This window comes from Paenibacillus sp. Negev47 (assembly GCF_058313655.1).
In genome coordinates, this window is sequence record NZ_CM177754.1 from 5880415 (window position 1) to 5995303 (window position 114889).

Sequence of the window (114889 nt, forward strand, 5' to 3'; positions counted from 1 at the left end):
CTTGGTGCCTTCCACGCCCGCCTGCTCGAAAAGAAGACGGCTCCGCTCAGCCAATTCGATCAGGGGAATATCTTCCTCTTCCGCCAGCTCACGCACGGCGATGATATAGTCGCCATGAGTATCAGTCAATGTGCCGCCGTCCGCGAAATAGCGACGATGCACCGGGGTCACGAGTACCGGACGAGCCTTGGCTTCCCGGGCAGCATCAATATACTTTTTCAAATACTCCTTATATGTTGTGAATGGATCCGTCCCTCGTTCAGGGTCCGGCTTCTCATCGTTATGTCCAAATTGAATTAACAAAAAATCCTCTGGCTTCATTCGCTCCATTATAACGCTCAATCTGCCTTCATTAATAAAACTGCGGGAACTTCGGCCTGACTGGGCATGATTATCCACTGCCACATCATGTTTGAACTGTGCAGGCAGCAGTTGACCCCAACCGCAATACGGGTATCCACTTTCCGGCTGATCCGTTACGGTAGAATCCCCAGCAAGAAATACGGTCATGGTCTGATTCGCGAGAGTAATCTCCAATGCATTAATTCTTGGTGCAGGACCAGAGAATGACAGACGGAGCCTGCCCCCGCGAACAACCACCGAGAATCGGACCTCTGCGCATTGCCCAGGAAGTGTACGGATGGTTGGCAGTACGACCCTGCCTTCACCGGCTTTCACACGGGTTACCGTCTCGGCCAATTCATCACCTGTAACAAGTAAAACTTGATAGGTTCCATCGGGAAGATCCACGATGAACGATGCTTTGAGCGGAATACAAAAGCTTGAACGCAATCGGGCAGACACGGTCGTCTGCCCCTGATTGCTATGATATTGTTTGGTGGGATCCGACACATCGTCATCACCGCTCCGTTGTTTCTCATATACCAGAGAACCTGCTTCGAATCCATATCCTCCGCGATCCCCATACGAGGTTGCTGCAGTCACTTGCAGATAATCCTCTGTCTCATCTGCTCTTCCCGAGTCCGGTCCAAAGTTAAACTTCCAGCTGGTCACGGACACTGCCTGGCCCTCTGCCGCTGCCTCCATGGCAACGGCCTGACTACCCTGAGCTTTATTCAAAAGGAACATCCTCCTTGTTTAACTTTCGTAAACGTTCATTCGGGCAAGAGGCAGAAAATTCTGCTTAGCCTTTCAGTCCGCTGGTGCTCATTCCTTGAACAATTTGTTTCTGGAAGATGAAGAACACAGCTACAACTGGAACCAGACTGACGATGGACATCGCGAACATTGCACCCCAGTTGGAAGCAGATTCGCTATCCAGGAACATTTTCAGTGCCATGGATACGGTATACTTCTCAGGCGAGTTCAGGTACAATACCGGACCGAGCAGATCCTCCCATCTCCAGTAGAAGGAGAAGATCGCTGCTGTCGCCAGAGAAGACTTGATCAGCGGCATAATAATCTGAATATAAAGCCTGAATTTGTTACATCCGTCGATGGTTGCAGCCTCATCCAGCTCCTTCGGAATGGTTCGTATGAACTGCACCATCAGGAAGATGAAGAATGGCATTCCGAAGAATGTTGGTACAACGATTGGCAAGATGGTATTCAGCCAGCCCAGCTTCGTGAAGATGATGTACTGAGGAACCAATACCACGTCATGCGGCAGCATCAGCGTCAACATCATCAAGGAGAACCAGAACGTGCGTCCCTTGAAATTCAGTCTGGCAAAACCGAAAGCGATCAGCGATGACGATATTACGGCACCGATGGTGGAAATAACCACGATTACAAGTGAGTTCGTGATGTAATCCATAAACGGTCTTCCCGCTGTGCCTTTCCAGCCATCCACATAGTTACTCCAGATCCACTCGGTAGGAAACAGGGTATCCGCGGTAACGAAGATCGTACGGCTTTCCTTGAATGAACTGAAAAGCATCCAAAGTACGGGATAGAGCATCAGGAGGGCAAGAGCTGCAACGAACAGGTGATAAACGGGCCATTTTACATTTCTCCAAACCATCGTCACTTCCCTCCTTCAGATTCGTAGAACACCCAGAACTTGGATGTCAGAAACACGGCTACCGTGAGTATACCGATCATGATGAGCATGATCCAGGCCATTGCCGAAGCATACCCCATGTTGTTAAACATAAATGCCTGACGGAACAGATACAGGGAGTACAGCATCGTACCGTCCATTGGACCGCCTTCGCCTTTGGAGATAATGTAAGCAGGTACGAAGGTCATGAATGCTCCAATCGTCTGCATAATCATATTGAACAGGACGATCGGGCTAAGCAGTGGCAAGGTGATGCTGAAAAATTTCCGTATAGGATTCGCGCCATCCACACCTGCTGCCTCGTACATCTCAGTGGGGATATTTTTGAGACCAGCCAGGAAGATCAGCATGGACGAACCGAACTGCCACACAGACAGTGAGATGAGCATAACCAGAGACGCATTCGGGTCACCAAACCAGCTTATAGGCCCGATCCCGATTGCCGTTAGTGCGCTGTTGATAACGCCCTCATTACTGAAGAGGTTACGCCACATAATGGATACGGCCACACTACCACCGATAATGGATGGCAGGTAATACAGCGTCCGGTACGTTCCAATCATACGAGAGCCAGTGTTCAGGACCATCGCTACGAAGAGGGCAAAGATCAATCTTAACGGTACCCCAATGAATACATACAGAAACGTCACTCTGACCGAGTTCCAGTATTTCGGGTCATCAAAAAACATTTTGGTGTAGTTGTCGAGCCCAATCCACCGTGGAGAAGTGAACAAGTTATAACTTGTGAATGACATATATAAGGAAACAAACATGGGGATTAGCGTAAAGCCCAGGAATCCAATAATAAACGGGCTAATAAACGCATATCCGGTTAAGTTTCTACGTAACGACGAATACTGCCTCAATGGAACGAACCTCCTTCATGGATCAGCTTGCCCCCAATCCTTGCTTCGGTTATCTGGACGGGGAAAGGCCCTCGCATTAGCGAGTAGCCCCATTCCCGACCATCCCTGCAGTGGGACGAGCAAGCCATCATTCAACTATTATTTATTGTTCGCAAGTACAGATTCGGCGTTCTTGCGGAATGTTTCTGCTGCTTGTTCGGCTGTGATCTTGCCAAAGTTCAACTCTTCAACCACATCTGCCAGCGATGAGATTACTTCTGGTGAACCCACAGGTGGCGGAGGGCTCATCGGGGAAGCCTTAGGCTCCATGGCTGCTACGAATTCAAAGACTTGTTTCGTTGCATCACTCAGCTCAGGTGCGATAGCTTCTTTGATAGCTCCTGAGATCGGTACGCCACGTTCACCTTTGATCAATTTGTTCGCTTCCACGTCATTCACCCAGAAATCAATGAATTTCGCTGCTTCTTCCTTCACTTTGGAGTTAGATGTTACACCCCAATACATACTTGGCTGCATGTAAAGACCCTTCTCCATGTCCGGTCCAGGCATAGGAGCGAACTCCAGTGGACGATCAGCTACTTGCTGTACGGCTACAAACTGGTTAGACCATTGCCAGATGCCAACGCCCTTACCCTTCACCAGATCTGACTCCTCAATAATGCCTTTGGTTTGGTTGGCTACATCCGGCGTAGGTGCTGCGCCCTGTTCAATCATGCGGCGCATAAGTCCGAAGAATTCCACAAACAATTGGTCATCATCATAACCAAGACCCGTTCCTTCTGCATTGTAAAGGGAATGTCCTTTGGTACGCAGGAAGTAATGGAAGAAGATATCCGGAGCTACGCCTCCATCCAAATACAGACCTTTCTCAGCGGCTTGTTTACCCAGTGCTTCGTACGATTCCCAGGTCATATTCTCAGGCATTGCATCGGCTCCCGCTTTTTGAAGCAGCGCAGGATCATATTGGAAGCCCAGAACGTTAACACCGGCAGGTACGCCGTATTGTTTACCGTTAATTACACCTGTGCTAATAACGTTTTCGGATACATCGTCCACTTTGATCTGGTTACCCAGATAAGGGGCCAAATCCTCCAGCTGACCATTCTGTGCATATTGGCTGATGTAGGAAATATCCATCTGAACGATGTCAGGCAGTTGATTTGCTGCTGCTTGTGGTGCAAGTTTTTTCCAGTAGTCATCAAATGAAGCATATTCCACGTCGATTTTGACATTCGGGTTTTTCGTTTTGTACAGGTCGATGACCTTCTGTGTATATTCATGCCTTGCATCCGAGCCCCACCAAGCGATCCGCAGAGTAACCGAGTCATCCCCAGACGCTCCTTCAGTTCCTCCACCTGAGCTACATGCCGCTGTAAACACGAGCAATGCAGCCATCATCAGGAATATTGCCTTTTTCACCATGCCAATCTCCCCTTTTTATGTTGATATGGTTGTGTGAAGCGTTACCTCTTTGTTACTGATAACGCTTTCACAAACTTGTTAATGTCATTTTCGCAAATGTACGACCAGAGTTGAATACACAAAACCGTCTTGTTGGTTCAAAAAACAGAGGAGGACAACAGTCCCCCTCACGGCGCTGTTCATCCTCCCCAGACATGAATCACATGATTGGTAGTCCATTGTTATATGCCGATCCTGCGGAATTCCGTAGGCGTCATACCCGTCCACTTTTTGAACACCTGACTGAAATATTGTGAATTACCGCCGAACCCGAACAATTCCGCAAGCTCGAATACTTTCACATCCCCACCTCTGCGAATATGATCACACGCCCGTTCGATGCGCAGACGATTCACGTAGTTGGAGAAATTCTCGCCCGTGACTTTTTTGAAAATTTTGCCGAGGTAATCCGGATTCATATATAACATCTGATGGGCGACTCCATTGAGTGAAAGATCTGCCTCTCCATAATGACGATCCACGATATCCATCATCTTCTCCACGGCTGAAGACTGGCGACTTATATGATTTTTATAATAACCAGAGGCTAACCGGGCTGCACTGCTCGCTACAAAAGACTTCAAAGCAGATAACGTATCCATATGGGGCAACTCTGCCATACGCTGAGTAAATTCTGTTGCCTCTTCAGGCGGACAGACATGAATCATCGCCGAGTACAGCTGCACTACATACGAACGCGTCACTTCAATTTCCAACTGCTGACCCGATAATAGATCGAACAGACGATCCACCTCTGCTGCTGTTTCCTCGCTATTGCCCGATTTGATCAACTGACACAACTGCTCGGCATCCTGTTCTACATGCAACCCGTCGCATTCTCCGGCCAGAACCAGATCATTCTTCGTAATCAATTTGCCTTCACCGATAAAGAAGCGATGATTCAAATATTGCAATGCCTCACGGAACAAGCGCCGAGACTGGATCATTCGATCTGCTTCGCTCAGTGCAGCGGTCACTTCCAATTTATATAGTCTGGTAAATGCAGCCCGAACCTCTTCAATGCTCTCCTTCAGCCCAGCTGGATCAGCTGAATCCGCAAGCAGAATCAAGAGTCTACCTTCAATCGTTGTGCTTAACAGTACATGAGGGAGCAGATCGCTGGCGATATTTTTGATGGCAAATAAATGACTGTAATCATGTTCATCTGCAATCCGGAACAGCAGTAACCGAACTGCAGTATCTTCAAGTTCCAGATCAAACAGCTCCTGGTAATATTCCAAATCGACCGGCCCATAGGTCCGGTTCGTCATGAACTCCAGCAAAAATTGCTCCTTTACATGCGGAAGGACCCGTTGCAAACGCTGTTTCATCTCACCAGCGACATGTTCCTTAACCTGCGCATCCTGATGTTCCTGCAACAGTTCAGCCAGCGCGTCATGGATCTGATTCTCGTTACAGGGCTTGAGCAAATAATGTTTCACACCATACTGCATCGCTCTGCGGGCATATTCGAACTCTTTATAGCCAGATAACATAATGAACCGTACTCCCGGGTATGCTTCGGATGCTTTCTCTATGAGTCCTAGACCATCCAGACCCGGCATGGAAATATCCGTAATGATAATATCGGGCCTCGACTGCCCGATTTTGTCCAGTGCTTCAATCCCATTCCTCGCCGTGCCCACTAATTCCGTACCTGCTGCGGCCCAATCGACCACTTGGGATATTCCCTCCAGAATGACACGTTCATCATCTACGAGCATCACTTTGTACATCGTCATCGTCCTCTCTAATCCAAGGTATGCTGATCGATACTACAGTTCCTGACCCGGGCTTGCTGCTCATCACCATTCTGCCTTCTTCGCCAAAGGTCAGCCTGATTCGTTCCTGGATGTTAGATAACCCAATGCCCTGTCCTCTTGTCTGTATGCGTCCTTCATGTAATTGTTCCAGGAATTCCGGTGTCATCCCTGGACCATCGTCCTCGACTTCAATAATGACTTGGTCTCCCTCTGCTCTCGCCCTTATTCGAATTCGGCAAGGATCAATGCTTGGTTCGAGTGCATAATGTATGGCGTTCTCCACCAGAGGCTGCAATGTTAACTTGGGAATTCGTGCTGAACCCACCTCAGGGGCAATGTCCATGTCAAAATCCAATCTTTCTTCAAAACGGGTGCGCTGAATTGTAACGTAGCTGCGGACAATGTCCAGCTCTCTTTCCAGTGTGATCCACTTCTCCGTCATATTCACAGAGCTGCGCAGCAGGAATCCAAGCGCCTCAACCATTTCCGAGATCTGACGTTGTTTCTGTACTTTGGCCATCCAATTAATTGATTCAAGCGTGTTGTATAGAAAATGAGGATTAATCTGTGCTTGAAGCGCTTTCAACTCAGTCTCACGAATCACCAGTTGCTTCGCATAATTCTCATCAATCAATTCACGAATCCGCTGAAGCATCATCTTGAATGTGCGATGCAGCAGCCCAACCTCATTCTGCGGAGACATCGGAACGTTACCGAGGGCAGCCTCCTCCAGTTTATCCAGATCACCTTTTTCGATATTACGCATCTTCTTGATCAACTGCGCAATCGGATGGGTAATACTGCGGGAGAACTTTGCTCCAATGATGAGTGCCGCCAGAAAAATCATGATAAAAATAACCGTGACCAACTGTTTAACAAACTGAATTTTTTTAAACATCTGATCAAAAGGTGTGGTGTACAGGTACGTCCAGTCTGTGTAGGAAGAATTGGCACGGGCAACAAAGTGTCTGCCCTGCTCAAACATGGCAATTCCATAGGGCTGGCTACGCTTCAGTTCCGATTCAATCTCAGCTTCACTTACCGAAGATTCGGTTGGATAGATTACTTCTGTTCCATCCGAAATCAATAATTGTGAGTCCTCTGCGGGTTCCTGCATCTGATCCTGTACGATTCGGTCCAGGCGTACTCGGATAATTAGAGTTCCGAGCTTATCCAGTGTAAATGCGCCCCCAGTAAAAGATTTCACCTGTCGTACAGATAAAAGCCGGGCTTGTTTATCCCCGCTGGTGTGCCAGACATTGGAGCCTGTATATTGATCTCCCAGTGATACCAGTTCCTTTTGCTTCGACTCCGAAATCCCTTCGCGGTTCCCTGCAGCCATAACGTTATTATCATTATCGATAAATAGCATAGAATAGACGTATTTCTCAGAACCCGCATAAGCAACCAATCGGTTGGTAATTTTCTTGCGCAGACCATTTCTCTCATATCCCGTCTCGGCCTTTTCCAGTTGAAGCAGATATTGTTGAAGCTGCTCGTCCGACATCACCTTGAAGGAGAGATTGGAAACTTCACGTAGCTGATTCTCAATGCCTACTGAAGACATATTGAGGACCTGCGAGGATTTCTCATAGATCTGACGGTCATAGATACTGAACACATATCGGAGTACGGATGCATAAAACGTAAAGCTGATCAACATCAACAATCCGATGAGGAGAATCGTTTTTTGATGAATCGGCAGTGTTGTGAAAGCGTTCTTAATTTTGCTCATCCTAAGCGCTCCTTTGGCCTGCGAAGGGTGCTGTCTTGCTATGGGTTAGTGGTTATATTGTAAGTTATTTTCATATTTACACATCCATGGTCATCTGACAAGTCATATTTATACAACATTTCAGGTTATTACAGGAGGTACACACCTTTTAATTTCAAAAAGCATGCCTCATTGCTTAACAAACAATGGATGTGACAAAATTGTAAGTTGGACCGTGGAAATGAGAGGCCAATCGATGGAAGGAATTCTCCTATGTTTTATGCTTAGATTATCCATCATAACGTTTAAGAAAAGAGGAGCAAATCGATGTGTATTTTGAAGAAAGTCCCTGTGTTACTTATAATTATTCTATGTAGCTGGTCACCAGGCTTATCCTCCGTCGGAAATATGGATGACTTTAAGCTTCATCTGGACAGTAAAATTCCTCAACTTCAACAAAAGTATGGGGTTGCGGGTGTAGCTGTTGGTATTGTTCAAGACGGTAAACCCGCCTACATACTTCACTACGGATATGCAGACCGATCTCGTAAAATAGCTTTAAATGAAGATACCCTGTTTCAGGCGGGTTCCATTTCCAAAAGTCTTACCGCATGGGGAATACTGCATCTGGTCGAAGAAGGTAAACTCTCGCTCGACGATCCCGTTGGTACATATCTTACACGCTGGCATCTGCCCAGTGAGAATTATGACCAGAGTCAGGTCACCATTCGAAGATTATTAAGCCATACAGCCGGTCTTTCTGCACATCGTGGATACTTGGGAACAGCACCAGGAAAGCCACTTTCCACTATTGAAGAGTCCTTATCGGGCAGAGGGCTGCTGAACACTCCGTTAACGATTAATCACAAACCTGGAACTGAACCCCTGTATTCGGGGGCAGGGTACACTTTACTGCAGCTCGTCATCGAAGAGATTACGGGCATGCCTTTTGATCGATACATGGATGTACAGGTCCTGAAACCGCTGGACATGCAGTATAGTACATTTCAACAGAAGCCGGCAAACCCCGTTCTCTCCAAAACCTATGGTTATTTCGGCCAACAGATTCCTGCTTATCAGTTCACCGAGCAAGCTGCGGCCGGATTGCAGACAACAGCCAGTGATATGGTAAACCTCATTCTGGCCAGCATGGAAAGCAAAAATAATGATAATCAGGGGCGGGGAGTTATTTCAAGCAAACTGGTCAAAGAGATGCAGACCCCCGTCATTTCGGAGAACGGTTTAGGCATATTTTCAAGAACATTATCCAACCAAACCACTCTTCTCTATCATCCTGGGGACAACCGGGGATGGCATTCCTTTTATGGCTGGATTCCCTCTACAGGAGACGGGTTAGTTATACTTACCAACAGTGAGACCGGCGTAGATTTGCGTCAAGAAGTATATCACGACTGGATCGAATCCCAAACCGGAAATCTGCCTGAAAGACAAGATGAACTTCTGCAGGCTGAAAGAGTCAACGCCTTGATCGCTATCGTTCTTGGTGCATGGGTTGGTGCATACCTCCTGCTTTTTTGTGTTTCCCTATTTCAAGGAAAAAGGTTATTCATAACAAAGCACCCCCATAAACACATTGTTCGATTAGCCTTTCGATCCATTATGTTAGTGCTCATAATTTCAGCACTGTTTTATCTGTCCTATGCTGCAACCCTTGTGGACCTGCATTCAGGCAAAAAGAGCATCTTGGTTTGTATTCTGATCTGGCTTGGGGCATGGTTTGTCACTGGCTTCTTCCCCAAAAAAAAGAATCCATATTGATCGTATAACCAACATGAATTCCCACGAACTTTAACTTATGGATTTAATTTTGTTATGGGAATTATAGTGGTTTTGATGAAAAATAATTCCATAGGAGGGAACATGAACCTTACCCACATAGTTACTCTGTTTATATTGCTACTGGTTCTTTTTCTCTCACTAAATGAAATCATTAAGTTTATAAGTCGCAGAGATAAAGAAGAACCACCGTCATTAAAGGTTAGGCTTTGGCTTGTTCCTGTATTATCCTTGTTAATTCTTGTGCCTGTTTCTTTTTTTACGATACTGTATAGTTTATTTTTTTATACTTTTGGTGAAATGAGTAAATTATTTTACTTTGAACAAATTGGTGATACTATTACATTTTCCGTACTTATTTTAATTGGATTTATAATCTTTGAAACTCTCGTTCATCCAGTTATGATTGCTGTCTTAAACTATGGTATACAAAGACGAGTTTCAGTTTATACCAGGAATTCAGTCACAATAATAATTGACAGTATCATCATTTATTCCTTAGCCTCTATTTTTGAAGGAGTATATATTCAAGATTTTTGGTCAGCTCTATCCATTTCAGTTTTTTATCATATTATTGAACGGATTCTCATCTGGTTTTACCATCTTTACAAAAAAAGAAAGAAAAGCAGTGTCCAATAATTAGTTAGACATGAACAGGGTTTAGCCAAAAAGATAAAATACTAAAGCCAATCTCCTTTGACAGAAGATTGGCTCTTTTTACATTATAAATACCTATCCATATCCATTGAGCTATAGAGAAATCAATTCCCAAAACGTCTTCACTGTACAGTCAACATAGCTTTTTGAGCTTACGGATTCACAAAAACAGTTTTCAGCTTCGCTACATATTGCACGTCAAAGCCAAGACCTTCGGCTACCATGGCAAGGGGTACATACGTTTTTGACTCTTTGCCTACCTTGTTCAGGAAGGCAGGTGTATCCACGGTAACGGATGCTCCATTAACCTTCACCGCATTGGCACCTATCTTCACGGCTACCTTACGATCTCCGTAGGTAATGGTTGCTGTTGAAGTTGTGTTATCCCATACTGTAGTGGCACCGACAGCGTTCACGATGTCCTGGATTGCCACAAAGTTTTTACCACTACGGATAATTGGTTTGTACGGTGTATTCAATGTTTTACCACTCACGATAATGTTCATCGGTTCACCTGTGGCAGGTGCAGTCAGCTTCGTGTAGTCGCCCCAGATCGTTTTGGCAAATACTTCGGCAATGGCTGCATATCCGAATTGATTCGGGTGGAAATCACGATTTTTGATCATATGTGTCATGGTGCCTTCACCGCCAATAAACTCCTTAGCTACGTGAGCCACCTCTACATCTGTACCCTGAGCATTGAATTGTGCTGCAATCCCATCAATGGTCTGCGTGAAACCTTGGGATGCCTCCATAAGTTTGGCATAAAGCGCCTTGCCCGCTACTTCTGGCATCGGTTGATACTGATCAGCGATAACCATTTTAACTGTTGGGTTAATCTCATGAATGTCATTAATGGTTGCACTAATATTGGCTGTATAAGTTGCCAGTAATTCTTTTACTTTCTCTTGCAGTTCCTGATCACTCAGTTTGTCTGCTGTACCGAGAAGCTCAGATACGTCATTTCCCCCAATGGTGATTGCAACCAGATTAGCCTGTGCTATGCTCTCCCGAATTGCAGCAGTATTCGCTCCAATCTGTCCCGCTCTTGGATCGGGAAGACTCGGCTGAATAGCTTCGGAAGTAAGTGTCTTGCCTTCCTTAATCGCGGTGGTGAAGTTCTTGAGGCCACTGGTTTTCAAACCAGCAATCCCGTAGTTATCCACCTGTGTACGTCCATGCAGCAAACCCTGCTCATGCAGTCGTTCTACATAACCATAAGGCAATTCTTTCGTGTTGGGCTCATAACCTACCGTTATGGAATCTCCCAATGTGACGATGCGGAACTCCTGGGTTACAGCTACTGCATCTTTCTTCGCAATCAACGAAGCCTCGTTTGTACCCGCTGGCGATACACCAGTTTTGACATCAGCAGCGTGTGCAGGCAATGCGGATGATGTGAAGAACAGCATTCCTGCCAACATGCTCGCCGTTAAACCAGCAGCTGTATTTTCCCATATACGTTTACGCTTCATTCAGGGTAACACTCCTTTAATCGAATCTATAATTTTACACTAATGTATACAATGACATAAGTTTGTGTAACTCTATTCTATCATTTAAGAGCAGGCCTTGTCCTCTCTGTCAGAAACACACATGAAAATAACAGACTCCCTGAGAGGAGCCTGTTATTGGTTATCTTACAACTATAGAGTTCGTGGTTCGTTAAGATTCGGGCTTCTCCGAGTCTACCGAATTCGTATGACTCGTGTTGCTCTCCGCTTTTTTCCCGGCAGCTCGCTCCAGGTACCGATCATAACGATCGTCCACTTCGCGTGCCATCTTCCGGTACTTTAATGTTTCCTCGACAATTGGATCACGTTCCGTCTGTATCCGAACTTCATATTTGGGAGGAATCAGCTGGCGTTCACGCTGATCGGTGTCGCCGGACTCTTCCATGTCCCCTTCCGTCAGCATTTCACTGAGCCGTCGTTCCAGTTCTTTGGATTCATCCATTGTTCTCGCTCCTTTAATTAAAATCATACATGCGTTAACCATACTATTGGACGTTCACTTCATGTACAGAACCATCTTCCGATCGCTGTTATCCCCAGATTTCTTTGATTCCCTTATCCAAGGGAGAAATCCGGTGATAAAGGCGAGCACTTCGTTTCTTCAGATGCTTTCTGTCCCCTCCGTTAATGTACAATTTACAGGTTATTAAAGCATGGATGAGTTGAGTAAACTCACTCCAACCCAGTAGCCTTCGCTTCCTTCAACACATCTGTCAGTGCATCATGGATGTGGCCGTTGCTGGCAACTAGATGACTTACAGACAATTGATAAGGCGTTCCGATGGTGTCGGTAACCTTGCCGCCGGATTCTTCCACCAGCAGCGCGCCTGCCGCAATATCCCATGGTTTCAATCCAATTTCAGTGTAGGCACTGAGACGCCCTGCAGCAACATATGCCAGATGCATGGCAGCAGATCCGCCTGCACGCAAGTTACGAACTTGCGGAGCAAGAGCCTGCACAGCGGCCATATTAAGCGGTAGCGCATAGGTCGTATCTGCCGGGAAACCAACCGCAATCAGACTCTGATTCAGTTCCTGCTCACCAGATACAACCATACGGTTTCCGTGAACATATGCTCCTTTACCTTTTTCCGCAACAAACATCTCATCACGGGAAGGGTCGTATATCACGCCGACAATGACTTCACCTTTATGGGCCAAAGCAATGGATACCGAGTAAAACGGAAATCCATGTACAAAGTTCGTCGTTCCATCGACAGGATCAACAATCCAGAGGAACTCTTCCTCCTCTGCCTCTTTCAGTGCTTTTGCTGAAGCTTCCGGTCCCGGTTCTACGCCTTCTTCACCCAGAATAGCATGGCTGGGAAAATGGGTCAGAATCAGGCGGCGGATCATCTGCTCCGCTCCTTTATCCACTTCGGTGACCAGATCCTGAGGTGAATATTTGGTTCCCAGTTCGCTTACCGTTCCAAGACGACTCTTGATCCATTCACCGGCCTTGGAAGCTGCATTAATGGCAACGGCAGTATAGCTTTTGCTTGTCACGACATAAGGTTGCTTTTCCTTCTCATTCAAAGCGTTCACTCTACTTTCTATATCAATCTATGAAAAGTTGAAATTCTTGTTAAAAGTATACGCCTCACAGGTCGTAAAGTTTCTCGTTGCCCAGGCCCCTTTTGACACTACGGATGAATGATGACGGTAGACTCGTCCACCCACTCCACACCCTCTTCGTGATAGAATGCCAGCTTCTGCATCAGTTGTACAAGAGCCTCATCCTTGCGTTTGGCCTCAATCATCACGTCAAGCCTTGGAGTGTCTGCTGCAATATGACGCAAGAAGTCGAGCACAGGCTCCACCTCTACACCATCGGCATGCCCTCGCAGATCCTTCTCGCTCTTCGGACTGGACACATGAATTTTGGGTGGCAATGGCTGATCAGCCGGTGAATCTGCCTGAGCGAGCGGTGAATCCCATGTTTTCAGGATATCAGGCCACAGATCCCATGGCTGTTCACCCTCATTATTGACCCACTGGTGATGAATATCCAGCACCATGGGCAATCCCAAGTGCTGACATACAGCGAGTGTCTCGGCCGCATTGAACGTTTTGTCATCATTTTCGAGTGTCAGTCGCTCCTGAATGTCCCGATCCAGCTTCAAAAAGTTTTCTTCAAAACGAAGCGCCGCCGAAGGCTTGTCCCCGTATGCACCACCAATATGTATATTGTTCTTGGCAGTGGCATTCAGACCCATGGCATCCAGCATACGAACATGATGGCGAAGGTCGCGAATCGAGTTGTGCAGAACTTGCTCGCGAGGTGTACTAAGTACGGTAAAATGATCCGGGTGAAAGGACACACGCATATGATTCGCCTTCACAAAATCACCAATGGCCGCAAAGTCCTGCTTCAGTGCCGGGAATGGATCCCAGTCATTCAAGTCCTCGTGTGTCGCCAGTGGAATCAATTTGGAAGAGAAGCGATATACATGAATATGGCTACCCTTGTTGTGCCGGAGCAATCGTAGTGTATTGTGCAGGTTCTCGGCTGCAATCCGTTCGAGCTTGCGGATGGCTGCTTCCCTGTCATCAATTTTGTTAAAACTGGACATGGTCATGGTCCGGGAAGGTGAGGCATTCTCAACAAGCACGGACATTGCCACATAACCAAAACGTACGAGCATGAATTTCTTCCTCTCTGTTAGGGCGGAAAACCTCACGGCATATTCAACCGTTAGGATGTACCGTTACTGTATATAACCAAGTTTTACCCTAAAAGAGTGACCATAATCGTATTCTGGCAAATCAGTCCATCCGCCCTACAATCACACTGAGCAACTATTCCTGTGCTTGCTCTCCGAAGAACATCTCATCCGCGAGTGCGGTCTGAACGCGTGATTCTTCCTCGGTCAGTTTGCGGATCAACTGCATCTCTACCTCGGTTACTTCTTGACCCTGGAAGTTGATCTCTGCAATGGAAACCACGATCTTCACGATGGCTACAGCCACGTTATCGGGTGTATAAGCAATGACTTTCTGGCCGGTAGGAAATACCCGGAAGCCTTGTTTAACCATTTTGCCGCGACCGTATTCAAGCAGTTCGTACAGTTCCTGCTCACTCTTGAACTTGCATACGGAATTGAATTCAGTCTGAAATCCCATGCATACCCCTCCTGATCTTGTCGTCTCAGGCTACGCCTGTACGCCGTTCTCGTAGTTCAGTGCCTGCTTGCGGTTATAACGCTCCAGTGCCAGCTCAATCATGCGATCCAGCAGCTCGGCATACGACACACCTGTCTCGCGCCACAGGAGTGGATACATGCTGTATGGTGTGAAACCAGGCATGGTGTTGACTTCATTAATAAGCAATGCACCGTCATTTTTCCGAATGAAGAAGTCCGCACGTGAAATCCCGTTACCTTCGATCGCACGGAACGCCTGCAATGCTGCTTCGCGAATGCGATCTGCAGCTTCGGGGTCAAGTGGTGCCGGAATCAGCATCTGTGACTGACCATCGATATACTTGGCTGCATAGTCATAATATTCACCGGAGGATACGATCTCCCCTGGAACGGAAGCCATAGGCTCGTCATTGCCAAGGACGCTGACCTCAACCTCGCGTGCTTCAACGAATTCTTCGATGACTACCTTCGTATCGTACCGAAGTGCGAACTCGACAGCGGTTTTCAGCTCATCACGGTTACGCGCTTTGGAGATGCCCACGCTGGAGCCCAGATTAGCCGGTTTGATAAAACAAGGATATCCCAGTTCATCTTCCACCTGTACGATCATTTCGTGCTCTGTCTGCTTCCATTGTGTCGCGTTAAAATACGTAAAGGCACATTGGTCAATACCAGCCTGTGCGAACAGCTTCTTCATGACCACTTTGTCCATGCCGCCAGCTGAAGCGAGTACACCTGCACCTACATATGGCATATCCGCCATCTCGAACATGCCCTGAATGGTGCCATCTTCACCAAACGTACCATGCAGCAGAGGGAACATCACGTCCAGGGCTTCTGCTCCGCCATACAATCGGCCAAACAGTGCATTCAGTGCATCTTGAGTTCCACCCGCCGATTGCTCCAGCTTCAAATCTTCAATCTGCGCGAACGGCGCATGCATGACAGGTCCTTTTTTCCATGTACCCTGCTTGGAGATATAAAAAGGAACCAGTTCATACTTCTCATAATCAAATGCGCTCGTTACAGCAAACGCCGTTTGCAGCGACACCTCATGCTCGCCTGACTTGCCGCCGTACACGACGCCTACTTTTAATTTATCCATACTCATGCGTAACCTCCGATTATCTGTGCCTGATGCTGTCACCCTTGCATGCTCAGCACCCTTGTTATTCTGCTTGCGTTACCTGGTCTTATTTTACACGGAACTGGATGTCTGCGTCACCGCATCCCGAAAATCTTTCGTCATTAAAACTCATCTGCAATATGAAAAAGCCGGTATACCGTCCGCTCTGTCCAAGCGTAAGAATCCCGGTAATCCCAATATCGGTGACGACTGCTCACCGTATGTGCGTTAACAAGAGGCATACCGCCCGCATCAAATGCGGTCACAACGGTGCTGTGCTGAAATCTGCCGTCTCCATCCCAATCGTAAAGAATAACATCTCCGAGCATCAGCTGCTCGGGACGATCTACTGCTGTGGCAGTCAGACCCCAGCTGCTGCCTGACAAGTAACGCTCCAGACTATTGGAAACCGCCCAGCTGTAACTCCACATTTCGGAGCCGTTCACATACCCCTTATACCACCAGCCAGCTTCTCTTCTACCAGTATAGTGGATGGGTGCGCCCCCTGCAAAGAGACATTGAGACACGTAATTGGTGCAATCCACATCAAATTCCTCATATGCCGGATTCCCTGCATTCCACCATCGATCTGCATAGGCAACTGCCAGATCTCTACGATACGCCTGCTGCCTTGAGCTTCTGCCTTGACCCAGAACTTCCCGATTCAGCAGCGGCCGGTTCATCGCCTGTACAAAATCGGCTTGTTGAAAGGGACGCCCTTCCCCAGCTGGGCGACGCTCCGGCACTTCCCGTTCGACCCGTCCAATGATCCATCCACCACTCTGCCGCAGAAAGGTTAACCGCTCCCGCTCAATCCGGTCCTCCCGATGGGTGATCCCGCTCTTCTCGTAGAACAGTCTGCTGTACAATTGTACATCCACCACCGCTTCTTCCTGTCCATCCATGAGCGTGCGCACAAGCTTGGCGCTGGTCTCGCTGCGAAGAGGCACGGCGCGCCGCTTACGGTACCATTCGTCCAGCCTTGCCATACGCTCTCCCCGTTCCACTACGAAGTCAGGATCGGTAACAATCCGTTCGCTGGTCTGTGGACGGTAGTCGATCTCACAGCGATTGTACTGGTTCACGTAAGTGTATAAGGCACTCTTCCATTCCCGTTCCAAGCCTATGTCCCCCTTTGGCATGAGTTCTGTCTGAAGTATTTCATTGCGTATATAAACTCCTACTATTCATATGAGAGGGTCTTCGGTTGTATGTACGTGTCTCGGGATGAAGTCTCTGAATTCGGCAAATACAGGTACATGCGATATCTTATTCCTTCTCGCTTTACGAAAACGCCTTCATTGGTTCAAAGGCTTGCTTGAACAGGCAAAAAGCCCTTTACGTACAGAGGTGAAAACGGTATACTTAAAACTAAAGTTATGATTATGAAATTACGTTTCACCTGATGAAACCAGCAAACGAGAACACGGAACGATGAAGGCCTGTTCTTCACCTAAATGAACGTTTTCTTCATCTCACCGACACATCCCAAGGAGGTACATGTATGTCAGCAAAGAATCATTTCTCCGCCGCTCGCAGTCTTGAGGTTGGAGGCAAGTCTTACCGCTACTACAGTCTCGATGCTCTTCAGGAAGGCGGCCACGGCGATCTTTCCAGGCTCCCTTTCTCCATTAAAGTATTGCTTGAAGCAGCAATTCGTCAATTCGACGGACGTGCCATTACCGAAGAACACGTAAAACAACTGACCGGCTGGGCAGATGGCCGTGACAATAACAAGGAAATTCCATTCATCCCTGCACGTATCGTTCTGCAGGATTTCACCGGTGTACCGGTTGTCGTTGATCTCGCTGCAATGCGTGATACTGTGAAAAAAGCAGGCGGCGATCCGAAACAAATCAACCCGCTCGTGCCCGTCGATCTCGTTATCGACCACTCCGTCATGGTTGATGCTTTCGGTACCAACGATGCACTTGATTACAATATCAAGGTCGAGTTCGAGCGTAATGAAGAGCGTTACCGCTTCTTGCGTTGGGCACAAACGGCATTCAACAACTTCCGTGCCGTTCCACCATCCACAGGGATCGTTCACCAGGTTAACCTGGAGTATCTCGCTTCCGTGGCAGCAACAAAAACCGTGGACGGCGAAACCGTTGTATTCCCGGATTCCCTCGTAGGTACAGACTCCCACACCACCATGATCAACGGACTTGGCGTTGTTGGTTGGGGTGTTGGTGGAATCGAGGCCGAAGCAGGCATGCTGGGCCAACCGCTTTATTTTGTAACACCGGACGTTATCGGTTTCAAACTGACAGGCAGCCTGAGCGAAGGCGCAACAGCAACGGATCTGGCACTTACCGTTACCCAATTGCTTCGTAAAAAAGGCGTTGTTGGTAAATTCGTTGAGTTCTACGGACCAGGTCTTGCCAACATGGGTCTGGCTGACCGTGCAACGGTAGCCAACATGGCACCTGAGTACGGCGCTACCATCGGTTTCTTCCCTGTTGATAGTGAGACGTTGAACTATCTGCGCAGCACTGGCCGTCCTGACGAACAGGTTGAATTGGTTGAAGCTTACTACAAAGCTCAAGGCATGTTCCGTACTTCCAGCACTGTTGATCCTGAATTCACAGATGTGATTGAACTGGATCTCGGCTCTGTTGTACCAAGTCTTGCAGGACCAAAACGTCCACAGGATCGCATCGAGCTGACACAAATGAAAGAAAGCTTCAACAGCATCATTCGCACACCTGTAGATAAAGGCGGCTACGGTCTGAGCGATGAGAAAATCGAACAAACCGTACCTGTGAAGCACCCGAACGGTTCCACCAGTGAACTGAAAGCAGGAGCTGTTGTGATCGCGGCGATCACAAGTTGTACGAACACTTCGAATCCAAGCGTTATGGTCGGAGCGGGACTGCTCGCGAAAAAAGCAGTTGAACGCGGCTTGACCAAACCAGGATATGTGAAAAGCAGTCTGACACCAGGTTCCCTTGTGGTTACCGAGTATCTGGAAAAAGCAGGTCTGATCACGTACCTCGACAAACTCGGATTCAACGTTGCAGGCTACGGTTGTGCAACATGTATCGGTAACTCCGGCCCACTGCCGGACGAAGTGAGCGAAGCCATTGCTGAGAATGATATGACCGTAGCGGCTGTATTGTCTGGTAACCGTAACTTCGAAGGCCGTGTGCATGCACAGGTTAAAGCCAACTATCTGGCATCTCCACCACTCGTTGTTGCATATGCACTTGCGGGTACTGTGAATATTGACTTTGAAACCGATCCAATCGGTTATGATACGAACAATGAGCCTGTATTCCTGAAGGACCTCTGGCCTAGCTCCGAGGAAATCAAGGATACCATCGCAAGTTCCCTGAACGCTCAGATGTTCCGCAACAAGTACGAGAACGTATTTACAGCCAACGAGCGTTGGAATGCGATTTCTGTACCGGAAGGCGAATTGTACGAGTGGGATCCGAACTCCACGTACATTCAAAATCCACCGTTCTTCCAAGAGCTTGGCGACACGTTGAACGATATCGCAGATATCCGTTCTGCACGCGTTATGGCATTGCTTGCGGATTCCGTGACAACGGACCATATCTCGCCAGCAGGTAATATTGCAGCATCCAGCCCAGCTGGATTGTACTTGAAAGAGCATGGCGTAGAGCGCAAAGACTTCAACTCCTACGGTTCACGCCGTGGTAACCATGAAGTCATGATGCGTGGTACGTTCGCCAACATTCGTATTCGTAACCAGGTAGCTCCTGGTACAGAAGGCGGTATTACGAAGTACCTGCCGACGGACGAAGAAATGTCCATCTACGATGCTTCCATGAAGTATCAGGATGAAGGACAGAACCTGATCGTTATCGCTGGTAAAGAGTATGGTACAGGAAGCTCCCGTGACTGGGCGGCAAAAGGAACATTCCTGCTCGGCGTCAAAGCCGTTATCGCAGAAAGCTTTGAGCGGATTCACCGGAGTAACCTGGTCGGCATGGGCGTAATGCCATTGCAATTCCAAGAAGGTCACGGCTGGTCCAGCCTTGGTCTGAACGGACGTGAAACGTATGACATTACGGGTCTCAGCAATGATGTGAAGCCAGGACAAGAGTTGAAAGTAACCGTAACTCGTGAGGATGGTACACAGTTCGACTTCCCTGTCATCGCTCGTCTGGACAGCATGGTTGACGTGGATTACTACCATAACGGCGGTATCCTGCAAACCGTATTGCGTCAAATGATGAAAAAAGCTTAATTACATCAATATTTAATGTGATGAAGTTATACCAAAAAGCTCCCCGCTACGTGCGATCTGCACGTGATGGGGAGCTTTTTGGATTTTCTTTTCATGATAGAGATACGTTTAAAAGTCAATTTTCAATCCAACTTCTGAATCATCAGCTGGTGCAGGAATACGGTATAGCCCTCTGCAGTTTAATTTTTCCACGTTAATCCAGTCTACAAACTCATCTCCGCCGTAGCACCTTACAAAAACGGCATATTCCAGCTCACCCTCATAATTGATGGACTCCATATATTCTGTGAATGGATGTTTCCCCTCAATGCTCTGTAAAAAATCAGAAAATTCAATTCTCCACTCTTCCATCTTCTCTGCATATTGATCGGGGACGTAATAGTAAAATCCATCTGGCGTATAATACGAAATTTTCATTATCATCTTGCAAGACCTCCTATCAGCATGTCGGGTAACGGCCTAGAGTTTCAATATTTCTATACCTTCTTTTAGGAATGATGAGACAAGCGTATGATATTCAATTCCATTTGCTAATTCCTCTTTGGTTTTATGTATCAGATAGTAGGAATATTTCTGCATCAACTCATGCTCGTTTAACTCAATGGGAAGGTTAATAATCTCAACGTCTTCCGAATTAAAATGATAACGATACCCTCTTTCTGACCTTCCTACGTTCATCACTGTTTGGATGACCATTAATTCATCACGTGTGACACTATTTATTAAAGCAGATCTTCTCTGTTCCATACCAAGTATGATCTCTTCATCCTGTTGATCAATCGTAGCTTCAGCAATTTCGCTTTCAATTTTAATAATGGCTTTCATTGTTCCTGCTAGTTCTTTAGCCAATGAATACAATGTGTGCCCTCCCTTTTTGTAAGAAATAGGTCCTAACGCGTCTTCTCTACTCTAACTCATTGGCAATGTCACTCGCAAAATTTACTGATTCTATCCTAAATTTGATACCTTATGAAAATACAAAAAAACTCCCCGTTACATGCAATCTGCACAATGATGGGGGAGCCGTGGGTCCAGTATGTGTGTGTTCTCTATTTCGATTGCTTCAAGGCCGACTTTCTTCTAATGCCCAATGTGATGTGATGCTTGATCCAACAGTTGAATTGTACCCATGATGAGAAACAAACACGACAGGGCAATTAGCGAGCCTCCGACCCATCTCGACATGATCACTCGCTCCGTGATCTGTTTTTCCGAAGCATCCTTTACGCTGTGTGGATACACGAGAAACATCAGCCCTGCGCTAATAAACAGTACAGCCATTATAATCAAGTTGATCCCCTCCTTACACGTGACTTTCCTTAGAATTTAACTTCTTCGCCGTCACACGGGATTCTCCTACCACCAACAACCTTTTCAGGCCGATGGCCGTGGTCAGAATAATATATCCAATCAAGCCGCCGAGCGTATTGAGCATTAGATCATCCACATCAAATATACCCATACCCGTCAACAACTGTGTCACTTCATAGCCCAGACTGAGCAGCAGGGACAGCAGGAACACCTTTACTCCAGAGAATAATTTGTTACCCGTCAGCACAGGAATGAAGATGCCCAGCGGGATAAAAGCCAGTACATTCCCTAGCAGATGGATTGCGGTGCCTGGACGATGTAACGACAGGCTGTTCCAGTCTCGTGAGATTTCCTGAAATGGCGTCAGGTTGACGGTTCGCGTATGGATCAGATCCGGTTGTTGCAAGAATGCCATAAGCCGAACCTTCACGATGCCAAAGTCGACGGGACTTCCTTTGAACAGAATCAGCTTGGTAAGTAAGTATACGTAGACAATGAACACGGCAATCCAAAGGATGTAATGTTTGGTTTTCTTCTGGTTGTTGTGCTTCATGTTGCTCTTCCTCCCTGGTGTTGCCCTGTTATTTCTTAACGGTAACGATGACGCCATCCATGTTATCACCCGATATTTCATATTGGCCTTGTTCAGGTATGTAAACGGTTGTATCTTGGGTGGCCCGATAATAGCGGATATGATACGCCTCATCCTCTACTTCCACAGTAATGTTCTCTTTCTCTTTTAGCAAATCAAGGTACTCCTCCAGCACCAGATTGTTCTTATGCATAACAGCACTATGTGGCAACCCCACATATCGGAAGTGCCATGGTTCATACTGAATACCCGTAATGCTCACCTTATCCTTCGGGTAACGTAGAATGAATCCGTACCTCCATGCATTTTTCTCCAGCCAGGCCCCCTCGGGTGCTTCATTCATGGCAGCCAATGTGGAGCCGACATCCAGGGATAAGCCCAGATTGTGCTCACTGTGACCCGCAGGAAGTGCGTAGTCTGAACCCTTTTCCCGATAAAGCTCGTCCTGCTTCGCAAAGTCCCTGTAGCCACTACTGATGAGGAAATATCGTACTCCCTCTTCTCCTGCTGCCTCAACCATCTTCCGAAACTCCTGTGCCACCTGCAGTGATAACATGATTTTCTGATCCTGTATTCCATATCCACGAAGAAGATCATCCTCATGTGCCACATATACAATATCGGATTTGACTCCTTCCGCGTGAACAGGGTATTGCTTATTAACCAGTAACAAGTTGCCCTTATGTACCTGATCCTGAATGTTTCCAGTGACGGATACGGTATAACCTGCCGGGTTTTCACGCGTATTCTGAATCTCAATGGGTAATTCATCCTTCTGCTGAAGCCATCCCGGTGACTGCGTAACGATATATCCGATCAAAATGATGCATATCAAAAAGCCCCACTTTTTCATGCTTGTTCCTCCTTTTACCTCATACATCAAGGATAGAGAAAACTAGTTAAAGAAAAAGCAGGGCAATTCTAAAGTTTTTCTTAAATTTGCTGTCAGACCTCAATGGAATACAGGTAAACGAACTTCGAATTGCGTCCGTACCACATCACTCTGGGCCGAAATCGTACCGTCATGCTGTTCCACTATATTGCGTGCGATAAATAACCCAAGGCCTGTCCCACCTTCCTGTGGGGTCCTGGCACGATCTCCGGTGTAATACATATCGAAGATATGCGGCAATTCCTCCGGACGAATATGTCCACCATAGTTAATCACCTGAATGATAACCTGATCTGCATCGTGATATCCGTTAATATCCACATACATGCCGTCCTTGCCGTGCCGTGCAGCGTTAATCAGCAGATTCTCGAACACACGAGCCAGCAACTCACCATCACCGGAGATGGTAAGTTCAGTGTCTATTTTTAATCGGGTGGCCAGATGGTTCTTTTCAAATACAGGATAGAGTTCTTCGTTCATCTGTTTTAGCAGTTCACTAAGATCCAGTGGTGTCTTGTTTATAGGCAGCATCCCATAATTCATGCGGGTAATTTCGAACAAATCATCAATCAGCTTCTCCAGACGTTGTGACTTGGTGAATGCAATCGACGTAAAGTGCCTGACCTGTTCCTCCGTCAGCTGATCATCCTTCATGAGCAGATCCAAATATCCAAGCACAGAGGTCAGCGGTGTTCGCAGGTCATGCGCCAGATTGACAACAAGCTGATCCTTACTATTTTCAGCAAAATCCCCTCGTTCCACCGCTTCCCTTAGCTTCTCACTTGCCAAGTTTACATCCTCTGCAATCGTACCTAATTCGTCCTTGGATGAGATCTGTACACGATGCTGAAAGTCACCGTTGGCCAAATGCCTGATCCCTGTGGAAATATCCTTGAAATACGTCGCGTAAGGCTTGGTAAACCAGAAGAAGAATAGAATGGCGAGCGGGATAAATAAGATCAGGAAGAAATAGATATCTCCGATACTTTTCATAAAATGACGATATTCAGCGAGCTGATCTTCAGCACGGACACCCGAATAATAGGCTTGTAAAAGCTTGTAAATCCCATAGGTGATTGCGCCAGAGGCAAGCATGCTTAACCCTAATAACATAATCATGGTCGTGCGAAAACTTCTTCTTTTAGTCATTAAACGTATACCCCACACCCCAAATGGTTTTGATAAACTTATTCTTGTTCACATCTTCCCCAAGCTTTTTGCGCAATGTGCGAATATGGACCATCACCGTGTTCCCGCTCTCATAATAGGCTTCTCCCCACACTTGCTCAAAAATGCTTTCCGCACTAAACACCTGTTTGGGGTTGCTCGCGAGCAGATACAGAATGTCGAACTCCTTCGGTGTTAGTTCCACTGGTTTGCCGTAGAGTGTAACGCGATGTTGATCTGGCATGATGATGAGCCCGCCCTTCTCCAGATTGGTGCGCTGCATAGGCGCCGACTGGCTGAACTGCAGGGAACGACGCAACTGAGAGTTGACCCGGGCAACAAGCTCCATCGGATTGAAAGGTTTGGTCATATAATCATCGGCGCCCATCACAAGTCCCGTAATTTTGTCCATATCCGACGTTTTGGCACTCAGGAAAATGATCGGCAGATGATGATGCTCCCGAATTTTGCGGGTTACTTCGTATCCGTCCATGCCAGGCATCATGATGTCCAGGATCGCTAAATCTATCGCTTGGGTCTGAACGGCTTGAACCGCCGCCTTTCCATCGAAGGCTTTAATGGTGTGATATCCTTCTTTTTGTAAATGTAATGCAACCAGGTCAGCAATCTCAACTTCATCGTCTGCGATCAGAATCGTAATTCGCTTCATTGCTTATTCCACTCCTATGTGTGATGCTCAACAATATAACATATTTGAATCCAACAGATAAACCAATGAAAGGAATCCATAGATATGAAACTGGAGCGTTTGTTAGCTGTTGTGGTGTTACTCATCAATCGTGGACGAGTACAAGCCAAAGACTTGGCAGATACGTTCGAAGTATCCATCCGTACCATCTATCGGGACATCGATACATTGGGTCAAGCAGGCATTCCAGTGGTGACGTATCAGGGCGCAAGCGGCGGGATTGGTCTGGCAGAGGGCTACCGTCTGGATCGAAACGTATTAACAGACAAGGACCTCGCGTCCATCGTCACTGCACTGCGCAGCGTATCCACCTCCCATGCCAATGCGGCGCGTGAGCTTCTGGTGGAAAAACTAAGCAGCATCGTGCCTGAAGCCAAGAATGATGATTTTCAGGCCAATACCAATCGTTTCATCGTCGATTATTCAACCTGGACACATCCCGAAGCACTGCAACTTAAGCTTCAACTAATCGAACAGGGCATGGATCAATTACGACCTGTCACCTTTACCTACTGCAGTGCGGAAGGTACACATACCCACCGAACTGCGGACCCTCATACCATCGTACTCAAGAAGCATTCCTGGTACCTGTATGCCTTTTGCCACGAGCGAAATCAGTTTCGCATGTTCAAGCTTGTACGTATGCAAGATGTCACGCTTGCGAATGAGCACTTCGAGCGTAAAGTTATTAACCCACAGGACAGACCCTGGCAGCAGGAATGGACCCGTCCGGGCAGTCAGGCTGGGTTAACCTTGAGATTCCATGCTCGCGTCCGTCATCTAGCGGAAGAATGGTTCGGGATTGAGAACGTCATCCCTGATGGAAATGGCTATTACATCAGCCAGGTTGCTTTTCCCGAGGATGCCTGGTTATACGGGTTCATTCTGGGCTTCGGCGCGGATGTTGAAGTATTGGAACCTCAGCATATTCGGGACGAAGTCTGCCGTATCGCCGAGCAAATTGTACAAAAATATATAACCCCGACTCAAACCTGACAGACAGCTGTCCAGTTCCTCCCCGTATACTTCAGATATATTCAATCTGTACATATCCAAGGAGGAATTAATAATGAACGTCACTGTATGTCAAAGCTGCGGAATGCCGCTGACAACCCCTGCTCAATTGGGCACCGAAGCAGATGGAAGCACGACCCGTGAATACTGTATCTATTGTTACAAGGAAGGCACGTTCGAACAGCCTGGTATTTCACTGGAAGGCATGACCGAGATGTGTACTGCCATTCTGAAGGACGAGGGCATGGACGAGGAATCTGCTCGGTCGATGCTTCGTAACCAGCTGCCCTTTTTGAAACGATGGCGTACTACTGCGGTTGATCAACATGCGGAATTCCTAGCGGGGAACTCAGCTGCTGCTACTCATCCAGGTCAGGTAACAACAGACAATTCATTCTCTACCCAGCCGGTTCGTTATGTCACGCTCCCAGGCAAACGTCTTGCTGGCGTATCCGCCCGTACAACCAATGCCATTGAGATCAGTGGCAAAGGCTGTATTCAGGGACTCTGGAACAATTACTTTTCCTCAGAGCACCTCCCTGCACCGGAAGCTGCCCGCTATGGCTGTTACGCGGACTACACCGATGGCATAACCGGAGAATACACCATACTGGTGGGGCATGAGGTCAGCTCCGATGAATCCTTACCTGAAGGATTGGATGACATTCTGCTCCCTCCTGCGACTTACGCCGTATTCACTTCCAGAAAAGGACCCATGGCAGAGGTTGTCGGCGAAGCATGGGGAGCCGTGTGGGCATGGGACAAACAAAGCGACCGGACCTTCACAGGAGATTTCGAATTGTATGATGAGCGCAGCCTGAATCCCGAAAGTGTACAAGTCGATGTATACATCGCTGTTCGTCAAAATAGATAAAGAATACGATATACATCTCAGACTGAATCAAAGTTAGTTCGCATCCTTCTTCATATCACATCAGCTGCCGAGTTTGCTCGGCAGTTTTTTGTCATAACCGGAACTACATAACCACCTAAGCAACCCGACTATGGTACCAAGTTAGTTAGCATGCTTTGCATCATTCAACCAGATAATATGCCTCATATGCCGGTACCATTGACTTCCTTAGAATTAGGACTATTCACATAACAACCAATTCCATCCTCCCACATGAAACCTGTCATATCAGGTTCTTTACTCCTGAATTTCCCTAAAAACGTTTACATCTGCTCAATACGGGGTAAAATCACTACAATCCAATTGGATTTACATTCTAAAGTCATCTATTTCGTCTAACAAGTCATATGTACCTATATGCGCACATGGCAACATAACCAGTCGAAATACATAATTTAAAAAAATGCATCAAAGGAGGAACCAAGATGATCCGCATGCCTATTCAGCAAATGATCCCGTACCACCACCAATATCCGCGCAACACGGCGACCACTGCTCCTAAAAAGGAGAATGAGAACACTCAAGGTCTATCCTTTCATGAAATTCTGCAGCAAAAAATGGCGAAGAAGAATGCGTCTCCTTCCCTTCGATAAAATGGACACCGGACCTTATTCGAGTACGGTTATCAACCGTCTTTCCGCAGCTTGGCGGAAGGGCGGTTATTGGCGTTGAGCAACAAACAACTGTACAGTCCTCAGTCATGTTTTTATAATGGTTTAAATATCTTCAAGATCCATGACATATACGAACTGTAAAAGGGGACTTAGCCTATGATCACCATTGGTTGTTTTCACGCACACTATTCCAACATCGCTTTAATTGAAGAAACGCTTGCTCCTTATGGTGTTGAATTGGTCCATTACGTCGATCCAGGTTTGGATCGTCTTAAACATGATGCTGACTTTTCTGATGTGGTCATTCACGAAAAAGTAGCACAGACGCTCCACTGGATCGCTGAGTGTCATGCAGATGCCATTCTGGTCACGTGTACCCTCTTTGCGACAGTACTGGGGCAAGAAGCCAAACAGGTCCCTGTGCCTGTGATTGGCATAGATGATCCGCTATTGCAGGAAATGCGGCGAATATCAGAGGATTACATCATCGTTTTCACCAACCCCGCAACCATTGAAGGAACGATGGCACGGGTGAATCAGGCGTTACAGCAAGAGGAGGAAAATGGGCAACTATACGTTTCCCAGACACCTCAGACGGAAGCAGTGTGCATTCCGGGTACATTCGAGTTGATTATGCGCGGAGATAAGCGAGGGTATCACGAAGCGGTACGTGAAGGATTACAGCAGATTGCTGTGCAGTATCCCGGTAAAAGGGTAGTCGCAGCCCAGCTCTCCATGGCTCCTGCAGCTTCACAGGTTACAGCAGACATGGGCATTGATATCCATAGCCCGTTGGCATTGCTTGCGACGTATTTGGAAAAGAATTTGGGGTTAGTTCGTCAATAGTAGCGGATTTGGGGTGAAGTATTACAATCACTAAAGACATGTGAAAACCAATATGTGGTGGGAATAGGCTTGCCTCCAGTGGGAGGTGATCCTACGAACTTCTCTTTTAACGACGTAAAGTGTTCGCGATGTTAATTATTGCACTCCTGACATACATCGATCGTAAAAAGAAGTGACCCGCCACAGGTTGACGGCCTGACGGGTCACTTCATCTGAACTTGCTGCACTCGGAGGAATACCCACCGCAAATGCTGTGCAGGAGTAGCCATTGGCCTGGCTACTCTTATTGTTGTTTACTTACATTCATTTTATTAACATCTGCTAGACAATCAACCATAATACTGATAAAAAGTATCAGGAAGCTGATCAGGAACACGAAGAAGGCGACATGATAGCAGCATTCTCACTTTTAAACGATGTCAGACTGCCCAGCTTACGTTGTAACGGCGCCTAGGAACGTGTCCGATATTCCTCTGCCTTTTCCTGCATGCCCGCAGCTACAGCCTCATTCTCGGACAATCCTTTGTCCGCGGCAAAGGCACGAATGTCCTGCGTAATGCGCATGCTACAGAACTTCGGTCCGCACATGGAGCAGAAATGAGCTTCCTTGGCCCCTTCTGCTGGCAGCGTCTCATCATGATAGGACAGCGCACGTTCAGGGTCCAGTGACAGGTTAAACTGGTCACGCCAGCGGAACTCGAAGCGCGCTTTGGACAGGGCGTCATCCCGGCGCTGGGCACGTGGATGGCCTTTCGCCAGATCCGCGGCATGGGCTGCGATCTTGTAGGCGATAACCCCTTCCCGCACATCATCCTTGTTGGGCAGGCCCAGATGTTCTTTTGGCGTAACATAACAAAGCATGGACGTGCCGAACCAGCCAATCATGGCCGCCCCAATGGCGGACGTGATGTGATCGTATCCCGGCGCGATGTCGGTCGTCAGCGGCCCCAGCGTATAGAACGGTGCTTCCTGACAGATCTCCATCTGCAAGTCCACATTTTCCTTGATCTTGTGCATCGGCACGTGACCCGGGCCTTCAATCATCACCTGCACATCGTGCTTCCACGCGATCTGTGTCAGTTCTCCAAGCGTCGCCAGTTCCGCCATCTGAGCTTCATCGTTGGCATCGTAGATGCTGCCTGGGCGGAGACCATCTCCCAGTGAGAACGCTACATCATACCTTTTCATAATCTCGCAGATTTCTTCAAAATGGGTGTACAAAAAATTCTCCTGATGATGCGCAAGGCACCATGCTGCCATAATGGACCCACCGCGAGACACAATGCCTGTCATCCGCTTGGCCGTCATCGGGATATAACGCAGCAGTACACCTGCATGAATCGTAAAGTAGTCCACACCCTGCTCTGCCTGCTCAATAAGCGTGTCCCGGTATAACTCCCAGGTCAGCGCTTCCGCTTCGCCATTCACCTTCTCCAGCGCCTGATACAGCGGCACCGTACCGATTGGCACAGGTGAATTGCGAATGATCCATTCCCGGGTGGTATGAATGTCTTTGCCTGTGGACAGATCCATTACGGTATCCGATCCCCAGCGTACCGCCCAGGTCATCTTCTCCACCTCTTCTTCGATGGAAGAAGATACAGCAGAGTTGCCAATGTTGGCATTGATCTTCACATGAAAATGACGACCAATCAACATCGGCTCACTCTCCGGGTGATTGATGTTAGACGGCAGGATGGCTCTTCCACTCGCCAGTTCCTGGCGCACGAATTCCGGCTCCACGCCTTCACGAATGGCAGCAAACTCCATCTCTGCCGTAATGACTCCCTGCCTCGCATAATGCATCTGAGTCACACAGCGTCCCGTCTGTGCTCGCAGCGGTTTGCCACGCAATCCAGGGTACTCTTCGGCTCCAGCTCTCTTCCCTCCGGGCTTTAATCCGTTATCCTCGGGTTTAACTGTACGGCCTTGGTAAGCCTCCACATCGCCACGCTCTGTGATCCAGCGGGTACGCAGGGCTGGTAGACCTGCCCGGATATCGGCATGAAATGCGGGATCAGTCATGGGACCGCTCGTATCGTAGACACGCAGCGGTTCGTTATGCTCCACCCCTTGGGGAGTATTCGTGTCATGAAGGGCTATTTCACGCTCCGGAACAGCAATGTCCGGCCGTGAGCCCTGAATGTAGACTTTGCGGCTGCCCGGAAAGGGCTGAACCCGTCCGGCCGCCTCTGTTTTCTTTTCCACCTGCTGACCCGTAAGTTCCTGTTCCATCGCTTGTTGTCCCGTTTGATCTCCTGTACTCATGTTCACTTGTCTCCTCCTTAGTGTTCCTTCGCTTGGTTTGGTTGGTATCATCATTAGCTCGCTTACGTACCTGTCCCAAATCAACGCAATGCAGAGAAGAAAGAGCGATCCTACACCAACCAGAGGAGACATCATTCATGTACAGTTCACAACATAACGGAGGTTACCACAGATCATGGATCTACACTGATTTCTCTCCTTATCCAAGCCCACTTTGCAGGTTATTGAAAAAGAAGCCCATGGAGTCCGCACTATATCGCCTGTTCCCTGTATATAAAAAAGCCGGTCCCCGAAGGAACCGACTTTTATGTCCATCACCAATAATGCACCTTCAATCAGCTCCTTAACGGAGCACTGCAAGGGTCACATTATGTGGTGGTTGTGGTCATATCGCCGATTACTTCCCTACGCTGGTATGATCCAGATCAGGTGCAAAGGGTCCGGAATCTCATGCGATTCCGTCTCAGTCCGGACAGTTCGGACTCCCCCAGTAACGTTAACAAGTTGCGGCTTACACAAGCCGCTGTTCATATGCAATGAAGCTGGCCCCGCTGGGCCGTCCATTACAGAGTAGCGCAACCGGAACATAAAAACAACCTTTATATTCCAGATTGCTAACTTAATTGGTGACAGACCTTACATCAACATCAGGATAACATGAGCCCCATCTGCGTAGCAGCTTCCTTTAGCACAGGTGCGTATTCGTGCAAAGTCTCCTGCGAGAGTCGGCTGACAGGTCCTGAGACCGAGAGCGCAGCTGCAATATTGCCTCTACGATCCATAATCGGCACCGATACCGCCGCAGCTCCCGGCTCACGTTCCTCGTAACTCGTGGCATATCCGTTATCCCGGATGTCTCCCATCTGCGCCAAATACACCGCTGGATCGATAAATACCGGCCATTCAGGCCCATTCATCAGTTCTTCACGGTCCTCGTCCGTCGCAAACGCCATCAAGACTTTGCTGGAAGCCCCGACAGATAGCGGGAGTCTAACCCCGACGGGAGCAACACGGCGAATTGCCTGATCACTTTGTACAGCCTGAATCCGAATCCGTTCACTGCCATCACGCAGGTACAGACTTACGGTCTCTCCCAACCGGTCTCTCAGTCGCTCCATTGCAGGCAGCAGCAAAATCGCCGGATCATCACTGCGTGACATATGGGCTGATAGCTCCCAGATTCGTATGCCAAGTCGGTACTTCTCCGTTGCCGCATCCCGGATGACAAAGCCTCGATCCTCCAGCGTAGCCATCAGGCGATGCACTGTACTTTTGTGCAAACCAATCTGACTGGCAATTTCGGTGAGTCCCAGATCACTGCGCGTGGTAAAACATAATAATATATCCAGCGCCCGTTCTACAGCCCGGACGGTTAACTTACGATCTTCCATGGCATAATGCCCTCCTCATGTTTCATCACATGAAACTTGGTTACATAAATTATATGAGAAACGGTCTCATCTGTAAACCAAAAAAGAGTCAAGATCTGAATAGGCCAAGTTATAAATATTTCCTTTTTATAAGACTAAATCCCCTGTAATTTACTCGCTAAGGGAATGTTACCCATATATCTTAAGAACTATATAACAATTGCGTAACAAATGCCCTCAATCAATTGACTTTGACTATATTGGAACATACGATAAAGATATATTACTTTAAGATATCGCTCTGAAGCAGGTTCTGAAATAGACGTAATTCTCTTTTCATGTCGTTGTTATCTTCAACTGAACTTCAAAGGAGGGGCATTCATGTATCCAACATCCCAGAGCGAAGCCCCGCTGCAAACAAAAGTGTCCGATCTGCCCTCTTCGTTATCACCGAGGCTGATTCGGTTCAAACATATTATCGTAGCGTTGCTGCTCTCCGTTGTATTTTTCCTGCTGTTTTGTTTTATTGCACTGCATGGTTATATCGCATGGGTATTATCCAACCCAACTGTAGCGCCTGTCTTCTCCAATCCGATGCAGGCCAAGAACATGAAGTACGAAGACATCACGTTTCCGGCAGCAGATGGCAGCCGGACGATGCAGGGATGGTATATTCCTGCTGACAACACTGCGAGCAAAACGATCATCTTCAGTCACGGATATGGTGCCAACCGTGAAGAAACATGGGTACCTATGTACGATCTGGCCCACTATGCCCATCAACTCGGGTTCAACGTGGTGATGTTCGATTACGGTTTTGCCTCCCAAGTGAACAAAGCTGTAGCCACAGGTGGGAAAGCCGAGTCACAGCAGTTGCTCGGTGCCATCCAGTTTGCCAAGCAGCGTGGTGCACAGGAATTGGTTGTCTGGGGCTTCTCGATGGGTGCCGGTACTGCGTTACAAACCGGACTCATTACGAAGGAAGTGGATGCGATGATTCTGGACAGTTCGTTCTTGCTTGAGCCGGACACACTGTACCACAACATTCACAACCAGATTGACCTCCCGCGTCAACCGACACTGGAGATTATGAAACTGTTGTTCCCCGTTCTGAATGGAACCGGATTACAGCAGATTCCGTATCAGGAAGTAAAAAAAGAGGACTATCCGTTCCCGATCTTCTTTATCCACGGTACAGAGGACGAGAAGGCACCTTACCCGATTGCAGAGGAGCTCGCTGCCAACCAGACCAATCCGTACTCGGATGTATGGATTGTCCAGGACGCGCATCATGAACTTATTTTCCGAGAACACTCGAAGGAATATATTCGCCGTGTCTCTACGTTCCTGAGTCATGTAACGAAGACAAGCAGTGACGATGTGCAGAACACCAATAGTGGAGAATAACCGTATTTAATAATCGAGTTTCTCGTTGATTCTTGAGCCCTCCGGGGCTCTTTTTTTTGCATTCATAGGACAACAGGCCAGTGGAATATACTCTTGGGACGCATTAAGCGACGGTATGAGCATGCATTAAAATTCATCTGAAGGAGGTCCACCAGATATGAACTGGTATGGATATGGTCACCTGCTGCCTCTGCGGACATTGGAGGAAATCCGTTTCTGGAAAGAGCAGGAGAAAGAACATACGCTAGTCATTCGTGCACTGGTCCCTGAACTGGAGCCCCCATACGTTAAGCTCCTGGAGGAATGGGAGGCTACTTTTGAGCACAGTGAGAGAGTAGCGAATCAGCTATTAAAGCAACTATTACCGGGAACCCATCCACCCGCCCCCTACATGATTGGTTGTGTTGATCAACTCATATCGGCTGCCCGCCAGCAATCCAGAGAGTTCATCAAACAGCTGTATGTTCTTCTGGAGCAAAGCGCTGCTGTTCAAGCTGTTCCGCTTACCAAAGTACTCATTTTGCATTTTATCCGCGAATCGGAGTATTTCCTCGGCGTACTGGATACACTCGGTCAACCTGGCGTCATGCAAGATTCGACCACAGAGCAATCTTTTTCATTGGAAAATGCGTTGCAAACAACGATTTCAGGGAACATCAATCGAGAGGCTATAGAAGCTCCATCTTCCATCGAGGGAAACGTGAATGCTCCATCTCCTTCCGCACATATCCAATCAGCAGCCGTCCAACCACCTTCTACCGGAACAACTCAAACCATGCCCAGCACTACAGCACCTCCAGTAAAAGAAAAGCCAGTTCCCATTGGTGGGCACACACTGCCACCACTTCCCTATGCTTACAATGCGCTGGAGCCGCATATTGATGAGCTGACGATGCGTATCCATCATGACAAACACCATCAATCCTACGTGGATGGACTGAATGTAGCGGAGAAGAAGCTGGCTGAGTCGCGGAAAAAGAATAACTTTGAACTCATCAAGCACTGGGAACGTGAACTTGCCTTCAATGGGGCAGGCCACTACCTGCATACGATCTTCTGGACGATTATGAATCCTGCTGGCGGCGGCAAACCTTCCGGTATGCTCGCAGAGCAGATCAAACGGGATTTCGGTAGCTACGAAGCATTCAAGAACCAATTCACGGAAGCCGCGAACAAAGTAGAAGGCAGTGGCTGGGCGATGCTTGTCTGGAGCCCGAGAGCACACCGCTTGGAGATTTTGCAGGCAGAAAAACACCAGAACCTGTCCCAGTCCGACATCGTTCCACTCCTGCCTCTGGATGTCTGGGAACACGCCTACTATCTGAAGCATCAGAATGAACGTAAAAAGTATATCGAGGACTGGTGGAATGTCGTCTACTGGCCGGCTGTGGCCGAACGTTACGAAACGGCACGCAAGTTATTGTGGCCACCTTACTAACATCGGGATAAGAGTGTATGTAAAAAAGAGATATCTCCAGCCGAATGACTGAAAGATATCTCTTCTAGAACTTCATACAAAAAAGCAAGTCTCCTGTTAAAGAGACTTGCTTGTATTTTGAGAGACTTCCTATTTCAAGATGCTCACTTAAGAAGCACAGCCCTCGCACGCCACATAGTTGTCGCCAACCTGTTTGCTAATTGCGATCAGGTCGCCCAACTTGATATCAGCTTCATCTGTAAACTCCAGATCGGCAATACGTGCAACGATCAGTGTAGCAGCCTCTTCCTTGCTTGTTGCCATTTGGCTGAACTCAGACTTTTCGCCTGTAGATACAACCTCATATAAGTACGTATATCTCAACGTTTCCATCCTAACACTCTCCTTCCGAAATCACATCATATCATCTCTATTACCCAATTCCAAGTCCAAGTAAAAAGAACTTAATCATAGCGCAGTTTCATCTGCTCAGCTGTCTGTCGTACCTCTTCAGAACCGACGCTTAACACGCGGCTTGTCTCCGCCTTGGGATAACGATTGCGCAGGGTTCGAACCAATGAGGCAGTATATGCCGCCGCAGAAGGCACACCTGCCAATTCTTTCAGACTGGCCATCGTGCCCGGCTGAACATCAGGATATCCTTCAATCGCCCCACCTGCTGCATGCTGATAGAATTTACGTACGTCTGCTGCCAATTGATCTCCCTGGCCTTCCACGATGATAAAAGCAGTAATGATATACGCCTTGGCTTGCCTGCGCTGGGCAATACCACAGAATTTAAGTCCACCTACACTGACATCATAATCCCCCGGGCAAAAAGCACCCTGCACTTCGCCTGTCTGCGCCTGATTCGACCACGGCGCTAGCGACTCGGCAATAATCGAAGCCATCTCCCGGAAATCATCATGAATATTAATGGCGTGTCCGGGATTAGGCAGAATCAGTGACACATTGACGATCCCTGGATTTAGAGGAACCGCGGCTCCTCCGGAAGGCCGGACACAGACCGCTGTACCCTGGCTTCTTATCCGTTCCATCGATTCTACAGCCTGTGGCAGCCTGCGGTCACGCAAACCCGCTACAAAGGCATCTGGATGTCGCCATATATGCGCAACAGGCAGATGTCCTACCCCGACCCGTCTGCACATGACTTCTTCCCATGCAAAAGCTTCGAGCACGCTGCTGCCGTGTCGCTTGAGTGGTGTCTCCCAGATTTGCAAACGCATTGTATGTTTATCCGCTTGTAGTCCCTTTTCCGGCTGAACCGGTTGATCTGAATGGGAAGGTACACTCATCGTTCCATTACCTCCGGCTAACGAATTCGGTTGTATGCATTCTATGAATGAGGAAAAACGCCATATATAAATAAGCCGGTTCCCCAGGGAACACGGCTTATTTATATCACATCCAATGGCTTCAGAAACTCGAAACTTCTGCTTCCAAAACCAAGAGGATCTAACCATCCGGCTTGTCCAGCAAGTGGACATACCCGATCTTAATCTTTTACCAAAGACAAGAACTCGGCACGTTGAGCGGGATTCTCACGGAAGGAACCACGTACAGCAGAGGTTACCGTCTTGCTTCCCGGCTTCTTCACACCGCGGGAACACATACACAAGTGCTCGCCCTCCACAACGACCATAACACCGTGTGGCTCTACGGCCTCTGTCAAAATGTCAGCGATCTGTGAAGTAATACGTTCCTGAACCTGCAGGCGACGTGTTACAGCTTCAACCAGACGAGCCATTTTGCTCAAACCGACGATTTTGCCGCTTGGTACATACCCAATGTGCACCTTGCCAAAGAACGGCGCCATATGGTGCTCACATTGACTGTAGTAGACAATATCTTTAACGATAACCAGCTCTTCATGATTCTCGTCAAAAGTAACACCGAGCACATCGCGCGGGTCTACTTCATATCCGCCAAAAATTTCTTCATACATTCGGGTCACACGTGCAGGCGTTTCAAGCAGCCCTTCACGTGTACTATCTTCTCCGATCAATTTCAGGATCTGCTCTACATGATACTCGATCTTCTCCCGATTGTCGGACACTTTTGAATTCAAATAATCTTTAACGCCAGCCACTGCCGAACGCCTCCTTTCGAACCACATACGGTAAGCAGTTATTCACTGCTATTATTTTCGGCGGCCCGAATTTTTACGCGCAGGATGTTGTTGCGGCTGGGGCATTTTTGCTCCTGGCTGCTGGTTCTTCATCATCTGCTGGGCACGCTGCATTTGCTTGCCGTTCAGGTTGTAGCCCATTTGCTTCGCCATTTTCTGAAGCATGTCCGGATTGCTTTGCATTTTCTCAAGTTGTTTACGCAAGTAGAACACCCCGATGAAAAATCCCCCGACCAGACCAACAATCAATGTAATAATCGGAATTGCTATCTCCATCTCTTAGACACCTCTGTATGCATTCTAAAAAGCCTTATAGTCCGTGTCACTTCATGATGTTAAACACACATGTTGCAAACCTGACACAGACCGGATTTCCTGAAAGTATCATAGCATTTCCGCACGCCTTGAGCAAACGGATTTTCCAGTTGAACTGACCGCAAGCTAACTCATGACAGCTTCGATGAAAACGGTTGTATGCTGGGCCAGATCGATTTCGACCACATCCAGAGAATAACGTGTACTGCCGCGTGCCACTCGGATTACAGGTCTGCCTGGCAATCCCCGATGCTGACGCACAATGACTCCCGTCTCTTTGGTAGACAGCCTCACGGCTGTACCATTGGGGTATACCGATACACTTTTGTTGAACTCAATCAGAATGTCTCGATCCAGCCTGGTGTTAGACATTGCCATCATCTCTTCACAGGCTTCATGTGGCAACAGGCTGTCCTGCGATAATCCATTAATCAGATTATCATAGATGTTAGCCGCACTAACGATTCTTGCAAACAGATGGATATCAGTTCCCTTTATGCCTCTCGGCATGCCTGTACCATCTACATGCTCATGATGTTGTAAGGCTGTATGGGCGACCAACAGACTGAACTCCCGCTTGTTCTTAATCACTTCGAATCCGCGCCACGTATGATGCAGCGAAGAATTGGCAGCAGAACCACTGCCAGGAGGTTCCCCCACTTTGCCAATATCATGCAATAATGCCCCCACAGCAAGATCCTTCAGTTGGTTATAGCTGAGTCCCATATTCATTCCGATGACCGAAGACAACAAACATACATTCATCGCGTGAACATACTGCGCATTGTCTTTGGTGCGAATATCGGTGAGCTGCACCAGCAACTCACGCCCGTTCAGAACATCATTCAGCAATTTGTCTATACTGAGAGCTACCCTTCTTGGACTCCAATCCTTCCCGGAACGCACCGCTTCAAGTGTGACACTCATTTCGTTAATTATTGCCCGTTTCGTGGTTTCATCCAGAATGTCTTCTGAATCCACATCTTTGTAAGCTTCATCCTGGATGTACAGCATGGTCACGCCAATACGTTTCAGCGTATTGACCATATATACGGTGAGCTGGACTCCGGCAGACAGCAGTACCGTACCATTACTGGAATATACCGTCTTGCCCAGAAGCTCCCCCGCTTCCACGCTCTCCACGTTTACATACTTCATGAACGTCCCCCGCTCTTACGATCGCTGCTCCAAAGCGAGCAATTGCTCCTTGGTTTGCAGACCGCCTACATAACCCACCAGTGTGCCGTCTTTACCGCTGATGCGGTGACAGGGAATAATAATCGGAATCGGATTCTTGCTAATGGCGTCCAGAACTGCACGAACAGCCTTGGGCCTGCCGATGATTTCCGCAACCTGTTGGTGTGATGAGGCCTCTCCATAAGATATATCGGACAGAACTTGCCATACTTGTAGCTGGAATGGTGTTCCAAGCCGATCAAGCTGCAATTCGAACGTCTTTCTTTCTCCTGTAAAATACTGTTGTAACTGCTTTGCAGCTTCGCTGAGCTTCTCTTCATTTTTCTCATATCGATACTCGCCAATCCAGGTACGGGCCCATTGCTGCAGGTGAGCTTCGCGTACGTGAAAGGCGCCAAAGTCGATGTGACACAGTCCTTCATCCGTAGCACATAACGTTAGTGTACCAATCGGTGTCAGTACCTCATCGTAGTATACAGGCTTGCCATGAAGCCCCGTAACTGCTGAAGGCTTCCACGCTGCGGCTTCCGGTTTGGCTGGCTGTGCAGATTGCCCACTACCCGGTTCAGTCGCAGCTTCCATTTTCAACTCCTGTTGTAATGCCTGTAATGTGTTGGGCTCGTTATTCTTCTGTTCCTCTGGCTGCTTCTCACTCACTTGTCCAGCCTGTGGCTGTTTGGGTAAGGTCTCGGACGAACTCAGTCGTTCCTTGGCCTTCTGCAGCATGCTTAGTACGTTCCCATCTTGTTCGTTAGCGGCAGCTTCCCCAATTGCTCTCATGGCGTCTTCTCCTCCAATTCTGCTTAGCGCCCAGGCTGCAGTTCCCCGTAGCTCAGGGCGCGGATCACGTTTTAGTACTTCCGTAAGTTTGGGTACAGCACTTTTATCTTTGAAATTGCCCAGGGCAATAACGGCGTTACGTTGAATCGGCTTCTTGCCACGCCATGCGGCCGAACTCTGACCGAAACGTTCCTTGAACTCCCGGTTGCCAATATCCAGTAGCGGTAGGAGCAGCGGCTTCACAATCTCCGGATCGGGATGAAACTCGGGATGGTGGTCCCAGTTCTTGCCACGGTTCTTCGGACAGACAATCTGACAAGTATCACAACCGTACAGACGGTTGCCAATTTTCAGCATAAATTCTTCATCCACGAACCCTTTGGTTTGGGTTACAAAAGAAATACACCGTGATGAATTTAACTGTCCGGGTCCTACTAATGCTCCTGTCGGACAGGCATCGATACATTTCGTACACTCACCACAGTCCTCAGTTACAGGTGTATCCGGCTGGAATGGAATATTCGTCACCAGTTCCCCGAGGAAAATCCATGAACCGAATTTGGGTGATATAATGGCACAGTTCTTGGCACTAAAACCAATCCCCGCACGCTGGGATACCGCACGATCTACCAGTGCTCCGGTGTCAACCATACTTTCGATCATGGCTTCAGGTACGCGCTCCCGTATGAAATTAACCAGCTTGTCCATGGCTGTACGCAGAACCTGGTGATAATCCTGCCCCCATGCGGAACGGGCAAAGATCCCCCGATAAGCTCCCGGCTCCGACTTCGGTGGATTCACCATCTTCGATGGGTATGCCACGGCTATCGCAATAAGTGAAGCCGGCGCGCCATCCTTCAACTCCGGACGTACCCTTTTCTCAAGATCAGGCTCTTCAAATCCCGACTCATACCCTTTAGCCCGATGCTGTTCGAGTATGGATTTTAGTGTTACGAAGGGTTCTGCCGAAGCAAATCCGATATCATCAATGCCCAGTCCGGGGCCAGCTTCCTTGATCTCCTGTTTTAACTTCTCCCATACGGAGGCTGCCTGTGCCGCCCCGGTCTGTACGCTCGTCATTTCTCTTTCCTCTTTTCTTCCGACACTTATTCCGTAAATAGTGAACGCCCGCCTCACGGTAAGAGAGGACAGGCGTTCATTTCTGTATATGCCTTGCATACTTGAATTCAAACGGAACGAGTCTATATAATTTAACGCAAAATGCGCTCTGAAGTTGTTGTCTCGCCAGCATTTTACAATTTTTTCAATTCAGAAAACGGCCAAAAAATAAATTCAGCCTTGCCTACAATCTCATCGGATGTAATACTGCCAAACACTCGGCTATCCTTACTCTTACCTTCATGACGATTATCCCCCATCACGAAGAAATGATCCGGCTCCAGTGTAATTGGGCCAAAATCCGGGTCTTGTACCTCAATATCAGTATACGTTTCCGCTTGCTGCTCGCCGTTCACATATAGATGGTGATCCCTGACCTCAATCGTATCTCCCGGAAGTCCAACGATCCGTTTAACCAGAAAATCCTTCTTCTCCACGCCTTCGCTTGGATCACGAAGAACAATCACATCTGATCGGGAAGGTGTGCCCAGATGATATACGATTTTGTTGACGAACAGACGATCTCGCTCAACCAGTGTCGGCTGCATGGACTGTCCCTTGACCATCGACAGGTTGAATACAAACAGGTTCAGCAGCATCATGATTACAAAAGCTACAACAATCGTTTTGACCCAATCCCACAGCTCAGCAACCCAGGATTTCCCCGGTTGTTCAGGCTTAGGCGGTTCATTACGTTGGTCGGAAGTCACATGTTCCATTGAAAGGTTATTGGAATTCAAAGGGACACCTCGTTTATCAATTAGTTGAATTCAACGTGTATAATGAATGATCCTACTCCCTTTCAGTCTACTTCATTTGGAAGAGTGAAACAATTGGTTATGAGCACCAATCCCTTGGGTATGACGAGCGTACCCGGAACAACCGTATGGATTTAACAGTACTCGAAGACACCGGAGGAGTATAAGAAGATGTGAAAACAGGAGGAATAATGCGTGAAGAACACTCGTATAAATAGAAAGGCACATCCCTCACGTTATTACACGCTAAAGATATGCCTAATATGAAATGAAAATCTTTTTTTATTTCTTTTTTTAAACATGCAAACTAAGCTTTTGACAAAATACTAAGATTCTGGAAAGCGCTCATAATCTGATTGGCACCGTAACCCATCGCTTCATATAGAGGCATAGCTACTTTGTTGTGCTCATCACCCGCCACCCATACTTGGCTGACTTTACGCTGCTGGAACCTTTGTTCCATAGCCTCGACAAGTGTTTTGCCGACTCCACGGCGACGATAGTCTGGATGTACCGCAATACGGTAGATACAACCCTGGTTGTGATCAATCGTACCGATCAAAGCGCCGACGAGGTCTCCCTCTTCTTCCGCAACCATGATCAGGTCAGAATCCCATGACAATTGACGGGCAAACGGGCCCATCGTGTTCTCATAACACTCTTCCGATAGTGCAACCTGGAGAAGCTCCGTCATCTGGCTTGCATCACTCAACTGAAAGGAACGAACGTGCATGTCTTAAATCTCCCTTTTCGTTAGCTTAGATGAGGTTTTTTACAAAAAGGAATCCCTTTTTACCAAAAACCCAATGTTCATATAATGACAAAAAACGAGAAAATACCGCTTCTTCGTCAATTAAACCATACTTTACTCCATAAAACACGCATTTTCTTTTGAAAGCGCTTAATTGTAACCGTTTACAATGTAATTCTTCATATTTTTGCTTTTAATTCTACTAAAATCACATAAATATATTCATAAAGGGTAAAATATGTTTGTAATCTCTGGCCCATCATTAGATCAACACCTCGGGGTACTTAATAAACAAAAATGTTGCTTAATTAGTCCGAATGCGGTTTAATATTAGTGGCAAGGGTATTAATACATATGTACCTGTTCAAAAAACCTAAAATCTCAGGAGGTATTTCATTATGGCTTTTCAATTACCGGCACTTCCTTACGCTAACGACGCACTGGAACCACATATCGATGCAAAAACGATGGAAATCCACCACGATCGCCATCACAATACTTATGTAACCAACTTGAACGCAGCTCTGGAAAGCGCTCCTGAACTGCAAGAAAAAAGCTTGGAAGATCTGATTGCTAACCTTGACAGCGTACCTGAAGGCATCCGCACAGCGGTTCGCAACAATGGTGGCGGACATGCTAACCACAGCTTGTTCTGGGAAATCATCGGACCTAACGGCGGCGGCGCTCCTACAGGCGATATCGCAGCAGCAATCGATAGCGAACTGGGCGGCTATGACAAATTCAAAGAAGATTTCGCTAAAGCAGCTACAACTCGCTTCGGTTCCGGCTGGGCTTGGCTCGTAGTTGGTAAAGATGGCAAACTGTCCATCACTAGCACACCTAACCAAGACAGCCCTCTCTTCGAAGGTCTGACTCCGGTTCTGGGTCTGGATGTATGGGAGCACGCTTACTACCTGAACTACCAAAACAAACGTCCTGACTACATCGCCGCTTTCTGGAATGTAATCAACTGGGATGAAGTGAACAAACGTTACGCTTCTGCAAAATAAGACGGTTGACCTTAAACGGTTAACATATTAAAAAAGAGCCTGGATTGGTCATTATGACCGATCCAGGCTCTTTTGCTTTCATATCTTCATTATTCCCTAACATCTTCATAAGCGCCAGCAAAATAACTGCTGATTAGCTTCAAGAATATGTTGGGGAATGCCATCTTCTCCATATCTTCTGGACCGATCCAACGGTAGGTCAGGCCATCACCTTTACCTGTCCGTATATTCTGTCCTTCAGAAGCGCTCAGCTCCGATGAATGCGTTGCGGCTAACTCAGGTATCACAGCTGATGATAAGGCTGTGCCTTCCCCTGCTGCCGCCTGTGCATCGTAGGCGGCTCTCGCTTCCGCTGCGATCAGCGGAAGCTCACTGCTCTGGTCCTGCTCAGTACACTTGTACACCTGCAGGCTCCAGACAATGTGGCTGAACACATGCTCCGCATGGGTAGCCAGCCCTTCCGGGCGGGCAGCGAAGCCTTCCGCCCACAGACTGCCGGCCAGCAATGCCATGGCCGGCTCATCCGCCAGCGGCGCTGCCTTCTTGCCTGCTGCGGCGGGCACCGCCAACACATGCGGCAGCTCCCACATGCGGGCGAGCAGGCCCGTATCGGGGCGCTGGCGCACAAGCACTTGGCCGCGATGATCACCGCGGCCCTCCACAATCGCGACCAGCCGCTGCTCAGGGCGCGGCGGCTTCGCCTTGGTCTTGACCGGCAGTGTAAGCTCTCTTCCGGCAATGCGACCGGAACATTGCTCCATGACCGGGCAAGTCAGGCAGTGCGGCGCTTTGGGCGTACACACCAGCGCACCAAGCTCCATCAGCGCCTGATTGAAATCACGCGCCCGCCCTTCCGGAATGAGCTCTCCTGCAAGCTCTTCCATCAACACCCGGGTGCTGCCCTTCATAATGTCCTCATCGATGAGGAAGTATCGGGACAGGACCCGCATGACATTGCCATCTACCGCAGGCTGCGGCTGGTTGAAGGCAATGCTGAGAATGGCCCCGGCAGTGTAGGGGCCAACCCCTTTTAATGCGAAGACGGCCTGCTTGTCCTGCGGCATCTCGCCTCCGTGCAGCTCCATGACTTGTCTCGCGGCTGCCTGAAGATTACGTGCACGGGAGTAATAACCGAGTCCCTCCCAATTTTTCAGAACATCTTCCTCCGGTGCTTCCGCCAGCGCCTGCACCGTCGGGAAGTTCCCGATAAAACGATTGAAATACGGAATCACCGTATCGACCCGCGTCTGCTGAAGCATAATCTCCGATACCCATGTAAAATACGGATTGTTGTGGCGACGCCACGGCAAATCCCGTCGGTTGATCATATACCAATCCAGCAAATTCACGCTGAAATGTCGTTTCTGTTCCATTAAACCCATTTTTCCGTCCTCTCCTATTGCCAAGCTAACTACTTCTCCATCTGTTCCACGATGGCAAAAGCCGCCGCCAGTTCCGTCTGGTGCGTAATACTCAAATGAATGTCATATTGCTTGTCGTATGGCAGCTGCAGGCGTTCCCAGGCTTGACTGGACAGCGAGGCCACTGGACGTCCTGTCCCATCAGGTAGCACTTCTATGTCAGTGAACCCCATAATGCCACCGATCCCGCAGCCAAATGCCTTGGACACCGCTTCTTTTGCTGCAAATCGGCCGGATACAAACTCCGTCATCCGCTTCCCGCGATGGACCGCAATATCCCGCTCTGCTGGCGTTAAGATTCGTTTCATAAAAGCTTCCGCATGGCGACCGGACAGCAGCTTGCGCATACGTCCAATCTCCAGCACATCATTGCCAATGCCATATATCATCAACGTTCACCCGCTTAATCTTTTATACTGTAAGAGGTTATTCAAAAAGTCCGCTTTTGATTACGAAGGATGCCTAATGGCATCATCAGCTTCGAACATGGAATTCAGCCGAATAAGTATATGCTTACGAAGTATGTTTCCTTCGGAAACATTGTAGTTGCTCACGTAGCTTATACTACGCTCCGCTACTCCATTTCTAGCTTCATTCCATCTTCTCGGTACTGAAAACCGCTCTTTTTGAACCTTCATTGTAAAAGATCTCCATTCAATCACATGATCCGTAACTATCCGAACACGTATTCTATTGTAGCAGGAGGGGCGCTCAGAAGCGAGTACCTATCCGCATTACCATATATGCTAAAATATGAATCAGGAATCGTCTGAAACTCTTAGGAGGTCTGAATCATGCCCATAACTTTTGAATTGCCCACTGACGTAGATGCGATCATTCGCGGGGACTTTTTCCCTGCACAACAACCCGCTCAAGGGGTCATCATTCTGGCTCACGGATACAAAGGCTTCAAAGACTGGGGCATGTTCCCCTACGCAGCTTCACAGCTAAGCCAGACGCATCATGTGCTGACCTTCAATTTCTCTCACAACGGTATCGGCGAATATCTGGAGCAATTCTCTGAACTTGAAAAGTTCGCAGTGAATACCTACAGCCGGGAGCTTGCTGATCTCGCTCTGGTACTTGATTATGTGGCTACACAACCTGAACTCGCTGGACTTCCTGTGTACTTGGTTGGACATAGCCGAGGTGCAGGTGTAAGTCTCGTCTATGCACTGGATCATCCCGAGCAGGTGGAAGGTGTAATCTCCTGGAATGGGGTAACCAACTTGGATCTCTTTACACCAGAGCAAAAAGAAGAAATGCGCACACATGGCCGCAGCCATGTCGTTAACGGACGTACAGGCCAGCAGATGCCACTGGACGTATCTATCCTGGAAGACCTGGACAAGCATAGCGAACGTTACGCTGTCATTGATCGCTTGGCTTCTTCCCCTGTGCGCGTAGCACTGATTCAGGGAACAGCGGATGGTCAACGTCTGCGTGACGGTTCTGCCGCACTTGTTCAAGCCCGTCCTGATATCCCATGGCACCAGATTCCAGAAGGGAACCACACGTTTAATACCGTACATCCATTCAAAGAAACAACTCCGCAACTGGAGCAAGCCATCACCCAGACCCTGCACCAGATCAAAGACTGGAGTAGTTGAACGTGTTCTCATTCCACTAAACTACACAACAAAAAGAGTCGCTGCTCAGGCAGTGACTCTTTTTTGTATTTCCTAATCTAACAATCATGCAGATCCATCCGTTTTAGATACCTGGAATGGCATTACGTTTGTGATGGGTACGCGTATAGAACGCTTCAAGGCGCTCTTGTGCGGCTGGATCGATCTGTTTGCCTTCAAGGTAGTCGCTGTTTGCTTCATACGAAATCCCCAGCTCCTCCTCATCCGTCTGACCTTCCCACAATCCTGCCGATGGTGCTTTGTCCAAAATGGCTTGTGGCACATTCAGATATGCTGCCAGCTGGCGTACCTGACGTTTGTTCAGGGTGCTCAGTGGCGTGATATCTACAGCGCCATCACCCCATTTGGTATAGAAACCCGTGATGGCTTCGGATGCATGATCCGTACCCACTACAAGCAGGTTTTCTTCAAACGAAAGTGCATATTGCATCACCATACGGGTTCTCGCTTTAACGTTACCTTTACCTTGGTGAGTCATATGGCGTGGGCTACCCAGTGACTTGAAGCCTTGCTCTACTTCCAGTGCAATCTCGTTAACCGCATCTTCGATATTCGTTTCCACCACATACTTCAAATCATATGCTTTCGCTACAGCATAGCTGTGGTCGATATCGGATTGCTCACCATAAGGTTGGAACACACCCAGTGTTTTATACTCTTGGTTGCTCTCTTCCGTAAGCTCGTCCGTCGCTTTTTTGCAAAGCGCCGTAGCCACAGCACTGTCAATACCGCCACTGATCGCGATCAGCAGGCCTTTGGCACCCGCATTTTTCACATATGTCTTCAGAAAATCAACACGCTTGCGTACTTCCTCTGCTTCATTAATGCTTGGTTTAACCTTCAATTCAGCGATGATCTGTTGTTGCAAACTCATCGTTAATACACCCCGTTTCTAAATGAATGAAATTTGATGCTTGAAAGGTCCGAATGGTTCAATAACCTTATCTATCCAAAATGAAACGCCCCGGCATCGGTTATCCGAAGAGCGGGGCGTTCTATGGAGCGAATTAACGGCAATAACGTTCAAATGCACTTTTGAGATCAGCCGCAATTTCCTCTGCAGAACGGTCTTCCACTTGATGACGCTCGATAAAGTGAACGAGTTCTCCGTCTTTCATCAGGGCGATGGACGGTGAAGATGGCGGATACGGTGCAAAGAATTCACGTGCTTTTGCAGTTGCTTCTTTGTCCTGACCAGCAAATACAGTGTACAGGTGATCCGGTGTAATATCGTTCTGGAGTGCTTGAGACACACCTGGGCGACATTGACCTGCGGCACATCCGCAGACAGAGTTGATTACGACCAGCGCTGTTCCTTTTGCATCCGGCAGACTTGCTTCCACTTCTTCAGGAGTACGCAACTCCTGAATGCCCAGACGAGTTAGCTCATCCCGCATTGGTTGAACCATATCTTTCATGTATTGATCAAATGACATCGACATTCGGTTTCACTCCTTATAAATGGTTGTTCTATGATCTCGATAGAATTAAAGGCGATTAGCTATCCAAACAACGTTACATTCATATCGAATATTATGGATGTAACGATGTGCTATTTCTATTATACATCCATAAGCAATGAAAGCAAGATTCAGACAACGCCTGCGGAAAGGCTTCTTCTATAATATTATGTCTCATTGTCTGGGAAAAGATGCTGATTACCTAACGTTCAAATGCCACTTTGAAGGTAGTCCCCCGACCTTCCTCTGATTCCACGGTAATGGTTCCATTATGTCGTTCCACAATACTTAAACACATGGATAATCCAAGTCCCGTCCCCTTGGCTTTTGTCGTGAAGAAGGGTTCGAACAGCTTTTCCTTCTTCACTCTAGGTATACCAGGCCCTGTGTCACGTACACACAGTTCCACCTTGTCATCAACTATGCGCGTCTCCAGTGTAAGCACGCCTTTCTCATTCATGGCTTCCATCCCGTTACGGGCCAGATTGAGCACCACCTGTTTGATTTCTTTTGGATTGAGGTGCAGCTTCGGAACATTATGGGCCAGCATGAGTTCAATGCTCTGACCACGCAGGTTCGCATCAGCCCATAACAGTGGACTGAGTTCATGAATGATATCATGCAGCTGGGATTCCTCTTTTTCCGCAATCCGATCCTGGGCCAGCGATAGAAAATCATTAATGATACTATTCGCCCGATCCAATTCTTCCAGGACGATCCGGTAATAATGATCAAGGGAATCCGGACTCTTCTCCTGCATGAGTTGAAGAAAACCACGTACAACTGCCATAGGATTACGCACCTCATGCGTAATGCTTGCAGCCATCTGCCCCACCAGACTGAGACGATCCACATTATCCAATTCACTTCGCAACATCTCAAGCTCCGTGATATCCTGAATAATCAGCATGGCTCCTGTGACCTCTCTTGCAGGCTCTGTTGAAAAGGCATAGATGGGCACGGTTCGGGACTGAAATACGTGAGCACCGTAACGAACGGTCAATCCATTAATCTCACCATGAACGACAGCTCTGCGAATGCTATTATCCATCTTGTCCGCCTGACCTTGTTCAACAAATTGGCTGGCTGGACGGCCAATCAGATTAGGCGTGGTGTTACAGGGTAACTGATCTCTTGCTGTTTGTTCCATCATCTCATTGACGAACATGACTGTGCCTTCTTTATCTACAGTGGCAATGGAGAGAGGAACCGCATTCAGAATCTGATGAAGCTTCTCCATCTCGGCTATGTATCGGTGGTGAACTTCCGAGAGATGATGCTCCAGCCCATGATAGTGCTTCATCCGTTCCAGCCATAACAGACTCAGACTGCCCGCAACTATGGCTCCAACGGTATATCCAAGTGCTGTAAGTACCATATAAGTCACAGAGTATGTGGAATCATTCTGAAGGGATGCGATCCACAACAGACTCGTTACAACCCGTTCCAGTGCAATCAGGGTGATCAGGATCGCCATTTTGCGCGAAGGTGTATTATGCTTGAATCGTTTGGCAGACAACCATACAATAGGATAGAGAAGAATGCCCGTATGAAGGAGAAATCCGAACAGATTATAGGGATGCGCGAAAAGGAAATAGAAAAGAATATGTAGTATGGACAACGTTAAGCCTATAACGGACTTACAATACAAAATTCCAAGTATTACAGGTACGATGCTTAGTGATATGGGTACAGTCACTGGACTCTCATGAAACGCAAACATCAAACACAGTAGCATGCTCGCGACACTCGTCACAGCAAAAACGGTCTGCATCATTCCGGCATGTTCCAACTTGGCCACAGCCCGCTTGGAGAACCCCAGATGGAATAAGGGAATCAGGTATACCGCCGACCCCGCCAGCAGTACTTGTAAAAGAATGTCCTTTAACGCAACCACAATGCCATCTCCTCCTCCGCCTGCACATTCCCTCATGTATTTCTGATTAAAACATAGGCGACAGTATATTACAATATATCCCTTAAGGCTCCATAATAGAACTGCTCATATCTCCATTATATTTCAGAAAAGGCCAGGAGTAGACACGGTTTACGTAAAACAGACAAAATCAATGAAAAAAGAGGGTAATAACATATGTATGATGTCATCGTAATTGGTGGTGGATCCGCGGGCCTGATGGCTTGTGTTGCAGCTGCCGAGCATGGAGCTTCCGTCATTCTGCTGGATAAAGGAGATCAACTGGGTCGTAAACTCGGCATCTCTGGCGGAGGTCGTTGCAATGTAACTAATGCCAAGGAAACGGATGAACTCATCCGGCATATTCCGGGTAATGGACGCTTTTTATATAGTTCGTTTCAGAATCTGGACAATCAGGGGATTATGCGTTTCTTCGAGAATCTCGGAATTGCCCTGAAAGAAGAAGACAATGGGAGAATGTTCCCTGTAACCGATAAAGCAAAAACGGTCGTTGATGCGCTGGTAGGTAAAATTGCCTCCCTCGGGGTCGAGATTCGCACCAAAGAACCGGTCAAGGAAATTATTCAGAACGGTCAGCAGGTACAGGGTGTTAAATTGGTATCAGGTAAAACGATTCTTGGGCGCTCTGTCATTATCGCTACCGGCGGCAAGTCCGTACCGCAAACCGGATCAACCGGAGATGGTTATCCCTGGGCTGAAGCTGCGGGTCACACGATAACGGAGTTATATCCAACCGAAGTGCCCATTGTGTCTGGAGAGAGTTGGATTCAATCCAAAGAACTGCAAGGTTTGTCTTTGAGGGATATTGCTTTATCCGTAGTGGATGCCAAAGGGAAAACGGTCATCTCCCATCGCGGGGATATGATCTTCACACATTTTGGAGTGTCTGGACCGGTTGCACTACGTTGTAGCCAGTTTATCCGTAAGGTTCAGATGAAGTCTGGAAACCCACAGGTCATGATGAGCATTGATCTGTTCCCGGAGCTGTCAGCAGGTCTACTAGAAACTCAGGTTCAGCAGGTATTGGAACAAGAATCCCGCAAGGCGGTCAAAAACATCTTGAAAACATGGGTTCCTGAACGCATGATTCCGTTGATGATGAAACGCGCCGAGATCAGCGATGACCTTACGTACCACCATTTCCCCAAAGGCATGTTAAGCAACTTATGCGGGCTAATGAAGGCTTTTACCTTCCGCGCAGACGGAACAAGGTCGCTCAAAGAAGCCTTCGTTACTGGGGGAGGAGTCCACTTAAAGGAGATATACCCAAAAACAATGGAATCCAAGTTGCTGCCTGGACTATTCTTTTGCGGTGAAGTTCTGGACATTCACGGCTACACCGGAGGGTATAATATCACTGCTGCTTTCTCCACGGGATATACGGCTGGCATGCATGCGGCTGAATATAAACACGTTACATCATAATAGAGGTTGTTCAAAAAGTCCGCTTTTGATTACGAATCATGCCTAATGGCATCATCAGCATCGAATATGAAATTCAGCCGAAATGTCCGTTGCTCACGTAGTTTTCCCTACGCTCCGCTACTCCATTTCTAGCTTCATTCCATCTTCTCGGTACTGAAAACCGAACTTTTTGAACTCTCACTACTAGGTATTACACAATTTAACCTTATGTTGAATTAGCTCTGATGCCAAAAACCCCGATATCCACTATCTGTGGAGTATCGGGGTTTTTGGGTATTGTTCCATTTTAGAAAAAATGGCTCGAACTGCTCTTAGCTTGTGATACTTCTATGCTTTGACGCTGCCTGAGAATCCATCAGCCGAATCATCGTATGCTGGGTCCTCGCTATGATTATGTGTACCTTGCTCAGCCTGAATTCCCTGGTTTCCGCTCGCATACCCTTCATTCCAGTCCTCATTTACGAGATGAGCCGGAATTGAGATATTCTGAAACTGATCCAGCTCTTCCGTTTGAGATGCAAATACGGCACTTCCTCCATGAGACTGTACAATCTCCACGGCAGACTGGGGATCCTGGCGATCTGTGGGAATGTACAATTCCAGCGGGCCAGACTGATAAGGCTTATACCCTAATTCCTCCAAGGTTGCCCGTGCAGCATTCAACGCTGAACCGTCTGAGAAATGCACCTGTAATTCGCTATTATCCATCATCATCTCTTCCTCCTTGCTACAGCTAATCTCTCATCATCCATAGATGAGATTCTTCTTCTATAGCATGGTCAGTTATAGCGCGTCATATGCTCTGAAGTACAAAGGAATTCTTTTAGGCTCGGGTAAGTCGAACCCATCCGGCAATAGTTGACACACAAAGTCCGAAGACCACCGCACCTGCGGCTGTCAGAATACCGACGATCCAACCAAGCCAGGCCAATCCCAGCGTGAATCCCATAAGAATACCAATGGGGACAAACAACATCTTAACCATCATTGAACCCGCACGATGCAGAGCATCCGAGTCATACGTTATGAGCTGAACATAGTCGGACGTTGCAAACACATCCCAGGAGCGATAAAACATCACCGTTAACATGATAATCAATAACGCACACACAATGATATTGACCGGAAAAGGCGGTAAGGCGACTGCTGCAATGGACAGTCCTCCAAGCTGTAAATACAATTTCATTGTGGCTGAGTTCCGGAAAAACGCCTTGAATGCGATCTCCGCTGTACGATTCGGAATGGACCGATTGTGTAACAGTTTACGCGGTTTGCGGAAGATAATGGAACGTGTTCGTGGGGCTTTCGGCTTGCTCACCGCTCGACTTAACATCAGAGCCGTCAACTGCAGCCTGCTTCTCAAATCTTCTCGCACATCGCCTTCAAACGTTCCTTTCATCAAGAGTCTCATCTGTCCGACGGTAATCAGAAGAAGGCTGATCACCACAATACCAAACATGATTTTCCACGTCTGCCCATGCATCCATGATGTCGCATGAATGGTCATGTACCCTATGCCAATGACGAGAGGAATCATCTGAATCCAGCGTCGCCATCCTGTATGTCGAACCTTCGTTATATGTAGTATTATGGCTTGAAACGAAGCTACTGCACCGAACCAGACAGCCATAAGTACAATCTGTAGAATCGACATCTCATAGACACGGGACCACAGGGGGGCAGTCAGTGCTGTAACCAAGATCATTTTGCCCAAATGTTGAAGACAGGCGCGGTATAGTCCTTGCCTCATCAATGTGCGCATCCACAGCGGTCTTGATTTCAAAAACAATACATCTGCTTCCTCCACAAATATCAACACACCCCCGGTAAGCATAACGATGTCGATCAGTCCGGTCAGTACAGGTAAAGGTAAACCGGTCGCCCATGCAGGCAGCGGTTTGGTCCACAGGCTCGTGTACCATCCAATCAGATAGAGCAGACCCGGAACAAGAAGATATACCCACACCGTCCAATCCACTACGAGTCTGAGATTTTTCATTTGTTCCCTGAAATGCTCTTTGCGTCTTCGCCTGTATAAACGAAGTGGTGTATAACGCTGGGAAGTTTCCATCCTCTCTCTCACCCTCTCTCTATCTAAGACGTCAGTATATCGAAACAGTCAAACAAAGAGGCTTCCGGTAATCCTGCTGTTTCACGGATCTCATCCAATGTTCCCTCGGCAGCAGATATGCCCGATGCAATTAAAATAAACCGATCGCATATTCGTTCAGCGGTATCCAGTACATGCGTAGACATGAGTACACCCGCACCACGCCGACGTTCGTCATCGAGTAATTTCAGAAAATCTTTGGTAGCACGCGGATCAAGTCCGATAAACGGCTCGTCCACAATATAGATATCCGGTGAAGCCAAAAATCCGATCATCAGCATCATTTTCTGCCGCATGCCCTTCGAGAAACTGGCCGGAAGATCATTTCTAACCTGATCCATTCCGAAACGAACCAGCAGTTCCTCCGCTCTGGCGACAAAGACCTCTTCCTCCATTTCATATGCCGCTGCGGCCAGATCAAGATGTTCCCACAGGGTCATATATTCGTAAAAAACCGGTTGTTCCGGGATATAGGCATAACGCCCCTCTCCCCCAATCGTCACTTCATAGTTGGCATGTTCCAACAGACCTAGCAGCGTTTTGATCGTCGTACTTTTACCCGCACCATTTGGTCCGATAATACCCACCAGCTCTCCTCGCGCCACACTCATTCGAATGTTGCGTATGGTCGACTGTCCTGGTTCGTATCCTGCCTCTGTAATATGCACGTCCAATACAGACTCCTGTATCGCTGCACCTTCATGCTCTATCTTCATATCGAACACTCCTGTTCTGATTTGGGGCTTGTTAGATCATCTCATTTTATTGTATACGAGTTGTGTGCCGTTTGTTTGATCATTTTGAGCGTATTTGAAGGCAATCTATCTCTATCATTGTGTTATAATGTTAATACATACTAACGTTATTACATACTTACGTATTACTTTCACAAATTGGATCATACTATAGGAGGAATATACCATGAATGGTGGGGCTCAGATGAAAGAGGAGCATTCCAAAAGAAAAATACTTTCGCGCAAAATAGGAAAAATGGGGAACAGCTTGGGTATTAGCCTGCCTAAGGTTTTAATTGATAAGCTCCATGTTTCTCAGGGCGATGAGATTGAATTTATTGAGAACAGTCAAGGAGAAATTGTATTAAAAAAGGTGAAGCAAATGAAGTTACCCGAAAATGTACGACCCGAAGTACTGGAAGCTTTCTTCGACGTTTTTGAAGAAGATGAGGATATCCTCAATGATTTAAGGGATCGTTAAGATGACTGTATTCCTTACAATTGAAGAAGTAGTAGCCGCTCACTATTTTATGATGAAGAAGATGAATGATACAGCACAAGCTGGTGTAAAGGATTATACTTTGTTGGATTCTGCTATAAATAGACCTCTACAAAGTTTATTTGGAGAAGATGCCTATCCTTCCATATTTGATAAAGCTACAGCATTATTAGAGTCACTGGTTAAAAACCACTGTTTCTACAACGGAAATAAGCGGACAGCTTATCTTGTAACCAAGTCCTTTCTGCGAATAAATGGCTACTACCTGCAAATGGAACGTAAATATGCGGTGGAATTTATGGTCAACATTGCTGAGGGCAAGTACACATTTGAGAACATAGTACGCTTATTAGAAAAGTATTCAGAGGAACGATAGCTCTTTGTCTTATACATGCGAAAAAGAAGCAGGGGTTCTGGATCCCCTGCTTCTTCATGTCCAGAGAAGAAGCGACATCTCAAGGAGGATTTCACGAGATGATTAATGATCAAATTTTAAATGCTAAAAATGCAGATCTTGTGACATATCGCATGTTTTTCGCGGAAACAGAAGTTTACAATAAGTACATGGCGACATCCTGAATCGTCAAACATAACTAACCAACTCATATAAGTTGAAATAAACTTTTACAGGATAGACATAACGAAGAGGACCACCCTTCATCATTTCAACTTATAAAACTAATCTGAAAAGGCGGGATCAGCATGCTGGAATTACAAGAAATCGGAACCGAACGTTCACTTCATCTGTACCGCACCTTGGCCCAGACATTCAAGAGCGTGAATGAACACGCTGTATCCGGAAGCAAAGTGCATGGCTTCAACCCCACCGCTTACGGGGTGCTCGAAGTGTTATATATGAAAGGAGCTCAGCCGATACAACAGGTTGGTGCACAGCTTCTGCTGCAAAGCGGAAATGTGACCTATGTGATTGATAAGCTGGAGCAAAAAGGACTGTTACACCGGAAGCATTGTCCGCATGACAGACGTATCATTTTTGTGGAACTAACCGAAGAAGGTCAGCGCACCATGGATGATATCTATCCAGGTTATGCGGTGAAGATCGATCGTGCGGTCAGCGGACTGAGCGAGGAAGACAAGGAACTGTTGTCCGAACTTTTGGGAAGGCTTGCACACAGTGCAGACCGTTTATCCGTGAGTAGCTAGACCTTGCAAAAAGGATCAACAAAAATAACCGGATTTGCCTGACATCGGCGAATCCGGTTATTCGTATACATCCACTTTTATTTCGAGCCCTGTGGTTGCGGTGGAGCATCTGCATCTTCGGGTACAATTAAACGTTTGCGCAATGCAAGCGTCGTTACCCACGAGACTAGTGCAATAACAAACATAATGACAAACAGAGAATGCAAGCTTCCTTCCAGCACGCTGCGCAGTAGCGCCCATTTGTCATCAGATAGTGCAGCATCCGTATGCGGTGCAAGCAGTTCGTTCAGATCACTCTCCGATATTCCAGCCTCAGCCAGATTCTGCTCAGTCGATAACATTGAGATTCGATAGTTCAACCAAGTACCAAAAGCCGCTGCACCAATTGTCTGTCCCAATGTACGCATGAACGTATGCAGTGCCGTAGAGGAACCACGCTCCTTATACCCTACTGAAGACTGCGCAATAATGGTGAAGATTGTAAAAGCAAACCCGAAACCGAGACCATAAATAAAGGTCAGTATAAATAGCACAGCCTGCGGAGATGTCCCGCCCACCATGAACAGTCCACCCGATCCGATGGCAATTCCGGTTAGTCCAATTAATGCGGTCATCCGTGATCCGATTTTCATTAACAGGCGGCCTGCCAACACACTACCAATGAGCCAACCCACTGACATCGGCGCGAGCAGCAGTCCAGATTCCGTCGCATTACCTCCCCGAACCCCCTGTACCCAGAGCGGCAAATAACTGGTCAGGCCGATCATCAGAGTACTGGTCAAAAGTCCGGCGATGTTCGCCACACGGATGTCCCGAATTCGGAACAAATGTAGTGGAACCATAGGGGCCTGAGCTCTTTTTTCCACCACAAAAAATAAAATAATAAACAGAGCGGCGATCACACTCAGCACAACAATTAACGGAGAACTCCAGGCATAATACTGCCCACCCGCCGACAGGACGAACAGCAATGCGGTAATACCCACCGTGAAGGTCAATGCACCGACATAATCAATTTTGGCCGTACGTGGAGAGATATCTTCCTTCAAATAACGGAATACAAACCACATCGCAAGCAAACCAAATGGCACATTAAAACCAAAGATCCACTGCCAGCCCAGATTATCTACAAAATAACCGCCAAGCAGCGGTCCAGCCAGAGAGGAAATACCCCACACGGAGCTAATCCAACCCTGGATTTTGCCACGTTCTTCAATAGCGTAGATGTCCCCAATAATCGTAAAGGTAACAGGGACTACCGCACCCGCACCGATCCCCTGAATGGCACGAAAAATAATCAGCTGCTCCATATTCTGCGAAAGGCAGCACAGGAGTGAACCCAGTAAAAATAAGGCACAGCCAATTAGAAATACAGGCTTTCGTCCATACAGATCACTGATTTTGCCGAAAATGGGCGTACTCACAACCATCGTCAGCAGGTATGCGGTGAAAATCCAGCTAAGCAGCTGTACACTCCCCAGTTCACTGACAATGGTCGGTCCAGCTGGACCAATCACTGTGCCTTCAATCGCTGACAGAAATGTCGCCAGCAACAGGCCCGTCAAGATGAAACTGCGCTTCAAACCTCCAGTTGCATTCACACAAACCCTTCTCTCTTTATTCTCTATATAATTAGTACGTTAATTTACACCTCTACTACGAACCAGAACAAGCTTCCGATCGCTGTTATCCCCAGATTTTTTCTTCTCCTCTTTAAAGGAGAAATCCGGTGATAAAGGCGAACGCTTCGCTTCTCCAGCTTTGTTCTGTTTCTTCGTTTACGTGTAAATAAAAGAAACAATTATATATTGTCTCTTTTATTTACCTCGCTTGCGAAGGAACTCATCATACAACATGGAATACATCACCATATCCTTGTATCCGGTGGACGTATGCTGTACCTGGCGCAGCAGTCCTTCCCGTGTGAAACCGCTGTTCGTCAGGAACTCGCCGGACGCCAGATTGCGTGGATCAACCAGCGCCTCGATCCGATTGAGTCCCATGGTCTCATACCCGAAGGGCAACAATGCCGAGAAAGCCTCCGTCATATAACCGTTGCGCCAGTAGTCACGTCCCAGCTCATAACCGATCTCTCCCCGGAATGCGCCTTCAAGCTGCCATGTGTTGAATCCACAGCTGCCGATGAGCCTGCCTGTCTCTTTGAGTTCGATTCCCCATCGGATCGCATCCTCTTCCCCTGCCATATGATTAAGCAGGCCAATCATGTCCGCCGCCTCGCTTGTCCCAATCATGGGTGCAAGATTCATATAACGGGTTACCTCGCGATCTGACCAACATGCGAACATCTGGGCCGCATCCCGGCGACGCATTTTACGCAGACGAAGCCGCGCAGTCTCCATTTCGGGAATTCTCCCTTTGCATTTATACATATAAGACACTCCGATCCGATCCATCTCTGCAGACCATAAGATTCATTAGTCATCTAATCATAACCTGCGCCGAATGGCAACTGTTCAGTCATGGACACACGTCAAAAAACCGGGCCATTTCGCTCCCGGTCTTGTTGCACGTACGTATGGATCAATTCAAGGTTAAGTGATTCTTGGCATCACGGCTTGTCCAAATGAATGTTAGACTTTGGACGGTTTCTTGCCTTTCGCCAGCAATTCATCGCTAACCCGACAAAGCACAGTCGTGATTTCCTTGAATTCTTCAATGCCAGTCCCGGTTAGGCTCCATTGGTCCCCGTGGGCGGTCAGGAAGTTCTCCTGTGTCAGATGTTCAAGCTCCTGCTTGATCTCCCGCTCTCCAACGCGATATCCCCGTTCTTCCAATAGGGGCAGCGCCTCGTTAACGTTCAAATCCTGATTTTGCGCCAAATATAGAAGATGAATTCGTACAAAAAGATTCTGTACCTCTGCATGCATAAGCCAAGCTCCTTCCCGGGTTATAGCCCTCCGTGGTTGCTAAGTAATTACCCCATGCAAGAAGCTGAGAAACAGGAGGATTCTTCAGGTATTCCCTTCCCTTTCCGAAATCCTCCGCTTGACTAACCGCATCCTCTGCACTATCTTGAAAATAAGTACCATTTTGCTCAGGAGGGTGATTTACCATGTTTCAAGCTGTTTCCTATGAAGGAACACGAAGTGAGCAGCACACCGCCGTCCTGGGACAGTTAAGTGCTCTGATCCGCGATGAACCTAGTGCGATTGCCAATCTGGCGAACGCTGCTGCGCTGCTCAATGTATTTATGACCGACACCAATTGGGTCGGCTTCTATCTGTATGATGGAAAAGAACTGGTCCTCGGTCCATTCCAAGGACTGCCTGCCTGCATCCGAATTCCACTGGGACGTGGCGTATGCGGTACATCTGCTGCCGAAAAACGTACCATGGTCGTTGACGATGTGCATGCCTTCCCAGGCCACATTGCCTGTGATGCAGCATCCAATAGTGAGATCGTTGTACCGATCATCAAAGACGGGGAACTGTACGGGGTGCTGGATATCGACAGCCCGATCAAAAACCGCTTTGACGACGAAGACCGTGTCTTCCTGGAGAAAGCCGTAAGTCTGCTCACAGAGCAATTGTAGCATCATAACAAAGAGCGCAGTCCTCTAAAAGGTCTGCGCTCTTTGTTATCCATTATAGTTCACACCCATGTTCTTGCACGCCCATGTTACTTTATGCATCTAGGATAAATCCTGTTCCGCTTTAATCATCATCCCTTCACGCAAGAATTCAGCCAGACTCGGGTGGTAACCATCGTACATTTTGCGGAAATCTCGATGCTCGACGTACAGATTGGCCAGATCCCGATAGATATCAGCGGTGGGTGTATAATAACCCTTGATCCATTCAAGATGCCTGCCAATAATCCGTTGTACTTTCGCACTACCAGGTTCCAGTCCATCCTCAATGGCCTGTTGCAAGTCAAGATGAACCTGATCAATTTTCGCCTGGGAATCGAGATAATCTTCCTTTGACTTTAACTCCTGGTTTTCATGTAATGGGGATGAATTGGAAGATTGGATGTGGGATCTCTGATCGCCCTCTGTCTGCACATGATTCAAATCATGATTGACTGCATGTTTAGAACTCGCTTCATTCAGCAACTGGTGGCGCCCCTTATTTACAAAGCCCATATACAGCTCATGTTCATCAAGTTCCTGTTCGCCTTGCAAATGGGAGATCGTTTTGTCCAGTGTCTGAATCAATCCATGCAGACGCAGTGCCTTCTCCAGAATCTCAATGCGATGTTGCTGCATGATGCGAATGACGTCCTGAGGATTATCCCGTAGCATCGATCCAAGCTCATTCTCCTCCATACCTACTTCCTTACAAAAGAGAATTTGCTGGAGTCTCAACAGTTCTTGCTTTTCATAATAGAGATCCTCATTCGAACCTCCAAAAGCCGGATTCAGAAGACCCCTCTTCGCATACTGGCTCAGCTCGCTCAGACTTACGCCTGACATTCCAGATACGTCAACCATGGAATATGCCATTTGAATACACCTCCTGCCTGTCCTGCAACTTCTAAGTTCAGGTTTATTTCATACTGCATTTTATTTGAATAGTGAGTGATTATAAGACTTTCGGCAATGCTGTACCGCTTTCATTCCGCTCGCTTCTGGATAGGTACATCATGCTTAGGTGATATGAGCGGCGTTTGATCAAATGAATTGCGGTATGTTAACTATTTATACCCCTCTCCTCAGATGTGAACCCGCAGTCAGTGAAGAATTCGTATGTATTTTTGAAACAGTTTTCATGATCTACATATGAAAACTCCTGTACCATTATCATGGCACAGGATCACGTGAGAAATGAAGTGAATCACCCTTTGTTAAACATGACAAACTTCAATTCCGTCATTTCCTCAACCGCATATTTTACACCTTCACGCCCGACACCACTCTGCTTCACCCCGCCATAGGGCATGTGGTCAACCCGGAACGTTGGAATATCGTTAATCATCACTCCGCCTGCCTCGATCTGATCGACGGCATGGAGAGCCTTATGAATATCGTTCGTGAATACACCTGCCTGAAGGCCATAGATGGAATCGTTGACATGTTCAATGCCCTCTTCAACCGAATCCACAGTATTGATCACCACGATGGGAGCAAACACTTCCTGACAGGATACCTTCGCATCACGCGGAACGTTAACAAGCACCGTTGGACGCAGAACGCCTCCTTCAGCTTGACCGCCTGCTGCTACTTCAGCACCGGCCTGTTTGGCTTCTTCAATCCAGTCGAGCGTACGCTGTACATCCATGGAGGTAATCAGCGCAGAGACCACCGTATCCGGGCTCAGCGGGTCTCCGACCACCACTTGTTTGGCCGCTTCAGCGAAACGTCGGATGAATGCTTCCGAGATGTCACGATGTACGTAGATTCGCTGTAGCGAGATACATACCTGTCCTTGATACGTGAAAGCACCAGTAACACAGCGAGGAACCACTTTGTCCAGGTCTGCGTCCTTATCCACGATCACCGCTGAATTCGATCCAAGCTCGAGTGTCACGCGTTTCAGTCCTGCTTTGCTACGAATGCTCGTCCCCACCGCTGGACTGCCTGTAAACGTAATGTGAGCAACACGAGGGTGCTCCACAAGCACATCACCAATCGTTTTGCCATCACCACTCACTACGTTCAGTGCACCATCTGGCAATCCTGCTTCTTGAAACAGATTAGCGATGTAATAGGAAGACAGCGGTGTCTGCTCTGCAGGCTTGAGAACAATCGTATTGCCCGCTGCCACTGCCGGACCTACCTTGTGAGCTACCAGATTCATTGGAAAATTAAACGGCGTTATTGCACCAATGACGCCTTGAGGTTGCCGCATCGTATACCCGATGCGCCCTTCTCCACCTTTGGCTGCATCCATCGGAACCGTCTCTCCAGTTAGCCGCTTGGCTTCTTCGGCAGCAAAACGATAGGTTTCCACCGTACGGTCTACCTCAGCCCGCGCTGCGGTAATCGGTTTGGCTGCTTCAAGCGCAATGATTCGTGCCGCTTCTTCCTTCCGTTCTTCGAGTAGGGAGGATACTTTGTACAAAATATCTGCACGCTGATGTGCAGGCATCTGGCGCATTTCCTTCCCAGCTTGCACCGCAGCCGCAATAGCGGCCTCGGCCTCCACTGCTGAAGCCGAAGAGACTTCTGCCAGCGTTTCACCAGAGTATGGTGCCTGAAGTGCTTTATAATCTACGGATTCGGTCGGTTTGCCACCGATAAACAGATGTTGTTTTTTCATGAGCTGCACCCTCCATCCAATAATTACTTCAAATCCATAACGGTATGTTACCTTATCTATTTATACACTACTTTTGTGCCATCAACCCACTACAGTATGCGGCAATCATACCTTGTAACCTACCTGATGAGCCATAGTGGCGATCTTTAGCCAATGTACTATAAAGGATTTCATATCTTATTTAACCGTCAGGACGGGGCACTCTGCATGTTTTAACACACCATGGCTGACACTGCCCAAGATTATCTCTGCAAGCATGCCTTTGCCAGCCGTGCCCCTCACAATCTTTCCACAATCTCGTTCTCGCACTACACGGCAGATCTCATTAACGGGGTCACCTGCGCATGATCCGAACCATCAACAGCAACCAATATACGTTTCAGCATGGCAATTCCTCCAGTGAATTAACCTGTGAATTAATGAGATGTAATGGCCGAATCAATATCCCGCAGATGATGGCGACGCACCAGCAGTACCATGACACCAACCAGAACCATTAATGCGCCAAAATAAAACGGCGTTTCCGGCAGGAACCACTCGGATAATTTACCCGCAAGCCATGGAGCAAGCGCACCACCCAGGAAACGGACGAAGCTGTATGCAGCAGAAGCAACAGAACGCTCCACAGGTGCAGCTTCCATAACCGCCGTTGTAATCAACGTGTTGTTAATCCCAAGGAAGATACCTGCTACAATGACTGCTACAATAACCGTAGTTGGTGAACCCATCACAGTACCGACTGCCATAACAACCAGATCAATCGCGAACAATGTAAGCATGACACTCATGGACGGCACCGATCCGAATCGGCGTTGCAGTCTTGGTGCGACGAATACCGACGTTATCGCCAGCATCAGTCCCCAGCCAAAGAATACATATCCCAAGCCATGCTCATCCAGATTCATGACATATGGTGAATAAGCCATCAAGGTAAAGAAACCAAAGTTATACAGGAAGGCGGTAATCGCCAATGTTTTAAGTGAAGGATAACTTAATGCTTTGAACGGATCCGACAGAGAACTGCGCGTTTTTGGTTTGGCCATCTTGGGCAGCATAAACGTAATGCTGATAAAAGCAATTGCCATCAGAACAGCCACCCCATAGAACGGCCCACGCCAGGAGATGGAACCCAGCTCACCACCAAGTAGCGGACCAACTGCAATCCCTAGACCAAGCGCTGCTTCATACAAAATAATTGCCTTGGCTGTCCCTGATGTGGACAGTCCAACGATTGCAGATAACGCGGTTGCGATGAACAAGGCATTACCGAGTCCCCAACCGCCACGGTAACCAACCAGTGCACCCACCGTGTCTGAGGTACCGCCGAGGAAGGAGAAGATAATAATCAACAATATCCCGCTGAGCAGCGTCCACTTCACACCAATCCGGCTGGAGACAACACCTGTAATCAGCATCGCTACCCCGGTTACAGCATTATAACTGGTAAATAGCAGCAACACTTGGCTTTTGGATGCATGCAGCTGATCTGCAATTGCGGGTAGAATCGGGTCAACCAGACCCAAACCCATAAAGGATATGATACATGCAAAGGCGACCGCCCATACCGCTCGCGGTTGGGATAGCAATCCCCCACGAGATGACGGCAATTCGTCCGGTAATGATAGCTCTCTCTTCATACGTAATTCCTCCTGTGAATGATTTATGTGGTGAAGCTTGTTTTGCATTTGTTATGAAAGTATATTGTGAAAACGATGAAAACATTGCGTTCATTTTCATGAATAGATGTAACAAAACGGTACAAATTACACCGGAACATCCGGTGTTTGTACAGGATCGCCACAGGTACTATGGAACTCACTCCATGTAGCGATTATTTGTTTGCAGTTTTGTTTATATAGATGCTAATTCGGTTAGCCGTCTTCATCACCCTGTGAATCATGTGCTTGTAACTTCTGAATACCGCTCCGGACGCGTTCACGCAGCTCTTCCAGTTCAGTCTGTACGGCATGTATGCTCTGAAGTTTTTGCTCAATCAGTTGCAACTGACCATCCAGCGTTGTTTCCATCGTGGTGAGCTTCTCGAGCCGTTCTCTCACTTCGGTCGTCTGCTGGTAGTCGAATCGTTGTTCGTTCAATGCATCTGCCGTTGCCACATAGGTATGTAGCTCCTGAAGAGAGAACCCCAGCACCTCTTTGGCGCGAACCACCTTCTTCAGATAATCCATATCCTCCCGAGTGTATAGCCGCGTTCCGCCATCTGTCCGCTGAGGTGAAGGCATGACACCAATCTCTTCATAATACCGAATGGTTCGCTTGGTCAATCCGCATTCTTTGGCTACGTCGTCGATTTTATATAAACTCATTTCCTCCACCTCTTCCATATGTCTATAATGTTATGTACATAATTATATATAATATTAACGTCAACGTTAGATTCTATGCATGAAGTCTTAGCGAGTTTAACATCGCCTTCGATACGCTAACTTCAACACCAAAAGACCCGCTTCACACGCGGGTCTTGCTGTTCTAACCTATTCACTCATTGTACTTTATGCATTCTGTTCATTCTGTTGCTGTTGTGCACGCTGCATTTGCTTCAAACGGCCTTCGACTCTGGTAAACAGTCTGAACGTATAAAATCCTGTAGCCACCAGACTCAGAACCAAAGCTCGTACATCTGTAAGCCAGAATCCAATAATGCCGAATATCGTAATGATCACACCAAACTGCATCATCAGGTTGGCGCTATACTTTTGCGCTTCGTCCCATAACTCAGGATTACTCATTGCACGCGGGGTACGATAACCATATATACCGTTAATCATTTTCGGTGGTTTTTTGAACACCATCAACCCCAGAATGAAATAACACACCCCGATGATGATCCCAACTACTGCTCCTGTCAAAATGTTCTCCCCTTCTCTATATAACTTCCTAACTACATAATGCCATAAAAAATATAAAAACGGCTCTACGTATATACGAAGAGCCGCCTGGATCGTTTCGTAAACTTAGATATTCTTCACACGAAGTACACGCATGGCGTTCAGAACAGCCAGCACCGTGACACCGACATCGGAGAATACCGCTTCCCACATGGTGGCAATGCCGAACACTCCCAGTAGCAGGAATATCGCCTTAACACCCAGCGCAAACCCGATATTTTGCCATACGATCATTCGTGTACGCTTCGCAATGCGGATTGCGCTCGCTAGTTTCGACGGTTCATCCGTCATGATGACCACATCAGCTGCTTCAATGGCAGCATCCGAGCCAAGTCCACCCATGGCTACGCCCACATCGGCGCGTGCCAGCACTGGTGTGTCGTTGATACCATCACCGACAAATACCATTTTCTCCTTCGGAGACTTGGCAGCTTCCAGTTGCTCCAGCCGCTCGACTTTGTCCTGTGGCAGCAATTCAGCATAGACCTCATCTACACCCAGCTCGCGTCCTACCGCTTCACCCACAGCTTTGGCATCGCCTGTCAGCATGACCGTTTTGCGGATGCCGAGCTTCTTCAGTGCCCGAATGGCCGCGGCTGCATCATCCTTCACTTCATCAGCAATGATCAGATGACCAACATACGTGCCTTCTTCAGCAACGTGGACTATTGTCCCTGCCGTCTCTGGAGTGCTATACGCTATACCCGCCTGCTCCATTAATTTGGCGTTGCCCGCCAGCACTTCCCGACCATCCACGCTCACCTTGATCCCGTGTCCGGCAACTTCATCATAGCCTTCCACACCTTGCGTGGGAATCTCTTTGGCCCAAGCTGCACGAATGGATTCGGCAATTGGATGATTGGAATTTGCTTCGGCAATCGCTGCAAGCTCCATCAGTTCTTCTTCCGTACGTCCACCTTCGGGACGAATGGCTGTTACTTTGAATACACCTTTGGTTAGAGTACCCGTTTTATCAAAAACAACGACTTTCACATCATTCAACGCTTCAAGGTAGTTACTGCCTTTGATGAGAATACCGTTACGGGAAGCCGCTCCGATGCCACCAAAGAATCCAAGGGGAATCGAGACGACCAGCGCACAAGGACATGAGATAACCAGAAAGACCAGGGCGCGATAGATCCAATCGGCAAATGTTGCACCACTAAGTAGCAACGGTGGAACAAATGCAATCAAGGCTGCAAGGATCACAACAACCGGTGTGTAATACCGGGCGAATTTACTAATAAAATGTTCTGTTTTCGCTTTCCGACTGCTCGCGTTCTGCACCAGATCCAAAATTTTGGATACCGTTGATTCTCCAAACGTTTTGGTTACTTCAATCGTCAACATGCCGTTTTTGTTCACAAATCCACTCAGTACATCACTTCCGGGCTCCAGCTCACGAGGTACCGATTCACCTGTCAGAGCAGAAGTGTCCACCATGGAACGTCCAGTTCTAACGATACCATCCAATGGTACTCGCTCGCCCGCTTTCACTACAATCCGATCACCAATCCGTACGTCTTCTGGAGAAACCCGTTTGGTTTCGTCACCCGAACCCGTCAGGATATTCGCGTAATCCGGCCGAATGTCCATGAGCGCCTGAATGGACTTGCGTGATCGATTAACCGCCATACCCTGAAACAGCTCCCCGAGCTGATAGAAGAGCATGACTGCTACCCCTTCCGGATACTCTCCAATGGCAAAGGCACCCAAAGTAGCCACGGACATCAGGAAGTATTCATCGAATACCTGGCCACGAATAATGTTTTTGGACGCCTGGAGCACAATATCTCCCCCGGCAATCAGATAAGCGAGTGCATAGAGAGCAAATTGTGCCCAACCCTCCAGCGGTGACCAAATCGCGGCTGCGAGCAACACAGAACCTGCAGCAAGACGAGCAAGCAACTCTTTCGTCTGTCCCGCACCATGTTCATGCGAGTGGCCTGCATGGGCATCATCATGGGTATGGCCGTGATCATGTCCAGCATGATTTCCGTGCTCATGTGTATGACCATGTGTGCGTTCTTGTGAATCTCCGTGATCATGAGTATGCGAGTGGCTGCCATGTGAATGTGAGTTTCCATGTCCGGTATGGTCATAACTGTGGTTATGCGCACCAGCTGCACTCCCTGTATGGGTGTGCACATGTCCGTTCATATGTTTTCCTTTTTCCGAGATGCGTATATGCGGCTCCAGCCGCAGCACTTTGCGCTTCGCTTCTTCCACAACCTGCTCATCCATATCGGAAGTGGTGTGCATCAATAACGTTTTGGTAACGAAATTGACAGAGCATTCACTAATGCCTTTAATTTTTTTGACGCCATTCTCAATCTTCAATGCGCAGTTCGCACAATCCAGTCCATCAAGCAGCAGTTCCCTTTTCACCTGTTCCTGTCCGGTTCCCATGTGAATTCTCCCCTTTGCAGTACAAAAACGATGTTATATCCCATTACATTCAATATATGAGCATTCATTCATATGTTTGATTACCCCTATTATATGCACGCCTAAACATGAGTGTCAACAATCGTTGTTGATTTTTCATACAGATTATGCTAATAGTAATCATTTCGCTTTAGACGGTTTTTGGATATAATAGGCGTATAGTTGTTAACATAGGCGGTGATAGGAAATGGAACAACCGGTTAAAGCGCCAAGCGAATGTGATGCAGCCTGCTCAGGCACTGAAGCCGACGTGCTGACGATTCGCACTTCACTCATAGATCGGGAGACCTCTTCCGAGATGGCGGATTGGTTCAAGGCATTCAGTGATCCAACACGTCTACGTATTATTGATGCACTGTTACAGAAGGAATTATGTGTTCATGACCTGACGGTTCTGCTCGACATGGGGCAGTCGGCCATTTCACACCAGCTGCGTTCACTCCGCAACATGCGGATCGTCAAGCGGCGCAAGGAAGGCAAGACAGTATACTACTCTCTGGATGATGCTCATATTGAGCAGATTTTCCTGCAAACGCTCCAGCATATTAAACACAGCTAGGCAGCAGCCAAGCTTGTTCATGAAGAAGAACCCCCGCCTCTCGGCTATATGCCGATGGACGGGGGTTCTTCTTGGTAAGGGTACCGTTTTATCCAGGATGGATATAAAGTAACTACTCCTTCTGATTAACGATCAATTGGAGCTCGCCGCTTCGATTACAAAAGATTGTTCTTGTTCGGATCATACAGACCGGATCTGTCTTTGAACCAGTTGAAGATATGCGATACACATACTTTCAGCACCGCGTATCCTGGAACAGCGAGCAGTATGCCTACGACTCCAAACAGATTACCCGAAGTCAGAATAACAAAGATAATCGTAATAGGATGGATCTTCAACGTTTTGCCCATGATCTGTGGCGAGATGAATTTACCTTCGATTAACTGCACAATCGTCCATACGGCAACCATCTTCAGCAGCATCACCGGTGAAGTGACAAGAGCCACGATCAACGCAGGTGTAATCGCAATTGCAGGTCCCAGATATGGAACAACACTCGTAAACGACGCAATAATTGCGAGAATCAGTGCATAATCCAGACCAATGATCATATAACCGATGTAGAGCAGGATACCGATGCAGAAGCTGACGATAATCTGTCCACGAATGAATGAACTGATCTGGTGATTGATGTCTTCCAGCACATGCATTGCACCTGTACGGCTCTTGATCGGCAGGAAAGACAGAATTTTCGCCGGCAGCTTCTTGCCGTCTTTCAGCAGATAGAACAGAATGAACGGAACCGTTACGATGGACAGCACGGTCTCCGTGAAAGCTCCGAGGAATCCACCCAATTTGGTCCAGGTCGAGTTCAGAATTTCAGTAGCCTTTTGGGAAATGGTTCCCCACCAATCCTGAGAATTCAGATTCACCGTCTCCTGGAACTGACCGAACAATTTACTGCCCGTAAGCTCCTCAAACTGCTGTTTTACCGTCTCACTGTACGTTGGAAAGTTTTCAATTAGTCCTACAATCTGGTTACGCACAACTGGAATGACTGCCAGCACGACGACCGTCAGAATGCCTCCAATTGCAAGATACAGGATCAGAATGGACCAGCCACGCTTAATCTTCGATCTTTCCATGACATCAACAATCGGATTCAGAAGATAGTAAAGTATGCCAGACAGAATAATCGGCAGTACAATGGTCTTGATGAGTACCGCGAGCGGATGAAGAACAAAGGATACTTTGGTCAGAACCATCACGTTCAGTCCCACCAACAGCAGAATTAACAGAAATAGAACAAATTTGTTGTTAAGAAAAAATCGCTTGAACCGATCTGGCCAAACGCGGGGTTGCTCCATAGGCGTGTCGTCCTCTCTTATGACTCTTAATCAAAACTAAACTAAACTGTAAAACTAGATAAATGCCCCATACATACGAATAAAAAAATACCTTGTACAAGCCAACATATGTATAACACTCTGGATTTATACGTATGGTGCTGATTAACCGTTTCAAATTAAACCGTTAAAGTCATTTTACCCCAAAATGTGTCTTCTGCCCCACACGAATCATTTGCAAAATCCCCCTATTCAAAAACGGCTCGCCTCACTGGGAGACGAACCGTACATTTGAAGCTATAGCTTACCATTAAGCCAGCTTTTACGCTGAAAATTAAGATTAAGCTTTTCCCGCCAATTGTGCGATTAACTCATAGGAGTGCAGACGTGCCTTATGATCATAGATCATCGACGTAATAATCAGCTCATCTGCTTGCGTCTGCCGAATGAAGGATTCCAACTGTCCACGTACCGTTTCTGGTGAACCGTTAACAGCTGCCTTCAGCGTCTGCTCAACACCAGCCTTCTCGCGATCCGTCCATTTGCCTTCCATCTCTGCCGGAGGCTGTACCAATCCCGTTGTGCCGCGAATAATGTTCAGGAACTGCTGTTGCATCGTTGTACCCAGCCATGCTGCTTCCTCGTCTGTATCCGCAACAACAGCATTAACACCAACAATCACGTGCGGCTCCTTCAAGCTATCAGATGGTTGGAAGTTGTTTCGATACGTTTCTAGGGCAATGCGGGTGTAATCGGGAGAGAAGTGGCTGGCAAAAGCAAACGGTAATCCCAGCTGACCTGCCAGACGAGCGCTGAAATCACTGGACCCCAGCAGGTAAATTGGAATATTCAGTCCTTCTCCCGGTACAGCGCGAACAGGCGCGTGATAAGATGTCGCCGAAGCATCAAAGTATGCTCTGAGTTCTGCCAGCAGCTCTGGGAAATCTTCACCGCTGTTCAGATCTTTGCGCAGTGCCAGCGATGTACGACGGTCACTTCCGGGTGCACGACCCAGTCCCAGATCGATTCTGCCAGGATACAGGGACTCCAATGTGCCGAACTGCTCTGCGATAACTAGCGGCGCATGGTTAGGGAGCATGATGCCTCCTGAACCCAGACGAATCGTCTTGGTTCCACCAGCCAGATATCCAATAACGACAGAAGTTGCGGAAGAGGCAATCCCCGGCATGTTGTGATGTTCAGCTACCCAGTAACGGTGATATCCCCAACGCTCTGCATGCTGTGCCAGATCGAGACTGTTGCGCAGTGCATCAGCAGGTGTTGCACCCACAACGACGGGAGCCAGATCCAGGATGGAAAGCTTAACGTCATGAATATGTTCTTTATGGGATGAAGCCGTATTTTCTGTAGTCATTACTATTTTATCTCCTTAATGATTATATTTTTGTATATCCAGATATATAGATTTATTATACCGCAATTGGATATGATGTGATAATGAACTGGCCGTTTACATCCGGACGGAATCCCTGCCTGCACTATGCATCCTAGCTTCCGTTCCGGCATCCGGCTTATAACTCGTTCTGCACGTACTCGGCAAACTGACGAATTGTCTCTTCGTTCCGTCGATAATACGTCCATTGTCCTCTGCGCTCTGAGAGTAGCAAACCCGCCTTGAGCATGGTCAGCAGATAACTGGATATAACCGACTGAGCCAGTCCAGCCTTCAGTTGAATCGTACCGACACAGATCCCGTTCTTGCCACCATCGGGATGCTGAGATAGTTCCAGCGGTGGAAAGTGTTGCTCCGGGTTTTTGAGCCACAACAAGATTTGTCTACGTGTCTCGTTCGATAATGCCTTGAATATTAGTATAGGTTCCATGGGTACGATTATACCCCCTTTCATTCATTTTGCAAACACATGAACAAACAAACCGACTCTTAATCGAGTCGGTCTGGAATCATATGGAATGCGAATCTGGAATCTACATCTACTTCCGCATTAGAATTTCGTCGTAACTGTCTGTTTAACCTGATCCAACATCGCTTGATATGCTGGTGCATCCAGATACCCAATACTACCGAAGAACAGATGATCTACAGCTTCAATGCCTACAAAATCGAAAATCCCTACGTCTGATGTTACTTTTAATCCAGCAGTCATGCCGATCTGGTCATATATTTCATTTGGTGTACCATGAGTATTGATGATGAGACCTTTTTTGCCTGTTAACAATTTCTGGATACCTGCTTCATCCGCTACATAAGCAAAACCATAGGCGAATACACGGTCAACATACCCTTTCAGTATGGCAGGAAGACCTGTCCACCAGATCGGGTAGATGAATGTAATGGCCTCTGCATCCGTAACAAACTGTTGCTCTGTAGCGATATCCTGTGGTGTCTGTCCTGCACGCATGGAAGCTGTATCGGCTTCAGTCAGTACAGGTTGGAATCCAAGCTTATATAAGTCACGAACAACCACTTCATGTCCTTGGGCTTCGAGAGCTTCTACAGCAGTATTGAGGATTGCGTTATTAAAGCTGTCTGTGTGTGGGTGAGCATATACGATAAGATGTTTCATAGTGTTAATCCCTCCAGATTTGGTTTGAGTTAGGTTGCAATGATTGGTTCTCGTTAATACATTCCACACACATATAGATATCTATGAATGTGAGCAAAAAAATACTTGAGCTCTTCTGCCTCACCCCATCCAAGTCTGGAAGGTTGGCAGACAGAAGAATTCATACCCTATAATCTTCGAACAATAGTGGACAGCAAGCTCTCCAATTGCTCCGATTGTTCATCAGATAGGCCAGCGTAGATGATGTCATTAATCTGCTCTGATACCTGATGGAATATCGGTTCGAGTTGCTTCCCCTGTTCGGTTAGGCGAATCATCGTCACCCGGCTGTCTTCGGCACTCTTGCTGCGTTCAACATAACCGAGCTTCTCCAGCTTGTTGATGAGTACCGTTACCGTTGGTTGCGTACGTTGAACACGTTCCGCCAGCATTTTGATCGACAGCGTCTCTTCCCGGTATAAGAACATGAGTACATCCCCATGAGAAGGAACAATACCTGTCACCTCATGCTTTTCTAATTCGTGAACAATCCGTTTGTTAACATGATCTCTGATTCTTGCAATCAGTGCAATTGCGTTATATTTTGGCATGACCTCATTATATATAGATATCTATGTATTTTCAAGTTCTTTTTTATTAATAAGAAAATAGCCCGATAGTTTCATCCTTATCTTAGCGGAAAGTATCGGGTTATTTTAAATTCTAATCCTGTTTATATGGTTACACTATCAATGGATTTATTCTGAAATTAGTTAAGCCATTGGGTAACTTTTTCAATAGGTTGTCGGGTCTTCTCACGTTTTGGTTCCTCAGCACGATAACCGAATGCTGCCATTACCGAGATGTCCCATGCGCCTTCCTCCAGCAGCCCCTCTTCTTCCAGAATAAGATGGACAGCCTCGCGGTTGAAACCTTCAATTGGACAAGAGTCAATCTCGATCTGAGCCGCAGCCGTCATCATATTGCCAAGCGCAATGTACGTCTGTTTGGATGCCCAATCGAATAGGGATCGTGGATTCTCAAGAATTCTCTGGTTATTCTGAAAATTCCCGTAGGCCGCACTTGTCAGCTCAAATACATCATCTGGCATTCCTTTCATTTCCTTCAGCATGTATTCCGCATAGGGAGAATTATAACTGGCATCTGACCGGGCCAAAATAACAACAAAATGACTTGCTGTTGCCAATTGTTTTTGAGCACCCGAAGAGACTTCCGACAGGCGTTTGCGCATATCCTTATTTTGTACAATCAGAAACTTCCACGGCTCAAAGCCAATCGAACTTGGGGATAATCTGCCTGTTTCCAATATAAATTGGAAATCCTCATCCGCGATTTTACGAGTATCGTCAAATACCTTTGTCGCATGCCGGAAATGATAAGCCTTCAAGATGTCTTCCTTTTTCTTTGCCTGTGTTGTAACTTCCATGGATCTCCACGTCCTTCTCTTTATATTTTTGTTGTATGTGCGATCGTTAGTGAATCTATTCCGAAAATGAAAAGTACGCACAATATGGTTTCTCAGTTTCAGAGGGGGAGTCTACAATTGTTCCATGAATTCTTTTTCCGAAATGACGGTGTATCCCTCTTGTCTCAGTAATGCAGAGGTGACACCTTCCCCCTGTACTTTATGATTGGCAAAGTTTCCATCATATATGGTTTTCGTGCCACAGGACGGACTGAACTCCTTCAACACAATACACGACACATTCAATTTTTTGGCCCTTTCCAATGTCTGATAAGCTCCCTTGATATACAAGTCTGTGACATCCTTGCCACTTTTCTCGATCACTTTCGCAGTGCCTGCCAGTACGTCTTTGCCCGTACCACCGATAATCTCAGCTGGTTCACGGGGTGTGGAGAATCCGCCAAGCAACTCCGGACATACCATCTTTGCCTGCTCCTGCTCCACAAGTTCCTGAATCTTCTCATCCAGACTTGCAGTTCCATTGTAACGGCAGGCTACCCCCGCCAGACATGAACTCACCAAATATTCCATCTTAATCTCCTTATGCTCATTCCATCTTTGAAGTAAATTGTACCATATAGAATCAAGCCCTATAGCTCGCCTCTGGTAATCATCGAAATTTTTACATCTTCATTGTAGCGAACCCGTATAACATCTTTCGTCGACTCAAGTTCAAATGTGGCCATCCCTGGACTATCGGCTTCCCTATGAAGACTGTATCCCTGGAGGTTGACGTTAAATACTTCTTTAATCATCGGCCCTACCTCGTCCCTAAGGAGGGATTCCTTCACATCATAAATCTTCTGATGGTACGCCTCTACTTCATCCCAATTGGTAAAATCATTTCGATAAGAATTCTCCCCAATAATAGAGTAAACCTTAGTTTCTTCCCCTGTAATCATTTGAACCAAGTAATGATCATTGAAACTAATATTAATTATATCCTTCCCGATCTCATCATCTTTGGTACGACTTACACCCCTAAGTTTGGGAGATGTTTCACCGAATACTGCCCTCACAGCATCCTTGGCATCTGCCAACACAGAATGAGATACTTGATCAGGACTGAGATCGCCTGAGATTGATACACCCTTGTCCTGCTGCCATACAATCTCACCATAACTATTCTCATTTTCTAACGTTAATGTGGTATACGATATCGGCTCCATTTCCCCTTGCTTCATACTCACATAACGTTGGACTGATACAGGTTTAAGCGTTGGAACAATACCTATACTTTGCAAAAGCGATGGAACTTGACGCAAATAACGGTGCTCCAGCTCGCTCGGCTGCATCTCACGTCTCATTCCTACTTCTCGCAAATTTCCTGTGGCCGCATCGAGCCATATCTGCGCGTACTCTTTCTCACTTTCATTTCCAGCCTCTACATATATTCTTCCGGAGACAGGCAAGTCTTCCACTTTCGTAATCCGCAGCTGTTTACCCAGATCATCCCGCATGGTGACCGCAACATTTCTTTTCATCTTATCCGTAAGCAGATTCACGCTCAGATCATCGGACAACTGTAACGCTGCTGTAGGATAGACCTGCTCAATCACGGGCTTCACCAGCTGTCCATCATCCCAGATCCACAAGAACAAACCTGAAGCAATAACCAACGCACCTGTCGCTGCAACTAGGGGGGCACTTCTAGAACGGCGCTTATGTGAAGAGTTGCCTATTCGCTGTCTAGAAGGCTCGGGACGGCCCTCCGACTGATTTCTCTGGCTTCCCACTTCCGACTTCTTCATCCACTCTACCTGTTGAAGCACCTTTCGCTTGTGATCCTCTGTAAAAGGAGACGACGCAAACGGTTCCTTCCGGAATTCCTTTTCCCATTGCTCATCCTTATGTGTCATTCGCTTCGCTCCTCCCAATGTTTTCGTACCTTGTCCTTACCTCGGGAAAGTCTGGATTTTACTGTGCCTGAGCTGATTTTCAACATCTCAGCAATCTCACTCGTCGTAAGCTCATACTTCAGATGCAGCAACAGGATCTCCCGAAATTTCTTCGGCAACGCAAGAACAATATCCCAGATTTCATGGACATGCTCCTTACGCATCACTTCCATCTCGGCCGAAGGATGTGTATCTTTCTCTGGAATCATTATTCTTTGGCTTGAATGCTCTCGCTCTGTCTCCATGGAAAGTGTCTCTCCCCACAAGCTGCTACGAAAGAATTTGGATTTTCGATATGTAAACGTCGTGTTCCTAGTAATCGTCAGTAGCCACGTCTTCAGTGAGCACTCTCCCCGATAATGAGCGATCCCCGAGTATGCCCGAATAAACACTTCCTGTGACAAGTCATCTGCCTGCTCGGCGCTTTTGGTCAGAAAATAAGCATAATTCCACACATCGTTCCCGTAATCATCCATCATGCTGCCGAGTGTGTAATTGTCGATGGTCTGAGCCTGTGCCAGAAATTGATAATCCAACTGTTGTTCACCTCACTTAATATGACTGAGTCTATTGTGGTTTGGTTCCCTATTTTGGACATTATTTCTTATTATTGTAGCAAAATAAAAAAACAGCATGTTCAATATCCCTGAACACACTGATTCCTTCAAGTTTGTTTAGTTAGAATTCTCTTTCAGGGAAGCTTTTAGGCGACCGCTCCACTTCCTCAATTTCTTTCTGCCCTCTGGTCTAACGAATCATTTTCATCGTTATACTTTAACGGCAGCAATCATCAGAAACATGGGTCTCCGGTTCTCATCTCGCATGCCAGGAACCTGTTCAATCATCTCCGGTGATGGCTTGGATTCAGCCACCTGCCCAATAGCAAACCCCGCCTTAATCAGTTCATTGAGATGTGTTGCCAGTGTGCGATGATATTTGACCACGTCCTGATTCAGAAAGTTCGCCACACGCTTCCCTTCATCGTGGTAATCATCCAGGGGCCAGTGCAGAATCTCACCTTCGGGTCCGTAATGCCAATCCTGCGCAGCACGAGCGGTGAAGATGGGATGTTCAGATGAAAGGACAAACGTGCCACCTTGAACAAGACAGTCATTGATTTTGGCGTACACCGCGTCTAACCGTTCAATATAATGCAAAGCCAGTGAACTGATCACAACATCAAATTGTCCAGGTTCAAAGTAAATATCTTCAATCGCCAGCTGCTTGTACTGGATCTGTGGATCGTCTGTCATCTCACGAGCACGCTGGAGCATATTTTCAGACAGATCTACACCGATCACTGAACTCGCTTGTTGCTCTCGCGCATACCGGCAGTGCCAACCAAAACCACATCCCAAATCCAGCACACGCTTGTTCTTCAAATCAGGCAACAAGGTCTGCAATTCATGCCATTCCCCGGCCGCATCCAGCCCTTGAATTGATCGAGCCATCTTACTATAGTTGTCGAAAAACTCAGCTTCATCGTATTTATTTTGTTTCATCTAGAGATTCCTCCCGCCTTATGAATATCCACTACTCTACCACATAAACGATATTTAAACGCAAAAGTTGCCAAGCGAATTCATGCGTGTTATCATACAGAACGAACGTTCAGTATTATTAAATACAGAATGAACATTCAGTTTACTAACGGAGGTTATTATGAATACGAATTGGACGCATCCATTGGAAGGGCAATCTGTAGGTAAAGCTTTTATAAGCTACCTCGTGCCTTCTGTATTGGGGATGCTGGTAGTTGCTTTTAATTTTATTATCGACGGCATTATGGTTGGACACAAACTGGGTTCTACAGCAATGGCCGGGATCGGCATTGCCTCACCTGTCTACACGCTTTTTGTTGCCATGTCGCTATGGATAGGTATGGGCGGTGCAACCTTGTACTCCAATGCAATGGGTAGAAAAGATATAACCACAGCCAAACAAATTTTCACCAAATCCATTATGCTCATTATGCTAGTCACGATAGCTATTGGATATACTGCATATACCTTCAAAGACAAGCTGGTATACTCCCTCGGTGCTAACGCTGAGACCTTCCCGTTTGCTTCAGACTACATGAATATCATGTTGTTGTTCGGGTTCGTCTTCACCATTGAGAATGCACTCTCTGTCTTTGTTCGGAACGATGGGAATCCCAACACATCCATGTACGCTCAGATTACGTTTGCTGTAGCTAATATCATCATCAATTATGTAACATTGTATGTACTTGAGTGGGGTGTACGCGGTGTTGCCCTCGGTACAATTGTATCGGCATCCCTTGCGCTGCTTGTCCTGTTCACTCACTTTTTCAAAAAAACAAATAATCTCACATTCACCCGGTTCAAATGGAACAACAAATTGCTGGCCTCCCTGTTACTCATTGGCTTCCCCAGTTTTCTGGCTGAACTTGGTATGTCGGTCTTCTCCGTCTCTCATAACATCTCGATGGACCGCATAGCGGGTACGGATGGCGTAGCATCCTTTACCGTATTGAACTATATTCATGGTGTGGTACTGTTAGCATTCCTGGGTCTGGCATCCGCTGCTCAGCCTCTGGTCAGCTATTATCACGGTGCGAAACAGATGAAACGGGTACATCAAACGATACGTTTAGCCACCAAAACAGCGCTGGCATGCGGTATACTGTTACTGATTGTTGTTCAAATCGGTGCACCTTATTTCGTGCAAATCTTTGGAAACTTCAGTAGCAGCGTTACGGATAATGCCGTTTACGGATTACGCATATTTACATTTGCCTATGTGTTCATGGGTGTTAACTTTGTTATGAGCACCTATTTCCAATCTGTAGGTAATGCCAAAATGGCCATCTGGATCACAGCTGCGCGTGAGATGATCATCATGATTGCGTTAATTGCAGTCCTCCCTTCATTCTTCGGTGTTACGGGTGTGTGGCTTGCTGTTCCGTTATCTGAAATGCTGGTTCTCGTCACGATAGCCGTGTACTATAGAAAACGATCCCTTACGGATCGGATAAACGCGTTACATCCTGAATAACGTTAACAGATAGTATAACGGCAACAGATAGAAGATAAATAGAACGTAGATAGAATGTAGGTAGACCTCATAAATAATTAAATAAACAAATACATGAAGCCCTGCACGATCCATATAGATCGGTCAGGGCTTTGTTTTTTTCTAACTTAGATGTAATTAGATGCGTATATCAAATCGGCCATTACTGTCTGTCGTTGCGTTTGCAATCTCCTTAGGTGTAGCTAGACCCAATCCGTTGGACAGAGGTTGGGCAGGTGGCGCATCCTTCGCAACGGCTGTACCGGCTCCTTGAGAGCTTTGCTGGCAATCTGTGCCTCAATCTGCTTGATCTGCTGTTCAAGTTGTTTAGTCTTTGTCTCCTTAGTCTTCTCATCGTCCTTGCTTGATTGCACTAGAGTCTTCATATAAGTGAAGGTCTTGATACCGTCTTATCTGTAAAGTTAGTTGTTTCCCGATATAAAATAGTAAAACAAAAAGACACACTCGATATCATCAAGTGTGTCTTCATATTGCTTGGCGGCGTCCTACTCTCCCAGGACCCTGCGGTCCAAGTACCATCGGCGCTAGAGGGCTTAACGGTCGTGTTCGGGATGGGTACGTGTGGAACCCCTCCGCCATCGCCACCAAACGCGATTTGTCGAAGCATAGCTTCTTGAAATCAGATATGGAACTGAAAATCATACACACGTTCTGTGATGTACCGATTTTCATTTCAGAGATTGTTCCCTGAAAACTAGATTCGAAACGAAACATGCGAATTATCACTTGCAATTGGATAAGCCCTCGACCGATTAGTACTGGTCAGCTCCATGCATTGCTGCACTTCCACCCCCAGCCTATCTACCTCGTCGTCTTCAAGGGGTCTTACATACTGGGAAATCTCATCTTGAGGGGGGCTTCACGCTTAGATGCTTTCAGCGTTTATCCCTTCCGTACATAGCTACCCAGCGGTGCTCCTGGCGGAACAACTGGTACACCAGCGGTACGTCCATCCCGGTCCTCTCGTACTAAGGACAGCTCCTCTCAAATTTCCTACGCCCACGACAGATAGGGACCGAACTGTCTCACGACGTTCTGAACCCAGCTCGCGTACCGCTTTAATGGGCGAACAGCCCAACCCTTGGGACCTACTTCAGCCCCAGGATGCGATGAGCCGACATCGAGGTGCCAAACCTCCCCGTCGATGTGGACTCTTGGGGGAGATAAGCCTGTTATCCCCAGGGTAGCTTTTATCCGTTGAGCGATGGCCCTTCCATGCGGTACCACCGGATCACTAAGCCCGACTTTCGTCCCTGCTCGACTTGTAGGTCTCGCAGTCAAGCTCCCTTATGCCTTTGCACTCTTCGAATGATTTCCAACCATTCTGAGGGAACCTTTGGGCGCCTCCGTTACTCTTTAGGAGGCGACCGCCCCAGTCAAACTGCCCACCTGACACTGTCCCCGCACCGGATTACGGTACCAGGTTAGAACCTAGATACGATCAGGGTGGTATCCCAACGTTGCCTCCACAGAAGCTGGCGCTCCTGCTTCAAAGGCTCCCACCTATCCTGTACAGATCGTACCCAAATTCAATATCAAGCTGCAGTAAAGCTCCATGGGGTCTTTCCGTCTTGTCGCGGGTAACCTGCATCTTCACAGGTATTAAAATTTCACCGGATCTCTCGTTGAGACAGCGCCCAAGTCGTTACGCCATTCGTGCGGGTCAGAATTTACCTGACAAGGAATTTCGCTACCTTAGGACCGTTATAGTTACGGCCGCCGTTTACTGGGGCTTCGGTTCACAGCTTCGGGATTACTCCCTAACCACTCCCCTTAACCTTCCAGCACCGGGCAGGCGTCAGCCCGTATACTTCGCCTTACGGCTTCGCACAGACCTGTGTTTTTGCTAAACAGTCGCTTGGGCCTTTTCACTGCGGCCCCCTCGTGCTATTCACACTACCGGGGCACCCCTTCTCCCGAAGTTACGGGGTCATTTTGCCGAGTTCCTTAACGAGAGTTCTTCCGCGCGCCTTAGAATACTCTTCTCGCCTACCTGTGTCGGTTTGCGGTACGGGCACCATCACCTGGCTAGAGGCTTTTCTTGGCAGTGTGAGATCATGACCTTCGCTACTGTAATTTTCACTCCCCATCACAGCTCAGCCTTACAATGTGCGGATTTGCCTACACATCAGCCTTACTGCTTAGACGGACATCCATCAGTCCGCGTCACTACCCTACTGCGTCCCCCCATTGCTCATAACGGCTTACGGTGGTACAGGAATTTCGACCTGTTGTCCTTCGACTACGCCTTTCGGCCTCGCCTTAGGTCCCGACTTACCCTGAGCGGACGAGCCTTCCTCAGGAACCCTTAGGCTTTCGGCGGATCAGATTCTCACTGATCTTTTCGTTACTCATACCGGCATTCTCACTTGTATAATGTCCAGCGCTCCTTACGGTACACCTTCAACCCTTATACAACGCTCCCCTACCCCTGATACATCGTATCAAGCCATAGCTTCGGTGGTGTGTTTAGCCCCGTTACATTTTCGGCGCAGAGTCACTCGACCAGTGAGCTATTACGCACTCTTTAAATGATGGCTGCTTCTAAGCCAACATCCTGGTTGTCTGTGCAACTCCACATCCTTTCCCACTTAACACACACTTGGGGACCTTAGCTGATGGTCTGGGCTGTTTCCCTTTTGACAATGGATCTTAGCACTCACTGTCTGACTCCCGGAAGTAAGTCTATGGCATTCGGAGTTTGACTGAGCTTGGTAACCCTTGCGGGCCCCGCACCCAATCAGTGCTCTACCTCCACGACTCTGTTTTCCGAGGCTAGCCCTAAAGCTATTTCGGGGAGAACCAGCTATCTCCGAGTTCGATTGGAATTTCTCCGCTACCCCCACCTCATCCCCGCATTTTTCAACATGCGTGGGTTCGGGCCTCCAGTGCGTGTTACCGCACCTTCACCCTGGACAGGGGTAGATCACCCGGTTTCGGGTCTACGTCCACGTACTAATTCGCCCTATTCAGACTCGCTTTCGCTGCGGCTCCGGCTCTTCACCTTAACCTTGCACGGGAACGTAACTCGCCGGTTCATTCTACAAAAGGCACGCCATCACCCCTAAAACGGGCTCTGACTTTTTGTAAGCACACGGTTTCAGGTTCTATTTCACTCCCCTTCCGGGGTGCTTTTCACCTTTCCCTCACGGTACTGCTTCACTATCGGTCGCTAGGAAGTATTTAGCCTTGGCAGATGGTCCTGCCGGATTCATACGGGGTTTCACGTGCCCCGCACTACTCGGGATCCGTCTCGGAGGGAACCAACTTTCAATTACAGGGCTTTTACCTTCTTTGGCGGGCCTTTCCAGACCTCTTCGCTTAACCGGTTCCTTTGTAACTCCATGTGAGACGTCCCACAACCCCAAAGAGCAAGCTCTCTGGTTTGGGCTTCTCCGCGTTCGCTCGCCGCTACTGACGGAATCACTATTGTTTTCTCTTCCTCAGGGTACTTAGATGTTTCAGTTCCCCTGGTATGCCTCTGCACAACCTATGTATTCAGTTGTGAGTAACTGGAAATTACCCCAGCTGGGTTTCCCCATTCGGACACCCCCGGATCAAAGCTTGCTTACAGCTCCCCGAGGCAGTTTCGTTGTTCGCCACGTCCTTCATCGGCTCCTAGCGCCTAGGCATCCTCCGTGTGCTCTTAGTAGCTTAACCATATTACTCCGGTTTTGACTGCTCGCTTCCCTTGTTTTGCTTGCGCAAAGCCAAAAGTCACTCCCATTCAATACCATCGCAAAAGCAATTAACTACCGTTTTTATTGAAACTTGTTTACACAAGTTCAGCTAAAAAGGAATGTTCTAATTCGCATTTACTTTCGTTTCGATATCTAGTTTTCAAAGAACAAGCTCCATGCAAAAGCAAGCTGTTTGAGAGTTTGAGCTCTCAAAACTGAGCAACGAGTGAGTGTTTTGCAGCTAAGCTGCGTATTTGAATGTTTCCACGCGGGAAACGATTCTCCATAGAAAGGAGGTGATCCAGCCGCACCTTCCGATACGGCTACCTTGTTACGACTTCACCCCAATCATCTATCCCACCTTCGGCGGCTGGCTCCTTGCGGTTACCCCACCGACTTCGGGTGTTATAAACTCTCGTGGTGTGACGGGCGGTGTGTACAAGACCCGGGAACGTATTCACCGCGGCATGCTGATCCGCGATTACTAGCAATTCCGACTTCATGCAGGCGAGTTGCAGCCTGCAATCCGAACTGAGACCGGCTTTGTTGGGATTGGCTCCATCTCGCGATTTCGCAGCCCGTTGTACCGGCCATTGTAGTACGTGTGTAGCCCAGGTCATAAGGGGCATGATGATTTGACGTCATCCCCACCTTCCTCCGGTTTGTCACCGGCAGTCTATCTAGAGTGCCCACCCGAAGTGCTGGCAACTAAATATAAGGGTTGCGCTCGTTGCGGGACTTAACCCAACATCTCACGACACGAGCTGACGACAACCATGCACCACCTGTCTCCTCTGTCCCGAAGGAAAGGTACATCTCTGTACCGGTCAGAGGGATGTCAAGACCTGGTAAGGTTCTTCGCGTTGCTTCGAATTAAACCACATACTCCACTGCTTGTGCGGGTCCCCGTCAATTCCTTTGAGTTTCAGTCTTGCGACCGTACTCCCCAGGCGGAGTGCTTAATGTGTTAACTTCGGCACCAAGGGTATCGAAACCCCTAACACCTAGCACTCATCGTTTACGGCGTGGACTACCAGGGTATCTAATCCTGTTTGCTCCCCACGCTTTCGCGCCTCAGCGTCAGTTACAGCCCAGAGAGTCGCCTTCGCCACTGGTGTTCCTCCACATATCTACGCATTTCACCGCTACACGTGGAATTCCACTCTCCTCTTCTGCACTCAAGTCACCCAGTTTCCAGTGCGATCCGGGGTTGAGCCCCGGGATTAAACACCAGACTTAAATGACCGCCTGCGCGCGCTTTACGCCCAATAATTCCGGACAACGCTTGCCCCCTACGTATTACCGCGGCTGCTGGCACGTAGTTAGCCGGGGCTTTCTTCTCAGGTACCGTCACCTTGAGAGCAGTTACTCTCCCAAGCGTTCTTCCCTGGCAACAGAGCTTTACGATCCGAAAACCTTCATCACTCACGCGGCATTGCTCCGTCAGGCTTTCGCCCATTGCGGAAGATTCCCTACTGCTGCCTCCCGTAGGAGTCTGGGCCGTGTCTCAGTCCCAGTGTGGCCGATCACCCTCTCAGGTCGGCTACGCATCGTCGCCTTGGTGAGCCGTTACCTCACCAACTAGCTAATGCGCCGCAGGCCCATCCCCAAGTGACAGATTGCTCCGTCTTTCCAGTTCTCTTCAGGCGAAGAAAACAATTATTCGGTATTAGCTACCGTTTCCGGTAGTTGTCCCAAACTTGAGGGCAGGTTGCCTACGTGTTACTCACCCGTCCGCCGCTAACCATCAGAGAAGCAAGCTTCTCTTCAAGTCCGCTCGACTTGCATGTATTAGGCATGCCGCCAGCGTTCGTCCTGAGCCAGGATCAAACTCTCCAATAAAGATGAATTTCAGTAGCGCGGTTAAACGCTATGAAAATCATCTCAAATATTTGAAAAGAGCGATAAGCTCATTTTGAATCTGACGAGATTAAAAATCTCATTTGCGCTCCAGTCGATCCAAGCCGAGGCTTGTTTCAATCTTTCGCGTTCATTCTGCAAGCAGAATGTTTACTCACTCGTTGTTCAGTTTTCAAAGATCAAACATTCAATTTGTTGCTGTCTTTCATGTTGTCGTCGTTTCAGCGGCGACTTTTATAATATATCATGTTGAAGTTCTCTTTGCAAGCATTATTTTTCGATTATTTTAAATCACTTTATTTTCATGCTTGTTTCAGTGAACCGCTCCTAAAAAAGGAACGAAAATTAATTTACCATATGAATTTAGAAAGGTCAACCCTTTTTCGACAAATAGTTTAACCCTTATGACAAATTCGCTATGATCATGGTTCAGAGGTACAGCACCCACTTTTAAGAGCCGCACCTCACTTCCACTACTATACAGCTAATATATGACCAGCTTAATCATTACAGCTTCGACTTTTTCAGCTTCCCACCTCTTGCATACTTGGACAACTCTTTTGGCGGGGCAAAGCGTGCATACATACGGAACACAGTCTTATATCGGCTCGCGATAGCATATTTGATCTCTTGGTCAAGACGATTATCACTTAGATCGAACAGCATTTCATCTAACTCTTTACGCAGCACGTAGTCTAGTTCCTTGCATTCCTTCTCGTTAAACAACATACCCAGCATTAGAGTTCTCCTTTTTGTGCATAGCCTCTTTAATTACACTTACTCAGTTTCATGCAACACCCTTTGTATTCGCTTTTTGTGGGTGCTGCTGGAACCCGTTTTATTGTTATGGTCAACTTTCTGAAAATTTATGAATGCCGACCATCACAAAATTTTATCCTCTCACCAGAGCATATGTAAGTGTACTTTCAATGATTGCTGCAACAAGAAGCAAGATGACAACCCAGAAGGATGCGGTTAACGTTCTGTTCATGAATACTCTCCACCGTGTACCAATCGTATTTCGTTTGTCACTTCCAAGTCGGACAAGACTTTTGATAACCAGCCCACCAAACTTCAGTCCGAATGCACAAGCAATGATGATAACCGGAATCTCAATAATGCCATGTGGAAGTAAGCCCTTAACCACAATATCATAAAAGCTTGCCCCATAATTCATCGTGGTGTGCACTACAAATCCAAGGACCATACCATTGATTAACAGAAAGATAACCGGCAGGATTCCGAAGAATATACCGGCATAGATGACAAGTACGCTTTTGATCGCATTATTGAAAAAGATGAACAGGAAGAAGTTCCATTGCACATTGCCCCCCTGCTCCAGCCGTTCACTGACCTCTCGTAAGCCCCCAATTTGGTTTAACAATAATTCCTCTAGTGGACCTGTGCTCACCCATCCTGCCCCTATTCCTGCAGCAAATAAAACTACGGACCAGATCAATGCACTACGGATGGACCCAAGATCTTTAAGAAATGTACTGAATTTTAACATAATAACCTCCTGTAGAATCTAAAATGATGGACAAACAAGGATTAGTGATGAATAACTGGGCAGTACGAGCATACATTGGAGAGTAAACAAGCATTTCTTATGGGAGAGGGGCGCTTATTGAAATGAACTCGTTCTATGTATTTAGCGGCAAAAAGATTAAACGTTACCTGATTGTCCTGGTTGCTGCCGTCTTTGCGATCGGTATTATCTATCTGGAGAGCGGCAATGTCTCCGTATTCTCGGAAGAAGCACCATCAGCCGTCTACAGCGTTCCAACCGAGAAGAAGGTGATTGCACTAACCTTTGACATTAGCTGGGGTGATAAACGGACTGAACCGATTCTGAAAGTTCTTCAGGAGAATAAAGTGCAGAAGGCCACCTTTTTCCTTTCCTCCCCCTGGAGCAAGACACACCCCGAGATTGTCACAGCTATCAAAGATGCAGGGTATGAGATTGGCAGCCATGGACATAGACATGAAAACTACAGCAGCCTGACCGAGGAAGAAATTCGCAAAGAAATTTCGACAGCTCATAGCATTTTAACCGATTTAACGGGAAAAGAACCGAAGTTACTGCGTCTGCCCAATGGGGACTTTGATAAGCGTGTGCTCCAGGTAGCCAATAGTCTGAACTATCAGGTGGTGCAATGGGATACTGACTCCTTGGATTGGAAAAACCCTGGTGTACAGACGATTGTTGATCGAGTAGTAAGCAAAGCGCATCCAGGTGACATTGTGCTGCTGCATGCCAGCGATTCCTCCAAACAAACTCATGAAGCACTCCCTGTCATTATCGACAAATTAAAAAATCAGGGATATGAATTCGTCACTGTGTCAGAGTTACTGAACCATTCCAGTGTAGAAGGTAAGGAAGTCCGTGACCAAGCCAGCGGTCAGTAATTGCTAGATTATTGGAGCGACAGCTCAAATAGGGGTGCAAAAGTTGAAAAGAGCTAACCAGGTTAGCTCTTTTTGGTATGTTTTTATTTTCAAAATAAAATCTATGCTCGACTTTCCTTCAACGGCTCTGCCTTTCCACTTTCATTTACACTTTGGTTCGAAGACACATCCACCAGCCTGTGCAATATCAGCATTTGGTATGCATTACATAAGAGCAAGGGAACCACAATAAATATGGTTGCAGCATTCACATCAATGCGCAATACGCCGATCGTCTCCACTACGGTGACGGCAATCATGAAAAAGAGTGTCGGTACGAGCGCGGAAATATGAGTCAATCTCACCTTGACGTAAGCGGTAACAATTGCAGCTGCTAAAATAATGATACCGAGCACAATATCCGATATGCGTTCCCGATTCCCCCCTACAAACAGACGCAAAAACATCACGTCAAGCAGAGCTAACACCGTTAAGATAATTTGCACGATCTGCCAACCGCGCTTGGGAAATACACCTTTACCCATATAATTCAGTATCAGATATGCAAAGAAACCCATTTGTGAATACACGCTGATCATAACCCCGGATCCAAACAGGATTAGAAGATACAGAAGAAAATCATTTAATCCATTTGTCTTCTCCCCATTCACCAGCATCATAATTAATCCCGTACCCAATGATCCCGCGGCCCCAATAAGCAAGGCTGTCCAAAACAGGAAAAACCATTTACGTAAATTCAAATGTTTTCCACCCCCGAGTGTTTATTTTACCAACCTTCTCAGCAAAAAACCATCATTGCTCAACATATTTCCCCCTTTCCCATCACATACTACATCCAGTATCTAATCAAGGAGGGATTGTACACATGAAACGGCCTTTGTGGCAGCTATGCTGTGTCGTACTGGGGCTATCCGTCATGCTTGCCGGCTGCGGTTCAGATCAGAGTTCTTCGCCTCCTCAGGGCAGTTATAAAGAGATGAAAACGATGGTTGTAGATATTTTAAAAAGTGATGAAGGCAAGAAAGCAGTAGAGGAAGCTCTTACAGGTCAAAGCTCATCCAGCGGTGAGGGCGAAGGTGGAGGTTCAGAAGAAGGTGGTGGCGGATCGGGTGGTGGTTCGGGAACCATTGGTATGAAAATGTTAATGCCTGTGCAATCTTCGGAACAAATACGTATTGCAGTAAAAGATACCATCACCGCCCCTGAATACCAAAAGGAATTCGAGAAAATCATGACCGATCCAAAGTTTGCTGGAGAATTTGCCAAAGCAATCAACGCTCAAAGCAAACAGCTTCACATGCAATTGATTAAAGATCCCACGTACCAAAAATCTGTTGGGGACATCATGAAGTCACCTGAGGTCTCCAAGATGTTCATGGATATGACCAAGACACCGGATTATCGCAAACAGACGATGACTGTTATGCAGGAAGTAATGCAAAACCCGTTATTCCGTATGGAAGTACTCACTTTGCTCAAGAAGGTTGTACAGGAGGAATTGCAACCAAAAGTAGAAAGTGGCGGACAGCAGGGGCAAGAGCAAGGAGGACAAGAAGGTCAGGGCCAAGAAGGTGGCGGTGGCGAAGAAGGTGGCGGCAGTGGAGATTCTGGCAGCGGTGGAGGCTCATAAACAGTAGATGTTGGTATACCCTAGAAACTAAAAAGCCTGCATCCGAATGGACGCAGGCTTTATTTGTATTTATAACGAACACCGTTAGAATTTGGATTCAATGGACTGAGCGACTTCATCGTAGATGGCCCCGATACGGGAGTCTGCTTTGTATACAGACGGTGAGAAGTCAGGCTCGGAAGGATGATTATCCGGAGTACCCAAAGGAATCTGGGCAAGCAAGTTCGTATGCAGACTTTCTGCAAGCCTCCCCCCGCCTCCACGACCAAAGACATAATCCTTTTCTCCGCAACTGCCGCACTCGTAGTAAGCCATGTTTTCAACCACACCAAGTAACTCATGATCTGTCTGGATGGCCATGGCACCTGCACGCGCTGCAACAAAAGCTGCAGTTGCATGCGGTGTAGTAACGATAATTTCCTTGCTCTGAGGCAACATCTGATGCACATCCAGAGCGACATCACCCGTACCTGGTGGCAAGTCCAGTAACATATAATCCAACTCGCCCCACTGGACATCAGTAAAGAATTGACGCAACATCCGACCAAGCATAGGTCCGCGCCAGATTACCGGGTTGTTCTCACGAATAAAGAAACCCATCGACATAACTTTGACACCGAAACGTTCAACTGGTTGAATAACGCCATCTTCCACAACCGGATATTCTTCGATCCCCATCATGTCAGGTACACTGAAACCATAGATGTCAGCGTCAATTAATCCCACCTTCTTGCCTTGACGTGCCAAGGCCGCAGCGAGATTAACCGTCACTGTTGATTTACCAACGCCGCCTTTACCACTGGCCACAGCAATAAAACGAACGCCTGATTCAGGACTTAACAGTTCATGTCCATCCAGACCCGCTGCGTGACCTTTTACGAGCACTTCGTCCCGATCTTGCTCTTCATCGGGTTGTCCCATATTCAGGCTCTCACGATCATGCTCAGAAGCTGCACGCACGCGAATATGTACATCCTTCAATCCATGCTGGGATAACAGATTACGGGCAGCATCACTCAAGGCCGTTGTATCCTCAGGTCGGTTCTCCAGTGTCACCATGGTCAGAGCCACATGATTTTCTTTCACCATAACATCACGAATCCATTCCAATTCGGTCAGACTTACTCCCAATTGCGGTTCTTGTAATGGCTGTAATAGTTCAAGTATCTGTTCTTTTGATAACATCAGACAGCACCTCAGCTTTATCTATTGGCATGTAATTTAGGTATGCTGTTCCAATTATATCATTACCTTTCTTGTTCTGACTAACTTTTAGGCCGTTCTCCTGAGGAATATCTTAGAACCCCATTGTAAATCGAAGCAGCTACTTTACGTTGGTAGGCTTCATCGGCAAGCAGACGTGCCTCTTCCGGATGAGAAAGAAAACCTACTTCTACAAGTGCTGACGGGATCTTCAAAGCCTGTAACAGATAAACCGTGTTAACCGTTTTGGCGATTCGATCTGTATTCTCCAGATTACGAACCATCTCTTGTTGAAGCAAATTGGCCAGTCCTTCGTTATCCGGATGGTTAGGTGTATAGAAAACCTGCGCTCCACTCCATCGGTTAGAAGGAACACTGTTCATGTGAATGCTGATGAAAAGGTCTGCTTGCTTATCCTCTATTCGTCGCACTCTTTGCTTCAGATCTTCCGTCTTGCGTTTGGAGTATCCCTTAGTGTCCGAATCAGCCAGATCAGTGTCAATTTCTCGTGTCATAACCACTAAGGCACCTGCCTGTTGCAAATAATCTCTCACATACAGAGCGATAGACAAGTTGATATCTTTTTCAATAACCCCCTGTTTACTCACAGCTCCTCCATCCGGACCTCCGTGTCCTGCATCAATGGCAATGACTTTACCTGCCATTGGCAAACTCCAGTAGCCTGATGTCTTTGCAGAAGGTAACTCGTAGGACATTACTGCCACTAACATGGCCAACAGACAGAGGCTCAGCATAACCCTTTTAATTGTTTTTAACCTGATCCAGACTACAAAGTGCTTCCCCATATTTTTACGCATAAAAAAACCACCTCGTCCCTATAAATGACTCTAATCATCTATATGGGACAAGATGGACAAATATACCGTTAGGATCGGACTTGCTCCGCCATTCCTTCAATCAACACCTCGGCTACCTCAGGGCGTGTAAATTCAGGTGGGGGACACTGGCCGTCACGCAGCAACCCGCGCACTTTGGTCCCGGAAAGCGTCATGTGGTGCTCCTTATCATGTGGGCAAGTTTTGCTGGAAGCCATGTTTCCACATTTCTTACAGAAGAAACTATGTTCGAAGAACAACGGGGTAATCCCCAGTTCCTCCGCTGTAAAGTTAGTAAAGATCTCCTGTGCTTCATATGTTCCGTAATAATCACCTACACCCGCATGATCACGACCGACGATAAAGTGGGTACAACCGTAATTTTTGCGGACCATTGCATGAAAAATAGCTTCTCGTGGTCCGGCATATCGCATAGCTGCGGGGAACACACCAAGAAACGCACGATCAGCTGGATAATAATTCTCCAGTAATACCAGATAACTCTTCATGCGAACATCTGCGGGAACATCATCCGACTTCGTCTCTCCAACGAGCGGATTCAGGAAAAGTGCATCTACAATCTCCATAGCGCTCTTCTGAATGTACTCATGAGCCCGATGGACCGGGTTACGTGTCTGGAAACCGACTACCGTCTTCCAACCCTTCTCCTGGAAAATCTTCCGGGTATCTTCAGGATCATAATAGAACTCTTCGAACTTCACGGGTTTCGGACGATTCAGAACTTGGATTGGACCTCCTACATATGTTGCAGGGCGCTCCAACAGTTTTTTAACACCCGGGTGCTCTGGATCATCTGTTTTAAATACACGTCGCGCTTCTTCACCCTGATCCACCTGGTATATACTTTGGACTTCGAGCAATCCATAGGTTACCCCATCTTGATCACCAACAAGTTTCACAAGTTCACCAAGCTGAAGGGATGCCGCTTGTTTATCGTCAACAGCAAGTGTAATGGGTATACTCCAGACTGTCCCATCCGCGAGACGCATGCGTGACACAACTGAAAGATAATCTTCCTCATTCATGAAACCTTGAAGTGGTGAGAATGCGCCCACCCCAATCAGATCCAAATCTGATATCGTCCAGGTATTAATACGCAAAGAGGATAAATCCTTACTGTCTCGCAGTAGTTGCTCCCGTTCTTCTCCTTGTACGATACGCTGAACCAGCGTACCTCCATGAGGCAGAATCGATGTCATCTTGTCAGCTCCTTGTTTATCTATTATTTATGAAGGCCACATTCCGTTTTATCATTACCAGACCAGCGTCCAGCACGTGGGTCCTCGCCAGGCATTACTTGACGTGTACAATGCTCACAACCGATACTCGGGTAGTTTTGATCGTGAAGCGGGTTATATACTACGTTATTGTCACGAATATACTGCCAAACATCCTCCGTCGTCCAATGCGCAATTGGATTAAACTTCATCAGGCCGAACTTTGAATCATACTCAACCTTCTTCGAATTAGCACGAGTTGGTGCCTGATCTCTGCGGATACCTGTAATCCACGCATCATACTGTGAAAGAATACGTGTCAGCGGCTCCACTTTGCGGATATTGCAACATCCGTTGGGGTCAGACTTCCACATCTCTTCTCCATGTTGAGCTGCCTGTTCTTCAGGAGTAATCTTAGGAGAAACACGTACAAAATCAAGATTGTAGTTCTGCTGCATCTTATCGCGTGTCTCGTACGTTTCCTTAAAATGAAAATCCGTATCCAGATAAAAAATATCTGTGGATGGGCTGATCTTCTGAAGCATATCTACAAGTACAACATCTTCTGCACCAAAGCTACATGCAAAAGTGATATTTGGAAATGTTTCAATGGCATAACGAATAATATCCTCTGGACTTGCATGTTCCAGTTCCTCTGCCTTAGTCCGTGCCAGTTCTTCTTTCTCCAACAAGTTCATCCTGAATTTCCCCCATTCTACATTTCAATACTCCTCAATCATAAAACCGACTAATCTAATATGAATTATGTTTATTATAAATCTTTCATTGGGGATGTCAATGCCTACCATCTGGTAAAAAAAGATCAGTTCCTGTCTATTTAAACTGTCTCTTTCAGAGAATATTTTAGTTCAATTTATGCATCTATCCGTTATTCAGATAAAATCAATCATTTTGGACCAAATACCCCTGAAGGTGACAACCTGCCCTTTGACATTGGAAACCTTTGCTGCTACTGGGTTTGGAAAGTTCATGTACTAAGAGCAAAACCAAAATTTCACTGGTCAATTGGAAATGAGGGACGAGAAGAACAAGTTTTAAGCTGAGCAAGATTGCAATATGTCGCAATTGAAATGTAAGAGACTTTTATCGTATCCATAAGAAAAACTGATGAAACTAACACTAAAAAATAATGGGATAACAACATATGAACACATTCAGGAAATAGGCATAAGCCCGGCTAGATGGACTTATAAGGAACTGAAATAGATAGGGTAGTAAAGATGCAGAACGAGTACATCGAGAGAACGTATAACGGGCATAGGGGATAATTAAGGCACATTGGCGCACATATTAAAGGAAGCATATAGAGGAACATTAGGGGTGTTTAAAAAGGCTATGCATGAAAATAAAAACATCGGAGAGATATGAGATCCATTGATCAAGCTGAACAATTGGATGGCCACATAGCCATACATAAATAAAAAAAGCCCTTGGCCAAGGCCAAAGGCTTTTATACATATTAACGTTTGGAGAACTGAGGTGCGCGACGAGCCGCTTTAAGACCGTATTTTTTACGCTCTTTCATACGTGGGTCACGAGTCAGGAATCCTGCTTTTTTCAGGGATGCACGGTATTCCGGATCTGCTTTCAGCAAAGCGCGGGAGATACCATGACGGATTGCGCCGGCTTGACCGGAGATTCCGCCACCATGAGCAATAACAAGAACGTCATAGTTGTTGAGCGTTTCTGTCAAGTTCAGCGGTTGTTTTACGATCAGTTTGAGTGTTTCCAAACCGAAGTATTCATTAATATCACGTTTATTGATGACAATGCGTCCTTCACCCGGTACAAGGCGAACACGTGCTACCGAATGTTTACGACGACCTGTCCCATAGTATTGTACTTGTGCCATGAAACTGTCCTCCTTTTAATTAACCGCGAAGTTCGTAAACTTCTGGTTTTTGTGCTGCATGTGGATGCTCAGTACCTCTGTACGCTTTAAGTCTCAACTTCATTTTCTCGCCCATGCGAGTTTTAGGAAGCATACCGCGAACAGCCAATTCCAACATACGCTCAGGTTTGTTTTTAACCATCTCTTCAGCTGTAGTTACTTTCAAACCACCTGGGTGCATTGAGTGACGGTAGTATTTTTTACCTTGCATTTTCTTACCAGTCAATACGATTTTCTCAGCATTGATGATAACAACGAAATCGCCAGTGTCCACATGTGGAGTGAATTGTGGCTTGTGTTTGCCGCGAATCAAAGCAGCTGCTTCGCTCGCCAAACGTCCGAGGGTTTTGCCTTCAGCATCAATGATGTGCCATTGGCGCTCAACTTCGTTAGGCTTCGCCATGTACGTAGTACGCATGAAAAGTTCCTCCTTAAATGTTCAAAATCATCATTTTCATTTATCTTCGTTCGTTAAGTTATAACTTTAGGTGTTGATGGATTGTAAATTTGATGTGAACCTCTTAATTGGGGCTGTGGGAAAGCCATTAAGAAAACACAACTTTTATATTACATGATAGGCGCTTAAACCGCAAGTGTTAATTAAGCTTTTCACTCACCAAATTTAATCTTTTTTGTATTCAAGATCCCAGAGCATTAAACCACAGCTAACTGCAGTAGGTCCTGCAGCAGATCGATTACTTGCAGCAATCATATTCGGTACATCAGAGGCTTTCCGTTTGCCCTCTCCGATCTCCAGCAGTGTCCCTACAATGATGCGAACCATATGCTGCAAAAAGCCGTTACCACTCACATAAATGTGAATGACACCCTGATCACGCGGATGGTCTCTGCACATTGATCGGTCCACTTCCATCCATGCTTCGTATACCGAACGTACATGATTCTCTTTCTGAGACTTGCGTGAAGCAAAAGAGGTAAAATCATACGTCCCTATGAAATGACGCAAGCCCTCCTGCATTGCCGTAATGTCCAGCTTCGCATGATGATGATACTGCAGTCTTCTGTTGAAAACATCCGGAAATTGGTTCGCATTGACTGTATAACGATACGTTTTCTTTTTCGCTGCATAGCGAGAATGAAAATCAGCCGAAACTTCAATCGCGTCAATAACGACAATATCAGATGGTAATCTGGAGTTGAGTGCAATACACCAACGTTCAATCGGAATTTGGGACGCCGTAGGAAAATTGAAGATTTGTCTGCGAGCGTGAACGCCTGCATCCGTTCGGCCTGATCCTGTAATTTTAACAGTCTCACCGGTCAACGCACGAATGGCATCTTCAAGATGGTCCTGAATAGTATTCCCTCCCGGCTGAACTTGAAAGCCGTAATAGGCAGTGCCATCATAAGTTAACGTCATACATAAGTTCCGCATTATTACCACACCTTTGTTCCATACTATACATATCCCTATCCCGAACAGCAAAAGAAGCCCCTTACGGAGCTTCTATTACAGCACGAATTCCGAAATGAAGAGAAAAAAAGGGTTAATCCAGAATCATTTGATTCTGTCCCCTTTCCTCATCTCATCTGTTTTACGCGCGGTCTACCAGTTCCAAGTAAACCATTGGCGCTGCGTCACCACGACGAGGTCCCAGTTTCAGGATACGAGTGTATCCACCTGGACGCTCAGCGTAACGACCGGACAATTCGCTAAACAGTTTTTGGATTGCATCTTGCTCACCATCGATAGTTTCGCGGCGAACATATGCTGCCACTTGGCGACGGGCATGAAGATCTCCCTTTTTCGCTTTAGTGATCAGTTTTTCAGCAATAGAGCGAACCTCTTTTGCTTTCGCTTCAGTTGTCTGAATGCGTTCGTATAAGAACAGGTCGGTTACCAGGTCACGGAACAAAGCTTTACGTGCGCTGGAATTACGGCCCAACTTTTGGTATGCCATTGTTTTCCCTCCTTCACTTCAAGCACTCGGCTGTCTATTCTTCTGTACGGAGTCCCAAACCAAGTTCCTCAAGCTTCTCTTGAACTTCTTCCAAAGACTTACGTCCGAGGTTACGGACTTTCATCATGTCTTCTTCTGTTTTCGTAGTCAGCTCTTGCACAGTATTAATACCGGCACGTTTGAGGCAGTTGTAGGAACGAACAGAGAGATCCAGCTCTTCGATCGTCATTTCGAGTACTTTTTCTTTTTTGTCTTCTTCTTTTTCGACCATGATCTCTGCATCTTTCGCTTCGTCTGTAAGACCCACGAAGAGCATCAAATGCTCAGTCAAAATTTTAGCGCCAAGGCTTACAGCCTCTTCAGGACGAATACTTCCGTCAGTCCAAACTTCCAACGTGAGCTTGTCATAGTTGGTCACTTGACCGACACGCGTATTTTCCACAGCGTAGTTAACGCGACTGATCGGGGTGAAGATGGAATCGACTGGGATGACGCCGATCGGCTGGTCATCGCGTTTATTCCGATCTGCCTGGACGTAGCCGCGACCGCGATTGGCAAAAATACGCATGTGAAGTCTCGAACCTGGTCCAAGCGTAGCAATGTGCAAATCCGGGTTAAGGATTTCTACATCGGAGTCAGCACGGATATCTCCAGCCGTAATTGCTCCTTCGCCTTCAGCATCAATCTCGAGCACTTTCTCCTCATCCGAATGAATTTTAAGCGACAAAGCTTTCAGGTTAAGAATAACCTCCGTAACATCTTCCATTACGCCAGGAACTGTAGCAAATTCATGCAGAACGCCATCGATTTGAACCGAAGACACTGCCGCACCCGGCAGTGACGAGAGTAAGATTCGGCGAAGCGAGTTTCCAAGCGTCGTACCGTATCCGCGCTCAAGCGGTTCTACTACGAATTTCCCATAGGTGCCATCATCGTTGACGTCTACCGTCTCAATTTTCGGCTTTTCGATTTCAATCACTGCAATACCCCTCCTTCAAAACGTCGGTCCTCTATGAAACATTTACCTTCTCTTGCGAAAACATGTAGTAGTATGCCTAAACAACCATTATTAGCAGATTGTGCCGGAAATATACCACACGCAGGGGCAAATCTCATTAGACACGACGACGTTTTGGAGGACGGCATCCGTTATGCGGGACTGGAGTTACGTCTTTGATCAGGTTAACTTCAAGACCAGCAGCTTGCAAAGAGCGGATCGCTGCTTCACGGCCTGCGCCTGGTCCTTTAACCATAACCTCAACGGCTTTCATCCCATGTTCCATTGCAGCTTTGGCAGCAGTCTCAGCAGCCATTTGTGCAGCAAACGGAGTCGATTTACGGGAACCTCTGAATCCGAGGCCGCCGGAGCTTGCCCACGAAATTGCATTTCCGTGAGGATCCGTAATAGTAACGATAGTGTTATTGAAAGTGGAACGGATATGCGCCACGCCAGATTCAATATTCTTACGGTCACGACGTTTAGTACGTACGACTTTTTTCGGTTTAGCCATTTTCTCTTATCCCCCCTTATTATTTTTTCTTGTTCGCTACTGTACGACGAGGACCTTTACGAGTACGAGCATTCGTTTTCGTACGTTGTCCACGAACAGGCAGACCACGACGATGACGAACTCCACGGTAACAACCGATCTCCGTCAAACGTTTAATATTCAAAGAGATTTCTCGACGCAGGTCACCTTCTACTTTGACCTCTTTATCGATACTTTCACGCAATTTGCTGACTTCATCTTCCGTCAAATCACGAACACGAGTGTCCGGATTGATGCCTGTTGTGCTCAGAATTTTCTGGGAAGTCGTTTTACCGATTCCGAAAATATAAGTCAAGGCGATCTCAACGCGCTTATCACGTGGCAAATCCACACCAGCTATACGTGCCATTTTACGCTACACCCCCTTCTTTAACCTTGTTTTTGTTTGTGTTTCGGATTTTCACAGATAACCATAACATTCCCTTTGCGGCGAATGACTTTGCACTTTTCGCAAATCGGCTTGACCGAAGGTCTTACCTTCATGTGAATTACCTCCTCAAAGTTTTGCTAAGCAAAACCCTCTTCGTAAGCATTGACCTTGTTCTACTATTGTAAAACCGGCTTCGAAGCTTTCGCAAGTTTTGCCGGGCAAAACCCGCTACATAAGCTTCACAGTTCATTGCAACTGTCTACTACTATTTACGGTAAGTTATGCGACCTTTTGTTAAATCATAAGGTGACAACTGAACAACTACTTTGTCTCCAGTCAGGATACGAATAAAGTGCATCCGTAGTTTTCCGGAAACGTGAGCGAGAATTTGATGACCGTTCTCAAGCTCAACCTTGAATGTTGCGTTCGGTAGCGGTTCGAGAACCGTACCTTCCACTTCAATGACATCTTCCTTGGCCATTAGTCAGTCTCCTTTCTCATCAGCTTGAATGTTGGTGGATTCCAGAAATGAATGAACCGCATAGCGGAGCTTTCCATTTGTCACCCGACCACACTCGTTTAAACTGTTTACAACCTCGCTACTAATCATGGGCTGGAGTTCAAGATGAAGAAGATTCTTCTTCTTGGGTTGATCAAACTTACGTTTGTCTCCATCCGCAATATACACGAACTTACTGTCCGCTATAGCAACAATTACTGCGGCTTGGTCCGCATTGCGGCCTTTACGGATCTTCACAAGTTGACCGAGCTGCGGATTAGACTGATTGTTCATGCCTCATCACCTACGCATTCAGTTTTGTGAAAATTTCCATACCATCTGGTGTAACTGCTACGGTGTGTTCAAAGTGGGCACATAACGTTCCATCAACCGTGACGACAGTCCAGTTATCTTCCAACGTTTTCACATACCGTCTACCTACGTTAACCATCGGCTCTATGGCCAGCACCATGCCCGCTTTAAGCCGTGGTCCCCGATCGGGAAGACCATAGTTCGGAATCTGTGGTTCTTCGTGCAGATCCGCGCCTATGCCGTGACCGACATATTCACGAACTACGGAGAACCCTTCATCTTCAATATATTTCTGAATCGCATGAGATATTGTAAACAAGCGAACGTCCGGTTTTACCAGCGCCAGACCTGCGTATAACGAAGCCTCGGTAACGTCCAGAAGACGACGGGCTTCTTCGGAAATACGGCCGACCGGATAAGTCCAGGCGGAATCTCCATGATACCCCTGGTACTGCGCGCCAATGTCAAACGTAACGATATCGCCCTCGTTCAACTTGCGTTTGCCGGGAAATCCATGTACCAACTCTTCATTTACTGAAGCGCACACACTGGCAGGGAAACCGTTATAACCTTTGAAAGACGGCACAGCTCCTTGACTGCGGATGTATTGATCGGCCATATGGTCAAGTTCTCCAGTCGTAATACCGGGAGCGATATGCTCTGCCAAGAGACGATGCGTTTCCGCAACAATTCTCCCTGCTTCCCTCATCAAGCCCAGTTCCGTTTCGGACTTACCAATGATCATCAATTAACCTCTCAGTAAGGACACGATTTCTTTAGAAACTTGATCGATATCCTGTTCTCCGTTCATTTGACGAAGAAGACCTTTAGTCTCATAGAACGTGAGGAGTGGTGCTGTTTTGTTGATATACTCGTCCAGTCGGGTACCTACACTCTCTTCATTATCATCAGAGCGTTGATACAACTCACCGGCGCATTTATCACAAATACCTTCCTGCTTAGGCGGATTGAACACCACATGATAAGTGGAACCACAGTTCTTGCAAATTCGACGACCCGTCAGACGAGCGAGCAATTTGTTGCGGTCCACTTTCAGGTTGATTACATGATCGAGACCTGAGTTCAATCGATCCAGAATGCCATCGAGCGCTTCTGCTTGCGACAGGGTTCTTGGAAATCCGTCCAAGAGGAAACCTTCTCTGCAGTCAGGCTGCTGCAAACGTTCTTCAACGATGCCAATGGTCACATCATCTGGTACAAGCAATCCTTGATCCATATATTCCTTGGCTTTCAGGCCAATGGGAGTTCCCTGTTTGATCGCGAGACGAAATGCATCGCCCGTTGAAATATGGGGAATACCGAACTCTTTCACGATGACGTCTGCTTGTGTTCCTTTTCCTGCCCCAGGAGGGCCCATGAATAGGATGTTCACGTTATGTCACTCCCTCCAAGACTACCCTACATCAACAAACAGCACAATAGGTGCCGGCAAGTAAATCTTAGCTTGACCGGTACCTATTGCCTATTTATTGATAAAACCTTTGTAGTGGCGTTTGATCAATTGGCTTTCGATTTGCTTCATCGTATCCAGCGCAACACCGATAACGATCAGGAGGGATGTTCCTCCAATTTGCGCAGATTGAGGCAAACCAGAAAGTGCCCCTAAGAATACAGGCAGAACGGAAATGACTGCCAAGAAGATGGCTCCGGCCATTGTCAAACGAGTCATGACACGGGTCAGATATTTCTCGGTTGCTTTACCCGGGCGAATGCCTGGGATGTAACCGCCGTTCTTTTTCATATTATCAGCCATCTGCTGTGGATTCATCTGTACGAAAGTATAGAAGAATGTGAAACCGAAGATCATCACGACATACAGCAACATACCCAGAGGTTTGTGTGTAGTCAGGTTCTGTCCGATCCACTGTGCCCATAGGCGATCTGCCCAGAAGTTGGCGATGATCGTTGGGAACATCAACAGCGATGATGCGAAGATGACAGGGATAACACCTGCTGCATTAATTTTCAGCGGGATATGTGTATTCTGTCCACCGTACATTTTGTTACCTACGACACGTTTAGCGTACTGTACCGGAATTTTCCGAATCGCCTGCTGAATGTAAATGACCCCTATGATGATCAACACAATAACAATTGCGATGATTACACCTTTAAGAATATTCATAAACAGTTGGTCAGGTTGAATGAAGTCAGATTCGATCGTTTGTTTGATAATATTAGGCACCGTTGATAGGATACCAGCAAAGATCAAGATCGAAATCCCGTTTCCTATGCCCTTCTCGGTGATCTGCTCACCAAGCCACATCAGGAATGAAGTACCGGCCGTAAGTACAATCGCAATCAAGATATAATCTGCAAATGTAGCGTTAGGAACCATCTCTGTATTGTACAAGCGGTTGAATCCGATCGACGTACCAAACGCTTGAATCAATGCCAGCCCGATGGTTAGATAACGGGTCAACTGTGCAGATTTCTTCTTACCTTGTTCACCTTGCTTTGCCCACTCCGCTAATTTAGGAATAACGTCCATGGAAAGCAACTGTACTATGATAGACGCAGTGATGTAAGGCACGATCCCGAGCGCAAATATCGAGAACTGGAAGAGCGCTCCACCCGAGAACGTATTGAGAAGTCCAAAAACTTCTTTACCCGCAGAATTTGTCGCTTCGAACACATCTTTGTTAACTCCCGGTACGGGAACAAAGGAGCCGATGCGGTAAATGATCAGTACAAAAAGGGTAAATAATACCCTTTTGCGCAGATCTTCAACCCGCCAGATATTCTTTAGGGTCTTGAACATTAAATCACCTCAGTTGTACCGCCGGCAGCTTCAATTTTCTCAATAGCAGATTGAGAAAACTTGTTAGCTTTAACAGTCAGCTTCACAGTGACATCACCGTTACCCAGGATTTTGATTCCGGATTTAGCGTTTTTAACTACGCCGTTCGTCATCAAGAATTCTGGAGTTACTTCAGTACCCGCAGCAAAACTGTTCAGGTCTTCAGTATTCACAACTGCATATTCTTTGCGAGTTGGGTTTACAAAACCACGTTTTGGCAAGCGACGATACAATGGATTTTGTCCACCTTCGAAGCCTGGACGTACTCCACCGCCAGAACGAGCGTTTTGTCCTTTGTGACCGCGACCTGATGTTTTACCTGTACCACTACTTGGACCGCGACCAAGACGTTTACGTTCTTTGCGGGATCCAGGAGATGGTGAAAGCTCATGTAACTTCATCGTTCGTTGCACCTCCTTAAAGATTTGTGGGATTAACCCGTTATTAAGCTTCTACTTCTTTAACAGCAACCAAGTGGCTTACTTTGTTAATCATACCACGAATGGCAGGATTATCGTTTTGAACCACTTTGCTATTGATTTTGCGCAAACCCAATGTTTTCACAGTTGTTCTTTGCGTCTCCGGACGTCCGATCAAACTGCGGACGAGGGTAATTTCTAATTTAGCCATGAGAATTCCCTCCTTAACCCAGAAGCTCTTCGACGGATTTTCCGCGCAGTTTAGCCACGTCTTCAGCACGCTTCAAACGGGACAAACCTTCCAAAGTCGCATTGACCATGTTCATGGAATTCGAAGAACCCAGAGATTTTGTCAAAATGTCACCTACACCAGCAAGTTCGAGAACCGCACGTACAGGACCACCAGCGATAACACCAGTACCTTCAGATGCTGGTTTCAACAGCACGCGTCCTGCGCCGAACTTACCTGTTACCAAGTGAGGAATCGATGTTCCTACGAGTGGAACGTGTACAAGGTTTTTCTTAGCGTCTTCAATACCTTTGCGAATTGCATCAGGTACTTCGCCCGCTTTACCGATACCAGCTCCAACCCAGCCGTTGCCGTCGCCGACTACAACCAGTGCGCTAAAGCTGAAACGGCGTCCGCCTTTTACTACTTTAGCTACGCGATTAATATTTACAACTCTTTCAGTCAGTTCCAAAGTATTCGGATCTACACGCAAGTCGTTAACCTCCTTTTGAAAAATATCTTAAAACTCAAGTCCTGCTTCACGAGCCGCTTCAGCCAAAGCTGCGATACGACCATGGTACAGATATCCGCTACGGTCAAATACGATGTTGGAAACACCTTTGTCTTTCGCACGTTTAGCAACGAGTTCGCCGACTTTACGAGCTGATTCAACAGATGCGCCATTTTTGATGTCAGTGCTCAACTCTTTGTCTACAGTAGACGCGGAAGCGATTGTTACACCAGCAACATCATCGATAATTTGAGCGTACATATGTTTACCAGAACGGAATACGTTCAAACGAGGACGTGCTGCCGTTCCTTGGATTTTCTTACGAACACGAAGGTGTCTTTTCAGACGAGCCTTGTTTTTATCTGGTTTCGTAATCATCTCAAAGATTCACTCCTTTCAGGTTACCTCGCTGGCTTCAAAGCAGAAGCCACGGGGTATATTAGAAACACACGAAGCAAGCAAGCCGAAAGCCGCGCAAAGGCGGTAAGAGAAATCTTATTTCTTCTTACCGGCTTTACCTTCCTTACGGATGATACGCTCGCCTTCATATTTAATACCTTTACCTTTGTACGGCTCAGGTTCACGAACGGAACGGATTTTAGCAGCGTAAGCACCTACACGCTCTTTGTCGATTCCGCGAACGATGATTTTTGTATTCGAAGGTACTTCGAATTCGATTCCCGCTTCCGGTGTAATTTCAACCGGGTGAGAGTAACCAACGTTCAGAACGATTTTATCTCCGGATTTGCTTGCACGATATCCGACCCCAACCAATTCCAGAGATTTCGCGAATCCTTCAGTAACGCCGCTCACCATATTGTTTACAACGCTACGCGTTGTGCCGTGCAAAGAACGGTGAGTTTTGTTATCGGAAGGACGCACAACTGTGATTTCGTTATTTTCAACTGTAACCTTCATGTCCTTATGAAGCTCACGAGTCAAAGTTCCTTTAGGTCCTTTTACCGTAATAACGGTGTTGTCCAGGGTGATGTCTACACCACTTGGTACTGTGATTGGTTTGCGACCAATACGAGACATATGTTGCACCTCCTATCTTGTGACGTTATATTACCAAACGTAGCAAACGACTTCTCCGCCGGATTTCGATTGACGAGCTTCTTTGTCCGTCATGATACCTTTAGATGTCGAGATGATCGCGATTCCCAGGCCACCCAGTACACGAGGTACTTCGTTGCTTTTCGTGTAAACACGAAGACCAGGTTTACTGATTCTTTTCAGACCAGTGATAACGCGCTCGTTATTTTGACCGTATTTCAGGAAAACACGGATAATCCCTTGTTTGTTATCATCGATAACTTCAGCGTCACGGATGAAACCTTCACGCTTCAGGATATCGGCGATTTGTTTTTTCATTGTCGAAGCAGGCATTTCTACCGTTTCGTGACGAACAGTGTTCGCGTTACGAATACGAGTAAGCATATCTGCAATTGGATCAGACATAGTCATTGTGAGTTAACCTCCTTCCCGTTCAGGACTTTTTACCAGCTTGCTTTTTTCACGCCAGGGATCTGGCCTTTATAAGCTAATTCACGGAAACAAATTCTGCAAATTTTGAACTTTTGCAGGACCGAATGTGGACGTCCGCAACGCTCACAGCGTGTATATGCACGTACTTTAAACTTAGGTGTACGTTGTTGTTTAACTTTCATCGAAGTTTTTGCCACTTAGCCTGACACCTCCTAAATAATTTCGGAGAAAAGGGAGTCTTTCCAGACACCCGGAAACGTTATGCCAACATTACTTAACGAAAGGCATTCCCATTTGCGTGAGCAATTCGCGGGACTCTTCGTCTGTTTTCGCCGTTGTTACGATGACAATATCCATACCGCGGACTTTATCAACTTTATCATACTCGATCTCTGGGAAGATCAGTTGCTCTTTCAGACCCAGTGTGTAGTTACCACGTCCATCGAAAGCTTTACTCGATACACCGCGGAAGTCGCGGACACGAGGAAGCGTTACGTTGAGCAATTTATCTAGGAAGAAGTACATACGCTCACCGCGTAATGTTACTTTCACACCGATAGGCATATTCTCACGCAGTTTGAATCCTGCGATAGATTTTTTAGCACGAGTGATTACAGGTTTTTGACCTGCGATCAGTTGCAAATCGCTTACTGCGGAATCCAACACTTTAGAGTTTTGGACAGCGTCGCCCACACCCATGTTGATAACGATTTTCTCGATTTTCGGCACTTGCATTACCGTTGTATAGTTAAACTTCTGCATCAAAGCAGGAGCGATTTCTTGCAGGTAACGTTCTTTCATTCTTGATGCCATGAATCATAGCCCTCCTTTCTCATTCGGTTCAATTAGTCGATAATTTCTCCGGAACGTTTAGCAACGCGCACTTTCTTACCGTTATCCAAAACTTTGTAACCTACACGGGTTACTTTTCCGCTCTTCGGATCGATGTGCATTACGTTGGAAACGTGAATCGGAGCTTCCTTCTCGATAATGCCGCCTTGCGGATTTTGCTGGTTAGGCTTCTGGTGTTTTTTCACCATGTTAACACCTTCCACAAGGACGCGGTTCTCACGAGGATAAGCAGCGATGACACGGCCTTTTTTACCTTTGTCTTTACCGCTGATCACCATAACCGTATCTTCCTTTTTAACGTGAAGTTTGTTGTTATGGGATTCCAGAACTTTTTTCACTCTTGGCATTTCGTACACCTCCTGTTTCTAACATCACGAGATTAAGCTTTAGATAACTTCTGGAGCCAAGGAAACGATTTTCATGAAGTCTTTATCGCGAAGTTCGCGAGCAACTGGTCCGAAAATACGTGTTCCACGTGGGCTTCTGTCGTCTTTTACAACAACCGCTGCATTTTCATCAAAACCGATGTAGGAACCGTCTTTACGACGTACAGAACGTTTCGTACGAACGACAACCGCTCTAACTACATCACCTTTTTTGACAACGCCGCCTGGTGTTGCTTGTTTAACAGAACAAACGATCAGATCACCGATTTGAGCTGTACGACGTCCCGTACCGCCGAGTACGCGGATACACATCAGTTCCTTCGCACCGGAGTTGTCGGCCACAGTCAAACGTGTAAATGGTTGAATCATTTAGTATTCCTCCTTTCAGCAATGCTGCTGATGCATTAGATGATAACCGCTTTTTCTACGATTTCAGTAAGTCTCCAGCGTTTATCTTTCGAAAGCGGACGAGTCTCCATGATTTTCACCGTGTCACCGATTTTCGCAGTGTTTTCTTCGTCATGCGCTTTGAATTTTTTAGTAACCTTAATGCGTTTATGGTACAAGTTGTGTTTTTTGTAAGTTTCTACAGCAACAACAATCGTTTTGTCCATTTTATCGCTGACCACTTTACCAGTTTGCACTTTACGTGCGTTACGTTCTTCGCTCATTGTTGGCCTCCTTCCTGATTACGGACGGATTGTCCATCCTATCCCTAATTAACCGATTCCCAATTCTCTCTCACGGATAATGGTTTTAGCACGAGCTATTTCTTTCCGCACATCACGGATGCGAGTCGGGTTATCCAGCTGACCGGTAGCTAATTGAAAGCGGAGGTTAAAGAGTTCTTCTTTAAATCCGGCAATCTTTTGCTCGATTTCAGCAGAGGTTAGGTTGCGAAATTCACTAGCTTTCATTTGCTTCACCACCCAATTCTTCACGTTTCACGAACTTCGTTTTGATTGGCAGTTTGTGAGCGGCAAGACGCATTGCTTCGCGTGCAATTTCCTCCGGTACACCAGCAAGTTCAAACATGATCTTACCTGGTTTCACTACTGCAACCCATTTTTCTACGTTACCTTTACCGCTACCCATCCGAACCTCGAGAGGCTTTTGAGTGATTGGTTTGTCTGGGAAAATTTTGATCCAAACTTTACCACCACGTTTGATGTAACGAGTCATCGCAATACGAGCCGCTTCGATCTGACGGTTCGTAATCCAAGCCGGTTCCGTAGCTTGCAGACCGTATTCGCCAAAGTTCAGAGTTGTTCCGCCTTTAGCTTGGCCTTTCATATGTCCACGTTGTTGCTTACGGTGTTTTACGCGTTTTGGTACCAACATGATTAGTTGCCTCCTTCCTTAGCAGCTTGTTTCTTAGCCGTAGGAAGAACCTCTCCACGATAGATCCATACTTTTACGCCGATAAGTCCGTAAGTAGTATGAGCCTCTGCTGTACCATAGTCAATGTCAGCACGCAGTGTGTGCAGTGGAACAGTTCCTTCGCTGTAGCCTTCAGAACGTGCGATCTCAGCACCGCCAAGACGTCCGCCTACTTGAGTTTTGATACCTTTAGCACCGGAGCGCATAGTTCTTTGAATTGCTTGTTTCAGAGCACGACGGAAAGAAACACGACGTTCCAATTGTTGTGCAATGCTTTCAGCTACAAGAACAGCGTCCAAGTCTTGGTTCTTAATTTCAGAAATGTTGATGTGTACTTTTTTACCGCCAGCAATTTTCGTAATTTGGTTACGAAGATTCTCAACTTCCGAACCACCCTTACCAATAACCATACCTGGTTTAGCAGTGTGAATCGTTACGTTTACGCGGTTAGCCGCTCTCTCAATTTCTACACGAGATAAAGCGGAGTCTTTCAATTTATTTTTCAGGAATTCACGAATTCTCACGTCTTCCATCAAAAGATCACCGAAGTCTTTGCCTGCATACCACTTAGATTCCCAGTCACGGATAATTCCGACACGGAGTCCGACTGGATTTACCTTTTGGCCCACACATTTCCCCTCCTTCTACTTCTCAGATACCACCAAAGTAATGTGGCTAGTACGTTTGTTAATACGACTTGCACGTCCCATTGCACGAGGGCGGAAACGTTTCATTGTCGGTCCTTGGTTCACGTAAGCTTGCGAGATAACCAAGTTGTTAACATCCAAAGAATAGTTATGTTCCGCATTCGCAATAGCGGAGTTAAGCAACTTCTCAACGATTGGAGAAGCGGATTTCGGAGTGTGACGGAGAATGGCAACCGCCTCACCTACTTGCTTGCCGCGAATCAAGTCAACAACGAGTTGAACTTTACGAGGAGCAATCCGGATAAACTTAGCATGTGCTTTTGCTTCCATTGTGTAACCTCCTCTCAAACATTAAAGATGTTCATTTATCTTCTTGTTTTCTTATCATCATCAGTATGGCCTTTGTACGTACGGGTTGGAGCGAACTCACCCAGTTTGTGTCCGACCATGTCCTCAGTTACATACACTGGCACGTGTTTACGACCATCGTAAACGCCAAATGTGTGTCCGATGAATTGCGGGAAAATTGTAGAACGACGGGACCAGGTTTTGATTACGTTCTTCTTACCTGAAGCTTCCATCTCTTCTACCTTTTTGAGCATGTAGCCATCAATGAATGGCCCTTTTTTCAAACTGCGACCCATGTGGAGATCCTCCCTTCAAACGTAGCTATTATGCATCCGCAGATGCCTCACGAAGTTATGCACAGTGTGTATTACTTCGTGCGGCGGCGAATGATGTATTTATCAGAAGCTTTATTTTTCTTACGCGTTTTGTAACCAAGAGTAGGTTTACCCCATGGTGACATTGGCGATTTACGTCCGATTGGAGCACGACCTTCACCACCACCGTGTGGGTGATCGTTAGGGTTCATTACTACACCACGAACCTCAGGACGTTTACCCAACCAACGGCTACGACCAGCTTTACCGATTTTGATGAGCTCGTGGTCCTGGTTACCAACAGATCCGATTGTCGCGCGGCAAACTTTCAAAATACGACGAACTTCTCCGGAAGAGAGACGAACGGAAACGTATTTTTCTTCTTTACCAAGCAATTGAGCTTCTGTACCAGCAGCACGAACCAATTGTCCGCCTTTACCTGGTTTCAACTCGATGTTGTGGATAACGGTACCTACTGGAATGTTTTCGAGTGGCAGTGCGTTACCGATTTTGATGTCTGATTCCGGTCCGGAGAATACTTGATCTCCAACTTTCAAACCTTTAGGAGCGATGATATAACGTTTCTCACCATCAGCATAGTGAATCAGAGCGATGTTAGATGTACGGTTCGGGTCATACTCAATCGTAGCAACGCGGCCCGGTATTCCATCTTTAGTACGTTTGAAGTCAATGATACGGTATTTACGTTTGTGTCCACCACCATGGTGACGAACTGTAATTTTACCTTGGTTGTTGCGGCCTGCTTGTTTGCTCAACGGGGCCAACAACGATTTCTCCGGCTGATCTGTGGTGATTTCCTCAAATGTTGAAACGGACATATTCCGTCTTGCCGGGGATGTTGGTTTATACTTTTTGATTGGCACTGGGTTTCCCTCCTTACTTCAAAAATTCAATTATACAGTTTCAAAGAACTCAAGCGTTTTGCTGTCTTTTGTAAGCGTTACAAACGCTTTTTTCCATTCGCTAGTATATCCGGAATAACGTCCGTACCGTTTTGGCTTAGCTGGAACACGAAGCGTGTTCACGTTTTTCACTTTTACATTGAAAATAGCTTCTACTGCCTTTTTGATCTCGGTTTTGTTTGCACGGATATCGACTTCAAATACATATTTCAAGTCGTTCATCATGTCAGCAGTACGTTCCGTAATAATCGGACGTTTTACAATATCACGAGGATCCTTCATTACGCGAGCACCTCCTCTACCTTCTGAACTGCTTCTTTCGTAATGATCAATTTGTCGTGCGAAAGCACGTCAAGAACATTAATGCCGTCAGCAGCTACGAATTTCACGCCTGGAATATTCCGTGCGGAAAGAGCTACATTATCATCATAGCTAGGAGCTACGATCAAAGCTTTACGTCCCACTTTGAGGTTACTCAAGATGGCTGCAAATTCTTTAGTTTTAGGCGTGCTCAACGTGAGAGCGTCCAAAACGATAATGTCATTGTCAAGCACTTTGGATGAAAGGGCTGATTTGATCGCCAAGCGGCGAACTTTCTTAGGCAGTTTATACGCATAGCTCCGTGGTGTTGGACCAAATACGATACCGCCGCCTTTCCATTGTGGTGAACGAATTGAACCTTGACGAGCGCGACCTGTACCTTTTTGTTTCCAAGGCTTACGTCCACCGCCACGTACTTCAGAACGTCCTTTTACTTTGTGGGTACCTTGACGAAGGGAAGCGCGTTGCATAAGAACTGCATCGTACAGAACGTGTTGGTTCGGCTCAATTCCGAAAACCGCATCGTTCAATTCAACTTCACCTACTTGGCTACCATCTACATTGTAAACTGATACTTTTGGCATTTTGTGTTCCTCCTTTCTTCAGTGGTTATTTTTTCACCGTTTCTTTAACTCTGATGAGACTGTTTTTCGGTCCAGGAATGGAACCTTTCACGAGCAACACGTTACGCTCAGCGTCTACTTTAACTACTTCAAGACGTTGGATTGTAACAGTATCATGTCCCATGTGTCCTGGCAGGCGTTTGCCTTTAGGAACGCGGTTAGCTTGGATCGAACCCATTGAACCAGGGCCACGGTGGTAACGCGAACCGTGTGACATAGGTCCAGTGCTTTGTCCCCAACGTTTGATAACGCCGGCAAAACCTTTACCTTTAGAAATACCCGTTACGTCAACGAATTCGCCTTCAGCGAAAATGTCAGCTTTCAGTTCTTGGCCAACTTCATATTCTGCGATGTTGATACCGCGAACTTCACGAACGTAGCGCTTAGGGGCAGTGTTCGCTTTTTTAGCGTGACCTGCTTCTGGCTTGTTAGCATTTTTCTCTTTCTTATCGGAGTAACCGATTTGAATTGCTTCATAGCCATCATTCTCAATGTCTTTCTTTTGCAAAACAACACAAGGGCCTGCTTCGATAACCGTTACTGGTACAACGTTACCCTCAGGTGTAAATACTTGAGTCATTCCGAGTTTTTTTCCTAAGATTGCTTTCATGTTGACACCTCTTTTCCTTTATACATGGTCTTTGTTGTAGCTTATATTACAATTTAATTTCGATATCTACACCGGACGGCAGATCCAAGCGCATCAAGGCATCCACAGTTTGTGGAGTCGGGTTAACGATGTCGATCAAACGCTTATGTGTGCGTTGTTCGAATTGCTCCCGAGAATCCTTGTACTTGTGCACCGCACGAAGAATAGTAATGATTTGTTTTTCAGTAGGAAGCGGAATCGGACCGGATACACCTGCACCCGAACGTTTTGCTGTTTCAACAATTTTCTCCGCGGATTGATCAAGAATTCTGTGGTCGTAAGCTTTCAAACGAATACGAATTTTTTGCTTTGCCATTTTAGTCCCTCCTTCTATCGCCCAATTTTTATCGGACATACTCCGTGAAAATTTTCTAGCCACTGTCCCATGGCAAAGGGGCCGGGTGTGCCAGTAACCTCTCACATCATCGCAACGTCACAGAACAACATTCATTATTATATAGAAAAGATGGGCGTATTGCAAGCATATTTAAGAAAAACATTTAAACTTATCTTTTCTGATGAAATGACTTCGTTTACTGCAGTGTTTATCTTCAATATCCAGGCTGCCTTGCCAATCCTTCTAAACTCGTAAATGATGTTCATTTTGCATGACGCAGGTTCCGAAACTTTACACATAATAAAAGAGTTCTCTATCCGATGTCGGATAAAGAACTCTTCCGAAGCTTCGTTACAATACACTGTTACTCGTTCCAGTACACTGTTGCATATGCTTTATTTAGCGTTAAGCTAAATTATTTTTGGATAGATGCTACGGAACCGGCACCTACTGTACGTCCGCCTTCACGAATGGAGAACTTAGTTCCTTCTTCAATCGCGATTGGGGAGATCAGGGAAACAGTAACAGTGATGTTATCACCAGGCATTACCATTTCAGTACCTTCAGGCAAGTTGATGATGCCTGTTACGTCAGTTGTACGGAAGTAGAACTGTGGACGGTAACCAGTGAAGAATGGTTTGTGACGTCCGCCCTCTTCTTTAGTCAGAACGTAGATTTGAGCTGTGAATTCTGTGTGAGGCTTAACAGAACCCGGTTTAGCCAAAACTTGGCCACGCTCGATGTTGTTACGGTCAACACCACGAAGAAGTGCTCCGATGTTGTCACCAGCTTGAGCGGAATCCAGCAATTTGCGGAACATCTCAACGCCTGTTACAACAGATTTTTTAGTTTCTTCAGTGATACCAACGATTTCGATCTCTTCGCCGACTTTAACAGTACCACGCTCTACACGGCCAGTAGCAACAGTACCACGACCAGTGATGGAGAATACGTCCTCGACAGGCATCAAGAAAGGCTTGTCAGTTTGACGCTCAGGCAGTGGGATGTAAGTGTCGATCTCTTTGAACATCTCAACGATTTTTTGAGCCCACTCACCATCAGGGTTAGCCAATGCTTCACGAGCGGATCCACGAGTGATTGGAGTATCGTCACCTGGGAACTCATATTCGTTAAGAAGGTCGCGAACTTCCATCTCAACCAATTCCAACAACTCTTCGTCTTCAACCATGTCACATTTGTTCAAGAATACAACAATGTAAGGCACGCCTACTTGACGGGAGAGCAAGATGTGCTCACGAGTTTGTGGCATTGGGCCGTCAGCTGCGGATACTACCAAGATAGCTCCGTCCATTTGTGCCGCGCCAGTGATCATGTTTTTAACATAGTCGGCGTGACCTGGGCAGTCTACGTGAGCGTAGTGACGAGTGTCAGTTTCGTACTCAACGTGTGCTGTGGAGATAGTGATACCGCGCTCGCGCTCTTCTGGAGCTTTGTCGATTTGGTCGAATGCTACAGCAGCACCACCGTAAGTTTTGGACAATACAGTTGTGATTGCAGCAGTCAGAGTTGTTTTACCGTGATCGACGTGACCGATAGTACCGATGTTAACGTGGGGTTTATTACGTTCGTATTTAGCCTTTGCCATTTGAACGTGGCCTCCTTAAAATTATAATTTTATGTTTTCACTGAATGAAGTGCTCCGAAATGAATTCTTATGCACTTGCATCCAGTGTGAGAAAACTACTCGGTGCCTTTTGTTTTGGCAACGATTTCTTCAGCGATGCTCTTAGGAACTTCTTCATAGTGAGAGAGTTCCATGGAGAATACGCCGCGTCCTTGAGTACCGGAACGAAGAGTTGTAGAGTAACCAAACATTTCAGACAAAGGTACCTTAGCACGGATGATTTGAGCTCCACTACGGGAATCCATACCTTCGATGCGGCCACGACGGGAATTCAACATACCCATTACGTCACCCATGTACTCTTCTGGAACTGTTACTTCTACCTTCATGATAGGCTCAAGCAGAACTGGTTTACACTTGTCTTTAGCCGCTTTAAGCGCCATAGATCCGGCAATTTTAAATGCCATCTCATTGGAATCGACATCATGGTAAGACCCGTCTACGATTGTAGCCTTAACGTCAACAAGCGGGAAGCCTGCAATAACGCCGTTTTTCATTTGCTCTTCAATCCCTGACAGTGCAGGTTGAATGTATTCTCTTGGTACGGAACCACCGACAACCTTACTTTCGAACTGGCTGCCTGTACCCGGCTCGAGAGGTTCGAATTCAACCCATACGTGACCGTATTGACCACGACCACCGGATTGACGTACGAATTTACCTTCAACGCGCGCTGGAGCACGGAATGTTTCACGGTAAGCTACTTGTGGTTTACCCACAGTAGTTTCAACCTTGAACTCACGACGCATACGGTCGATGATGATATCAAGGTGAAGCTCACCCATACCTGCCAAGATTGTTTGACCTGTTTCTTCGTCAGTATGAGCACGAAGAGTTGGATCCTCTTCAGTCAACTTACCGAGAGCAACACCCATTTTATCTTGGTCAGCTTTGGTTTTAGGTTCAACGGCGATTTCGATAACCGGATCAGGGAAGTTCATTGACTCCAGGATAACCGGATTTTTCTCATCACATAGTGTATCACCTGTACCCGTATCTTTCAAACCTACGGCAGCTGCAATATCACCGGAGTAAACTACAGTGATTTCTTGACGGCTGTTCGCATGCATTTGAAGGATACGACCGATACGCTCACGTTTGTTTTTAGTGGCATTCAATACATATGATCCGGATTGAAGAACACCAGAGTATACGCGGAAGAATGTCAATTTACCAACGTAAGGGTCCGTCATGATTTTGAATGCCAATGCGGAGAAAGGCTCTTCATCGGATGACTGACGGACTGCTTCAGTTCCGTCTTCAAGATGACCAGTGATTGATGGTACATCTGTTGGAGCTGGCAAGTAGTCGATAACAGCATCCAACATCAGTTGAACACCTTTGTTACGGTATGAGGATCCACAGATAACCGGGAAGATCTTAACATCTACAACACCTTTACGGAGTACGGATTTGATCTCATCAATTGTGATCTCTTCGCCTTCCAGGTATTTCATTGTCAAATCTTCGTCCAGTTCAGCAACGCGCTCAATCAACTCGTTGCGAAGTTCTTCAACTTGATCTGCAAATTCTGCAGGAATGTCGGTTTCTTCGATATCTTGTCCAAGATCATCTTTGTACATATGAGCTCTTTGTGCAACGATATCGATGATACCAGTGAAATCATTTTCAGCACCGATTGGAAGTTGAATCGCAACAGCGTTCGCTTGAAGGCGATCACGCATGTCAGATACAACGTTCAGGAAGTCAGCACCGATGATATCCATTTTGTTAACATATGCGATACGAGGTACGCCGTACTTGTCAGCCTGTCTCCATACGGTTTCGGACTGAGGCTCAACGCCTTCTTTCGCACTGAATACACCAACTGCTCCGTCCAATACACGAAGGGAACGTTCAACTTCAACAGTGAAGTCAACGTGTCCCGGGGTATCAATAATATTAACGCGGTGGCCTTTCCAAGCAGCGGTAGTTGCAGCGGAAGTAATCGTAATTCCGCGCTCCTGTTCCTGTTCCATCCAGTCCATTGTCGCAGCGCCTTCGTGTACTTCACCGATTTTGTGCGTACGTCCTGTGTAAAACAGGATCCGCTCAGTTGTCGTGGTTTTACCCGCATCAATATGAGCCATGATCCCGATATTACGTGTATTTTTCAAGGAGAACTCTCTAGCCATGAAATGGGTCTCCCTTCAAAATTGAAGTTTTTTTATTGTGAACTGAATCCTACCAACGGTAGTGAGCAAACGCTTTGTTCGCTTCAGCCATTTTGTGCGTATCTTCACGTTTTTTAACGGAAGCGCCTGTGTTGTTGGAAGCGTCGATGATCTCAGCCGCCAAACGCTCTTCCATTGTTTTCTCACCGCGGTTGCGGGAGTAGTTCACGAGCCAACGTAATCCCAAAGCAGTACGTCTCTCTGGTTTCACCTCGATTGGTACTTGGTAGTTGGCACCGCCGACACGGCGAGCTTTAACTTCCAGGACTGGCATGATATTCTTGATTGCTGCTTCAAACACTTCCATCGGGTCATTACCCGTACGTTCTTGAATCAACTTGAACGCATTATACAGAATGCTTTGAGCAACACCGCGTTTTCCGCCGATCATGATGCGGTTGATTAAACGAGTAACCAACTTGCTGTTGTATAACGGATCAGGCAACACGTCTCTTTTCGTAACTGGACCTTTGCGTGGCATGGATATCCCCCTTTCTTTCTTGTTCAGCAGACCCTGTACCTTCCAGACCTAAGCCAGAAGGCTTTCAGGTTCTCTGCTTATAATGGTTTAGGCTTTTTTAGCTTTTGGACGTTTTGCACCGTATTTCGAACGAGCTTGCATACGGTTGTTTACGCCTGCAGTATCGAGAGCTCCACGAACGATGTGATAACGAACTCCTGCAAGGTCTTTAACTTTACCTCCGCGGATCAATACCACACTGTGCTCTTGAAGGTTATGTCCGATTCCCGGGATATAAGCAGTAACCTCGAGACGGTTCGTCAAACGAACACGGGCATACTTACGAAGTGCAGAGTTTGGTTTACGTGGAGTCATTGTACCTACACGAGTGCAGACACCACGTTTTTGTGGGGCACTGATGTTAGTAGATTCACGTTTCAAAGCGTTGAATCCTTTTTGCAAAGCTGGAGATTTTGACTTCTCAACTTTTGCTTGACGTCCTTTACGAACCAGTTGATTAATAGTTGGCATGTGATTGCCACCCCCTTCCTCAAATATTCATGTTTCTTTATAAACCTCTTTTCGCTAAGTCCACAGACCCAGGCGGTTCATAAAAAGACAAATGAAAAGTTTTTGCCTTGGAGAATCCTTAAAAGTTCTCGGACAAAAACGTTCCTTACACTATCATTTTACGACAGCAGCCATAGCTGCTCCCACTCCAATCCCGCAAGCTTTGCCGAGATTTTTCATTGTATCCACTTTCGTGCATTTCACATTGTGTTGTTCACACAGTGCAATGATTTTGGAAGTGAGCTGCGGATCACTATCTTCTGCGACATAGACTTCGGAAGCCAAACCTGTCTGCACCATCCGCATGGTCTGTTTGGTACCTATTTTGACATGAGCATCTTGCAAGGCTTTTTCATTAGACATTGTGTATTCCTCCGAATAGAACCATGTACAATCAGCTGCCCACGCACCTTTGATATATTAGCATCTAGCGCAAGCATTGTCAATGCTAATCCTAAAACATTTTTTAAAAGTTTACGTACATCAGGATTCGTCCGCCTGCATTATACAAGCGTCCGCCTCCTGACGCACAAAACTTTCATTCCCCTCTAAATGAGGAGGAATCTATTTAATCAACCGAAACTGGCTCAAGTTCTTCTACTGAAGATTGGCCATCTTCTGGCTCAGCAAATTTGATGCTGCGGTAACGGTGCATACCTGTACCAGCAGGGATCAATTTACCGATGATTACATTTTCCTTCAGAC

At 46.9% G+C, this 114889-nt stretch carries 126 protein-coding genes, 3 rRNA genes, 1 pseudogene and 1 riboswitch (2 of these 131 running past the window's edge); of the genes and pseudogenes, 21 read left to right on the forward strand and 109 right to left on the reverse strand.

The genetic code is table 11. The features are described from left to right. The 6 genes from AC4G47_RS26445 to AC4G47_RS26470 all read right to left on the reverse strand — a co-directional run. Positions 1-1047 carry the 5' portion of a rhamnogalacturonan acetylesterase gene (locus AC4G47_RS26445; protein ID WP_491106806.1) on the reverse strand. 162 nt of this gene lie to the left of the window's left edge, so only the first 1047 of its 1209 coding nucleotides appear in the window; the start codon lies at positions 1045-1047; its stop codon lies beyond the left edge, outside the window. Positions 1048-1144: 97 nt separating this feature from the next. Beyond that, a complete protein-coding gene (locus AC4G47_RS26450) occupies positions 1145-1984 on the reverse strand; it encodes a carbohydrate ABC transporter permease (RefSeq protein ID WP_145326443.1) in 840 nt (279 codons plus the stop codon). 2 nt (positions 1985-1986) lie between these two features. After that, entirely contained in the window at positions 1987-2889 is a 903-nt protein-coding gene (locus AC4G47_RS26455; protein WP_491103551.1) for a carbohydrate ABC transporter permease, read from the reverse strand. Between the two features lie 138 nt (positions 2890-3027). Beyond that, positions 3028-4311, reverse strand: a complete 1284-nt coding sequence (locus tag AC4G47_RS26460) for an ABC transporter substrate-binding protein (protein ID WP_336765478.1) — start codon at positions 4309-4311, stop codon at positions 3028-3030. Positions 4312-4532: 221 nt separating this feature from the next. Next, on the reverse strand, positions 4533-6086 hold the full coding sequence (locus AC4G47_RS26465) for a response regulator (RefSeq protein ID WP_491103553.1): 1554 nt from the start codon (positions 6084-6086) through the stop codon (positions 4533-4535). Further along, positions 6061-7848 carry a sensor histidine kinase gene (locus AC4G47_RS26470; protein ID WP_491103554.1) on the reverse strand — a complete coding sequence of 596 codons (1788 nt, stop codon included), beginning with the start codon at positions 7846-7848 and terminating at the stop codon, positions 6061-6063. The genes AC4G47_RS26465 and AC4G47_RS26470 overlap by 26 nt, the downstream gene beginning before the upstream one ends. A 306-nt stretch (positions 7849-8154) precedes the next feature. Between AC4G47_RS26470 and AC4G47_RS26475 the strand changes: the two genes are divergently transcribed. Together AC4G47_RS26475 and AC4G47_RS26480 are read left to right on the forward strand one after the other, a co-directional pair. After that, positions 8155-9606, forward strand: a complete 1452-nt coding sequence (locus AC4G47_RS26475; RefSeq protein ID WP_491103555.1) for a serine hydrolase domain-containing protein — start codon at positions 8155-8157, stop codon at positions 9604-9606. 102 nt (positions 9607-9708) lie between these two features. Continuing rightward, a complete protein-coding gene (locus tag AC4G47_RS26480; protein ID WP_491103556.1) occupies positions 9709-10263 on the forward strand; it encodes a hypothetical protein in 555 nt (184 codons plus the stop codon). A gap of 170 nt (positions 10264-10433) precedes the next feature. On the opposite strand, the gene AC4G47_RS26485 is transcribed toward AC4G47_RS26480, so the two are convergent. The 7 genes from AC4G47_RS26485 to AC4G47_RS26515 form a co-directional block, all read right to left on the reverse strand. Continuing rightward, positions 10434-11756: an SGNH/GDSL hydrolase family protein gene (locus tag AC4G47_RS26485; RefSeq protein ID WP_491103558.1), complete on the reverse strand. Its 1323-nt coding sequence runs from the start codon at positions 11754-11756 to the stop codon at positions 10434-10436. A gap of 190 nt (positions 11757-11946) precedes the next feature. Then, on the reverse strand, positions 11947-12237 hold the full coding sequence (locus AC4G47_RS26490) for a hypothetical protein (protein WP_491103559.1): 291 nt from the start codon (positions 12235-12237) through the stop codon (positions 11947-11949). 230 nt (positions 12238-12467) lie between these two features. Beyond that, positions 12468-13331, reverse strand: a complete 864-nt coding sequence (locus tag AC4G47_RS26495) for an inositol monophosphatase family protein (protein WP_458125236.1) — start codon at positions 13329-13331, stop codon at positions 12468-12470. Between the two features lie 107 nt (positions 13332-13438). Next, on the reverse strand, positions 13439-14440 hold the full coding sequence (gene uvsE, locus AC4G47_RS26500; RefSeq protein WP_491103560.1) for a UV DNA damage repair endonuclease UvsE: 1002 nt from the start codon (positions 14438-14440) through the stop codon (positions 13439-13441). Between the two features lie 154 nt (positions 14441-14594). Then, positions 14595-14918, reverse strand: coding sequence for a hypothetical protein (locus AC4G47_RS26505; protein ID WP_336765484.1), 324 nt, complete (start codon positions 14916-14918; stop codon positions 14595-14597). Positions 14919-14948: 30 nt separating this feature from the next. Next, positions 14949-16049 (reverse strand): D-alanine--D-alanine ligase, encoded by a 1101-nt coding sequence (locus tag AC4G47_RS26510; RefSeq protein WP_458125234.1) that lies wholly within the window; start codon positions 16047-16049, stop codon positions 14949-14951. Between the two features lie 137 nt (positions 16050-16186). Then, positions 16187-17185, reverse strand: coding sequence for an amidase domain-containing protein (locus tag AC4G47_RS26515; RefSeq protein ID WP_440131318.1), 999 nt, complete (start codon positions 17183-17185; stop codon positions 16187-16189). A gap of 383 nt (positions 17186-17568) precedes the next feature. On the opposite strand from AC4G47_RS26515, the gene acnA reads away from it, so the two are divergent. Beyond that, positions 17569-20283 carry an aconitate hydratase AcnA gene (gene acnA / locus AC4G47_RS26520; RefSeq protein ID WP_491103563.1) on the forward strand — a complete coding sequence of 905 codons (2715 nt, stop codon included), beginning with the start codon at positions 17569-17571 and terminating at the stop codon, positions 20281-20283. Between the two features lie 108 nt (positions 20284-20391). Here acnA and AC4G47_RS26525 read toward each other — a convergent pair whose 3' ends face one another. The 7 genes from AC4G47_RS26525 to AC4G47_RS26555 all read right to left on the reverse strand — a co-directional run bounded on the left by AC4G47_RS26525 (position 20392) and on the right by AC4G47_RS26555 (position 24915). Continuing rightward, on the reverse strand, positions 20392-20706 hold the full coding sequence (locus AC4G47_RS26525) for a hypothetical protein (protein ID WP_491103564.1): 315 nt from the start codon (positions 20704-20706) through the stop codon (positions 20392-20394). A gap of 36 nt (positions 20707-20742) precedes the next feature. Beyond that, positions 20743-21141, reverse strand: coding sequence for a hypothetical protein (locus AC4G47_RS26530; RefSeq protein WP_491103565.1), 399 nt, complete (start codon positions 21139-21141; stop codon positions 20743-20745). A gap of 222 nt (positions 21142-21363) precedes the next feature. After that, complete coding sequence (locus tag AC4G47_RS26535) at positions 21364-21573, reverse strand: hypothetical protein (protein ID WP_491103567.1); 210 nt, start codon at positions 21571-21573, stop codon at positions 21364-21366. A 13-nt stretch (positions 21574-21586) separates the two neighbouring features. Further along, positions 21587-22147, reverse strand: coding sequence for a VanZ family protein (locus AC4G47_RS26540; RefSeq protein ID WP_491103568.1), 561 nt, complete (start codon positions 22145-22147; stop codon positions 21587-21589). A gap of 28 nt (positions 22148-22175) precedes the next feature. Next, on the reverse strand, positions 22176-23039 hold the full coding sequence (locus AC4G47_RS26545; protein WP_491103569.1) for a M15 family metallopeptidase: 864 nt from the start codon (positions 23037-23039) through the stop codon (positions 22176-22178). A 99-nt stretch (positions 23040-23138) separates the two neighbouring features. Continuing rightward, entirely contained in the window at positions 23139-24227 is a 1089-nt protein-coding gene (locus AC4G47_RS26550; RefSeq protein ID WP_491103571.1) for a sensor histidine kinase, read from the reverse strand. After that, positions 24220-24915: a response regulator transcription factor gene (locus AC4G47_RS26555; RefSeq protein WP_491103572.1), complete on the reverse strand. Its 696-nt coding sequence runs from the start codon at positions 24913-24915 to the stop codon at positions 24220-24222. The genes AC4G47_RS26550 and AC4G47_RS26555 overlap by 8 nt, the downstream gene beginning before the upstream one ends. 84 nt (positions 24916-24999) lie before the next feature. Here AC4G47_RS26555 and AC4G47_RS26560 point away from each other — a divergent pair, with 84 nt between their 5' ends. The 5 genes from AC4G47_RS26560 to AC4G47_RS26580 all read left to right on the forward strand — a co-directional run bounded on the left by AC4G47_RS26560 (position 25000) and on the right by AC4G47_RS26580 (position 28517). Next, positions 25000-25950, forward strand: coding sequence for a helix-turn-helix transcriptional regulator (locus AC4G47_RS26560; RefSeq protein ID WP_491103573.1), 951 nt, complete (start codon positions 25000-25002; stop codon positions 25948-25950). A 73-nt stretch (positions 25951-26023) separates the two neighbouring features. Further along, entirely contained in the window at positions 26024-26842 is an 819-nt protein-coding gene (locus tag AC4G47_RS26565) for a zinc ribbon domain-containing protein (RefSeq protein ID WP_491103575.1), read from the forward strand. Between the two features lie 464 nt (positions 26843-27306). Beyond that, positions 27307-27474 (forward strand): hypothetical protein, encoded by a 168-nt coding sequence (locus tag AC4G47_RS26570; RefSeq protein ID WP_017690769.1) that lies wholly within the window; start codon positions 27307-27309, stop codon positions 27472-27474. A 177-nt stretch (positions 27475-27651) separates the two neighbouring features. Beyond that, complete coding sequence (locus AC4G47_RS26575; protein WP_458125221.1) at positions 27652-28341, forward strand: aspartate/glutamate racemase family protein; 690 nt, start codon at positions 27652-27654, stop codon at positions 28339-28341. A gap of 119 nt (positions 28342-28460) precedes the next feature. Beyond that, positions 28461-28517: a putative holin-like toxin gene (locus tag AC4G47_RS26580; RefSeq protein ID WP_491106807.1), complete on the forward strand. Its 57-nt coding sequence runs from the start codon at positions 28461-28463 to the stop codon at positions 28515-28517. 274 nt (positions 28518-28791) lie between these two features. Here AC4G47_RS26580 and thiC read toward each other — a convergent pair whose 3' ends face one another. Together thiC and AC4G47_RS26590 are read right to left on the reverse strand one after the other, a co-directional pair. Then, positions 28792-30576 carry a phosphomethylpyrimidine synthase ThiC gene (gene thiC, locus AC4G47_RS26585; RefSeq protein WP_491106808.1) on the reverse strand — a complete coding sequence of 595 codons (1785 nt, stop codon included), beginning with the start codon at positions 30574-30576 and terminating at the stop codon, positions 28792-28794. 418 nt (positions 30577-30994) lie between these two features. Further along, positions 30995-31108, reverse strand: a riboswitch (TPP riboswitch). A 148-nt stretch (positions 31109-31256) separates the two neighbouring features. Further along, positions 31257-32000 (reverse strand): IclR family transcriptional regulator, encoded by a 744-nt coding sequence (locus tag AC4G47_RS26590; RefSeq protein WP_076216717.1) that lies wholly within the window; start codon positions 31998-32000, stop codon positions 31257-31259. A gap of 360 nt (positions 32001-32360) precedes the next feature. On the opposite strand from AC4G47_RS26590, the gene AC4G47_RS26595 reads away from it, so the two are divergent. Both AC4G47_RS26595 and AC4G47_RS26600 read left to right on the forward strand, forming a co-directional pair. Next, the gene (locus AC4G47_RS26595) at positions 32361-33386 is read left to right on the forward strand and encodes an alpha/beta hydrolase (protein ID WP_491103578.1); all 1026 of its coding nucleotides are present in this window, start codon (positions 32361-32363) and stop codon (positions 33384-33386) included. A 157-nt stretch (positions 33387-33543) separates the two neighbouring features. After that, a complete protein-coding gene (locus AC4G47_RS26600) occupies positions 33544-34824 on the forward strand; it encodes a Fe-Mn family superoxide dismutase (protein WP_491103580.1) in 1281 nt (426 codons plus the stop codon). Positions 34825-34971: 147 nt separating this feature from the next. Here AC4G47_RS26600 and AC4G47_RS26605 read toward each other — a convergent pair whose 3' ends face one another. The 8 genes from AC4G47_RS26605 to AC4G47_RS26640 form a co-directional block, all read right to left on the reverse strand. Next, a complete protein-coding gene (locus tag AC4G47_RS26605) occupies positions 34972-35196 on the reverse strand; it encodes a hypothetical protein (protein WP_145326466.1) in 225 nt (74 codons plus the stop codon). A 71-nt stretch (positions 35197-35267) separates the two neighbouring features. After that, a complete protein-coding gene (locus tag AC4G47_RS26610; RefSeq protein WP_458125211.1) occupies positions 35268-36119 on the reverse strand; it encodes a lipoate--protein ligase family protein in 852 nt (283 codons plus the stop codon). A gap of 200 nt (positions 36120-36319) precedes the next feature. Further along, positions 36320-36913, reverse strand: a complete 594-nt coding sequence (gene folE, locus AC4G47_RS26615) for a GTP cyclohydrolase I FolE (RefSeq protein WP_036668229.1) — start codon at positions 36911-36913, stop codon at positions 36320-36322. A 51-nt stretch (positions 36914-36964) separates the two neighbouring features. After that, on the reverse strand, positions 36965-37228 hold the full coding sequence (locus tag AC4G47_RS26620) for a YneF family protein (protein ID WP_458125210.1): 264 nt from the start codon (positions 37226-37228) through the stop codon (positions 36965-36967). A 165-nt stretch (positions 37229-37393) separates the two neighbouring features. Further along, positions 37394-38425 carry an HD-GYP domain-containing protein gene (locus tag AC4G47_RS26625; protein ID WP_491103581.1) on the reverse strand — a complete coding sequence of 344 codons (1032 nt, stop codon included), beginning with the start codon at positions 38423-38425 and terminating at the stop codon, positions 37394-37396. Positions 38426-38440: 15 nt separating this feature from the next. Beyond that, entirely contained in the window at positions 38441-40324 is a 1884-nt protein-coding gene (queG, locus tag AC4G47_RS26630; RefSeq protein ID WP_491103582.1) for a tRNA epoxyqueuosine(34) reductase QueG, read from the reverse strand. Between the two features lie 173 nt (positions 40325-40497). After that, complete coding sequence (lepB, locus tag AC4G47_RS26635) at positions 40498-41082, reverse strand: signal peptidase I (protein ID WP_482074376.1); 585 nt, start codon at positions 41080-41082, stop codon at positions 40498-40500. A 346-nt stretch (positions 41083-41428) separates the two neighbouring features. Further along, positions 41429-41854, reverse strand: coding sequence for a GNAT family N-acetyltransferase (locus AC4G47_RS26640; RefSeq protein ID WP_145326471.1), 426 nt, complete (start codon positions 41852-41854; stop codon positions 41429-41431). A 416-nt stretch (positions 41855-42270) separates the two neighbouring features. Between AC4G47_RS26640 and AC4G47_RS26645 the strand changes: the two genes are divergently transcribed. Next, complete coding sequence (locus AC4G47_RS26645) at positions 42271-42882, forward strand: superoxide dismutase (protein ID WP_458125205.1); 612 nt, start codon at positions 42271-42273, stop codon at positions 42880-42882. A gap of 89 nt (positions 42883-42971) precedes the next feature. On the opposite strand, the gene mutY is transcribed toward AC4G47_RS26645, so the two are convergent. Continuing rightward, complete coding sequence (gene mutY / locus AC4G47_RS26650; RefSeq protein WP_491103584.1) at positions 42972-44264, reverse strand: A/G-specific adenine glycosylase; 1293 nt, start codon at positions 44262-44264, stop codon at positions 42972-42974. 29 nt (positions 44265-44293) lie between these two features. Then, positions 44294-44692, reverse strand: coding sequence for a holo-ACP synthase (gene acpS, locus AC4G47_RS26655; RefSeq protein WP_458125203.1), 399 nt, complete (start codon positions 44690-44692; stop codon positions 44294-44296). Between the two features lie 405 nt (positions 44693-45097). Between acpS and AC4G47_RS26660 the strand changes: the two genes are divergently transcribed. Further along, positions 45098-45913 carry an alpha/beta hydrolase family protein gene (locus tag AC4G47_RS26660; protein WP_491103586.1) on the forward strand — a complete coding sequence of 272 codons (816 nt, stop codon included), beginning with the start codon at positions 45098-45100 and terminating at the stop codon, positions 45911-45913. 103 nt (positions 45914-46016) lie between these two features. Here AC4G47_RS26660 and nadE read toward each other — a convergent pair whose 3' ends face one another. From nadE to AC4G47_RS26675, 3 genes are all read right to left on the reverse strand, one after another. Then, positions 46017-46826 (reverse strand): NAD(+) synthase, encoded by an 810-nt coding sequence (nadE, locus tag AC4G47_RS26665; RefSeq protein ID WP_491103587.1) that lies wholly within the window; start codon positions 46824-46826, stop codon positions 46017-46019. A gap of 133 nt (positions 46827-46959) precedes the next feature. Further along, positions 46960-47394, reverse strand: a complete 435-nt coding sequence (locus tag AC4G47_RS26670; RefSeq protein ID WP_145326477.1) for a BrxA/BrxB family bacilliredoxin — start codon at positions 47392-47394, stop codon at positions 46960-46962. 220 nt (positions 47395-47614) lie between these two features. Next, a complete protein-coding gene (locus tag AC4G47_RS26675; RefSeq protein WP_491103588.1) occupies positions 47615-49309 on the reverse strand; it encodes a two-component system sensor histidine kinase NtrB in 1695 nt (564 codons plus the stop codon). Between the two features lie 195 nt (positions 49310-49504). On the opposite strand from AC4G47_RS26675, the gene AC4G47_RS26680 reads away from it, so the two are divergent. Then, on the forward strand, positions 49505-50773 hold the full coding sequence (locus AC4G47_RS26680) for a BaiN/RdsA family NAD(P)/FAD-dependent oxidoreductase (protein ID WP_491103589.1): 1269 nt from the start codon (positions 49505-49507) through the stop codon (positions 50771-50773). A gap of 327 nt (positions 50774-51100) precedes the next feature. Here the strand turns inward: AC4G47_RS26680 and AC4G47_RS26685 are convergent, their stop codons facing one another. The 3 genes from AC4G47_RS26685 to AC4G47_RS26695 form a co-directional block, all read right to left on the reverse strand. After that, positions 51101-51487 carry a hypothetical protein gene (locus AC4G47_RS26685; RefSeq protein WP_491103590.1) on the reverse strand — a complete coding sequence of 129 codons (387 nt, stop codon included), beginning with the start codon at positions 51485-51487 and terminating at the stop codon, positions 51101-51103. A gap of 109 nt (positions 51488-51596) precedes the next feature. After that, positions 51597-52844 (reverse strand): ABC transporter permease, encoded by a 1248-nt coding sequence (locus tag AC4G47_RS26690; protein WP_491103591.1) that lies wholly within the window; start codon positions 52842-52844, stop codon positions 51597-51599. Positions 52845-52867: 23 nt separating this feature from the next. Next, positions 52868-53599 (reverse strand): ABC transporter ATP-binding protein, encoded by a 732-nt coding sequence (locus AC4G47_RS26695; RefSeq protein ID WP_491103592.1) that lies wholly within the window; start codon positions 53597-53599, stop codon positions 52868-52870. 205 nt (positions 53600-53804) lie between these two features. Between AC4G47_RS26695 and AC4G47_RS26700 the strand changes: the two genes are divergently transcribed. The 3 genes from AC4G47_RS26700 (at position 53805) to AC4G47_RS26710 (ending at position 55280) form a co-directional block, all read left to right on the forward strand. After that, on the forward strand, positions 53805-54098 hold the full coding sequence (locus AC4G47_RS26700; RefSeq protein WP_458125195.1) for an AbrB/MazE/SpoVT family DNA-binding domain-containing protein: 294 nt from the start codon (positions 53805-53807) through the stop codon (positions 54096-54098). A 1-nt stretch (position 54099) separates the two neighbouring features. Continuing rightward, entirely contained in the window at positions 54100-54492 is a 393-nt protein-coding gene (locus AC4G47_RS26705; RefSeq protein ID WP_491103593.1) for a type II toxin-antitoxin system death-on-curing family toxin, read from the forward strand. A 326-nt stretch (positions 54493-54818) separates the two neighbouring features. Continuing rightward, the gene (locus AC4G47_RS26710; RefSeq protein WP_458125193.1) at positions 54819-55280 is read left to right on the forward strand and encodes a MarR family winged helix-turn-helix transcriptional regulator; all 462 of its coding nucleotides are present in this window, start codon (positions 54819-54821) and stop codon (positions 55278-55280) included. Positions 55281-55357: 77 nt separating this feature from the next. On the opposite strand, the gene AC4G47_RS26715 is transcribed toward AC4G47_RS26710, so the two are convergent. From AC4G47_RS26715 to AC4G47_RS26725, 3 genes are all read right to left on the reverse strand, one after another. Continuing rightward, positions 55358-56863 (reverse strand): MDR family MFS transporter, encoded by a 1506-nt coding sequence (locus AC4G47_RS26715; RefSeq protein WP_491106809.1) that lies wholly within the window; start codon positions 56861-56863, stop codon positions 55358-55360. A gap of 234 nt (positions 56864-57097) precedes the next feature. Next, positions 57098-57640, reverse strand: a complete 543-nt coding sequence (locus AC4G47_RS26720) for a GNAT family N-acetyltransferase (RefSeq protein WP_491103594.1) — start codon at positions 57638-57640, stop codon at positions 57098-57100. Positions 57641-57871: 231 nt separating this feature from the next. Continuing rightward, positions 57872-58168 (reverse strand): hypothetical protein, encoded by a 297-nt coding sequence (locus AC4G47_RS26725; RefSeq protein WP_491103595.1) that lies wholly within the window; start codon positions 58166-58168, stop codon positions 57872-57874. Between the two features lie 185 nt (positions 58169-58353). Here AC4G47_RS26725 and AC4G47_RS26730 point away from each other — a divergent pair, with 185 nt between their 5' ends. Beyond that, positions 58354-58833, forward strand: coding sequence for a GAF domain-containing protein (locus AC4G47_RS26730; RefSeq protein ID WP_336765506.1), 480 nt, complete (start codon positions 58354-58356; stop codon positions 58831-58833). A gap of 99 nt (positions 58834-58932) precedes the next feature. Here AC4G47_RS26730 and AC4G47_RS26735 read toward each other — a convergent pair whose 3' ends face one another. The 7 genes and pseudogenes from AC4G47_RS26735 to AC4G47_RS26765 all read right to left on the reverse strand — a co-directional run bounded on the left by AC4G47_RS26735 (position 58933) and on the right by AC4G47_RS26765 (position 66816). Then, complete coding sequence (locus AC4G47_RS26735) at positions 58933-59745, reverse strand: MerR family transcriptional regulator (RefSeq protein WP_491103596.1); 813 nt, start codon at positions 59743-59745, stop codon at positions 58933-58935. Positions 59746-60076: 331 nt separating this feature from the next. Further along, positions 60077-61501, reverse strand: a complete 1425-nt coding sequence (locus AC4G47_RS26740; protein ID WP_491103597.1) for an aldehyde dehydrogenase family protein — start codon at positions 61499-61501, stop codon at positions 60077-60079. A 177-nt stretch (positions 61502-61678) separates the two neighbouring features. After that, positions 61679-61831 (reverse strand): annotated as a pseudogene (locus AC4G47_RS26745) (universal stress protein); the annotation flags it as partial. Positions 61832-61917: 86 nt separating this feature from the next. Next, positions 61918-63138, reverse strand: coding sequence for an MFS transporter (locus tag AC4G47_RS26750; RefSeq protein ID WP_491103598.1), 1221 nt, complete (start codon positions 63136-63138; stop codon positions 61918-61920). 234 nt (positions 63139-63372) lie between these two features. Further along, a complete protein-coding gene (locus AC4G47_RS26755; protein WP_491103599.1) occupies positions 63373-63825 on the reverse strand; it encodes a MerR family transcriptional regulator in 453 nt (150 codons plus the stop codon). Between the two features lie 186 nt (positions 63826-64011). Continuing rightward, positions 64012-64368, reverse strand: coding sequence for an SdpI family protein (locus tag AC4G47_RS26760; RefSeq protein WP_062837654.1), 357 nt, complete (start codon positions 64366-64368; stop codon positions 64012-64014). A gap of 105 nt (positions 64369-64473) precedes the next feature. Continuing rightward, positions 64474-66816 carry a heavy metal translocating P-type ATPase gene (locus tag AC4G47_RS26765; RefSeq protein WP_491103600.1) on the reverse strand — a complete coding sequence of 781 codons (2343 nt, stop codon included), beginning with the start codon at positions 66814-66816 and terminating at the stop codon, positions 64474-64476. A 226-nt stretch (positions 66817-67042) separates the two neighbouring features. Here AC4G47_RS26765 and AC4G47_RS26770 point away from each other — a divergent pair, with 226 nt between their 5' ends. Beyond that, positions 67043-67414: an ArsR/SmtB family transcription factor gene (locus AC4G47_RS26770; protein ID WP_458125183.1), complete on the forward strand. Its 372-nt coding sequence runs from the start codon at positions 67043-67045 to the stop codon at positions 67412-67414. A 155-nt stretch (positions 67415-67569) separates the two neighbouring features. On the opposite strand, the gene AC4G47_RS26775 is transcribed toward AC4G47_RS26770, so the two are convergent. From AC4G47_RS26775 to AC4G47_RS26820, 10 genes are all read right to left on the reverse strand, one after another. Next, a complete protein-coding gene (locus AC4G47_RS26775) occupies positions 67570-68721 on the reverse strand; it encodes an AI-2E family transporter (RefSeq protein WP_491103601.1) in 1152 nt (383 codons plus the stop codon). A 319-nt stretch (positions 68722-69040) separates the two neighbouring features. Next, positions 69041-70075 carry an LLM class flavin-dependent oxidoreductase gene (locus tag AC4G47_RS26780; RefSeq protein ID WP_145326496.1) on the reverse strand — a complete coding sequence of 345 codons (1035 nt, stop codon included), beginning with the start codon at positions 70073-70075 and terminating at the stop codon, positions 69041-69043. A 157-nt stretch (positions 70076-70232) separates the two neighbouring features. Continuing rightward, positions 70233-70544, reverse strand: a complete 312-nt coding sequence (locus AC4G47_RS26785) for an ArsR/SmtB family transcription factor (protein ID WP_017690814.1) — start codon at positions 70542-70544, stop codon at positions 70233-70235. Between the two features lie 120 nt (positions 70545-70664). Beyond that, positions 70665-71246: an NAD(P)H-dependent oxidoreductase gene (locus AC4G47_RS26790; protein WP_491103602.1), complete on the reverse strand. Its 582-nt coding sequence runs from the start codon at positions 71244-71246 to the stop codon at positions 70665-70667. Between the two features lie 167 nt (positions 71247-71413). Then, the gene (locus tag AC4G47_RS26795; protein ID WP_458125179.1) at positions 71414-71836 is read right to left on the reverse strand and encodes a MarR family winged helix-turn-helix transcriptional regulator; all 423 of its coding nucleotides are present in this window, start codon (positions 71834-71836) and stop codon (positions 71414-71416) included. A 158-nt stretch (positions 71837-71994) separates the two neighbouring features. Further along, positions 71995-72672 carry an NAD(P)H-dependent oxidoreductase gene (locus tag AC4G47_RS26800; RefSeq protein WP_491103603.1) on the reverse strand — a complete coding sequence of 226 codons (678 nt, stop codon included), beginning with the start codon at positions 72670-72672 and terminating at the stop codon, positions 71995-71997. Positions 72673-72783: 111 nt separating this feature from the next. After that, a complete protein-coding gene (locus AC4G47_RS26805; RefSeq protein WP_491103604.1) occupies positions 72784-73242 on the reverse strand; it encodes a 2-thiouracil desulfurase family protein in 459 nt (152 codons plus the stop codon). 59 nt (positions 73243-73301) lie between these two features. Then, on the reverse strand, positions 73302-74570 hold the full coding sequence (locus tag AC4G47_RS26810; RefSeq protein WP_491103605.1) for a hypothetical protein: 1269 nt from the start codon (positions 74568-74570) through the stop codon (positions 73302-73304). After that, complete coding sequence (locus AC4G47_RS26815) at positions 74567-75145, reverse strand: RNA polymerase sigma factor (protein ID WP_491103607.1); 579 nt, start codon at positions 75143-75145, stop codon at positions 74567-74569. The genes AC4G47_RS26810 and AC4G47_RS26815 overlap by 4 nt, the downstream gene beginning before the upstream one ends. Before the next feature lie 231 nt (positions 75146-75376). Beyond that, positions 75377-76111, reverse strand: a complete 735-nt coding sequence (locus AC4G47_RS26820; protein WP_491103608.1) for a class I SAM-dependent methyltransferase — start codon at positions 76109-76111, stop codon at positions 75377-75379. A 160-nt stretch (positions 76112-76271) separates the two neighbouring features. Here AC4G47_RS26820 and AC4G47_RS26825 point away from each other — a divergent pair, with 160 nt between their 5' ends. Beyond that, the gene (locus AC4G47_RS26825; protein ID WP_491103609.1) at positions 76272-77627 is read left to right on the forward strand and encodes an MATE family efflux transporter; all 1356 of its coding nucleotides are present in this window, start codon (positions 76272-76274) and stop codon (positions 77625-77627) included. 221 nt (positions 77628-77848) lie between these two features. Here AC4G47_RS26825 and AC4G47_RS26830 read toward each other — a convergent pair whose 3' ends face one another. The 6 genes from AC4G47_RS26830 to AC4G47_RS26855 form a co-directional block, all read right to left on the reverse strand. Beyond that, a complete protein-coding gene (locus AC4G47_RS26830) occupies positions 77849-78031 on the reverse strand; it encodes a hypothetical protein (RefSeq protein WP_491103611.1) in 183 nt (60 codons plus the stop codon). Positions 78032-78138: 107 nt separating this feature from the next. Then, positions 78139-78255, reverse strand: a 5S ribosomal RNA gene (gene rrf, locus AC4G47_RS26835). 143 nt (positions 78256-78398) lie between these two features. After that, positions 78399-81326, reverse strand: a 23S ribosomal RNA gene (locus tag AC4G47_RS26840). 309 nt (positions 81327-81635) lie between these two features. Beyond that, positions 81636-83188: ribosomal RNA gene (locus AC4G47_RS26845) — 16S ribosomal RNA — on the reverse strand. The 16S, 23S and 5S rRNA genes sit together here, the layout of an rRNA operon. Positions 83189-83713: 525 nt before the next feature. Continuing rightward, a complete protein-coding gene (locus AC4G47_RS26850) occupies positions 83714-83944 on the reverse strand; it encodes a hypothetical protein (RefSeq protein ID WP_458124231.1) in 231 nt (76 codons plus the stop codon). Positions 83945-84098: 154 nt separating this feature from the next. Next, positions 84099-84716: a stage II sporulation protein M gene (locus AC4G47_RS26855; protein ID WP_491103612.1), complete on the reverse strand. Its 618-nt coding sequence runs from the start codon at positions 84714-84716 to the stop codon at positions 84099-84101. 122 nt (positions 84717-84838) lie between these two features. Here AC4G47_RS26855 and pdaB point away from each other — a divergent pair, with 122 nt between their 5' ends. Next, positions 84839-85615 carry a polysaccharide deacetylase family sporulation protein PdaB gene (gene pdaB, locus AC4G47_RS26860; protein ID WP_145326559.1) on the forward strand — a complete coding sequence of 259 codons (777 nt, stop codon included), beginning with the start codon at positions 84839-84841 and terminating at the stop codon, positions 85613-85615. A 101-nt stretch (positions 85616-85716) separates the two neighbouring features. Here pdaB and AC4G47_RS26865 read toward each other — a convergent pair whose 3' ends face one another. Beyond that, entirely contained in the window at positions 85717-86355 is a 639-nt protein-coding gene (locus tag AC4G47_RS26865) for a KinB-signaling pathway activation protein (protein WP_458124233.1), read from the reverse strand. 125 nt (positions 86356-86480) lie between these two features. Here AC4G47_RS26865 and gerD point away from each other — a divergent pair, with 125 nt between their 5' ends. Beyond that, positions 86481-87245 carry a spore germination lipoprotein GerD gene (gene gerD / locus AC4G47_RS26870; protein WP_458124234.1) on the forward strand — a complete coding sequence of 255 codons (765 nt, stop codon included), beginning with the start codon at positions 86481-86483 and terminating at the stop codon, positions 87243-87245. 84 nt (positions 87246-87329) lie between these two features. Here gerD and AC4G47_RS26875 read toward each other — a convergent pair whose 3' ends face one another. The 44 genes from AC4G47_RS26875 to rpoC form a co-directional block, all read right to left on the reverse strand. Further along, positions 87330-88430 (reverse strand): Mrp/NBP35 family ATP-binding protein, encoded by a 1101-nt coding sequence (locus AC4G47_RS26875; RefSeq protein WP_491103613.1) that lies wholly within the window; start codon positions 88428-88430, stop codon positions 87330-87332. Positions 88431-88510: 80 nt separating this feature from the next. Beyond that, a complete protein-coding gene (gene cwlD, locus AC4G47_RS26880) occupies positions 88511-89266 on the reverse strand; it encodes an N-acetylmuramoyl-L-alanine amidase CwlD (RefSeq protein WP_458124236.1) in 756 nt (251 codons plus the stop codon). Between the two features lie 68 nt (positions 89267-89334). Next, positions 89335-90504, reverse strand: coding sequence for a sulfate adenylyltransferase (sat, locus tag AC4G47_RS26885; protein WP_491103615.1), 1170 nt, complete (start codon positions 90502-90504; stop codon positions 89335-89337). 23 nt (positions 90505-90527) lie between these two features. Further along, positions 90528-91220 (reverse strand): phosphoadenylyl-sulfate reductase, encoded by a 693-nt coding sequence (locus AC4G47_RS26890; RefSeq protein ID WP_458124238.1) that lies wholly within the window; start codon positions 91218-91220, stop codon positions 90528-90530. Positions 91221-92002: 782 nt separating this feature from the next. After that, on the reverse strand, positions 92003-92395 hold the full coding sequence (gene rpsI / locus AC4G47_RS26895; protein WP_017692105.1) for a 30S ribosomal protein S9: 393 nt from the start codon (positions 92393-92395) through the stop codon (positions 92003-92005). A gap of 19 nt (positions 92396-92414) precedes the next feature. Continuing rightward, positions 92415-92852 (reverse strand): 50S ribosomal protein L13, encoded by a 438-nt coding sequence (gene rplM / locus AC4G47_RS26900; RefSeq protein ID WP_024633564.1) that lies wholly within the window; start codon positions 92850-92852, stop codon positions 92415-92417. A 204-nt stretch (positions 92853-93056) separates the two neighbouring features. Continuing rightward, positions 93057-93830 (reverse strand): tRNA pseudouridine(38-40) synthase TruA, encoded by a 774-nt coding sequence (truA, locus tag AC4G47_RS26905; RefSeq protein ID WP_491103616.1) that lies wholly within the window; start codon positions 93828-93830, stop codon positions 93057-93059. Between the two features lie 160 nt (positions 93831-93990). Continuing rightward, positions 93991-94356, reverse strand: coding sequence for a 50S ribosomal protein L17 (gene rplQ / locus AC4G47_RS26910; protein WP_017692102.1), 366 nt, complete (start codon positions 94354-94356; stop codon positions 93991-93993). A 34-nt stretch (positions 94357-94390) separates the two neighbouring features. Beyond that, complete coding sequence (locus AC4G47_RS26915) at positions 94391-95335, reverse strand: DNA-directed RNA polymerase subunit alpha (RefSeq protein ID WP_017692101.1); 945 nt, start codon at positions 95333-95335, stop codon at positions 94391-94393. 136 nt (positions 95336-95471) lie between these two features. Then, a complete protein-coding gene (gene rpsK / locus AC4G47_RS26920; protein WP_017692100.1) occupies positions 95472-95867 on the reverse strand; it encodes a 30S ribosomal protein S11 in 396 nt (131 codons plus the stop codon). Between the two features lie 19 nt (positions 95868-95886). After that, on the reverse strand, positions 95887-96255 hold the full coding sequence (rpsM, locus tag AC4G47_RS26925; protein WP_062329455.1) for a 30S ribosomal protein S13: 369 nt from the start codon (positions 96253-96255) through the stop codon (positions 95887-95889). A gap of 20 nt (positions 96256-96275) precedes the next feature. After that, the gene (gene rpmJ, locus AC4G47_RS26930) at positions 96276-96389 is read right to left on the reverse strand and encodes a 50S ribosomal protein L36 (protein ID WP_003333770.1); all 114 of its coding nucleotides are present in this window, start codon (positions 96387-96389) and stop codon (positions 96276-96278) included. Positions 96390-96541: 152 nt separating this feature from the next. After that, the gene (gene infA / locus AC4G47_RS26935) at positions 96542-96757 is read right to left on the reverse strand and encodes a translation initiation factor IF-1 (RefSeq protein ID WP_017692098.1); all 216 of its coding nucleotides are present in this window, start codon (positions 96755-96757) and stop codon (positions 96542-96544) included. Between the two features lie 3 nt (positions 96758-96760). Continuing rightward, positions 96761-97069, reverse strand: a complete 309-nt coding sequence (locus AC4G47_RS26940; protein ID WP_458124240.1) for a hypothetical protein — start codon at positions 97067-97069, stop codon at positions 96761-96763. 10 nt (positions 97070-97079) lie between these two features. Continuing rightward, complete coding sequence (gene map / locus AC4G47_RS26945; RefSeq protein WP_062836189.1) at positions 97080-97832, reverse strand: type I methionyl aminopeptidase; 753 nt, start codon at positions 97830-97832, stop codon at positions 97080-97082. A 3-nt stretch (positions 97833-97835) separates the two neighbouring features. After that, entirely contained in the window at positions 97836-98480 is a 645-nt protein-coding gene (locus tag AC4G47_RS26950; protein ID WP_145326568.1) for an adenylate kinase, read from the reverse strand. 90 nt (positions 98481-98570) lie between these two features. Then, on the reverse strand, positions 98571-99869 hold the full coding sequence (secY, locus tag AC4G47_RS26955) for a preprotein translocase subunit SecY (protein ID WP_047841120.1): 1299 nt from the start codon (positions 99867-99869) through the stop codon (positions 98571-98573). Beyond that, on the reverse strand, positions 99869-100309 hold the full coding sequence (gene rplO / locus AC4G47_RS26960) for a 50S ribosomal protein L15 (RefSeq protein WP_062836188.1): 441 nt from the start codon (positions 100307-100309) through the stop codon (positions 99869-99871). Before rplO ends, secY begins: the two co-directional genes overlap by 1 nt. A 43-nt stretch (positions 100310-100352) precedes the next feature. Continuing rightward, positions 100353-100538, reverse strand: coding sequence for a 50S ribosomal protein L30 (gene rpmD, locus AC4G47_RS26965; protein ID WP_017692092.1), 186 nt, complete (start codon positions 100536-100538; stop codon positions 100353-100355). 13 nt (positions 100539-100551) lie between these two features. Beyond that, entirely contained in the window at positions 100552-101049 is a 498-nt protein-coding gene (gene rpsE, locus AC4G47_RS26970; protein ID WP_017692091.1) for a 30S ribosomal protein S5, read from the reverse strand. A 27-nt stretch (positions 101050-101076) separates the two neighbouring features. Continuing rightward, positions 101077-101445, reverse strand: a complete 369-nt coding sequence (rplR, locus tag AC4G47_RS26975; protein WP_017692090.1) for a 50S ribosomal protein L18 — start codon at positions 101443-101445, stop codon at positions 101077-101079. Positions 101446-101562: 117 nt separating this feature from the next. Then, entirely contained in the window at positions 101563-102105 is a 543-nt protein-coding gene (gene rplF, locus AC4G47_RS26980; protein ID WP_017692089.1) for a 50S ribosomal protein L6, read from the reverse strand. 30 nt (positions 102106-102135) lie between these two features. Then, complete coding sequence (rpsH, locus tag AC4G47_RS26985) at positions 102136-102534, reverse strand: 30S ribosomal protein S8 (protein ID WP_017692088.1); 399 nt, start codon at positions 102532-102534, stop codon at positions 102136-102138. A gap of 32 nt (positions 102535-102566) precedes the next feature. Continuing rightward, entirely contained in the window at positions 102567-102752 is a 186-nt protein-coding gene (locus AC4G47_RS26990; protein WP_013312154.1) for a type Z 30S ribosomal protein S14, read from the reverse strand. 73 nt (positions 102753-102825) lie between these two features. Then, a complete protein-coding gene (gene rplE / locus AC4G47_RS26995; protein ID WP_221825249.1) occupies positions 102826-103368 on the reverse strand; it encodes a 50S ribosomal protein L5 in 543 nt (180 codons plus the stop codon). Between the two features lie 32 nt (positions 103369-103400). Beyond that, positions 103401-103754 carry a 50S ribosomal protein L24 gene (gene rplX / locus AC4G47_RS27000; protein WP_017692086.1) on the reverse strand — a complete coding sequence of 118 codons (354 nt, stop codon included), beginning with the start codon at positions 103752-103754 and terminating at the stop codon, positions 103401-103403. A gap of 39 nt (positions 103755-103793) precedes the next feature. Next, positions 103794-104162 carry a 50S ribosomal protein L14 gene (rplN, locus tag AC4G47_RS27005; protein WP_017692085.1) on the reverse strand — a complete coding sequence of 123 codons (369 nt, stop codon included), beginning with the start codon at positions 104160-104162 and terminating at the stop codon, positions 103794-103796. Positions 104163-104197: 35 nt separating this feature from the next. Beyond that, positions 104198-104464 carry a 30S ribosomal protein S17 gene (gene rpsQ, locus AC4G47_RS27010; protein WP_017692084.1) on the reverse strand — a complete coding sequence of 89 codons (267 nt, stop codon included), beginning with the start codon at positions 104462-104464 and terminating at the stop codon, positions 104198-104200. A gap of 48 nt (positions 104465-104512) precedes the next feature. Then, on the reverse strand, positions 104513-104710 hold the full coding sequence (rpmC, locus tag AC4G47_RS27015) for a 50S ribosomal protein L29 (RefSeq protein WP_017692083.1): 198 nt from the start codon (positions 104708-104710) through the stop codon (positions 104513-104515). Beyond that, the gene (gene rplP / locus AC4G47_RS27020) at positions 104700-105134 is read right to left on the reverse strand and encodes a 50S ribosomal protein L16 (RefSeq protein ID WP_017692082.1); all 435 of its coding nucleotides are present in this window, start codon (positions 105132-105134) and stop codon (positions 104700-104702) included. Before rplP ends, rpmC begins: the two co-directional genes overlap by 11 nt. Positions 105135-105136: 2 nt before the next feature. Continuing rightward, positions 105137-105802 (reverse strand): 30S ribosomal protein S3, encoded by a 666-nt coding sequence (rpsC, locus tag AC4G47_RS27025; RefSeq protein ID WP_036607182.1) that lies wholly within the window; start codon positions 105800-105802, stop codon positions 105137-105139. 15 nt (positions 105803-105817) lie between these two features. Then, on the reverse strand, positions 105818-106150 hold the full coding sequence (rplV, locus tag AC4G47_RS27030; protein ID WP_024633583.1) for a 50S ribosomal protein L22: 333 nt from the start codon (positions 106148-106150) through the stop codon (positions 105818-105820). A gap of 35 nt (positions 106151-106185) precedes the next feature. After that, a complete protein-coding gene (rpsS, locus tag AC4G47_RS27035) occupies positions 106186-106464 on the reverse strand; it encodes a 30S ribosomal protein S19 (RefSeq protein WP_062836183.1) in 279 nt (92 codons plus the stop codon). Between the two features lie 71 nt (positions 106465-106535). After that, a complete protein-coding gene (rplB, locus tag AC4G47_RS27040) occupies positions 106536-107366 on the reverse strand; it encodes a 50S ribosomal protein L2 (protein ID WP_024633585.1) in 831 nt (276 codons plus the stop codon). Positions 107367-107396: 30 nt separating this feature from the next. Then, the gene (rplW, locus tag AC4G47_RS27045) at positions 107397-107687 is read right to left on the reverse strand and encodes a 50S ribosomal protein L23 (RefSeq protein ID WP_017692077.1); all 291 of its coding nucleotides are present in this window, start codon (positions 107685-107687) and stop codon (positions 107397-107399) included. After that, on the reverse strand, positions 107687-108310 hold the full coding sequence (rplD, locus tag AC4G47_RS27050) for a 50S ribosomal protein L4 (protein ID WP_017692076.1): 624 nt from the start codon (positions 108308-108310) through the stop codon (positions 107687-107689). The genes rplW and rplD overlap by 1 nt, the downstream gene beginning before the upstream one ends. 25 nt (positions 108311-108335) lie before the next feature. Beyond that, the gene (gene rplC / locus AC4G47_RS27055) at positions 108336-108959 is read right to left on the reverse strand and encodes a 50S ribosomal protein L3 (RefSeq protein WP_458124242.1); all 624 of its coding nucleotides are present in this window, start codon (positions 108957-108959) and stop codon (positions 108336-108338) included. Between the two features lie 46 nt (positions 108960-109005). Next, on the reverse strand, positions 109006-109314 hold the full coding sequence (gene rpsJ / locus AC4G47_RS27060; protein WP_017692074.1) for a 30S ribosomal protein S10: 309 nt from the start codon (positions 109312-109314) through the stop codon (positions 109006-109008). Positions 109315-109750: 436 nt separating this feature from the next. Beyond that, the gene (gene tuf / locus AC4G47_RS27065) at positions 109751-110941 is read right to left on the reverse strand and encodes an elongation factor Tu (protein ID WP_062836181.1); all 1191 of its coding nucleotides are present in this window, start codon (positions 110939-110941) and stop codon (positions 109751-109753) included. A 95-nt stretch (positions 110942-111036) separates the two neighbouring features. Next, positions 111037-113115 carry an elongation factor G gene (gene fusA, locus AC4G47_RS27070; protein WP_491103626.1) on the reverse strand — a complete coding sequence of 693 codons (2079 nt, stop codon included), beginning with the start codon at positions 113113-113115 and terminating at the stop codon, positions 111037-111039. 49 nt (positions 113116-113164) lie between these two features. Next, positions 113165-113635, reverse strand: a complete 471-nt coding sequence (gene rpsG, locus AC4G47_RS27075; protein ID WP_017692071.1) for a 30S ribosomal protein S7 — start codon at positions 113633-113635, stop codon at positions 113165-113167. Between the two features lie 87 nt (positions 113636-113722). Next, complete coding sequence (gene rpsL, locus AC4G47_RS27080; protein WP_017692070.1) at positions 113723-114145, reverse strand: 30S ribosomal protein S12; 423 nt, start codon at positions 114143-114145, stop codon at positions 113723-113725. 153 nt (positions 114146-114298) lie between these two features. Further along, positions 114299-114547, reverse strand: a complete 249-nt coding sequence (locus AC4G47_RS27085; RefSeq protein ID WP_458124243.1) for a ribosomal L7Ae/L30e/S12e/Gadd45 family protein — start codon at positions 114545-114547, stop codon at positions 114299-114301. 205 nt (positions 114548-114752) lie between these two features. After that, positions 114753-114889 carry the 3' portion of a DNA-directed RNA polymerase subunit beta' gene (gene rpoC, locus AC4G47_RS27090; RefSeq protein ID WP_491103627.1) on the reverse strand. It continues 3478 nt past the right edge of the window, so the window shows 137 of its 3615 coding nt (coding positions 3479-3615); its start codon lies off the right edge, out of view; its stop codon occupies positions 114753-114755.

Excerpts from the sequence above, each read along its gene's own strand:
- AC4G47_RS26450 (WP_145326443.1), bottom strand. The coding sequence starts at position 1,984 with ATGGTTTGGAGAAATGTAAAATGGCCCGTTTATCACCTGTTCGTTGCA.
- AC4G47_RS26460 (WP_336765478.1), bottom strand. The coding sequence starts at position 4,311 with ATGGTGAAAAAGGCAATATTCCTGATGATGGCTGCATTGCTCGTGTTT.
- AC4G47_RS26465 (WP_491103553.1), bottom strand. The coding sequence starts at position 6,086 with ATGTACAAAGTGATGCTCGTAGATGATGAACGTGTCATTCTGGAGGGA.
- AC4G47_RS26470 (WP_491103554.1), bottom strand. The coding sequence starts at position 7,848 with ATGAGCAAAATTAAGAACGCTTTCACAACACTGCCGATTCATCAAAAA.
- AC4G47_RS26475 (WP_491103555.1), top strand. The coding sequence starts at position 8,155 with ATGTGTATTTTGAAGAAAGTCCCTGTGTTACTTATAATTATTCTATGT.
- AC4G47_RS26480 (WP_491103556.1), top strand. The coding sequence starts at position 9,709 with ATGAACCTTACCCACATAGTTACTCTGTTTATATTGCTACTGGTTCTT.
- AC4G47_RS26485 (WP_491103558.1), bottom strand. The coding sequence starts at position 11,756 with ATGAAGCGTAAACGTATATGGGAAAATACAGCTGCTGGTTTAACGGCG.
- AC4G47_RS26490 (WP_491103559.1), bottom strand. The coding sequence starts at position 12,237 with ATGGATGAATCCAAAGAACTGGAACGACGGCTCAGTGAAATGCTGACG.
- uvsE (WP_491103560.1), bottom strand. The coding sequence starts at position 14,440 with ATGCTCGTACGTTTTGGTTATGTGGCAATGTCCGTGCTTGTTGAGAAT.
- AC4G47_RS26505 (WP_336765484.1), bottom strand. The coding sequence starts at position 14,918 with ATGGGATTTCAGACTGAATTCAATTCCGTATGCAAGTTCAAGAGTGAG.
- AC4G47_RS26510 (WP_458125234.1), bottom strand. The coding sequence starts at position 16,049 with ATGAGTATGGATAAATTAAAAGTAGGCGTCGTGTACGGCGGCAAGTCA.
- acnA (WP_491103563.1), top strand. The coding sequence starts at position 17,569 with ATGTCAGCAAAGAATCATTTCTCCGCCGCTCGCAGTCTTGAGGTTGGA.
- AC4G47_RS26525 (WP_491103564.1), bottom strand. The coding sequence starts at position 20,706 with ATGATAATGAAAATTTCGTATTATACGCCAGATGGATTTTACTATTAC.
- AC4G47_RS26540 (WP_491103568.1), bottom strand. The coding sequence starts at position 22,147 with ATGAAGCACAACAACCAGAAGAAAACCAAACATTACATCCTTTGGATT.
- AC4G47_RS26545 (WP_491103569.1), bottom strand. The coding sequence starts at position 23,039 with ATGAAAAAGTGGGGCTTTTTGATATGCATCATTTTGATCGGATATATC.
- AC4G47_RS26550 (WP_491103571.1), bottom strand. The coding sequence starts at position 24,227 with ATGACTAAAAGAAGAAGTTTTCGCACGACCATGATTATGTTATTAGGG.
- AC4G47_RS26555 (WP_491103572.1), bottom strand. The coding sequence starts at position 24,915 with ATGAAGCGAATTACGATTCTGATCGCAGACGATGAAGTTGAGATTGCT.
- AC4G47_RS26560 (WP_491103573.1), top strand. The coding sequence starts at position 25,000 with ATGAAACTGGAGCGTTTGTTAGCTGTTGTGGTGTTACTCATCAATCGT.
- AC4G47_RS26565 (WP_491103575.1), top strand. The coding sequence starts at position 26,024 with ATGAACGTCACTGTATGTCAAAGCTGCGGAATGCCGCTGACAACCCCT.
- AC4G47_RS26570 (WP_017690769.1), top strand. The coding sequence starts at position 27,307 with ATGATCCGCATGCCTATTCAGCAAATGATCCCGTACCACCACCAATAT.
- AC4G47_RS26575 (WP_458125221.1), top strand. The coding sequence starts at position 27,652 with ATGATCACCATTGGTTGTTTTCACGCACACTATTCCAACATCGCTTTA.
- thiC (WP_491106808.1), bottom strand. The coding sequence starts at position 30,576 with ATGGAACAGGAACTTACGGGTCAGCAGGTGGAAAAGAAAACAGAGGCG.
- AC4G47_RS26590 (WP_076216717.1), bottom strand. The coding sequence starts at position 32,000 with ATGGAAGATCGTAAGTTAACCGTCCGGGCTGTAGAACGGGCGCTGGAT.
- AC4G47_RS26595 (WP_491103578.1), top strand. The coding sequence starts at position 32,361 with ATGTATCCAACATCCCAGAGCGAAGCCCCGCTGCAAACAAAAGTGTCC.
- AC4G47_RS26600 (WP_491103580.1), top strand. The coding sequence starts at position 33,544 with ATGAACTGGTATGGATATGGTCACCTGCTGCCTCTGCGGACATTGGAG.
- AC4G47_RS26605 (WP_145326466.1), bottom strand. The coding sequence starts at position 35,196 with ATGGAAACGTTGAGATATACGTACTTATATGAGGTTGTATCTACAGGC.
- AC4G47_RS26610 (WP_458125211.1), bottom strand. The coding sequence starts at position 36,119 with ATGAGTGTACCTTCCCATTCAGATCAACCGGTTCAGCCGGAAAAGGGA.
- AC4G47_RS26620 (WP_458125210.1), bottom strand. The coding sequence starts at position 37,228 with ATGGAGATAGCAATTCCGATTATTACATTGATTGTTGGTCTGGTCGGG.
- AC4G47_RS26625 (WP_491103581.1), bottom strand. The coding sequence starts at position 38,425 with ATGAAGTATGTAAACGTGGAGAGCGTGGAAGCGGGGGAGCTTCTGGGC.
- queG (WP_491103582.1), bottom strand. The coding sequence starts at position 40,324 with ATGACGAGCGTACAGACCGGGGCGGCACAGGCAGCCTCCGTATGGGAG.
- lepB (WP_482074376.1), bottom strand. The coding sequence starts at position 41,082 with ATGGAACATGTGACTTCCGACCAACGTAATGAACCGCCTAAGCCTGAA.
- AC4G47_RS26640 (WP_145326471.1), bottom strand. The coding sequence starts at position 41,854 with ATGCACGTTCGTTCCTTTCAGTTGAGTGATGCAAGCCAGATGACGGAG.
- AC4G47_RS26645 (WP_458125205.1), top strand. The coding sequence starts at position 42,271 with ATGGCTTTTCAATTACCGGCACTTCCTTACGCTAACGACGCACTGGAA.
- mutY (WP_491103584.1), bottom strand. The coding sequence starts at position 44,264 with ATGGGTTTAATGGAACAGAAACGACATTTCAGCGTGAATTTGCTGGAT.
- acpS (WP_458125203.1), bottom strand. The coding sequence starts at position 44,692 with ATGATATATGGCATTGGCAATGATGTGCTGGAGATTGGACGTATGCGC.
- AC4G47_RS26660 (WP_491103586.1), top strand. The coding sequence starts at position 45,098 with ATGCCCATAACTTTTGAATTGCCCACTGACGTAGATGCGATCATTCGC.
- nadE (WP_491103587.1), bottom strand. The coding sequence starts at position 46,826 with ATGAGTTTGCAACAACAGATCATCGCTGAATTGAAGGTTAAACCAAGC.
- AC4G47_RS26670 (WP_145326477.1), bottom strand. The coding sequence starts at position 47,394 with ATGTCGATGTCATTTGATCAATACATGAAAGATATGGTTCAACCAATG.
- AC4G47_RS26680 (WP_491103589.1), top strand. The coding sequence starts at position 49,505 with ATGTATGATGTCATCGTAATTGGTGGTGGATCCGCGGGCCTGATGGCT.
- AC4G47_RS26685 (WP_491103590.1), bottom strand. The coding sequence starts at position 51,487 with ATGATGATGGATAATAGCGAATTACAGGTGCATTTCTCAGACGGTTCA.
- AC4G47_RS26690 (WP_491103591.1), bottom strand. The coding sequence starts at position 52,844 with ATGGAAACTTCCCAGCGTTATACACCACTTCGTTTATACAGGCGAAGA.
- AC4G47_RS26695 (WP_491103592.1), bottom strand. The coding sequence starts at position 53,599 with ATGAAGATAGAGCATGAAGGTGCAGCGATACAGGAGTCTGTATTGGAC.
- AC4G47_RS26700 (WP_458125195.1), top strand. The coding sequence starts at position 53,805 with ATGAATGGTGGGGCTCAGATGAAAGAGGAGCATTCCAAAAGAAAAATA.
- AC4G47_RS26705 (WP_491103593.1), top strand. The coding sequence starts at position 54,100 with ATGACTGTATTCCTTACAATTGAAGAAGTAGTAGCCGCTCACTATTTT.
- AC4G47_RS26710 (WP_458125193.1), top strand. The coding sequence starts at position 54,819 with ATGCTGGAATTACAAGAAATCGGAACCGAACGTTCACTTCATCTGTAC.
- AC4G47_RS26720 (WP_491103594.1), bottom strand. The coding sequence starts at position 57,640 with ATGGAGACTGCGCGGCTTCGTCTGCGTAAAATGCGTCGCCGGGATGCG.
- AC4G47_RS26725 (WP_491103595.1), bottom strand. The coding sequence starts at position 58,168 with ATGCATGCAGAGGTACAGAATCTTTTTGTACGAATTCATCTTCTATAT.
- AC4G47_RS26730 (WP_336765506.1), top strand. The coding sequence starts at position 58,354 with ATGTTTCAAGCTGTTTCCTATGAAGGAACACGAAGTGAGCAGCACACC.
- AC4G47_RS26735 (WP_491103596.1), bottom strand. The coding sequence starts at position 59,745 with ATGGCATATTCCATGGTTGACGTATCTGGAATGTCAGGCGTAAGTCTG.
- AC4G47_RS26740 (WP_491103597.1), bottom strand. The coding sequence starts at position 61,501 with ATGAAAAAACAACATCTGTTTATCGGTGGCAAACCGACCGAATCCGTA.
- AC4G47_RS26750 (WP_491103598.1), bottom strand. The coding sequence starts at position 63,138 with ATGAAGAGAGAGCTATCATTACCGGACGAATTGCCGTCATCTCGTGGG.
- AC4G47_RS26755 (WP_491103599.1), bottom strand. The coding sequence starts at position 63,825 with ATGAGTTTATATAAAATCGACGACGTAGCCAAAGAATGCGGATTGACC.
- AC4G47_RS26765 (WP_491103600.1), bottom strand. The coding sequence starts at position 66,816 with ATGGGAACCGGACAGGAACAGGTGAAAAGGGAACTGCTGCTTGATGGA.
- AC4G47_RS26770 (WP_458125183.1), top strand. The coding sequence starts at position 67,043 with ATGGAACAACCGGTTAAAGCGCCAAGCGAATGTGATGCAGCCTGCTCA.
- AC4G47_RS26775 (WP_491103601.1), bottom strand. The coding sequence starts at position 68,721 with ATGGAGCAACCCCGCGTTTGGCCAGATCGGTTCAAGCGATTTTTTCTT.
- AC4G47_RS26780 (WP_145326496.1), bottom strand. The coding sequence starts at position 70,075 with ATGACTACAGAAAATACGGCTTCATCCCATAAAGAACATATTCATGAC.
- AC4G47_RS26785 (WP_017690814.1), bottom strand. The coding sequence starts at position 70,544 with ATGGAACCTATACTAATATTCAAGGCATTATCGAACGAGACACGTAGA.
- AC4G47_RS26790 (WP_491103602.1), bottom strand. The coding sequence starts at position 71,246 with ATGAAACATCTTATCGTATATGCTCACCCACACACAGACAGCTTTAAT.
- AC4G47_RS26795 (WP_458125179.1), bottom strand. The coding sequence starts at position 71,836 with ATGCCAAAATATAACGCAATTGCACTGATTGCAAGAATCAGAGATCAT.
- AC4G47_RS26800 (WP_491103603.1), bottom strand. The coding sequence starts at position 72,672 with ATGGAAGTTACAACACAGGCAAAGAAAAAGGAAGACATCTTGAAGGCT.
- AC4G47_RS26805 (WP_491103604.1), bottom strand. The coding sequence starts at position 73,242 with ATGGAATATTTGGTGAGTTCATGTCTGGCGGGGGTAGCCTGCCGTTAC.
- AC4G47_RS26810 (WP_491103605.1), bottom strand. The coding sequence starts at position 74,570 with ATGACACATAAGGATGAGCAATGGGAAAAGGAATTCCGGAAGGAACCG.
- AC4G47_RS26820 (WP_491103608.1), bottom strand. The coding sequence starts at position 76,111 with ATGAAACAAAATAAATACGATGAAGCTGAGTTTTTCGACAACTATAGT.
- AC4G47_RS26825 (WP_491103609.1), top strand. The coding sequence starts at position 76,272 with ATGAATACGAATTGGACGCATCCATTGGAAGGGCAATCTGTAGGTAAA.
- AC4G47_RS26830 (WP_491103611.1), bottom strand. The coding sequence starts at position 78,031 with ATGAAGACTCTAGTGCAATCAAGCAAGGACGATGAGAAGACTAAGGAG.
- AC4G47_RS26850 (WP_458124231.1), bottom strand. The coding sequence starts at position 83,944 with ATGCTGGGTATGTTGTTTAACGAGAAGGAATGCAAGGAACTAGACTAC.
- AC4G47_RS26855 (WP_491103612.1), bottom strand. The coding sequence starts at position 84,716 with ATGTTAAAATTCAGTACATTTCTTAAAGATCTTGGGTCCATCCGTAGT.
- pdaB (WP_145326559.1), top strand. The coding sequence starts at position 84,839 with ATGAACTCGTTCTATGTATTTAGCGGCAAAAAGATTAAACGTTACCTG.
- gerD (WP_458124234.1), top strand. The coding sequence starts at position 86,481 with ATGAAACGGCCTTTGTGGCAGCTATGCTGTGTCGTACTGGGGCTATCC.
- AC4G47_RS26875 (WP_491103613.1), bottom strand. The coding sequence starts at position 88,430 with ATGTTATCAAAAGAACAGATACTTGAACTATTACAGCCATTACAAGAA.
- cwlD (WP_458124236.1), bottom strand. The coding sequence starts at position 89,266 with ATGCGTAAAAATATGGGGAAGCACTTTGTAGTCTGGATCAGGTTAAAA.
- sat (WP_491103615.1), bottom strand. The coding sequence starts at position 90,504 with ATGACATCGATTCTGCCTCATGGAGGTACGCTGGTTCAGCGTATCGTA.
- AC4G47_RS26890 (WP_458124238.1), bottom strand. The coding sequence starts at position 91,220 with ATGAACTTGTTGGAGAAAGAAGAACTGGCACGGACTAAGGCAGAGGAA.
- rpsI (WP_017692105.1), bottom strand. The coding sequence starts at position 92,395 with ATGGCACAAGTACAATACTATGGGACAGGTCGTCGTAAACATTCGGTA.
- rplM (WP_024633564.1), bottom strand. The coding sequence starts at position 92,852 with ATGCGTACTACGTACATGGCGAAGCCTAACGAAGTTGAGCGCCAATGG.
- truA (WP_491103616.1), bottom strand. The coding sequence starts at position 93,830 with ATGCGGAACTTATGTATGACGTTAACTTATGATGGCACTGCCTATTAC.
- rplQ (WP_017692102.1), bottom strand. The coding sequence starts at position 94,356 with ATGGCATACCAAAAGTTGGGCCGTAATTCCAGCGCACGTAAAGCTTTG.
- rpsK (WP_017692100.1), bottom strand. The coding sequence starts at position 95,867 with ATGGCTAAACCGAAAAAAGTCGTACGTACTAAACGTCGTGACCGTAAG.
- rpsM (WP_062329455.1), bottom strand. The coding sequence starts at position 96,255 with ATGGCACGTATAGCTGGTGTGGATTTGCCACGTGATAAGCGCGTTGAG.
- rpmJ (WP_003333770.1), bottom strand. The coding sequence starts at position 96,389 with ATGAAGGTAAGACCTTCGGTCAAGCCGATTTGCGAAAAGTGCAAAGTC.
- infA (WP_017692098.1), bottom strand. The coding sequence starts at position 96,757 with ATGGCCAAGGAAGATGTCATTGAAGTGGAAGGTACGGTTCTCGAACCG.
- AC4G47_RS26940 (WP_458124240.1), bottom strand. The coding sequence starts at position 97,069 with ATGAACAATCAGTCTAATCCGCAGCTCGGTCAACTTGTGAAGATCCGT.
- map (WP_062836189.1), bottom strand. The coding sequence starts at position 97,832 with ATGATCATTGGTAAGTCCGAAACGGAACTGGGCTTGATGAGGGAAGCA.
- secY (WP_047841120.1), bottom strand. The coding sequence starts at position 99,869 with ATGTTCAAGACCCTAAAGAATATCTGGCGGGTTGAAGATCTGCGCAAA.
- rplO (WP_062836188.1), bottom strand. The coding sequence starts at position 100,309 with ATGAAGTTACATGAGCTTTCACCATCTCCTGGATCCCGCAAAGAACGT.
- rpmD (WP_017692092.1), bottom strand. The coding sequence starts at position 100,538 with ATGGCTAAATTAGAAATTACCCTCGTCCGCAGTTTGATCGGACGTCCG.
- rplR (WP_017692090.1), bottom strand. The coding sequence starts at position 101,445 with ATGATTACGAAACCAGATAAAAACAAGGCTCGTCTGAAAAGACACCTT.
- rplF (WP_017692089.1), bottom strand. The coding sequence starts at position 102,105 with ATGTCTCGTATTGGTCGCAAACCAATCACAGTACCAAGTGGTGTAGAC.
- rpsH (WP_017692088.1), bottom strand. The coding sequence starts at position 102,534 with ATGACTATGTCTGATCCAATTGCAGATATGCTTACTCGTATTCGTAAC.
- rplE (WP_221825249.1), bottom strand. The coding sequence starts at position 103,368 with ATGGCATCAAGAATGAAAGAACGTTACCTGCAAGAAATCGCTCCTGCT.
- rplX (WP_017692086.1), bottom strand. The coding sequence starts at position 103,754 with ATGCCAAGAGTGAAAAAAGTTCTGGAATCCCATAACAACAAACTTCAC.
- rplN (WP_017692085.1), bottom strand. The coding sequence starts at position 104,162 with ATGATTCAACCATTTACACGTTTGACTGTGGCCGACAACTCCGGTGCG.
- rpsQ (WP_017692084.1), bottom strand. The coding sequence starts at position 104,464 with ATGAGCGAAGAACGTAACGCACGTAAAGTGCAAACTGGTAAAGTGGTC.
- rpmC (WP_017692083.1), bottom strand. The coding sequence starts at position 104,710 with ATGAAAGCTAGTGAATTTCGCAACCTAACCTCTGCTGAAATCGAGCAA.
- rplP (WP_017692082.1), bottom strand. The coding sequence starts at position 105,134 with ATGTTGGTACCAAAACGCGTAAAACACCGTAAGCAACAACGTGGACAT.
- rplV (WP_024633583.1), bottom strand. The coding sequence starts at position 106,150 with ATGGAAGCAAAAGCACATGCTAAGTTTATCCGGATTGCTCCTCGTAAA.
- rpsS (WP_062836183.1), bottom strand. The coding sequence starts at position 106,464 with ATGGGTCGCAGTTTGAAAAAAGGGCCATTCATTGATGGCTACATGCTC.
- rplW (WP_017692077.1), bottom strand. The coding sequence starts at position 107,687 with ATGAAGGATCCTCGTGATATTGTAAAACGTCCGATTATTACGGAACGT.
- rplD (WP_017692076.1), bottom strand. The coding sequence starts at position 108,310 with ATGCCAAAAGTATCAGTTTACAATGTAGATGGTAGCCAAGTAGGTGAA.
- rplC (WP_458124242.1), bottom strand. The coding sequence starts at position 108,959 with ATGAAAGCAATCTTAGGAAAAAAACTCGGAATGACTCAAGTATTTACA.
- rpsJ (WP_017692074.1), bottom strand. The coding sequence starts at position 109,314 with ATGGCAAAGCAAAAAATTCGTATTCGTTTGAAAGCTTACGACCACAGA.
- tuf (WP_062836181.1), bottom strand. The coding sequence starts at position 110,941 with ATGGCAAAGGCTAAATACGAACGTAATAAACCCCACGTTAACATCGGT.
- fusA (WP_491103626.1), bottom strand. The coding sequence starts at position 113,115 with ATGGCTAGAGAGTTCTCCTTGAAAAATACACGTAATATCGGGATCATG.
- rpsG (WP_017692071.1), bottom strand. The coding sequence starts at position 113,635 with ATGCCACGCAAAGGTCCAGTTACGAAAAGAGACGTGTTGCCTGATCCG.
- rpsL (WP_017692070.1), bottom strand. The coding sequence starts at position 114,145 with ATGCCAACTATTAATCAACTGGTTCGTAAAGGACGTCAAGCAAAAGTT.
- AC4G47_RS27085 (WP_458124243.1), bottom strand. The coding sequence starts at position 114,547 with ATGTCTAATGAAAAAGCCTTGCAAGATGCTCATGTCAAAATAGGTACC.